Annotated in this window: 119 protein-coding genes, 7 tRNA genes and 2 pseudogenes (2 of these 128 cut by a window edge); 67 read left to right on the top strand and 61 right to left on the bottom strand. The window is 31.6% G+C overall.

Going from position 1 to position 115,343, the window contains the following annotated elements:
* The 11 genes from MR07_RS02205 to MR07_RS02155 form a co-directional block, all read right to left on the bottom strand.
* A protein-coding gene (locus tag MR07_RS02205; protein ID WP_024071261.1) for an ABC transporter permease crosses the window boundary here: on the bottom strand, nucleotides 1–5,081 show its 5' portion. The gene continues 943 nt to the left of window position 1, outside the view; the window shows 5,081 of its 6,024 coding nt (coding positions 1–5,081); it begins with the start codon at nucleotides 5,079–5,081; the stop codon falls past the left edge of the window.
* A 204-nt stretch (nucleotides 5,082–5,285) separates the two neighbouring features.
* Entirely contained in the window at nucleotides 5,286–6,143 is an 858-nt protein-coding gene (locus MR07_RS02200; RefSeq protein WP_024071260.1) for a hypothetical protein, read from the bottom strand.
* Nucleotides 6,144–6,265: 122 nt separating this feature from the next.
* Nucleotides 6,266–6,339, bottom strand: a tRNA-Gly gene (locus tag MR07_RS02195).
* Nucleotides 6,340–6,399: 60 nt separating this feature from the next.
* Nucleotides 6,400–6,487 (bottom strand) — tRNA-Leu (locus MR07_RS02190).
* Nucleotides 6,488–6,550: 63 nt separating this feature from the next.
* Nucleotides 6,551–6,627 (bottom strand) — tRNA-Lys (locus MR07_RS02185).
* Between the two features lie 61 nt (nucleotides 6,628–6,688).
* Nucleotides 6,689–6,763, bottom strand: a tRNA-Lys gene (locus MR07_RS02180).
* A 3-nt stretch (nucleotides 6,764–6,766) separates the two neighbouring features.
* Nucleotides 6,767–6,841, bottom strand: a tRNA-Gln gene (locus MR07_RS02175).
* A 5-nt stretch (nucleotides 6,842–6,846) separates the two neighbouring features.
* A tRNA-Tyr gene (locus tag MR07_RS02170) sits at nucleotides 6,847–6,934 on the bottom strand.
* A gap of 191 nt (nucleotides 6,935–7,125) precedes the next feature.
* A complete protein-coding gene (locus MR07_RS02165) occupies nucleotides 7,126–7,791 on the bottom strand; it encodes a hypothetical protein (RefSeq protein ID WP_024071259.1) in 666 nt (221 codons plus the stop codon).
* Complete coding sequence (locus tag MR07_RS02160; RefSeq protein WP_024071258.1) at nucleotides 7,769–8,311, bottom strand: translation elongation factor P; 543 nt, start codon at nucleotides 8,309–8,311, stop codon at nucleotides 7,769–7,771. The genes MR07_RS02165 and MR07_RS02160 overlap by 23 nt, the downstream gene beginning before the upstream one ends.
* Before the next feature lie 44 nt (nucleotides 8,312–8,355).
* Nucleotides 8,356–8,937 carry a hypothetical protein gene (locus MR07_RS02155; RefSeq protein ID WP_024071257.1) on the bottom strand — a complete coding sequence of 194 codons (582 nt, stop codon included), beginning with the start codon at nucleotides 8,935–8,937 and terminating at the stop codon, nucleotides 8,356–8,358.
* 110 nt (nucleotides 8,938–9,047) lie between these two features.
* Here MR07_RS02155 and MR07_RS02150 point away from each other — a divergent pair.
* The 4 genes from MR07_RS02150 to MR07_RS02135 all read left to right on the top strand — a co-directional run bounded on the left by MR07_RS02150 (nucleotide 9,048) and on the right by MR07_RS02135 (nucleotide 11,308).
* Nucleotides 9,048–9,123, top strand: a tRNA-Ile gene (locus MR07_RS02150).
* Nucleotides 9,124–9,143: 20 nt separating this feature from the next.
* On the top strand, nucleotides 9,144–10,079 hold the full coding sequence (locus MR07_RS02145; RefSeq protein WP_024071256.1) for an NAD(P)/FAD-dependent oxidoreductase: 936 nt from the start codon (nucleotides 9,144–9,146) through the stop codon (nucleotides 10,077–10,079).
* Nucleotides 10,080–10,310: 231 nt separating this feature from the next.
* Nucleotides 10,311–10,928: a hypothetical protein gene (locus tag MR07_RS02140; RefSeq protein ID WP_024071255.1), complete on the top strand. Its 618-nt coding sequence runs from the start codon at nucleotides 10,311–10,313 to the stop codon at nucleotides 10,926–10,928.
* Entirely contained in the window at nucleotides 10,898–11,308 is a 411-nt protein-coding gene (locus MR07_RS02135) for a hypothetical protein (protein WP_024071254.1), read from the top strand. The genes MR07_RS02140 and MR07_RS02135 overlap by 31 nt, the downstream gene beginning before the upstream one ends.
* A 42-nt stretch (nucleotides 11,309–11,350) precedes the next feature.
* Here the strand turns inward: MR07_RS02135 and MR07_RS02130 are convergent, their stop codons facing one another.
* Nucleotides 11,351–11,650: a hypothetical protein gene (locus MR07_RS02130; RefSeq protein WP_024071253.1), complete on the bottom strand. Its 300-nt coding sequence runs from the start codon at nucleotides 11,648–11,650 to the stop codon at nucleotides 11,351–11,353.
* Nucleotides 11,651–11,769: 119 nt separating this feature from the next.
* On the opposite strand from MR07_RS02130, the gene MR07_RS02125 reads away from it, so the two are divergent.
* From MR07_RS02125 to MR07_RS02085, 9 genes are all read left to right on the top strand, one after another.
* Entirely contained in the window at nucleotides 11,770–12,267 is a 498-nt protein-coding gene (locus tag MR07_RS02125; protein WP_024071252.1) for a hypothetical protein, read from the top strand.
* Nucleotides 12,231–12,383, top strand: coding sequence for a hypothetical protein (locus tag MR07_RS04390; RefSeq protein WP_158432921.1), 153 nt, complete (start codon nucleotides 12,231–12,233; stop codon nucleotides 12,381–12,383). The genes MR07_RS02125 and MR07_RS04390 overlap by 37 nt, the downstream gene beginning before the upstream one ends.
* Before the next feature lie 89 nt (nucleotides 12,384–12,472).
* Nucleotides 12,473–12,754, top strand: a complete 282-nt coding sequence (locus MR07_RS02120; protein ID WP_024071250.1) for a hypothetical protein — start codon at nucleotides 12,473–12,475, stop codon at nucleotides 12,752–12,754.
* 170 nt (nucleotides 12,755–12,924) lie between these two features.
* The gene (locus MR07_RS02115; protein ID WP_024071249.1) at nucleotides 12,925–13,917 is read left to right on the top strand and encodes a coiled-coil domain-containing protein; all 993 of its coding nucleotides are present in this window, start codon (nucleotides 12,925–12,927) and stop codon (nucleotides 13,915–13,917) included.
* Between the two features lie 38 nt (nucleotides 13,918–13,955).
* A complete protein-coding gene (locus MR07_RS02110) occupies nucleotides 13,956–14,816 on the top strand; it encodes a hypothetical protein (protein WP_024071248.1) in 861 nt (286 codons plus the stop codon).
* Nucleotides 14,817–14,825: 9 nt separating this feature from the next.
* Nucleotides 14,826–15,038, top strand: coding sequence for a hypothetical protein (locus MR07_RS02105; RefSeq protein ID WP_144079559.1), 213 nt, complete (start codon nucleotides 14,826–14,828; stop codon nucleotides 15,036–15,038).
* A gap of 93 nt (nucleotides 15,039–15,131) precedes the next feature.
* Nucleotides 15,132–16,580: an MIP family Ig-specific serine endopeptidase gene (locus tag MR07_RS02100; protein WP_024071246.1), complete on the top strand. Its 1,449-nt coding sequence runs from the start codon at nucleotides 15,132–15,134 to the stop codon at nucleotides 16,578–16,580.
* Between the two features lie 6 nt (nucleotides 16,581–16,586).
* Entirely contained in the window at nucleotides 16,587–17,894 is a 1,308-nt protein-coding gene (locus MR07_RS02090; protein ID WP_327084510.1) for an MIP family Ig-specific serine endopeptidase, read from the top strand.
* A gap of 179 nt (nucleotides 17,895–18,073) precedes the next feature.
* Nucleotides 18,074–18,682: a hypothetical protein gene (locus tag MR07_RS02085; RefSeq protein WP_144079557.1), complete on the top strand. Its 609-nt coding sequence runs from the start codon at nucleotides 18,074–18,076 to the stop codon at nucleotides 18,680–18,682.
* A 75-nt stretch (nucleotides 18,683–18,757) separates the two neighbouring features.
* Here MR07_RS02085 and MR07_RS04235 read toward each other — a convergent pair whose 3' ends face one another.
* The gene (locus MR07_RS04235) at nucleotides 18,758–19,618 is read right to left on the bottom strand and encodes a hypothetical protein (protein ID WP_043901187.1); all 861 of its coding nucleotides are present in this window, start codon (nucleotides 19,616–19,618) and stop codon (nucleotides 18,758–18,760) included.
* 32 nt (nucleotides 19,619–19,650) lie between these two features.
* Nucleotides 19,651–20,115 (bottom strand): hypothetical protein, encoded by a 465-nt coding sequence (locus MR07_RS04230; RefSeq protein ID WP_043901186.1) that lies wholly within the window; start codon nucleotides 20,113–20,115, stop codon nucleotides 19,651–19,653.
* Nucleotides 20,116–20,169: 54 nt separating this feature from the next.
* On the opposite strand from MR07_RS04230, the gene MR07_RS02070 reads away from it, so the two are divergent.
* Nucleotides 20,170–21,552, top strand: coding sequence for a hypothetical protein (locus MR07_RS02070; protein WP_024071241.1), 1,383 nt, complete (start codon nucleotides 20,170–20,172; stop codon nucleotides 21,550–21,552).
* A gap of 39 nt (nucleotides 21,553–21,591) precedes the next feature.
* Here the strand turns inward: MR07_RS02070 and MR07_RS02065 are convergent, their stop codons facing one another.
* Nucleotides 21,592–22,977 carry a hypothetical protein gene (locus MR07_RS02065; RefSeq protein WP_024071240.1) on the bottom strand — a complete coding sequence of 462 codons (1,386 nt, stop codon included), beginning with the start codon at nucleotides 22,975–22,977 and terminating at the stop codon, nucleotides 21,592–21,594.
* 489 nt (nucleotides 22,978–23,466) lie between these two features.
* Here MR07_RS02065 and MR07_RS02060 point away from each other — a divergent pair, with 489 nt between their 5' ends.
* The 3 genes from MR07_RS02060 (at nucleotide 23,467) to MR07_RS02050 (ending at nucleotide 29,553) form a co-directional block, all read left to right on the top strand.
* The gene (locus MR07_RS02060) at nucleotides 23,467–26,898 is read left to right on the top strand and encodes a DUF3713 domain-containing protein (RefSeq protein WP_024071239.1); all 3,432 of its coding nucleotides are present in this window, start codon (nucleotides 23,467–23,469) and stop codon (nucleotides 26,896–26,898) included.
* 59 nt (nucleotides 26,899–26,957) lie between these two features.
* Entirely contained in the window at nucleotides 26,958–27,812 is an 855-nt protein-coding gene (locus MR07_RS04140; protein ID WP_024071238.1) for a coiled-coil domain-containing protein, read from the top strand.
* 370 nt (nucleotides 27,813–28,182) lie between these two features.
* A complete protein-coding gene (locus MR07_RS02050; RefSeq protein ID WP_024071237.1) occupies nucleotides 28,183–29,553 on the top strand; it encodes a hypothetical protein in 1,371 nt (456 codons plus the stop codon).
* A gap of 39 nt (nucleotides 29,554–29,592) precedes the next feature.
* Here MR07_RS02050 and MR07_RS04605 read toward each other — a convergent pair whose 3' ends face one another.
* The 3 genes from MR07_RS04605 to MR07_RS04225 all read right to left on the bottom strand — a co-directional run bounded on the left by MR07_RS04605 (nucleotide 29,593) and on the right by MR07_RS04225 (nucleotide 30,975).
* Complete coding sequence (locus tag MR07_RS04605) at nucleotides 29,593–29,871, bottom strand: hypothetical protein (RefSeq protein WP_235062714.1); 279 nt, start codon at nucleotides 29,869–29,871, stop codon at nucleotides 29,593–29,595.
* Between the two features lie 9 nt (nucleotides 29,872–29,880).
* The gene (locus tag MR07_RS04600; protein ID WP_043901183.1) at nucleotides 29,881–30,297 is read right to left on the bottom strand and encodes a hypothetical protein; all 417 of its coding nucleotides are present in this window, start codon (nucleotides 30,295–30,297) and stop codon (nucleotides 29,881–29,883) included.
* Nucleotides 30,298–30,675: 378 nt separating this feature from the next.
* Nucleotides 30,676–30,975: a hypothetical protein gene (locus MR07_RS04225; protein ID WP_024071235.1), complete on the bottom strand. Its 300-nt coding sequence runs from the start codon at nucleotides 30,973–30,975 to the stop codon at nucleotides 30,676–30,678.
* Nucleotides 30,976–31,029: 54 nt separating this feature from the next.
* Here MR07_RS04225 and MR07_RS02030 point away from each other — a divergent pair, with 54 nt between their 5' ends.
* The 6 genes from MR07_RS02030 to MR07_RS02000 all read left to right on the top strand — a co-directional run bounded on the left by MR07_RS02030 (nucleotide 31,030) and on the right by MR07_RS02000 (nucleotide 37,439).
* On the top strand, nucleotides 31,030–32,388 hold the full coding sequence (locus MR07_RS02030; protein WP_043901182.1) for a hypothetical protein: 1,359 nt from the start codon (nucleotides 31,030–31,032) through the stop codon (nucleotides 32,386–32,388).
* 82 nt (nucleotides 32,389–32,470) lie between these two features.
* Nucleotides 32,471–34,036, top strand: a complete 1,566-nt coding sequence (locus MR07_RS02025; RefSeq protein ID WP_024071233.1) for a type I restriction-modification system subunit M — start codon at nucleotides 32,471–32,473, stop codon at nucleotides 34,034–34,036.
* Nucleotides 34,037–34,253: 217 nt separating this feature from the next.
* The gene (locus MR07_RS02015; RefSeq protein WP_024071232.1) at nucleotides 34,254–34,895 is read left to right on the top strand and encodes a restriction endonuclease subunit S; all 642 of its coding nucleotides are present in this window, start codon (nucleotides 34,254–34,256) and stop codon (nucleotides 34,893–34,895) included.
* A 391-nt stretch (nucleotides 34,896–35,286) separates the two neighbouring features.
* Nucleotides 35,287–35,673 (top strand): hypothetical protein, encoded by a 387-nt coding sequence (locus MR07_RS02010; RefSeq protein ID WP_024071231.1) that lies wholly within the window; start codon nucleotides 35,287–35,289, stop codon nucleotides 35,671–35,673.
* A 295-nt stretch (nucleotides 35,674–35,968) separates the two neighbouring features.
* Complete coding sequence (locus tag MR07_RS02005) at nucleotides 35,969–36,628, top strand: hypothetical protein (protein WP_024071229.1); 660 nt, start codon at nucleotides 35,969–35,971, stop codon at nucleotides 36,626–36,628.
* 205 nt (nucleotides 36,629–36,833) lie between these two features.
* Nucleotides 36,834–37,439: a hypothetical protein gene (locus tag MR07_RS02000; protein WP_024071228.1), complete on the top strand. Its 606-nt coding sequence runs from the start codon at nucleotides 36,834–36,836 to the stop codon at nucleotides 37,437–37,439.
* 137 nt (nucleotides 37,440–37,576) lie between these two features.
* On the opposite strand, the gene MR07_RS01995 is transcribed toward MR07_RS02000, so the two are convergent.
* Both MR07_RS01995 and MR07_RS01990 read right to left on the bottom strand, forming a co-directional pair.
* Nucleotides 37,577–38,038, bottom strand: a complete 462-nt coding sequence (locus MR07_RS01995) for a hypothetical protein (protein WP_024071227.1) — start codon at nucleotides 38,036–38,038, stop codon at nucleotides 37,577–37,579.
* 19 nt (nucleotides 38,039–38,057) lie between these two features.
* Complete coding sequence (locus MR07_RS01990) at nucleotides 38,058–38,249, bottom strand: hypothetical protein (RefSeq protein WP_043901180.1); 192 nt, start codon at nucleotides 38,247–38,249, stop codon at nucleotides 38,058–38,060.
* 179 nt (nucleotides 38,250–38,428) lie between these two features.
* Between MR07_RS01990 and MR07_RS04385 the strand changes: the two genes are divergently transcribed.
* Nucleotides 38,429–38,581 (top strand): hypothetical protein, encoded by a 153-nt coding sequence (locus MR07_RS04385; RefSeq protein ID WP_024071224.1) that lies wholly within the window; start codon nucleotides 38,429–38,431, stop codon nucleotides 38,579–38,581.
* A gap of 235 nt (nucleotides 38,582–38,816) precedes the next feature.
* Here the strand turns inward: MR07_RS04385 and MR07_RS01985 are convergent, their stop codons facing one another.
* The 3 genes and pseudogenes from MR07_RS01985 to MR07_RS04700 all read right to left on the bottom strand — a co-directional run.
* The gene (locus MR07_RS01985) at nucleotides 38,817–39,059 is read right to left on the bottom strand and encodes a hypothetical protein (RefSeq protein ID WP_024071223.1); all 243 of its coding nucleotides are present in this window, start codon (nucleotides 39,057–39,059) and stop codon (nucleotides 38,817–38,819) included.
* 361 nt (nucleotides 39,060–39,420) lie between these two features.
* Nucleotides 39,421–40,149, bottom strand: a complete 729-nt coding sequence (locus MR07_RS04495) for a hypothetical protein (RefSeq protein WP_024071222.1) — start codon at nucleotides 40,147–40,149, stop codon at nucleotides 39,421–39,423.
* A gap of 147 nt (nucleotides 40,150–40,296) precedes the next feature.
* A pseudogene (locus MR07_RS04700) lies at nucleotides 40,297–40,608 on the bottom strand (hypothetical protein); the annotation flags it as partial.
* A gap of 1,119 nt (nucleotides 40,609–41,727) precedes the next feature.
* Between MR07_RS04700 and MR07_RS01970 the strand changes: the two are divergent.
* The 6 genes from MR07_RS01970 (at nucleotide 41,728) to MR07_RS01955 (ending at nucleotide 44,892) form a co-directional block, all read left to right on the top strand.
* Nucleotides 41,728–41,970, top strand: coding sequence for a hypothetical protein (locus tag MR07_RS01970; RefSeq protein ID WP_024071217.1), 243 nt, complete (start codon nucleotides 41,728–41,730; stop codon nucleotides 41,968–41,970).
* A 21-nt stretch (nucleotides 41,971–41,991) separates the two neighbouring features.
* Nucleotides 41,992–42,120 carry a hypothetical protein gene (locus MR07_RS04660; RefSeq protein WP_024071216.1) on the top strand — a complete coding sequence of 43 codons (129 nt, stop codon included), beginning with the start codon at nucleotides 41,992–41,994 and terminating at the stop codon, nucleotides 42,118–42,120.
* Nucleotides 42,121–42,430: 310 nt separating this feature from the next.
* On the top strand, nucleotides 42,431–42,580 hold the full coding sequence (locus MR07_RS04380; protein WP_024071214.1) for a hypothetical protein: 150 nt from the start codon (nucleotides 42,431–42,433) through the stop codon (nucleotides 42,578–42,580).
* A gap of 65 nt (nucleotides 42,581–42,645) precedes the next feature.
* The gene (locus MR07_RS04375; RefSeq protein ID WP_024071213.1) at nucleotides 42,646–42,783 is read left to right on the top strand and encodes a hypothetical protein; all 138 of its coding nucleotides are present in this window, start codon (nucleotides 42,646–42,648) and stop codon (nucleotides 42,781–42,783) included.
* An 873-nt stretch (nucleotides 42,784–43,656) separates the two neighbouring features.
* Entirely contained in the window at nucleotides 43,657–44,109 is a 453-nt protein-coding gene (locus MR07_RS01960) for a hypothetical protein (RefSeq protein WP_024071208.1), read from the top strand.
* A gap of 408 nt (nucleotides 44,110–44,517) precedes the next feature.
* Entirely contained in the window at nucleotides 44,518–44,892 is a 375-nt protein-coding gene (locus MR07_RS01955; protein WP_024071207.1) for a hypothetical protein, read from the top strand.
* Between the two features lie 106 nt (nucleotides 44,893–44,998).
* Here the strand turns inward: MR07_RS01955 and MR07_RS01950 are convergent, their stop codons facing one another.
* Together MR07_RS01950 and MR07_RS01945 are read right to left on the bottom strand one after the other, a co-directional pair.
* On the bottom strand, nucleotides 44,999–45,613 hold the full coding sequence (locus MR07_RS01950; RefSeq protein ID WP_024071206.1) for a hypothetical protein: 615 nt from the start codon (nucleotides 45,611–45,613) through the stop codon (nucleotides 44,999–45,001).
* 274 nt (nucleotides 45,614–45,887) lie between these two features.
* Nucleotides 45,888–46,352: a hypothetical protein gene (locus MR07_RS01945; protein ID WP_024071205.1), complete on the bottom strand. Its 465-nt coding sequence runs from the start codon at nucleotides 46,350–46,352 to the stop codon at nucleotides 45,888–45,890.
* Nucleotides 46,353–46,635: 283 nt separating this feature from the next.
* Here MR07_RS01945 and MR07_RS01940 point away from each other — a divergent pair, with 283 nt between their 5' ends.
* From MR07_RS01940 to MR07_RS01930, 3 genes are all read left to right on the top strand, one after another.
* Entirely contained in the window at nucleotides 46,636–47,280 is a 645-nt protein-coding gene (locus tag MR07_RS01940) for a hypothetical protein (protein WP_024071203.1), read from the top strand.
* Between the two features lie 184 nt (nucleotides 47,281–47,464).
* The gene (locus MR07_RS01935) at nucleotides 47,465–47,689 is read left to right on the top strand and encodes a hypothetical protein (RefSeq protein ID WP_024071202.1); all 225 of its coding nucleotides are present in this window, start codon (nucleotides 47,465–47,467) and stop codon (nucleotides 47,687–47,689) included.
* A 438-nt stretch (nucleotides 47,690–48,127) separates the two neighbouring features.
* Nucleotides 48,128–49,207 carry a hypothetical protein gene (locus tag MR07_RS01930; RefSeq protein WP_024071199.1) on the top strand — a complete coding sequence of 360 codons (1,080 nt, stop codon included), beginning with the start codon at nucleotides 48,128–48,130 and terminating at the stop codon, nucleotides 49,205–49,207.
* A 291-nt stretch (nucleotides 49,208–49,498) separates the two neighbouring features.
* Here the strand turns inward: MR07_RS01930 and MR07_RS01925 are convergent, their stop codons facing one another.
* Both MR07_RS01925 and MR07_RS04370 read right to left on the bottom strand, forming a co-directional pair.
* Nucleotides 49,499–49,780: a hypothetical protein gene (locus MR07_RS01925; protein ID WP_024071198.1), complete on the bottom strand. Its 282-nt coding sequence runs from the start codon at nucleotides 49,778–49,780 to the stop codon at nucleotides 49,499–49,501.
* Nucleotides 49,780–49,956, bottom strand: coding sequence for a hypothetical protein (locus MR07_RS04370; RefSeq protein WP_024071197.1), 177 nt, complete (start codon nucleotides 49,954–49,956; stop codon nucleotides 49,780–49,782). The genes MR07_RS01925 and MR07_RS04370 overlap by 1 nt, the downstream gene beginning before the upstream one ends.
* A 331-nt stretch (nucleotides 49,957–50,287) precedes the next feature.
* On the opposite strand from MR07_RS04370, the gene MR07_RS01915 reads away from it, so the two are divergent.
* From MR07_RS01915 to MR07_RS01895, 6 genes are all read left to right on the top strand, one after another.
* On the top strand, nucleotides 50,288–50,650 hold the full coding sequence (locus tag MR07_RS01915; protein ID WP_024071196.1) for a hypothetical protein: 363 nt from the start codon (nucleotides 50,288–50,290) through the stop codon (nucleotides 50,648–50,650).
* Nucleotides 50,651–50,662: 12 nt separating this feature from the next.
* Entirely contained in the window at nucleotides 50,663–50,965 is a 303-nt protein-coding gene (locus MR07_RS01910) for a hypothetical protein (RefSeq protein ID WP_024071195.1), read from the top strand.
* Between the two features lie 101 nt (nucleotides 50,966–51,066).
* Complete coding sequence (locus tag MR07_RS01905) at nucleotides 51,067–51,417, top strand: hypothetical protein (RefSeq protein WP_024071194.1); 351 nt, start codon at nucleotides 51,067–51,069, stop codon at nucleotides 51,415–51,417.
* 424 nt (nucleotides 51,418–51,841) lie between these two features.
* Nucleotides 51,842–52,696, top strand: a complete 855-nt coding sequence (locus tag MR07_RS01900) for a restriction endonuclease subunit S (protein ID WP_043901177.1) — start codon at nucleotides 51,842–51,844, stop codon at nucleotides 52,694–52,696.
* A 509-nt stretch (nucleotides 52,697–53,205) separates the two neighbouring features.
* A complete protein-coding gene (locus MR07_RS04595) occupies nucleotides 53,206–53,601 on the top strand; it encodes a hypothetical protein (protein WP_144079556.1) in 396 nt (131 codons plus the stop codon).
* A gap of 155 nt (nucleotides 53,602–53,756) precedes the next feature.
* A complete protein-coding gene (locus MR07_RS01895) occupies nucleotides 53,757–54,296 on the top strand; it encodes a hypothetical protein (RefSeq protein WP_024071191.1) in 540 nt (179 codons plus the stop codon).
* 202 nt (nucleotides 54,297–54,498) lie between these two features.
* On the opposite strand, the gene MR07_RS01890 is transcribed toward MR07_RS01895, so the two are convergent.
* The 5 genes from MR07_RS01890 to greA all read right to left on the bottom strand — a co-directional run bounded on the left by MR07_RS01890 (nucleotide 54,499) and on the right by greA (nucleotide 57,462).
* Entirely contained in the window at nucleotides 54,499–55,305 is an 807-nt protein-coding gene (locus MR07_RS01890; protein WP_024071190.1) for a hypothetical protein, read from the bottom strand.
* Nucleotides 55,306–55,420: 115 nt separating this feature from the next.
* On the bottom strand, nucleotides 55,421–55,906 hold the full coding sequence (locus MR07_RS01885; protein ID WP_024071189.1) for a hypothetical protein: 486 nt from the start codon (nucleotides 55,904–55,906) through the stop codon (nucleotides 55,421–55,423).
* 1 nt (nucleotide 55,907) lies between these two features.
* Nucleotides 55,908–56,150: a 30S ribosomal protein S16 gene (rpsP, locus tag MR07_RS01880; RefSeq protein ID WP_024071188.1), complete on the bottom strand. Its 243-nt coding sequence runs from the start codon at nucleotides 56,148–56,150 to the stop codon at nucleotides 55,908–55,910.
* Nucleotides 56,151–56,163: 13 nt separating this feature from the next.
* Nucleotides 56,164–56,844 carry a hypothetical protein gene (locus tag MR07_RS01875; RefSeq protein WP_024071187.1) on the bottom strand — a complete coding sequence of 227 codons (681 nt, stop codon included), beginning with the start codon at nucleotides 56,842–56,844 and terminating at the stop codon, nucleotides 56,164–56,166.
* A 123-nt stretch (nucleotides 56,845–56,967) separates the two neighbouring features.
* On the bottom strand, nucleotides 56,968–57,462 hold the full coding sequence (gene greA / locus MR07_RS01870; protein ID WP_024071186.1) for a transcription elongation factor GreA: 495 nt from the start codon (nucleotides 57,460–57,462) through the stop codon (nucleotides 56,968–56,970).
* Nucleotides 57,463–57,526: 64 nt separating this feature from the next.
* Here greA and MR07_RS01865 point away from each other — a divergent pair, with 64 nt between their 5' ends.
* The 6 genes from MR07_RS01865 to MR07_RS04585 all read left to right on the top strand — a co-directional run bounded on the left by MR07_RS01865 (nucleotide 57,527) and on the right by MR07_RS04585 (nucleotide 61,328).
* Nucleotides 57,527–57,961, top strand: coding sequence for a hypothetical protein (locus tag MR07_RS01865; RefSeq protein WP_024071185.1), 435 nt, complete (start codon nucleotides 57,527–57,529; stop codon nucleotides 57,959–57,961).
* Nucleotides 57,900–58,196, top strand: a complete 297-nt coding sequence (locus MR07_RS01860; RefSeq protein WP_158432917.1) for a hypothetical protein — start codon at nucleotides 57,900–57,902, stop codon at nucleotides 58,194–58,196. The genes MR07_RS01865 and MR07_RS01860 overlap by 62 nt, the downstream gene beginning before the upstream one ends.
* A gap of 368 nt (nucleotides 58,197–58,564) precedes the next feature.
* Nucleotides 58,565–59,902, top strand: coding sequence for a hypothetical protein (locus MR07_RS01855; protein ID WP_144079555.1), 1,338 nt, complete (start codon nucleotides 58,565–58,567; stop codon nucleotides 59,900–59,902).
* A gap of 349 nt (nucleotides 59,903–60,251) precedes the next feature.
* Nucleotides 60,252–60,383 carry a hypothetical protein gene (locus tag MR07_RS04655; RefSeq protein WP_268743529.1) on the top strand — a complete coding sequence of 44 codons (132 nt, stop codon included), beginning with the start codon at nucleotides 60,252–60,254 and terminating at the stop codon, nucleotides 60,381–60,383.
* A 228-nt stretch (nucleotides 60,384–60,611) separates the two neighbouring features.
* On the top strand, nucleotides 60,612–60,944 hold the full coding sequence (locus tag MR07_RS04590) for a hypothetical protein (RefSeq protein ID WP_024071181.1): 333 nt from the start codon (nucleotides 60,612–60,614) through the stop codon (nucleotides 60,942–60,944).
* Nucleotides 60,945–61,010: 66 nt separating this feature from the next.
* Complete coding sequence (locus MR07_RS04585) at nucleotides 61,011–61,328, top strand: hypothetical protein (RefSeq protein ID WP_024071180.1); 318 nt, start codon at nucleotides 61,011–61,013, stop codon at nucleotides 61,326–61,328.
* Between the two features lie 51 nt (nucleotides 61,329–61,379).
* Here MR07_RS04585 and MR07_RS01840 read toward each other — a convergent pair whose 3' ends face one another.
* On the bottom strand, nucleotides 61,380–62,765 hold the full coding sequence (locus MR07_RS01840) for a hypothetical protein (RefSeq protein WP_024071179.1): 1,386 nt from the start codon (nucleotides 62,763–62,765) through the stop codon (nucleotides 61,380–61,382).
* A 342-nt stretch (nucleotides 62,766–63,107) separates the two neighbouring features.
* On the opposite strand from MR07_RS01840, the gene MR07_RS01835 reads away from it, so the two are divergent.
* Nucleotides 63,108–63,863 carry an alkaline phosphatase family protein gene (locus tag MR07_RS01835; protein WP_075047538.1) on the top strand — a complete coding sequence of 252 codons (756 nt, stop codon included), beginning with the start codon at nucleotides 63,108–63,110 and terminating at the stop codon, nucleotides 63,861–63,863.
* A 324-nt stretch (nucleotides 63,864–64,187) separates the two neighbouring features.
* Here the strand turns inward: MR07_RS01835 and MR07_RS01830 are convergent, their stop codons facing one another.
* The 18 genes from MR07_RS01830 to dnaK all read right to left on the bottom strand — a co-directional run bounded on the left by MR07_RS01830 (nucleotide 64,188) and on the right by dnaK (nucleotide 89,296).
* On the bottom strand, nucleotides 64,188–64,712 hold the full coding sequence (locus MR07_RS01830) for a hypothetical protein (RefSeq protein WP_024071177.1): 525 nt from the start codon (nucleotides 64,710–64,712) through the stop codon (nucleotides 64,188–64,190).
* A 59-nt stretch (nucleotides 64,713–64,771) separates the two neighbouring features.
* Complete coding sequence (locus MR07_RS01825; RefSeq protein WP_024071176.1) at nucleotides 64,772–64,975, bottom strand: hypothetical protein; 204 nt, start codon at nucleotides 64,973–64,975, stop codon at nucleotides 64,772–64,774.
* A gap of 452 nt (nucleotides 64,976–65,427) precedes the next feature.
* Nucleotides 65,428–66,003, bottom strand: a complete 576-nt coding sequence (locus MR07_RS01820) for a hypothetical protein (RefSeq protein ID WP_024071175.1) — start codon at nucleotides 66,001–66,003, stop codon at nucleotides 65,428–65,430.
* A gap of 72 nt (nucleotides 66,004–66,075) precedes the next feature.
* On the bottom strand, nucleotides 66,076–66,417 hold the full coding sequence (locus MR07_RS01815) for a hypothetical protein (RefSeq protein ID WP_024071174.1): 342 nt from the start codon (nucleotides 66,415–66,417) through the stop codon (nucleotides 66,076–66,078).
* Between the two features lie 363 nt (nucleotides 66,418–66,780).
* Nucleotides 66,781–67,107 carry a hypothetical protein gene (locus MR07_RS01810; RefSeq protein WP_024071173.1) on the bottom strand — a complete coding sequence of 109 codons (327 nt, stop codon included), beginning with the start codon at nucleotides 67,105–67,107 and terminating at the stop codon, nucleotides 66,781–66,783.
* Nucleotides 67,108–67,289: 182 nt separating this feature from the next.
* Nucleotides 67,290–68,666, bottom strand: coding sequence for a hypothetical protein (locus tag MR07_RS01805; protein ID WP_024071172.1), 1,377 nt, complete (start codon nucleotides 68,664–68,666; stop codon nucleotides 67,290–67,292).
* A 224-nt stretch (nucleotides 68,667–68,890) separates the two neighbouring features.
* Entirely contained in the window at nucleotides 68,891–69,391 is a 501-nt protein-coding gene (locus MR07_RS01800; protein WP_144079554.1) for a hypothetical protein, read from the bottom strand.
* 147 nt (nucleotides 69,392–69,538) lie between these two features.
* Nucleotides 69,539–70,171, bottom strand: coding sequence for a hypothetical protein (locus tag MR07_RS01795; protein ID WP_024071170.1), 633 nt, complete (start codon nucleotides 70,169–70,171; stop codon nucleotides 69,539–69,541).
* A gap of 149 nt (nucleotides 70,172–70,320) precedes the next feature.
* Nucleotides 70,321–70,482 carry a hypothetical protein gene (locus MR07_RS04365; RefSeq protein ID WP_158432915.1) on the bottom strand — a complete coding sequence of 54 codons (162 nt, stop codon included), beginning with the start codon at nucleotides 70,480–70,482 and terminating at the stop codon, nucleotides 70,321–70,323.
* 95 nt (nucleotides 70,483–70,577) lie between these two features.
* Entirely contained in the window at nucleotides 70,578–71,915 is a 1,338-nt protein-coding gene (locus MR07_RS01785) for a hypothetical protein (protein ID WP_043901174.1), read from the bottom strand.
* Between the two features lie 235 nt (nucleotides 71,916–72,150).
* Entirely contained in the window at nucleotides 72,151–80,091 is a 7,941-nt protein-coding gene (gene rpoC, locus MR07_RS04105; RefSeq protein WP_024071168.1) for a DNA-directed RNA polymerase subunit beta', read from the bottom strand.
* Between the two features lie 4 nt (nucleotides 80,092–80,095).
* Complete coding sequence (pyk, locus tag MR07_RS01770) at nucleotides 80,096–81,673, bottom strand: pyruvate kinase (RefSeq protein WP_024071167.1); 1,578 nt, start codon at nucleotides 81,671–81,673, stop codon at nucleotides 80,096–80,098.
* A 2-nt stretch (nucleotides 81,674–81,675) separates the two neighbouring features.
* Nucleotides 81,676–82,659, bottom strand: coding sequence for an ATP-dependent 6-phosphofructokinase (locus MR07_RS01765; protein ID WP_024071166.1), 984 nt, complete (start codon nucleotides 82,657–82,659; stop codon nucleotides 81,676–81,678).
* Between the two features lie 35 nt (nucleotides 82,660–82,694).
* Entirely contained in the window at nucleotides 82,695–84,236 is a 1,542-nt protein-coding gene (gene eno, locus MR07_RS01760) for a phosphopyruvate hydratase (RefSeq protein WP_024071165.1), read from the bottom strand.
* Entirely contained in the window at nucleotides 84,237–84,842 is a 606-nt protein-coding gene (locus MR07_RS01755) for an MPN555 family protein chaperone (protein ID WP_024071164.1), read from the bottom strand.
* 1 nt (nucleotide 84,843) lies between these two features.
* The gene (locus MR07_RS01750) at nucleotides 84,844–86,751 is read right to left on the bottom strand and encodes a hypothetical protein (RefSeq protein ID WP_024071163.1); all 1,908 of its coding nucleotides are present in this window, start codon (nucleotides 86,749–86,751) and stop codon (nucleotides 84,844–84,846) included.
* Complete coding sequence (locus MR07_RS01745; protein ID WP_024071162.1) at nucleotides 86,751–87,284, bottom strand: hypothetical protein; 534 nt, start codon at nucleotides 87,282–87,284, stop codon at nucleotides 86,751–86,753. Before MR07_RS01745 ends, MR07_RS01750 begins: the two co-directional genes overlap by 1 nt.
* Nucleotides 87,285–87,448: 164 nt before the next feature.
* Complete coding sequence (dnaK, locus tag MR07_RS01740) at nucleotides 87,449–89,296, bottom strand: molecular chaperone DnaK (RefSeq protein ID WP_024071161.1); 1,848 nt, start codon at nucleotides 89,294–89,296, stop codon at nucleotides 87,449–87,451.
* Nucleotides 89,297–89,464: 168 nt separating this feature from the next.
* On the opposite strand from dnaK, the gene MR07_RS01735 reads away from it, so the two are divergent.
* The 5 genes from MR07_RS01735 (at nucleotide 89,465) to atpE (MR07_RS01715) (ending at nucleotide 93,973) form a co-directional block, all read left to right on the top strand.
* Nucleotides 89,465–91,363 carry a lyase family protein gene (locus MR07_RS01735; protein WP_024071160.1) on the top strand — a complete coding sequence of 633 codons (1,899 nt, stop codon included), beginning with the start codon at nucleotides 89,465–89,467 and terminating at the stop codon, nucleotides 91,361–91,363.
* Between the two features lie 140 nt (nucleotides 91,364–91,503).
* Nucleotides 91,504–91,812 carry an ATP synthase F0 subunit C gene (gene atpE, locus MR07_RS01730; protein WP_024071159.1) on the top strand — a complete coding sequence of 103 codons (309 nt, stop codon included), beginning with the start codon at nucleotides 91,504–91,506 and terminating at the stop codon, nucleotides 91,810–91,812.
* Nucleotides 91,813–91,873: 61 nt separating this feature from the next.
* Complete coding sequence (locus tag MR07_RS01725) at nucleotides 91,874–92,506, top strand: hypothetical protein (RefSeq protein ID WP_024071158.1); 633 nt, start codon at nucleotides 91,874–91,876, stop codon at nucleotides 92,504–92,506.
* A 98-nt stretch (nucleotides 92,507–92,604) separates the two neighbouring features.
* Nucleotides 92,605–93,648 (top strand): hypothetical protein, encoded by a 1,044-nt coding sequence (locus tag MR07_RS01720; RefSeq protein ID WP_024071157.1) that lies wholly within the window; start codon nucleotides 92,605–92,607, stop codon nucleotides 93,646–93,648.
* Nucleotides 93,649–93,754: 106 nt separating this feature from the next.
* Nucleotides 93,755–93,973, top strand: coding sequence for an ATP synthase F0 subunit C (gene atpE, locus MR07_RS01715; protein WP_024071156.1), 219 nt, complete (start codon nucleotides 93,755–93,757; stop codon nucleotides 93,971–93,973).
* Between the two features lie 19 nt (nucleotides 93,974–93,992).
* Here atpE (MR07_RS01715) and MR07_RS01710 read toward each other — a convergent pair whose 3' ends face one another.
* Nucleotides 93,993–94,421, bottom strand: coding sequence for a hypothetical protein (locus MR07_RS01710; protein WP_024071155.1), 429 nt, complete (start codon nucleotides 94,419–94,421; stop codon nucleotides 93,993–93,995).
* A gap of 46 nt (nucleotides 94,422–94,467) precedes the next feature.
* The gene (locus tag MR07_RS01705; protein WP_024071154.1) at nucleotides 94,468–95,124 is read right to left on the bottom strand and encodes an EVE domain-containing protein; all 657 of its coding nucleotides are present in this window, start codon (nucleotides 95,122–95,124) and stop codon (nucleotides 94,468–94,470) included.
* A 71-nt stretch (nucleotides 95,125–95,195) separates the two neighbouring features.
* On the opposite strand from MR07_RS01705, the gene MR07_RS01700 reads away from it, so the two are divergent.
* The 3 genes and pseudogenes from MR07_RS01700 to MR07_RS01690 all read left to right on the top strand — a co-directional run bounded on the left by MR07_RS01700 (nucleotide 95,196) and on the right by MR07_RS01690 (nucleotide 97,151).
* Entirely contained in the window at nucleotides 95,196–96,173 is a 978-nt protein-coding gene (locus MR07_RS01700; protein WP_024071153.1) for a hypothetical protein, read from the top strand.
* Nucleotides 96,174–96,221: 48 nt separating this feature from the next.
* Nucleotides 96,222–96,525, top strand: a pseudogene (atpE, locus tag MR07_RS01695) (ATP synthase F0 subunit C).
* Nucleotides 96,526–96,647: 122 nt separating this feature from the next.
* Nucleotides 96,648–97,151: a DUF6063 family protein gene (locus MR07_RS01690; RefSeq protein ID WP_024071152.1), complete on the top strand. Its 504-nt coding sequence runs from the start codon at nucleotides 96,648–96,650 to the stop codon at nucleotides 97,149–97,151.
* A gap of 102 nt (nucleotides 97,152–97,253) precedes the next feature.
* On the opposite strand, the gene MR07_RS01685 is transcribed toward MR07_RS01690, so the two are convergent.
* Both MR07_RS01685 and MR07_RS04360 read right to left on the bottom strand, forming a co-directional pair.
* The gene (locus MR07_RS01685; protein ID WP_024071151.1) at nucleotides 97,254–98,045 is read right to left on the bottom strand and encodes a hypothetical protein; all 792 of its coding nucleotides are present in this window, start codon (nucleotides 98,043–98,045) and stop codon (nucleotides 97,254–97,256) included.
* Between the two features lie 137 nt (nucleotides 98,046–98,182).
* Nucleotides 98,183–98,344, bottom strand: coding sequence for a hypothetical protein (locus MR07_RS04360; RefSeq protein ID WP_024071150.1), 162 nt, complete (start codon nucleotides 98,342–98,344; stop codon nucleotides 98,183–98,185).
* 243 nt (nucleotides 98,345–98,587) lie between these two features.
* Here MR07_RS04360 and MR07_RS01680 point away from each other — a divergent pair, with 243 nt between their 5' ends.
* Nucleotides 98,588–99,088, top strand: a complete 501-nt coding sequence (locus MR07_RS01680; protein ID WP_024071149.1) for a hypothetical protein — start codon at nucleotides 98,588–98,590, stop codon at nucleotides 99,086–99,088.
* Nucleotides 99,089–99,226: 138 nt separating this feature from the next.
* Here the strand turns inward: MR07_RS01680 and MR07_RS01675 are convergent, their stop codons facing one another.
* Together MR07_RS01675 and MR07_RS04650 are read right to left on the bottom strand one after the other, a co-directional pair.
* Complete coding sequence (locus tag MR07_RS01675; RefSeq protein ID WP_024071148.1) at nucleotides 99,227–100,288, bottom strand: hypothetical protein; 1,062 nt, start codon at nucleotides 100,286–100,288, stop codon at nucleotides 99,227–99,229.
* A gap of 221 nt (nucleotides 100,289–100,509) precedes the next feature.
* Complete coding sequence (locus MR07_RS04650; RefSeq protein WP_268743528.1) at nucleotides 100,510–100,644, bottom strand: hypothetical protein; 135 nt, start codon at nucleotides 100,642–100,644, stop codon at nucleotides 100,510–100,512.
* A 613-nt stretch (nucleotides 100,645–101,257) separates the two neighbouring features.
* Between MR07_RS04650 and MR07_RS01665 the strand changes: the two genes are divergently transcribed.
* The 10 genes from MR07_RS01665 to MR07_RS01620 all read left to right on the top strand — a co-directional run bounded on the left by MR07_RS01665 (nucleotide 101,258) and on the right by MR07_RS01620 (nucleotide 110,688).
* Complete coding sequence (locus MR07_RS01665; protein ID WP_024071146.1) at nucleotides 101,258–101,530, top strand: hypothetical protein; 273 nt, start codon at nucleotides 101,258–101,260, stop codon at nucleotides 101,528–101,530.
* A 474-nt stretch (nucleotides 101,531–102,004) separates the two neighbouring features.
* A complete protein-coding gene (locus tag MR07_RS01660) occupies nucleotides 102,005–103,108 on the top strand; it encodes a hypothetical protein (RefSeq protein WP_024071145.1) in 1,104 nt (367 codons plus the stop codon).
* 508 nt (nucleotides 103,109–103,616) lie between these two features.
* Nucleotides 103,617–104,234, top strand: a complete 618-nt coding sequence (locus tag MR07_RS01655; protein WP_144079553.1) for a hypothetical protein — start codon at nucleotides 103,617–103,619, stop codon at nucleotides 104,232–104,234.
* A gap of 71 nt (nucleotides 104,235–104,305) precedes the next feature.
* Nucleotides 104,306–104,509, top strand: a complete 204-nt coding sequence (locus tag MR07_RS01650; RefSeq protein ID WP_144079552.1) for a hypothetical protein — start codon at nucleotides 104,306–104,308, stop codon at nucleotides 104,507–104,509.
* A 378-nt stretch (nucleotides 104,510–104,887) separates the two neighbouring features.
* On the top strand, nucleotides 104,888–105,994 hold the full coding sequence (locus MR07_RS01645) for a hypothetical protein (protein ID WP_024071142.1): 1,107 nt from the start codon (nucleotides 104,888–104,890) through the stop codon (nucleotides 105,992–105,994).
* Nucleotides 105,995–106,294: 300 nt separating this feature from the next.
* Nucleotides 106,295–107,386, top strand: coding sequence for a hypothetical protein (locus tag MR07_RS01640; RefSeq protein WP_024071141.1), 1,092 nt, complete (start codon nucleotides 106,295–106,297; stop codon nucleotides 107,384–107,386).
* Between the two features lie 439 nt (nucleotides 107,387–107,825).
* On the top strand, nucleotides 107,826–108,434 hold the full coding sequence (locus MR07_RS01635) for a hypothetical protein (protein WP_024071140.1): 609 nt from the start codon (nucleotides 107,826–107,828) through the stop codon (nucleotides 108,432–108,434).
* A gap of 118 nt (nucleotides 108,435–108,552) precedes the next feature.
* Entirely contained in the window at nucleotides 108,553–109,188 is a 636-nt protein-coding gene (locus MR07_RS01630; RefSeq protein WP_024071139.1) for a hypothetical protein, read from the top strand.
* Nucleotides 109,189–109,288: 100 nt separating this feature from the next.
* On the top strand, nucleotides 109,289–109,933 hold the full coding sequence (locus tag MR07_RS01625) for a hypothetical protein (protein WP_024071138.1): 645 nt from the start codon (nucleotides 109,289–109,291) through the stop codon (nucleotides 109,931–109,933).
* Between the two features lie 242 nt (nucleotides 109,934–110,175).
* Nucleotides 110,176–110,688, top strand: coding sequence for a hypothetical protein (locus MR07_RS01620; protein WP_024071137.1), 513 nt, complete (start codon nucleotides 110,176–110,178; stop codon nucleotides 110,686–110,688).
* A gap of 205 nt (nucleotides 110,689–110,893) precedes the next feature.
* Here the strand turns inward: MR07_RS01620 and MR07_RS01615 are convergent, their stop codons facing one another.
* The 4 genes from MR07_RS01615 to MR07_RS01595 all read right to left on the bottom strand — a co-directional run bounded on the left by MR07_RS01615 (nucleotide 110,894) and on the right by MR07_RS01595 (nucleotide 113,941).
* Nucleotides 110,894–111,415 (bottom strand): hypothetical protein, encoded by a 522-nt coding sequence (locus MR07_RS01615; RefSeq protein ID WP_024071136.1) that lies wholly within the window; start codon nucleotides 111,413–111,415, stop codon nucleotides 110,894–110,896.
* A gap of 152 nt (nucleotides 111,416–111,567) precedes the next feature.
* The gene (locus MR07_RS01610; protein WP_024071135.1) at nucleotides 111,568–112,176 is read right to left on the bottom strand and encodes a hypothetical protein; all 609 of its coding nucleotides are present in this window, start codon (nucleotides 112,174–112,176) and stop codon (nucleotides 111,568–111,570) included.
* Nucleotides 112,177–112,679: 503 nt separating this feature from the next.
* Nucleotides 112,680–113,015: a hypothetical protein gene (locus MR07_RS01600; RefSeq protein WP_024071133.1), complete on the bottom strand. Its 336-nt coding sequence runs from the start codon at nucleotides 113,013–113,015 to the stop codon at nucleotides 112,680–112,682.
* Between the two features lie 314 nt (nucleotides 113,016–113,329).
* Entirely contained in the window at nucleotides 113,330–113,941 is a 612-nt protein-coding gene (locus MR07_RS01595) for a hypothetical protein (RefSeq protein ID WP_024071131.1), read from the bottom strand.
* 199 nt (nucleotides 113,942–114,140) lie between these two features.
* Between MR07_RS01595 and MR07_RS01590 the strand changes: the two genes are divergently transcribed.
* Nucleotides 114,141–114,371: a hypothetical protein gene (locus tag MR07_RS01590; protein ID WP_024071130.1), complete on the top strand. Its 231-nt coding sequence runs from the start codon at nucleotides 114,141–114,143 to the stop codon at nucleotides 114,369–114,371.
* A 304-nt stretch (nucleotides 114,372–114,675) separates the two neighbouring features.
* Nucleotides 114,676–115,343, top strand: the 5' portion of a protein-coding gene (locus MR07_RS01585; protein WP_024071128.1) for a hypothetical protein. It continues 253 nt past the right edge of the window; only the first 668 of its 921 coding nucleotides appear in the window; it begins with the start codon at nucleotides 114,676–114,678; the stop codon falls past the right edge of the window.

Below are 115,343 nucleotides of genomic sequence, written 5' to 3'. Positions count from 1 at the left end.
TCCGGGTTTAGTCCCAAGATAGTATTTAGATCTTTTTGGGACATAAAGTAAGACTCTTTGTAGTAGGAATCAAATATTCCTACTACTTTTAGAGTATGTTCCTTAATTTTTGAATTTGTTCAAGTTTTTCTATCGTCAGATAATTGGCAATATTCTCCATTTCCGTTTGAGGCAGTCTGAGTTTGTTGTTCTCCATTCGGAACAGGCTTTAATTTGCAGGTAAATCTTGTGTAGTGGTTTTCAGGCTTGAATGTGATAGTATCTCCGACTCGTAGACCATATTTTTTAGCGGCAAATTGGTTAATTACAATTGGATATTCACTTGTAGTTTCAGAATTTACCTTAGTATCATTGCTGTAAAGCTTAGAATTAATTAGTTGGTCTCCACTTCAAAGCTTGTAGAAAGCACCTCTAGCATCTTGCTTTAGACCCACTATTCTAGTGTCTGGGGATAATTCTTCGTGTTTTTTTTTCAGCATTCCCTTTGACCAAGTATAAGTTTGGTCACCATCAGGAGTTTTTGTTGGGTCGAAGCCACCATTCTTCATACTGGATGAATAGTAAGCAGGTTCCTGACTACCACTACTGCTTACTGTTGTTACTAGATGAGTGCCATTTTCGCTTTTAGAGTGAATAATGTTACCGAAGGTATACTTGATTGGCAAAGTGTATTCTGGACCTGACCCTCTTCCATTCTTCATTACTTCTTCTCTTTGTTTAGCAAATTCCTCAACAACTGTAAAGATTAGGTATAAAAATTCAGGATTGTAGATAACCAAAAGATCTTTATCAACATCTGAAGCATCATTAAAGAAGATTATTTTTTGAACATCTAGATAGTAGATGCCATCTTCGAATGCATCTTTTACTTCTTTTGAACAGTTGTATTTTCCTTCAGACTTTGTTAAGTTTTTGTTTGGAATGTGACATTGATATTGAGTGTCTCAACCAAAATATCCAGAACCCCCATATCTCACATTAGTCAATTGATCTTCTCTACCTATATCAGTTCCTTTGAAATATCAACTTCTCTTTCCTTTGTATTTTTCTCCTTGTTTAGAAAGTATTTGGCTAGCACCTGTCGCCACCGAACTTACACTTACAGTACTACTACTTGAACTACCATTGCTCGAAGAACTTCCAACTTCATGCTTATTCATGAATTTAGAAACAAATAACGGACCATATCTGCTTCTAACTAAATCTTGGATGAATAAGTTGTAATTGTTTTCATCCATTTTTTGAATTAATGGTTGAATTTTTTCTAATTCTTTAGATTGTTGATCTCAAATGTTGTATTTTTGATATCCAGAATCTGAGGTAAATTCAACATCTAGGTCTATCAAGATTCTCATTAAAGTTTTGTTTTTAAAGAAGTTCAAAGAGGATTCAACAAAACTTTGATCTCTAGAGGAAATAATTCAATAGTTTGGATATTCTTCCAAAAGTTCTTTCATACTCCTTTGCTTACCTCTGTAAACTTGTTTGTTTCTTACATAATATGGGTTATCTGTAAAAACATTCTTTCCTCCTCCTCCTCCTCCTCCATTTGGTTCCTTAACTTTTCACTTTCCATTGTTTTGGCCATTTTCATAAATCAGACAGAACAAGTTCTTAAAATGCGCAGCCCTCGCCTTTCTTTCTTCGTCGTATCTACATGTTCCTTTTTCTTCGTACCCATTTAATTTGTTCCCCTTATATTGACTTCAAACTTCTCCCAAAAGATCAGTTTCGCTGTGATTGTATATGTAGTATTTGTGATCTCCATTAGTTGCTTTAGAAACATCTTCCGCACCATTACTTATCTTTTTCCCTATATCTTGGTAGGTTGCAAGTTTGTATTCCCCAGATTGTTCAGTGGGGGTTTCAAAATCCATTTCAAATTCATGAGTTTTAAGTATTTTTTCTGCTTTACTTACTTTGGCAAATTGACCATGATTATGTAAGAAAAAGTTAAGGAATATAAATCCTATAATGGAAGTCATAGAAAGAATGCCTGATTGACCTAAAGTATTAAAGACAAGAACAGACTTGAATTTCCACATAGAAGAGAACTTATAGATAATTCGATAAATAAGTAGAGTTAACTTATTTATCTTCATTGAGGATGTAGTCTTTAATAAGTCACTTGTATTGTCTTTAAGTGTGTATCTAGAGTAGAAATATGAGATTGGAATCATGAAGGCTAATACTTTCAAAATGAAGTAAAGAGCATTAGATGCTCCTAATGGATTCATTTGAACTGTTAAGTACCAGAAAGCAGAAACAATAGAGTAGAAAGTTGATTGCATAGCCCAAGACAATAGGAAACCTAATGTTGTGGCTAAAGCCAAAGGTACAAAGGTAAATAGACAGATATTAAGTAGTACATCTACCTTAATCATTCCATTGGCCACAAAGTTACCAAATAGATATAGGTTACTCTTCAGATATTTCTTGATAAGAATAAATAGAAGTAGTAGAACTACTACATATACTGCAGAGGAAAGAATATAAGAAACCTCTCATACTCTAGATTGGAAGGTAGGAATATAGGCACTTCTAATACTATATAGTTGCTCATTACCCGCGTCTTCTCCTAATAGTGTTAAGTGGTAATAGTCTTTGTAGTTTTTCATCTTGTCATCAATGAATTTTTTGAGCTTGTCTCTGTAAGCACTTATTTCTTTAGGACCCTTAGATAGAACATTTTCTGGCAATCCAATGGTTATGTATTGTTCTTGATATTTAATAGTTCCCCTTTCTTTTAGATCATTGAATCCATAGTTATCTACATATATCAAGGCTTCTTTATTCTTATCCGGTTGAATAGTTATTCAAGATTGAACAGGATAAAGAAAGTCGGGAGTTTGACCAATCCCGACAATAATCATTTGTTTTTCTCCTACATTAACTAAGTGTTTTTTGTTTTCGCCATTTAGCGTGAATCCTCCATAATATTTTTCTCATGTTTCTTGACTTAGTCACAGGTTATTAACTAACTTTCTAAAGTTTTTGTATTGTTCATCTGAGATAGGTTCTAGACCATGTATTCTTGCATATTCTGGAGAAACTACTGTGAAACTAGCAGTAGGTTGATCTATATAACCAATAGTTTTGAAGTTATTAATAGGGATTTTTAGTTGCGGTAGTAGTTGTTTCCCTAATATGTAGTGTTCATATGGAGATGTGAAGTTAAAGATTATTCTTGATCCATTAGAACTTCACGTTCTATTGAAGATCTCTTCAAGTCAAAGTTGTAGTTTGTTGTACATAATTGGTTCATATTCCTTAGCTTTAATTGCAGGAATATTTCAAGTATCTCTTCAAGGATATTGAAGATAGTCAATTCACCAATGAAGAGTATCTCTGATTCCTACGTATTCTTTGTGATTGATGACTTCCGCTGCTTCTTTTTTGATATCACTGTCCGAGAACTTTGCTCTAGAAATCATTCTGAGCATAGGGATCATTGAAGGAGCATAGAAAGGTTCATCAAAGTTTTTGATGAACTCTTTTAGTAGGTTTTCTTGATTCTCTCTTGCTCTGAAAAGAGGGTTTCCCTTAATGATTTTTATTGGATTAACAATGCCTCTTTCAGCTTCATCTTCATAGGCAATTACTTTGAAAGAGTGTCCATCGAAGGTACTATCTTTTCCTTCGCTAGAAACTTGTGTTAGTCCAATATTAGATATTTGGACAGATCTATGGACATTGAATTTCAATTGATCTTTTTCATTAGGTGATCTTTTTCTTCTTAATAATTGATTGTCTTGGTGATATCTGTACTTGTCATAAAGTTTTGCAATTTCTGCTCCATTACTATTTCTACGAATTGTTCTTTTAGCGGCTTCATCTAATCAAGGATTATGTTCAAGAGGTTCCCAAAGTTCTTCTTGAGTTTCTTGAACTTCCTGAGTAACTTGAGTAACTTCAGAAGTTAATTCAGCAACTGGTTGTATTAAATGTTTTTGAAAATCCTTTCTAAATTCTGAAAGGATTTTTCTAACGTCAAGGTGTTGGGAATTTAAAAGCATATTTTCCATTTCTATCTTCATCTTGCTTTTTCGTCTTTCTTGATGTTTTCTTAGATATTCTGATTCAGTCATTCTCTTTGCTTCATCGCCCGCCAATAGTTCTATTTTTGTAACTTTTTGATTTTGTTGTTTTCAACCCCCAAATATCCCCTCCGGAGCTTTCGTTTCAGTGATATTTGTTTTTCCATGAAATTTAATGGAACTGTTATTATCAAATCCAAATTCATTTTTTTTACTATTACTTGTAATTGTTTTTGCTCCACACCACTTTTCTTTTTTGTGTGGTTGTCAACAATTCTCACTACCTGACTTCTCTCTTTTGTCGCCGTTCTCTTTTAAAAACGGAGTTAAGGTTTTCTTTATAGATTCTTCCTTCTGTTCTTTTGCATCTCCTTGACTTCCCTTAACAAAAGTAATTAATCCTTCTCCATCTCTAGCTTTGGATGTATTATTAAACCAAAGATATATATAGTCATGCATTAGTTTTCCCAAAAATTCATTGTCAATGGGAGCTTCTTCTGTGTATTCAGCGCATTCTCTTTTGTAAGTTTTGTTTTCCCTAGGAACTAAAGCTTGTGCACCTTTAATTTGTGCGTCTCAAACTCCTTTAAATCTAATTTTTGGCCTAACCCAAAAATTGGTATAAATAGATCTAAGTCCAGTCATAGGTATACAATAGTCACTTCCATAATCAGCTTTAGTTTCTGCGACTCTCGCAGCTCTTTCCTTTGCAAGAGTATGATCAAATTTGGTAAATCAACCTAAAGGAGTTATTATTCTTACTTCTTTAGGGCCATCATCTTTTACTTCTGCATCTGTAACTGTAACTTCTACAGGAACAGTGAAGCTAGCCCCACCCATATAGGGTTCAGACTTTCCTGTTTTTATGAATAAGTTATTTTTAGGTAAAGAAGAATAAGGTGAAAGCGAAGAATCTATAATTCCCTTAATATTGTCTGTAGAAATCTGAACAAAAGCAGAACAACCCGCAAAGAATGTGATTGCAGAAGTCGAAAAAAGATTAGTTCGTAGGTGATTAGTTACTGTTTTTGAGAGTAGAAACATTCCAGTAACTTAAATCCAGAAATTTAAGTTTGCTACCCCTTTTTCTTAAAGGGGTAAATTCTAGCTACATCTGTTGACTAAGTTTTAAAAACTTTTAAGCCCTTAAAATCACATTAGCTATAGCTATTTATCCAGCCCGAACCAAGCTAGGCTAGAAATAGAGCAACTTTAAGGGTAGTTTATTGAGCTGTAGCCCTAAATTATTTATCTCTTTTCCGCTCCTCCGCCAATACATCCCATACAGAAACTAGCAAATAGTCTAGTTAAGAAAACAGCCATTTGCATTAATTGAGCTAATGCTTCAAATACAAAAAACAATTCTCATCTTTTAATAGCTACCATATCTTTTGGATCAATATATCTAATCACTGTTTTCATTCTGTAAACAGACAAAATTGGAGAAATAAATATTATTGTTCCAAATAGAAGAGTCATTAAAGCGTTATACAAATGGTAACCACCATTACTCATTGATAATGCCACAATGAAACCAACCAAAGCTAGTACAAAATATGTAACATAACAAGCTCTTAAGAATCTAGATAATTTGAAAACGCTTGACATCTTTCTCATCCCCAAACCAATCAAAACTGGGATTGCATAGGCTACTAAAGAAGAACCAAATATTACTATTCCCAACATAAGACTTGAACTCATTCAAGTGGAACTGCCTTTTCCGAGCAAAGAAATTAATTTCAAACCTTGAAATAGAACGCAGAAAACAATTCCATAAGTACAAATCAAACAAAAGTAAGCTCTTTTTACAAATTTAGGAGTAACTTCTAATGGATTATTGTGATACCTAGGTAGGTAATAAAACATCAATGCTAATCCAGTAAATAAAGCTAATGCTCCTCCTACACCAACAAAATAACCATTACCGGCAATACCACTTAACCAGCTTGATTCAGCTAGGGCAGTTAGACTAGATACTAATAGTCCAAAAGCTCCAAAATAAAAAGCAGAATGGGAAAATACCCTCTTTAAAAAACTAAATTCAAAAACACTTAGGTCTTCCCTAAGTTGTTCTTTAAATAAACCTAAATTAAACGATATTCTCAATTTAGTCGGCGATCACTTAACTATTTTTTAAATAGTTAAGTATTTATTATCTTTTACTGGTACTTACTATTAAGATTCTATAAACTAAATTAAAAAAATTCAGCCCTAAGAAAAATTTATAGTGGAGCAGCCAAAGGGAATCAAACCCTCATCCTTTGCTTGGAAGGCAAATATTTTATCACTAAACTATGGCTGCGAATACTTTTAATTTTAGCCTCTTCTTTTAGATCCCAGCCAAATTTCAAAAAATAAATAGTGGTGCTGGGAGAGAGACTCGAACTCTCACGCAAGTTCATTGCACGGGGTCTTAAATCCCGGGCGTCTGCCAATTTCGCCACCCCAGCAGATTCTCGCCCATAATATTCTAACTTAATTAATTAGGGGCGAAGAACAACAGAAAATTAATTTGGTGACTCACCTGGGACTCGAACCCAGGACCCTTTGGTTAAGAGCCAAATGCTCTGGCCGGCTGAGCTAGTGAGTCTTCTTTCTCCTTTAACTATAAATAAATTATTTTTACTTAGGAGTTAATAAGGAGTAATTAGTGGTGATTCACCTGGGATTCGAACCCAGGACCCTTTGGTTAAAAGCCAAATGCTCTTCCGCTGAGCTAGTGAATCTTTTGGCTGGGCTGGAAGGATTCGAACCGTCGCATCATGGAGTCAAAGTCCATTGCCTTACCGCTTGGCTACAGCCCAACAAATGGTGGGCAAGGAGGGATTCGAACCCCCGTAACCTAAAAAGGTATCTGATCTACAGTCAGATGCGTTTAACCACTTCGCTACCTACCCCTCCTTCCTGACTTTAAAAGTCAGAAAAACTCAAATTTATTTTAGGTTCTAATGTTAATGATTTATAGAGGGTTTTAGATGTACTTAAATAACTATTTCAGAGTTTTTCTATGAACATCTGAAAAATTTATTTAGTGCGCAAAGATTTATTATCTCCAAATACTACAAATAGAAAAATAAATCTATGACTTTTAAAACTCTTTCATTATTTGAGAGAGTTTTAATTCAGCTTTATTTACATTTCTTAGTAGTTCATTAGAGTCCAGTTTACCTATAGCCCTAAAAGTATTTAAGAATCCAGTTTTTCAAGAAAAGTATGTTTCAAATCTAAAAAACACTATTGTTTTATAAGATTTGATGGCTAAATCTTTTAATTTCTTGATGGAATTTGAAAAACAAATTATTGGACAATCAAATTCTTTAAAAAACTTAGAACTTGGCATTTTAGATAAAGGATCTAAAGAAGACAACCAAAATCATCAATTAGGTTTAGTCCTAGAAATAATACAGAATTTAAAAAATTGTCTTTTTTGATAAATCTTTTGATAATAATTAGTTATCAAAAAGGCAAGAGAAAGTAAAGGTCAACTTAATCTCTTGCTGTATACAAATATAAAAACATCTTTTCTATTTAATAGGTTGTAACTTTCTAAAACCTCTTTTTTGAAAGTTAGTTGAGTAAATGTTCAGTAGATTTTTTTAAAGAAAAAATATCTAGAGGAATAACTTTTATTCCCCTTATAACCAAATCTATTTTTTCAAGAATATATCGAAAATCCTAGAAATAATAAGAATATAAAGGGGAGAAAGATTATCGATAACGGAAATAAAGTTCTATTTTGAGTGGTACTTTCCATTTTCTGTAGAGATGAATACTTTATCTCCTTCTTTACAGAAAAGAGGAACTAAAGTTTCATGACCAGAAGCAAACTTTGCCTTTTGAACTTCACCATTAACTGGAGTTAAATCAACTATAGTTAATTGAACCTTTTCTGGTAATACAAAATCAATTAAGTTAGTTTGAAATCAAACTAACTGTAATGTAATACCCTCTTCCAAAAAATTACTAGCTCATCGGTATTCCTCTATAGATAACACATATTCCTCATAAGTTTGCATATCGCAGAACTTAAGTAAATCTTTATCTCTGTGAGTAAAGACAACTTCTTGTTTATTTAAGTTGGCCTTTTCTAGTCTCATGTTGGACATTTCTTCAATAAAAATAGCTTTGGTATAAAGGTTCTTAAGCTTGCACTTAACTATTCCTCCCCTCATAGCTGTTTTATTGAAAGAATGATCCAAGACTAAATGAGGTTCACCTTTATAGAGAATAGTTTGACCAGATCTTAATTCTCTCGCTTCTAACATAGTAGACATAACACTCTAACTTTAATTTAAGCCAATAATTGGCTTGAAGAGATTTATTTTCTTTTTTCTTGAAATATTCTGGTAGGAAGTTCTTGGATTGATTGAGCGACTCTTTTAATTAACTCTTGATTTGATGCTTTAAGGTCTTCCAAAGTTTTTGTTATTTTTGATTCTTGTTCTTTGAATTCTTTTGATACTTTTTCTGAGTATTCATTTCACTTCTTTTGTGCATCGTCATTAAATTGTTTAATTTCTTCTTGTAGTTTTTTACTTAATTCACCATTTTTAGATTCGATTTCCTGTTTGTGTTTCTGTCCTGTCGTTTCCAAAGAAGATTTTTGTTCCTTTACCCCTTCTGTCGCTTTATCTCTTTCTTGTCTCTTAGAATTGACATCACTGTTTTTACTTGTTATTGTTTGATTTTTCTTAGTACTTTCAGTAGCTTCTCTCTTAAGTCTTTTTCCTTCTTTGTCCAATTGTTGGTCTTGACTTTCACTCTTAGAACTAAGTTGTTCTAAAGAGTTTTTTAAGTTAGAACTAGAATCCAAGTTAACTGCCCCCCCCGAAAAAACTCAACCATTAACTCCGGCAGTTAAGCCGGAGACTAAAGCAAAAAGATATTTGGAGAAAAGCAAGAGGTTCTAAATATATTTTCTTACTATTGACTTTTAAAAAAAGACCCTAGTAAATATAAATTAGATTAAGAGAAAGTCTTAATCAATAAGAAAATTAAAGTTTTTTACAAGGGGCTATAGCTCAACGGGCAGAGCACACCTCTTATAAGGGTGCGGTTATGGGTTCGAACCCCATTAGTCCCACCATTATAAATAGTTAAAGTCATTTGACTTTAATTTGAGACTTAATTATTATTGGGGCTGGTCCAGCAGGAGCAACAGCAGCTATTTATGCCGCAAGAGCTTGCTTAAAAGTATTAATACTAGAAAAGTCGATTGTAGGAGGAAAGCTAAACAAAACACTATTTATAGATAACTATCCTGGTTATTTAGATAGAAATGGCATTCAATTAGCAGAGAATGTTTATTCTCAGATAAAAGAATTAAACATTAAGACTTCTATAGAAGAAGTAATAGAGTTAATTCAAAATAACAATATTTGAGAGGTAAAAACTAGTAGAGGAAATTTATTTAAGAGCATTTCTGTCTTAATCACTACAGGACTTAGAGAAAAAAAACTAGAAATAGAGAATGAATTAGAGTACTACAGTAAAGGAGTTTCTTATTGTGCTATTTGTGAGGGAAATCTTTATTCAGAAGAAGAAGTTGTAGTTGTTGGGGGAGGAAATAGTGCACTAGAAGAATCTATTTATTTAAGTGCAATAGTTTCCAAACTTAAATTAGTTCACAGAAGAAGAGAATTTAGGGGAGATGAAATTCTCTTAAGAGATTTAAAAGAAAAAGAGAATGTTTCTATACATACCCCGTACAGACCAGTTCGTGTATTAGTGGAGGGAGATAAGGTTAGTGGTTTGGAAGTTGAGCATGTTGAAACTGGAGAGAAAATACAACTATCAGCCAAAGCTGTATTTATATTTATTGGTTTACTTCCTGAGGTTGATTTTCTCTCTAAATTGGATCTAAAGAGAAATAAATTTGGATTTATTTATGTAGATGAACATATGCAAACCAATTTAAAGGGATTATTTGCCGCAGGCGATGTAATTGATAAGGAGTTAAGGCAAATAGTTACTGCTATGAATGATGGTGCAATAGCAGCAATCTCAATCAAAAATTATTTAAAAGAAATTAAAAAGGAGTAGCACTTTATTTTTTAAGTAAAAGAACCTCTCTTGTAGTAAAAACTAAAGCTTGAGCTTTTTGTTCTACTCATGAACCTAAAGGACATTGTGTTTTGAAATCTTTAGTTAGTCTGATACATTGTTTTTCTAATTGTCAAACTATGAATCTTTAAATCCCCCTACTGCTAAAAATTAGTAATTAAATTAATTTTGTTGTGGAAATAACTTAGATTATTTCCCAGTCCAAAATTAATGTTTACTCTTTCCAAACTTACTAGTTTAGCTTTGGGGTTTTTAACACTAGGTAGTGTTGGAGGAATAGTTTCCCAAACAGTTTTGGGAACTATTAATCCAATTCTTGAAAAAGATATTTCTAAATCAGATGTTGATTTGTCTGCTTTAATTTCCTCAGAACAAGCAATCAGCAAAACATTAACTGATTCAAAAAATAAATATACTAACGCCTTAAACTGACTAAACAAACTTAAGGGAATTAAGTTTCATAAGATTTTGGAAGCCTTTACCAAACTATTTAAGACAGAGGAAAATTTGGAATCGCAGTATAAAGCCGCGAAACAGCAATTAGAAGAATTAGAAAAAGTTTTGAAACAAAAAGGCGAGGAGTTGCAAAAAAAGTTACATTACGAAAAAGCCCAAAAATCTCTAAGTTTTGCTGAAGCGAGTTTATCTAGTTTGCAAAAAGGCTTAAAGGAATGAAATGATGGTTTTAAAAAAATTATTTGTGCTTTAAATGGTAAGGAAGAAGAAAGTGATTGTACATCTACATCTTCATCCTCTAGAACTAGAAGATCTGCGCCGGGGGGGGCGCCGATGGTGAAATGAATGGAGAAAAAGCTAAAGAAGCTTTAAAAGAAGTTCAAAAATCTCTAGAAGAAACCAGTCAACAAATAGAAACAGCTAATACTATGGCAGAAGAACTTAAAAAGAGAGTTACCAATATGAAGACTTATCAAGAAGCTTTAAGTAATGTTTCTAATTTTGTATTAACTGGACTTTCTGCTAAAGAATCTTCCATTCAACAATCCATTAAGGAAATTTCGTCCAAAATTACACAATTCTCTAATCAAATCAAATCTTTAACAAGTGAAATTAAAACAATACATCAAGAAATAGAGTTATTGAAGAAGAATATTAGTACAGTTAAGAACTATGAAGGAAAGTTTCTTAATGCCATTTGCAACTTATATACAGTTGAAAAACAGGAGTGTAATCTAAAACAAAATTCTTAATTTCGATATAAAACTTGTTTTTGAAGATTTGTCTAAGAAAAATTAATGTAAAGGTATATCTATTGGCTTAGGAGAAAAAAAATTAGAAATTTTTCTAAATAATCCCTTGAAACAATCTCAACGTCATGATCAATATCTTCGAATTCTTTCTCAATCTACCTTCTCTCATCGATGAATTTTCTTAGCTTTTCGAATATATAAATCTTTATCTTTTCAGTCTTCTCTATTAGTTCTTAATCTCACTTCTCTATTTGCTACAGTCTGTTTATAAGGTCCTGTTTTTAATACTTTTTTTCAACCACCAGAAATAGAAAAAAAGTATCCTTCTGTGTCAAATAACACGTTAGTTAAACATTACTTATATATTTCTTTAATTTAATTAATTTCAGAATTATGAATTTTGAAGTATTGTTTACCATTAAGTATTTAATTCCAATAATTCCAATTTATCTAGAAAAATAATGTTTACTCTTTCCAAACTTACTAGTTTAGCCTTAGGGTTTTTAACACTAGGTAGCGTTGGAGGAATAGTTTCCCAAACAGTTTTGGGAACTATTAATCCAATTCTTAAAAAAGATATTTCTAAATCAGATGTTGATTTGTCTGAACTTATAACTACAGAAACACAAATTAGTCAGCAATTAACTAACTCAAAAAACAAATATAGTTCTGTTTTAAACTGACTCAACAAACTGAAGGGAATTAAATTTCACAAGATTTTGGGGGCATTTGACAAATTATTTAATGCGGAAGTAAGTTTGGAGTCACAGTATAAAGAAGCGCAAAAAAAGTTAAAGGATCTAGAAAAGGTATTGAATCAAAAAGGTGAAGAAACAATGAAAAAGTTACAAGCCGATAAAACAAAAGCATCTTTAAATATTGCCTCAAAGGCACTTACTAGCTTAAGTGAAGGATTAAAGTCTTGGCGGAAAGGTTTCAAAAAATCATTTGTGCCTTAAATAATGAGGGAAAAGAAGAAAATGGTTGCTCATCCAGCTCCTCAAGAAGAGCTAGAAGATCTACATCTTCTGATACAACAGCCGCGGGGGGGGCGAACAAGCCAAGCAATCCTTAGAAGAAGTTAAAAAAGCTCTAGAGGGAACAGATCACCAAATTTCAGAAATACAAAATGCCACAGCAAAGATTCAAGAGAAAGTTACAAAGATGAAAACTTATCAAGAAGCTTTAAGCGCCTCCTCTGATCTTTTGCTATCTGCACTTTCTACTCAAGAATCTTCGATTCAACGAGCAATTAAAGATATTTCTTCAAAAATTAAACAACTTGTTGAACAAATCCAAAAATTAACTAAAGAAATTCAAACAATACATCAAGAAATAGAGTTATTGAAGAAGAATATTAGTACAGTTAAGAACTATGAAGGAAAGTTTCTTAATGCTATTTGTAGTTTGTATACTTTCGAGAATAAAGAATGCGGAACAAAATAAAGCTTTCAACTCCTAGATAGGACTTGATTTTTGAAACTTTAACTAATCTAATATATTGTTTCTTTAATGGTCAGAACTATTAGTTTTTAAATCTATTTGTTTTACTGATAAAAACTATTAAATGATTTGTGTTGCGAAAATAACTTAGCTTATTGAGCAAGTAAGAACAAATGTTTACTCTCTCTAAGCTAACTAGTTTAGCTTTAGGGTTTTTAACACTAGGTAGCGTTGGAGGAATAGTTTCCCAAATAATATCAGGAACTATTAGACCAATTTTTGAGAAAGATGTTTTTAATTCCGATTTTGATCTGTCTGTATTAATCAGTAAAGAAAAAGAAGTCAGCAAGACCTTAACAGAATCAAAAAATAAATATAGTTCCGCCCTAGATTGATTACACAAAATTAAAGGAATTAATTTTCGTAAGATTTTGGAAGCCTTTACCAAGCTGTTTAAGGCGGAGGGAGAGCTGGAATCCAAGTATAAAGAAGCTCAAGAAAAATTCAAGGAGTTAGAGAAGGTAATAGAAGATAAGGGAAAAGAAACAATTAAAAAGTTGCAGTTCGAAAAAGCTAAAGAGTCCCTAACTTTAGCTGAAAAAAGCTTAGTTAGCTTAACAAAAGGCTTAAAGTCTTGACAGGAGGGTTTTCAAAAAGTTATTTGTGCTTTAAAAAACGAGAATGGGGAAGGAAGTGGTTGCACAACAACACCTTCAAGAGCTAAAAGATCTGCGCCTGCCACTGGGGGGGGCACTAGTGAAGGGACTGGCAGTCAAAAAGCTAAAGAAGCTTTAAAGGAAGTTCAGGAGTCTCTCGAAAAGACTAATAGGGAAATAGAAGAAGCAAATATTATGGCAAAAGCACTTCAGGAGACAGTTTCTAAGATGAAAAATTATCAAGCAACTTTAAGTGCTTCTGTTGATCTTTTATTATCTGCATTTTCTGCCAAAGAAATTGCTCTTCAACAAGAAATGAAGAGCATTTCTTTAAACATTCAACAACTCTTCGGACAAATAAAAACATTAACCAAAGAAATTAAATCAATAAATCAGGTAATAGAGTTGTTGAAAAAGAATATTAGTACAGTTAAGAATTATGAAGGAAAGTTTCTGAATTCCATTTGTGACTTATATACTGTTGAAGATCCAGCATGTAAACTAAAGTAAAATTTCTTTTTAATAAGTCAAGAATAAAATAGTATTTCATGACTGGTGGCAAGTTGTTTTCCTTGCTATTCGGGGGAGGTAGCCTCTTTGGCGGGGGAAGTTTTATTATCCCAGAATTGCTTGCTACTGACAGTACTGTGAAAATGAAAGTTTCCAATTCACAAGGTAAAAAGTGAATCCAGTTAATAGGTAAAGAACAAGAAGGAGAGGGTATTTTTATTGAATCAGAGGGAGCTTATAGAGCATCTGCCTCAGGTTCAATTTTTGGACCTGCTAGAGTCGGTGAGTTTAATAACTCTAAAGTAAATTTTGCTGATGATGACAAGGTAGTCATGATTGTCGAAGGAGAAAATGGTGCTGTTTTATTTAGAGGAAAAAGATATTTCCAATGAAGCAAGACAGACAAAATTTTTCAAACAGTGAATAGTCAAGTGTGAAATACCGGAAGTAGTTCATTGTTGAAGGATGAAGATCCAAATTATTGATGCAATGGATGAACTGAACAATGAAAGAAATTATTAAGTGAGACAGGTGCTCAAAAGATAGGTTATGTTAAGCAAAAAAAGGCAGAGGGGCCTTTAGGTATTCTTTCCCTTATAGATCAAAAGAAACTTAGACAAAAGATAGTTACATCAGGCTGTAAAGGAACCCAAATTTTTTATCCTGAAAAAGTTAGTTTCTTCAGCAAAAGTGATAAGCCAAACGCAAAAATAGAGATAGCAATTGCCTCAGACAAAACAAAATTAGGACATCATTTTAATTTGGGGAATATTAAATCTGTTTTATTTGGAAGAAATAAAGATTTAAGAATAACGTTACATGGAATAGAAGATGGAATGGGAAATAGGATTAATTGGGGAGAATTTATTCCAAAAGTTGAATTAGTAAAGGCTGATTAATCTTTCACATTGTTGCATATTAAATATTTTTTACCAATGATGATTACTGGAGCAGGAGGTATTTGTGTAGCCACTAATACAATTGATAGATCCATTCCATCTGTTAATGTGAAAGAAATAAATAAATCAGATGTTCACAATAATTCCTCGTCATCTACATTCAAGAAATCTGAAAATGTAACTAGACCATCTCCTTGAAACTTCCCAGAACTTTTGAAATAATGAATCTATTGGCGTTTAAATCAAAAAATTAAAAATGAATAAAAGATCATTTAAAAGATTTTTAAATAATCTTTAAATAAAGTAACTTTTCCCTTGTTAGCCTTAAAGTGAGGGTTTGTTTTAGCCTCTATTCTATCCGGAGCTTTAGTGTCAACTAAAGCACTTGTTAATCCTTTTAAATCATTAAGTTTAAACTCATCAAATCAATCAAGCGTCTCCACAGCTGAATCCACTAAAGATGTATCAGTTTTCGAAGACGAAAAACAATCACAAGAAAGTTCAACCATACCTGTATCACAAACAACTGATTTAGAAAATTCAGTTCAATCAATAGCCCCCCCCAAGACAAAGCAACTAACTCAAGAAGAAATTAAAAAACAAGCTGAATCAGTATTTGAAAAACTTGATGATTACACATTCAAGTTGTTCTCAAACTGTAATACTGGTACTGGTTGAATACTAGACTACCAAATTCCTGATCAAAAAGATAAATATCCCTTAGTTTGATACATAGCCACAAATGCCCATGTAATTAGACAATGATATTTTGATCAGTCTAACCCATATAACCAAGTTCTTCCAGAAAAATTAAGTGAATATAGACAAAGATATCAGGATTATTACACACATTATTCATCTAAGTATTATTCCCTGTATTCTGGTAATAATTGTTATTACAAGAGAAATTATGGAGCTTTTGATATGAACTTATCAAAACAATCTAGTGGACAAAATATGAAGTCTGATATAGGAGCTATTTATCAGAGAAAGATCAAAAAACCTAAATTGTTTTGAACAGCGTTGAATATTTTTGATGAAAATCAAAGTTTGGGAATAGGTAACAATAATTTCAAAGACTTTGCAGTAATAGAAATTGAATTTCAAAACGAGAAAGTTGCTAGGGAAATGACTAGAGATTTTGCCACCAAATATGGTGGAGAAAATTCAAAAAATTCAATTAATTTATTTGGAAGTCCTATTAGTAAAGAAAGATTAAAAGATAACAATGAAAACTTCTACAGTTTGGGATATCCAACAAAAGAAAACGACAAGTTTAGTTATTCCAAAACCTGAAATCCAGAAACTTTAGCAGGAGAAAAATTAGCCGAAGATCCTAGAAAGAGCGCAACAGTAAATCAAGACAAAAGATTAATGGGACATGTTTCTGCAAAATCATTTAACGCATCAGAACTTGATTGAGGAGGAAAGAAATATAGCAGAATGGGACATTTCTATCTTTTAGAGGGATTTCCATTAGGTAAAGGTGCTTCCGGATCAATGACTGTTGATGGAGAAGGAAATTTAATAGGACTTAAGAGTAGAGGGGAAGTTGGAGAAAAAGCAAAATACTCAATGATATTGCCTATTAGATCTGGAAATCTAGAAGTAGAAGGAGATTTTAAGACTCCTAAATATGATTTGATATTAGGAGCAGAAGGTCAAAAAACTTCTTATAAGGAACAAGTAGAAAAATATGGAAAGAAAACTTGATTAAGTTCTATGGGTTGAAAACATAATTCTGAAAATCTTAAGATAAACTAAAGTCCTATAGCAATTTGAAAATGGGGCGTTGTTTCTGTTCCGGCTTTATCTGGATTCTCTTTTGGACTTCATAGATTAACTACTAATAGTCAATTAACGCCCCTCCCGAAAAAATTAGTTTCTCTTAAGAACAAGCAGCTTACTAAAAAAAATTCAGAAAAAATAAGCATTAAACAAGAGGCAAATTCTGCTTTCAAAAAGTTAAATGATTACACATTTAAGATTTTTTCCTCTTGTGATAGTGGAACTGGCTGAATATTAGACTATCAACTTCCAGAAGAAGGTAAGTACCCTACTACTTGATATATCGCAACCAATGCACATGTTGTAAGAAAATGACTATTTGACTCTAATCCTTATGAACAGAAATTACCAATATCTAATAAAAGTAGATCCAAAAACACTCAACTTACTAAGTTAGCTTCTCAATATCCTTTAAGTACTACTGCAAGTTGTCATTTTGCGAAAAATTATGGAATATTTGATCTAAATCTTTCAAAACAATCAAGCGGAAGATCTTTGAAATCGAATTGAGGTGCTATTAGTCAAAACAAGATAAAAAACTATAGATTATTTTGAGTAGCTACAGACTTATTTGATAAAAACGTCAATTGAGAGATTAAAAAGAATAACTACAAAGATTTTGCAGTAATAGAGATTGAATTTAAGAATGAGAAATCTGCAAAAGAGATTACTAGAAATTTTGCCAATAAATATACAACTAATTCAAAAAATATGATAAATATCTTTGGTGATCCTTTAGATACAAAAACAATAAGTAAAAATAATGACAACTTTTACAGTCTTGGTTATCCTGGGTACAAAGATGATATTTTTAAATACTCCAACAATTGAAATGAATCTAAATTGAGAGCAGATAGACTATCAAGAGATCTAGAAAACCGATATTCATCTAAAGAATCGAAATTAAAGGGACATGTGGCATCCAAAAGATTTGCAAATTTGAAATTAAATTGGGGAGGAGAAGAGTTAAATAGAATGGGACACTTTTATCTCTTAGAGGGAACTCCATTGGGCAAGGGATCTTCTGGTTCGATGGTTATAGATGGAAGTGGGAACTTAGTGGCAGTTAAAAGTATAGGAGAGCAGGGAGTCAAAGCAAAAAATTCTATGTCTATTCCCCTTAGATCAAAAGAATTAGTAGTTGAAGGTAACTTCAAGACTCCTCAATATGACTTAATATTGGGAGCTCCTCTTCAAAAAAGTTCTTACAAACAACAAGTACAAAAATTCTTGCAATCTAAAGGAATAAATACTTGATTAAGTTCTATGGATTGAAAAAGTAAGTCTTAAAAAATTAGGTTATTAGTTTCAAACAACTGAAAAAATAATTTAAGTAATTTTTCTTCCTAAACCTAAAGTAACAAATACGGAAAAATTTCTATCTTTAAAAATTAACTTCTATTACTTTTTGTTGGATTGTATTCAAGTTTGTAATCATTATCTGTTAGTGTCAAAAAAACGTTTTCTTCTTGAACTTTATTTCCCGTCACGTTTGTATCTCCTTTGCAATTCCTTCTATTTTTTATTTCAAGAGTTTGAGTGATTTTTATGAAATTATTGATATGCATAAGATCAGTGTGACAGAACCAATTCTAGATTGTAATGAACATGGTAGGCATTATAAAATTCACTTAACAGCTAAAGCAGGAGGAAAATGAGATACTAATAATGCCAAGGATAGTATTGCATTTTATGTTGTCGATGGAAACGGTAGTAGTTTATCTTGAGGAGGAACGAAGGAATCCAATAAAGAAAATCATTGAACTAATTGAAAGTTACGCCTTGATTCCAACAAGGTTTATCTACAAGTGCCTTCCATTAAGGACAGGACTTTCAGTACGACAGATTATCAATCATTAACTTGCCAAACAAGCAAGATATCACCTAAAACAATCAATACTGGTGGCGAGGTAAATGTTACTGCAACTTCTTCAGGGGATAGCACAAACGTCATGAGTTTTAAATTGGAAGATTCTTCTTGTCAAGTTAATTGAAGATGAAAGGAATGTTCAATTTTATTTGATGAAAAAAACAATTTAAAGTGAATGGATAATTTTAATCCAAAGGCTTATTTTTAATCCCAGAATAATTTTTCTGCTTTATTTAATTTCTAAAAATCAGTTTTTGGATTAGATAAGCAAACAGTTGATTTTTTAAATTCCATAGTTAGAGCATTTGGTTCAGAAGGCATTTTTATTGTGTCAAGTCGGAAAATCAAATATTTTGAAATAAGTTTGTGATTGAAGAAGATAATTAAAATCCTTAACTTCCACTAAACATAATCTTTTATCTTCGACAATATCTCCAAATCAAGGAATAACTAACCTTTTACATAATTCTTGTCTTATTTTTATGGAAGTATCCCAAAATGCTCAGCTACTTTGCTCACATTCCTCTTCAATAACTTTTGTTTTCTCGATTTCATCCATGTTATTTAGTTTCTTTCAATCTGGATAAGTAGCTAAGGTTTGAGCTTTTCAACCAGCGCCTTTTCCTCGCGTTGGAACATAATATCCGGAATTACTTCAAACAGATTTCAGAACTGCTTTAACTTCAATTCCTTCTGGTTTTTTCTTGCATTCTTCAAAATATTTACTAAGTTCTTGATCAGTTGACGAGCTACAATCGAATCCAATTTTTTCTCCACTCATTAATCTTTTGATAATGGTTGCAATGTCCTTTTCTTTTAGTTTTTGGTTTTTCGCCTCTTCGGGTCAAATCATTCTCTTTAAATAGTTGAAGGCAACTTCTTCTAAATTCCCCAAAAGACGAATTGTTTTTATTCAAGAACCATTAACTCATTCTCCGTAAGTTCACTTTTGTTTCTTTAGTTGTTCTTCTGTTTGGTTAAGCATATCTTTTATTCCCGTTAAGTCCAAATCAAGAGCAACTCTTTGCTTCTCCTTGTCTTCGCCCATAACTTTAATCCATCAACTTCTAGGTTGATATAAGCTCAACACATCTTCCTCCAATTCAATACTTCTTTTGCCTCAAAAATTAGATAATCCTTTCAATTCTTCTTTACTTATATATTTCCCCGAATCTCTTAGTAAATCTCAGAAGTTTTTATTATGTCTTTTTCCTTCTCTCCGTATATTTCTTGGGTAATTCTACTTGCAATTCTGGGGCCAAATCAACCCATACTGTTACTTATTCTCCTACTTCCAAAGAGCTCTCTCGAGCTCTGGGAGTGAGATTCACTATTTATTACTTTATGTGGTCCCGCCCACTCTCAACCTTTCACGAACAACAAATCTTCACTAACTCCTTCACTCTTAAATCTTCAAGACTTGAAAACCGTACTATTCAAAAGAGAGACCAATCCAACATTAGACTCGAACGAATTACTAAATTTTGTTTTTTTAGTTAAATCGGATGAACTCTCTCTGAAAAAATGAAACTCATCCTCGGAATTAATGTCAAACCCTGTATTGGAAGAACCCATTCATCCTCCTATGCCCCCCCCAAATCCTGTTATAGCTCCAATTTCCAATAACAGTTTTTTTCACATTATTGCTTAAAAAACAATTAATCTTTAAAAATTATTTAAAAAAACAAATTAAAAATGCTTTGGAAAAAGATTCTTCTAGAGTTAGCTACAGTTAGTGGCTTCGGGGGGGGCATTGGTGGTTGATTTGGAGTTAATGGTCAAGGTGTTTCAATTGATTCAGAAGAAGAAATTTCATATTTAAAGGGAGAAGAATCTTTAAAAGTAAAACAGGAAGTTAGGGGTAATTTAAATGATGGATGAGGAAAGATATCTGAATTAGATCACACAATTCTAGGGTCTTGAAAATGACAAAGTGAGGGTGTAGGGGAGGATTTACTCTTTATCAGAGGATGAGATGGAGCTGGGCCACATAAGAGGATATCTAGCAATAAGCATTCTCAGTCAGAAAAAGATCTTTGAGGAGGGAGAAAGATTAGTATTGGGCAAGGTTGATTTGGACCTAGAAGGGTATTTAAGGAAATTGAAGATATGGAAAAAGTTAAAAAAGAAAAGTTAGAAAAGAAGGAATTAGAAAGCTATTGACCTATAATACAAAAATCAGCTCAATATTTAAGTCAAGCAGATCTTGTTGGAATTCAAAAATTTTGACAAAACAGGAGTAGAGAACTAGAAGAAGATGTTTTTGGACTATATAATGGTTGGCACTGATGAGCTGAAAAGTTTGGAAAGAAAGCGGGTCAAGAAAAAGTAGATCTTGAATTTGATCTTTCAAAGTTAAAGCAAATGTTGGATAAAAGTGAAGAAGAATTAAGAGATCACAAATGAAATTTTGGAAGAATATTTCAAAATCCTAAGATATCTAAAGTTAGACTACTCGGAGACGTTGAAGCAACTGCATTTAATTACCTAAAACATATTGCTTGACCAGAAGCTGAAACAGTTAAAAAATTAAAAGAGAAGAAAATTGCTATTGCCATACTTGCTTTAATTTCTGGAGAAGAAATAGGGTTTGATTGTGATAACGGAAATTCTGAACATAAAACTAAATATTTCAAAGAATGTTCATCTAGGGCTGGAGAAGGTAAAGTCAAAAGAGTTTTAAAAAGCACTTGAAAATACTCTAATAGTTATTGAGCTCCGACCAAAGGTGACAACTGAAGATGACACCAACAACAAAAGATAGAAGCAAAAGATGCTAAAACATTGGTGACAATGGATGATGTGAGAAAAACTTCATTATTAGATGAAAAATGTGAAGATCCTGCTGGATTTTGAGATTATTTTTCAGACAGCGCAAAAGAAATTAGAAGGGAAATTTGTGATCAAATAATAAGACCTTGATTCGGAGATATAGTTACAGATAAAAGATTATGTCTAATTGAATTGGAAGATTTCAATTACCATTTCAGACTTAATACTTATTTACAAGTTCTTGAAATTCCCCTTTGAAATAAAAGGAATACTTTTTGGACTAAATGTTCGAACTACGGAATTTAGGTACTTAAGTTAAATAAATTCTTACTTTAAAAATCTTTACTAAATCCCAAAATTAGAGCACTTAGTTCAGAAAGTGTTTTTGTGATGTCAAGTAGGAATTGTTATTACCTTTATGTAGTTAATCAATCTTAAGAGGTAATTGTTTTCTGAAGATTGAAATAAACATAACCTTTTGTCTTCGACAGAATCACCAAATCATGGGTTTAATAACCTTTCACAAGCCTCTTGTCTAATTTTTTTATTGGGATCAAATAAATCAAACAAAGAAGATTCTTCACATTTTTCGAAAATTAAAGTAGAATTTTCAATCTTTTCAAAATTTATTAGCTTCTTTTTGTCTTCCTCGCTCAAGGAGGGATGATTTTTTCAACTGGTTCCTTTTCCCTTTTCAGGAACTTTGTAACTACTGTCACTGTAATTTGTTGCCTTTAAAACATAGACCAACTCAAAATTTCCTAATTTTGCTTTTTGGTTGTTCTCACACTCCTTAAAATACTTACTTTTTAAATCAGCATCTTCTCGATTACACTTAAACCCCATTTCCTCTCCATAAATTAACTTCCCAATGACTTTTGCAACATTTCTTTCCTTTAATTTTTTTATGCTTGTGTTATCTTCCCAAGCCGTTTTTCTCAAGTAATTAAAAGCAGTTCCCTCAAGATCTCCAAAATATCTAATTCGATCTAAAAAGGAATTTCTAACCAATTCACCATATTTTCATCCTTTGTTCTTCAGATCCTCTTCACTTGAATTCAAAATTTTACCTAGATTATTCAACTTAAATTCCAAATCAACTTTTCCATCTTTAGTTCCAAATTGCTTAGCTCAGTATTCTCTACCTTTTCACAGTCCAAATACATCTTCCTCAAGATCTTTGCTTCTTTTAGATCAAAACATAGACAACTCCTCTCAATCTTTTTGTGTTAAGTAATTTTTTGATTCTTGAATCAAAGGTCAATATGATTTACCTTTTGTTATTTCCTTTGATTTTTCTAAATCTCTTCAAATTTTGGTTAAATCTCTAGGGCCAAATCAACCTCCATCATAATTACTAAAAGTTATAAGTCTCCCTCCTCATAATTCTCTTCCTCTCTGCGAATGAGTTTCACTCTTTATCTCTATTGGTTTTCCGGCTTTGTCTCAACCATTAATAAAAAGAAAATTTTCTCCTACCCCTTCACTCTGTCATTTCCAATAATTCAAAACACTGTAATTTAACTGAGAAATTAAACTGTTTCTCTTTTTTAGATCTGTATTAACTTGTTTCTTGCGAACTAAAGTTGATGAGTTTTCACTGAAGAAGATTGAATAGTCTCCATCACTAAATTCAATACTTTTTTGAGAAGAACTCGCTATTCCTCCAGCACCCCCTCCAACCAAACCAGCTAGAGTTCCAAACTCCAATAACAACTTTTTCAACAGCATTGGACATTAAATTTTTAAGTAAATAAATTTGCTAAAAATCAAACAAAAGCCTAATTATTTTATTATTTTCAAATTTTGGAAGAAATTTCCCTATGAAATTGTATTTTTAAGAGAATTACTGAATTTTTCTCTATTTATCTTCAAAAAAATTCAAATACATCCAAATTAAAAGAATAACATTGTTAATTTCCGATATTCCCTTTTGTTGAAAGTCTTAGTTTGCTCGTGCAAAAATTATTTATTTTCAAGATTTCTTAATTAAAAAAATGAAAAAAGAAAGGGAAACAATATTTTGACTTAGAAAGCAAAAAAACAATTAGATAAAAAGTTATATATAGAAGATGTTTGAAATAAACCAATATGGATTACCAAGTTATTTAATGAATTAATTTGCTTTAAAGTTTCGAATCGTAAAGTTGTTTTTTTGATGAAACTTTTTAAATAAAGAAACTAACTTTGTAGCTTAATTTAGGAAGTTCATAGTCTTCTATGACTTCCCGATTAAGGAAGAGGATTTTACTTTTAATTCTTCCTTTAATTGGTGGTTCTATCATTGGTTCCATAGTAGCTACAGAGTACAATGGCAAGATTGGATCACTTAAATTTCAACACTCACTCAAAGAGCAATTAGATCAGTTCATTAATTCTAGCTCTCACAACGGGGATACAAAACACTTAACTCCCGTAAGTTTAATTACAAATTTAGCGAAAAATCCTAGCTCTGTTCCATTATTAATGAGAGGATTCGCAACTCAAATTGCTAAATCAATTTTTGATGAGAGCCTCTACACAAAAACTAAATATGCACAAGTAGGTAAGTCTTTAGCTAATCACTTAAAAGTACTTAAGGCTCAAACTAATGGACAAATCTCGGCAAAGAGAAAGAGTGCCAAGAGAGTAAAGAGAGAATGAATTTCGGATGAAGAAAAATATCTAAGTAACCTTAGAGAATTCATACTAGGAAAAATAGACCTTTCTAGTATTGATTCCTATTACCAACTTAAAGACCATCAATTTAGTTCTATTTCCACAATTACTGGAAAAGCTCTTCCATTTATTGGGTTTTTAATGGCAGTTTGAACAAGTAAATATAAAGCTGGACATTATGTTCATGAAATAATTCCTTATGCAGATAAGTTTCAAGATTCCACTAAAAATTTATATTCAGAAAAATTTAAGAATATAAATCTTCCCGAGAAGCCTGACTTTCATTTCCCCGACTTCGATCCCTCAAAGGTAGAAGCTTTTCAACAAGCTATTGATCTCTGATCTGGCGGAAGCAAGAGTTGATTGGATCTTATAGGACCAAATAAAAATAATCAAAAAAAAGTCAAAGAAGAGCTCAAGAAAAAAAGCACAATTCAATTTATTTCTAGCTCTAATACAGCTCAAAAAAATCTAGCTCTCTCATATTTAACTCAAACTTCTAGTTCTGAGCATGATTCGTCAGAATCTAGCGGAGGATTTTCGAAGATTTTCACCAGCCTGTATAAATCTTTTGCTAGAAACATATTTAAATCCAGAGAAGATGCTTGCAAAGCTTCTAATGTCGGGGAGGGTTATGAAATTACTAAATTATCTGACTTATTCTTAGATCTCAAGAAAGACCCATTAAAACTCTTCTGTATTACTAAAAATTCAAGTGCAAGTGCTGAATTTTTAATTCATCGATCTTCCAAAGATGAAAAGTCTAAACAAAACAGAATCATCTTCTGAAGAGATGATCAAGGTTTTAATCTCTTTTTCCCAGTTAAGTTAGAAGGTGGACAGAAAGCATCAGAACTTTCAAAGAGTAAAAGTTCACTAATTGATGAATTTAAAGCTTATATAAAGTCCAACTTCTCTTATCTATTACTCAAATACTACCTATTAATTAAAGGTTGCTTAAATGGAGAAAAGGGTGAAGGCACTTGTTGTTGTACAGAAATTATTAAAAACTTAGTGGCTATATGAGAGTTAAGTAAAAAACTTACAGAGTTAAACGACAATCTAAAAGTCTGAGATAACAGAAATAAAAATAACTCTAATCTAAAAATGATAGATTATTCCCGAGGGAATAATTATCTATCTAAATTAGGTACTATCTCCCCTAACCCTCCAAGTTTCCTCAAGAAACTTAATTATCAAGCAGATATAAAAACCATTAGTTCTTCAATCAAAAAACATTTATCAAAAATTGAAGAGTATTTTGATTGCAAGAAAAAGGAAAAAAATGGTTCCACTTTAGAAGCGAAGCAAGTGAGTGGAGAAGGGGAGAATAAAGATAATAAATACTGAACTTTTAATGGAGATAAGAAAAAGAAAGAGAAGAAGGAGTGCATGAAGCGGGATGTAGCAGAATTTTTACTAGAAAAAATTCATAGCTTTTATCTTCTTAAAAAATACTTACTACTTCCTATATCTTTTGATAATATTGTGCAAGTATATTCAAATGGAACAAGTACTTCTTCCGCATCTAATGGTGATAAGGTAGAACAAATACTGTCAGAAAATTACAAGAAATTTTTCAATTTATCAGCTGGGGGGGGCAGAAGAAAAAGAGAGACTCCCACGACAAGTAGTAATAAATTAATTGATCTCTTATCAAAGGCTATTGAAAGAGAAGTAATAGTGTCAAAACTCAATAACATTTCCGATAGTTTTCTATATAAACTATCTGCAGAAGAGTCAGGCAGTTCAGGTGCCAAGGGCAGTTCTTCTTCTAAATCTGAAGTTATTAAAGATTGATTAACAATGAGCAATTTATTAAATAAGCCTTTGCAGGCGGAGAGTACATTAGAAAAATCTCAACTGAGAATATTGATTACTTCCCTGTATTTATTAGAAAACTCGCTAAAAGAATATAGAGAGTTACTAAGAAATATTGTTAAGAGTGAATTCTTTGGAAGTTATGCTTATTCCTTAAGTTGAAATAAATTCTGTACACAAAAAGATGAAACAAATCCTATTGACCCTATTAAGGGTCAAGGAAATGGAAATGGAACAACTAGCTTCTGAACTCCAATAAATTCATCCAAAGATAAAAAACAAGAAACTACAGAATGAGATGCTAGCAATTTAGATTCCAGAAGATGTATTAGGAATGTTGATAGATATTCAGTTTCATCTATCAAAAAAACTTCTTCAGGAACAGAAACAACTGCAAACGGACAGAATATTGAGATGATGGGATATAAGGGATCTTTAACTAGAGGCTCTCAATTACAACTTCCAAGAGATCTTTATGAAAAAATACTTGATTTTTTACTTAAAGAAGGTTATATAAAGTGACAAAATATTGAATCTCAAGTGGACTTAATCAAAACTAATAGACAATTTGCTGACTTTATTACACAATTAACCAAAACTAAGAGCTCTATAGGTCAAGCTTTTGAATTACCAGACTATAAAAAGCTTAAAGAGGATCTAGATGACTCCAAAAGAGTTGAAGCCTTAGAGTGATTTGGTCTAGATAAAAAGAAAGAATTATTAAAAGAATTCATTAAAAAACACTTATTTGGAAATGGCTCAGGTGGCTTTGTACAAACAAGTAGTAGTACATCTACCAATGGAACAAATGGAAATGATAAGAATAGTTTTCAAGGTTTAATGTGAGATGATTCTAAAAAAGAAAATAAAACCTTAAAAAACTATATTTTTAGCACTAAAGAACAAAACGAAGGATCAGCGGCTGTATATCTCATTCAATTTACTGAAGAAGATTTAAAAGATGAAAATAGTTTTTTAACTTTTATAAATTCAAAATTGACTCCAGATATGCTAATTCAAGATATAGTTAAAAAAGCTCAAGATGTTGGACTACAATCCAAAGCTATTAATCACTTTTTAATGAGAGGAACTTGATCTACTGGAGATAAAGTATTCACTTTAAGCTCCAGTGATTACTACCTAAAAGATCAATTCTCCTCCATTATTCTTTAAGAACCACAAAAAGACTTTTAAATAAAACATAAAATTTAGAGGTAATTAATTAGATTATTATGGCTCTTGCAAGACTCCTTATTACAGCTTTGGGGGGGGTTGTAGTTGGTGGAGCAGCTATTGGAGTTGGAATTAGAGAATATTTAAATAAGTCTTCTAAATTAGTTACACAAGAAACTGTAAAAAGCCTCGAGAAAGGATTATCTGAAAAAGATCATTTAATAGTAGAACAAAACAATAAGATAGAACAATTGGAATATGAATTACAGGAAAGTTACAAGAATTTATGAGAAGCTGAATCGAATAAGAAGTTACTAGAAGAGAAGACTAAAAAGTTAGAACAAGAAAAACAAGCTCTAGTTCAATTAAAGGAGCAACTAAAAGATCTTGAAAAAGTTAATAGTGAAAAAGAGAAATTAAGTCAAGATGTATCAAGAAAAAATAGTGAGATAGAACAAAAAAATAAGGAAATACAACAGCAAAAAGAAAAGATAGCTGAAAAAGAAACAGAATTAAGTGCACTTGCAAAAGTTAAGGATGAATTTGAACAACTTAAAAGACAAAACGAAGAATTGCAAAGACAGTCGCAAAACTCTCAAGAGGTAAAAGAATTAAAGGAAAAACTACAAAAATTAGAAGATTTCCAAAAAATTTATAGTGAATTATTGAAGCAGGCAAATGGAGATAGTAGTAAGCTTCAAGCACTTGATCAATATATGGACAGTGTGAAGAGTTTTGCACTTTACAAAAGAAACACAACTGTTCAATTAAAAGCAAATGTTGCTGATACTTTAGTTAAGTTAAAGAATTCAATGAATTTGTTCGAAAACAATGACTTAAGAGTTAAGGAATTACAAACAGAAATTGCAAAAATAGAGAAATGAATTCCTTTGCTTAGAGAAAATAATTCTTAAGTTAAATAGGGAATTAGAAGAGAAGAATTTTAAGTAGATTAATCCACAATAAGAAAAAAAATCAAGAATTAAAGAACTATATTACATCTCTTCAGATTCAAAAATAATTTCTAACTAATTCAGGACTGGGTAAAGAATAATTTTCAGCTATCTTTTAACTGAATAAACAGTTAAATTAACTTTTCTACTCCATAACTGGAGAATTTAGCTTAGAAAGGATTTTTATCAATACATGTTGGAATTTCAAGAACTTGTAAAAAAGTAATTAATCTTTTTAATTACTTAATTTCTCTCTACGTTTATTAAATTTTTTCGCAATCACAACTTTCTGTAAAAATAGAAATAAAACACTAAAAAATTTATAAATTAAATGCTCTGGAAGAAGTTGCTTTTGGAGATAGTTGCCACGAGTGGTTTCGGGGGGGGCATTGGTGGTTGATTCGGCATTAATAATCAGGGTGTCTCAATTGATTCAGAAGAAGACATTTCATATTTAAAGGTAGAAGAAGAAACTTTAAGGTTACAAAAGGAAGCGAGGAATAATTTAAGTGATGGATGAGGAAAGATATCTGAATTAGATCGCACCATTCTCGGATCTTGAAGATGACAGAGTGAGGGTGTAGGTGAGGATTTAATTTTTATCAGTGGATGAGATGGGGATGGACGGCACAAGAAAATATCTAGTGATAACCATTCTCAGGCAGACAAAGATCTTTGGGGTGGAAGAAAGATTAGTATTGGGCATGGCTGATTTGGACCTAGACAGGTATCTAGGTCAATTGCAGATATGGAGAAAGTTGATCAGGAGAAATTCAAAAGTTATTGGCCAATAATACAACAATCAGGCCAATACTTAAGTCAATCAGACCTCGATGGAATACAAAAATATTGGAAAAATAGAAGCATAGATCTAGAAGAAGATATTTTCGGTCTATATCATGGTCGAAAATGATGAGCTGACAAATTTGGGTTAAAGAAAGGTCAAGACAGGGTAGATCTGGAATTTGATTTTTCTAAGCTCAAGCAAATGTTGAGTAAAACTGAACAAGAATTAAGGGATAAGAAATGAACTTTTGGACAAATATTTCAAAATCCTAAATTAGCTCAGGTTAGACTGCTTGGGGATGTAGAAGCAACTGCATTTAATTATTTAAAACATGTTGCTTGACCAGAAGCTGAAGAAGTCAAAAAATTGAAAGAGAAAAAGATAGCTATTGCTGTAATGGCTTTAATGCTAGGAGAAGAAATAGGTTTTGATTGTGAAACAGGAAAGAAAGAGCACAAAGATAAATATTTCAAAGAATGCTCATCCAACACTAGCGATGTTAAAGTGAAAAGAGTTTTAAAAAGTACTTGAAAATACTCTTATAAATATTGATCTCCGACAAAAGATAAACAAGGACAATGGCACAAACAAGAAAAAATAGAAGACAAGGATGCTAGAGAGCTAGTGAAAATGGATGATATAAAAAATACTGCTTTTTTGGATGAAAAATGTGAAGATCCTGCTGGATTTTGAGATTATTTTTCAGACAGCGCAAAAGAAATTAGAAGGGAAATTTGTGATCAAATAATAAGACCTTGATTCGGAGATATAGTTACAGATAAAAGATTATGTCTAATTGAATTGGAAGATTTCAATTACCATTTCAGACTTAATACTTATTTACAAGTTCTTGAAATTCCCCTTTGAAATAAAAGGAATACTTTTTGGACTAAATGTTCGAACTACGGAATTTAGGTACTTAAGTTAAATAAATTCTTACTTTAAAAATCTTTACTAAATCCCAAAATTAGAGCACTTAGTTCAGAAAGTGTTTTTGTGATGTCAAGTAGGAATTGTTATTACCTTTATGTAGTTAATCAATCTTAAGAGGTAATTGTTTTCTGAAGATTGAAATAAACATAACCTTTTGTCTTCGACAGAATCACCAAATCATGGGTTTAATAACCTTTCACAAGCCTCTTGTCTAATTTTTTTATTGGGATCAAATAAATCAAACAAAGAAGATTCTTCACATTTTTCATCTAATAAAGAAGTTTTTGAAACATCATCCATTTTTATCAATTATTGCTTTTTGCTCCTATCTCTTAAGGGTCTGTGAAAATTTCATGCCGCGCAATGATTCTTAAGAGGCACTCAATATTGGCCACTGCTATTTTGTCAAGTGCTTTTTAGAACTCTTTTGACTTTACCGCCATTAATTGTTGAACTACATTCACTGAAGAAAATGGTCTTATCTCCTCCATTTCCTTTTTCGCAATCAAAGCCTATCTCTTCACCTAGAATTAAGGAAAGAACTGCGATGGCAATTTTCTTCTCTTTTAAGTTCTTTACTTTGTCAGCCTCAGGTCAAGCGATATGCTTTCAATAATTAAAGATAGTTGCTTCGACATTTCCCAATAATCTAACTGCAGACAATTTAGGATTTTTAATTAATTCTCCGTAAGTTCAGTTTCTATCTCTTAAATCCTTTTCACTCATTTCAAAAACTTGTTTTATCTGCGAAATATCGAACTCCAGATCTACCTTTTCTTGGCCTATCTTTTTCCCAAATTTCTCGGCTCATCAGCTTCAACCATTATATAAACCAAAAATATCTTCTTCTAGCTCTCTGTCTCTGTTTTGTCAAAATTTTTGAATTCCATCAAGATCCTCTTGATTTAGGTATTGTGTCGATTTTTGTATTATGGGCCAATAACTATCTATTTCGCCTTTCTTTAACTTTGCTTGTTTAGCTACTTCAATATCATCAATTGACCTAGATACCCTTCTAGGTCCGAATCAATTATTTCCAAGGCTAATACCTCTTCCTCCCCAGAGATCTCTTTCTGCTTGTGAGTGTTTATCGCTATTTATTCTCTAGTGTTGGCCCGCCCTATCTCATCCTTTTATGAATAGTAAATCTTCGCCTACACCCTCACTTTGCCATCTTCAAGATCCTAAGATTGTATGATCTAACTCCGCTATTTGACCTCAACCATCACTCAAGCTACTTCTAACTCCCTTATTTATCTTTAAAGATTTTTCTCCCTTTAAATATGAAATTTCTTCTTCTGAATCAATTGAAACACCTTGACCATTAACTCCAAATCAACCACCAATGCCCCCCCCGAAGCCACTAACTGTAGCTAACTCTAGAAGAATCTTTTTCCAAAGCATTTTTAATTTGTTTTTTTAAATAATTTTTAAAGATTAATTGTTTTTTAAGCAATAATGTGAAAAAAACTGTTATTGGAAATTGGAGCTATAACAGGATTTGGGGGGGGCATAGGAGGATGAATAGGCTCTTCTAATAATGGTTTGGAAGTCAATTCCGAAGATGAACTTTATTACTTCGGAGAAAGTTCTCCCGATTTAACTAAAAAACCAAAATTTAGTAATTCGTTGGAGTCTGATGTTGGATTGGTCTCTCTTTTGAATAGTACGGTTTTCAAGTCTTGAAGGTTCAAAAGTGAAGGAGTTAGTGAAGATTTATTGTTCGTAAAGGGTTGAGAGTGAGCGGGACCACATAAAGTAATAAATAGTGATTCTCACTCCCAGAGCTCAAGAGAGCTCTTTGGAGGTAGGAGAATAAGCAGTAGCATGGGTTGATTTGGTCCTAGAATTGCAAGTCGAATTGCCCAAGAAATATACGGAAAGAAAGGGCGAGGGAGTAACAAAAACCTCTGGGATTTACTGAGAGATTCGGGGAAATATATAAGTAAAGAAGAATTGAAAGGATTATCTAATTTTTGAGGCAAAAGAAGTATTGAATTAGAGGAAGATGTGTTGAGCTTATATCAACCTAGAAGTTGATGAATTAAAGTTATGGGCGAAGACAAGGAAAAGAAAAGAGTTGCTTTGGAATTGGACTTAACGGGAATAAAGGATATGCTCAACCACACAGAAGATCAACTAAAGAAACAAAAGTGAAGTTATGGAGAATGAGTTAACAGCTCCTGAATAAAAACAATTCGTCTTTTGGGAAATTTAGAAGAAGTTGCCTTTAATTACTTAAAAAGAATGATTTGACCTGAAGAGGCGAAAAACCAAAAATTAAAGGAAAAGGATATTGCAACTGTTATCAAAAGATTAATGAGTGGAGAAAAAATTGGATTTGATTGTAGCTCGTTACAAGATAAAGAACTTAGTAAATATTTTGAAGAATGCAAGAAAAAAACAGAAGGAATTGAGGTAAAAGCAGTTCTGAAATCTGTTTGGAGTAATTCCGGATATTATGTTCCCAAACAAGGACAAGGCGCTGGTTGAAAAACTCAAACAAAAGCTAGTTATCCAGATTGAAAGAAACTAAATAACATGGATGATATTGAAAAAACAAAAGTGATTGAGGAGGAATGCGAACAAAGTAGCTGAGCATTTTGGGATACTTCCATAAAAATAAGACAAGAATTATGTAAAAGGTTAGTTATTCCTTGATTTGGAGATATTGTCAAAGATAAAAGACTATGTTTAGTGGAAGTTAAGGATTTTAATTATCTTCTTCAATCACAAACTTATTTCAAAATATTTGATTTTCCGACTTGACACAATAAAAATGCCTTCTGAACCAAATGTTCTAACTACGGAATTTAAAAATTAAATACTTCCTTTATTTCCTAGAAAAACCTCAGGGTAAGAAAATTAAAAATAGATAGTAAATATTTAGTAACTAATTATGTTGACAGAAAAGAAAACAGTAACTCAAATCTTTGATGAGATGTGAAAGAAAATTGAAGCACTTCAAGGCTCAGCAAATAAACATAACTATAAATATGCAGTTTTATATCTTTTTTTCCTGAAATATTTAGACGATAAATTTCAGGAAAGAAGAGAAGAAATCCATAAAGAAAATGGGATTAGACATATAGATAATCCTTCTTTCTATGCTGCAAAGGGAGTTCCCTTCCTTTATAAAGAAGCAAGATGAGATGAAATGAGGGGAGAAACAGGAAATATATTAGTTCATTTAGATAAGGTTTTTAAATCAATAGAGGAAGCAAACATTGAAACTTTTAAAGGAGTTTTTGAGAGAAACTTTTTTTCTTCAGAAAATGCCAGACTAGATCCAACAAATGTTAAGTCTCTGATTAATGTAATTACTAATTTAAAAAGTTCCGAAGAAGAAGGAGATTTCTTAGGAAAAGCATATCAATATCTTTTAAATAGATTTTCAGAAAAAGGAGACAATAGTAGCGCATTTTATACACCTCAAACAATAGTTAAATTAATGGTTTCATTAATTGAACCCTTTGAAGGTAATATTTATGACCCTTGTTGCGGATCCGGAGGAATGTTTGTTCAAACGTCTGAAATGGTAAAGGAACTTCAATTTGGTAATCAAAAAATAAGGGTACACGGTCAAGAGCTTAAGAGCGATACATACGGTCTTTGCAAGATGAATCTTGCAATGAGAGGGATCATAGATGCTGAACTAGGAGAACCTAGTTGTACCTTTAATAATGATCAACATCCTGACAAAAAGGTTGATTTTGTTTTAGCTAATCCACCTTTTAATCAAAGTAAGTGAAGGGAAGACAACACTCTATTAGATGATCCTAGGTGAAATGGGTATGAAGTTCCTCCTGTCTCTAATGCAAACTATGCATGAATACTTCACATAAGAGATAAATTATCACAAAATGGAGTTGCCGGAGTTCTTTTGGCCAATAAATCTTTAGATGCAACTGGAAAAGAAGAAAAGATTAGAAGGAAGTTAATAGAAAATGACTTAATTGAGGCAATAATTACTTTGCCTCGAAAAACTTTTTATAACACAGATATTGCAGTAACTCTTTGAATTATTAATAGAAATAAAAAATCTAGAGAATTAAGAGCAATCCAAGATCAAAAAAGAGAATTGAGAGATAGAACAAATCAAATACTATTTATTGATGCGAGAGAATTGGGAGTTGTATATGAAAAAAGTTACGTAAAGCTAACTGAAGAAGATATATCCTTAATAACTAAAACATTTCACTCATGAAGATATGTAGGATATCCAGAAAAATATGAAGATAAGGATGGATTCTGTAAAAGTGTTACTCTGGAAGAGTTAAGAGAAAAGAGTCCAGAATATTCCTTATTCCCAAATACTTATATTTCCTTTAAGGCTCCAGCAAATGATCACGATTGAAATGCTGAAATCAAGGAGATAACAGAACAATTAACTCAAATTCTCAAGGAATCTAGAGAACTTGAATTGAAAGTTGAGAAAATTCTAGCTGATCCAACAAACTACTAATTTAGAAAAAGTAAAGCAAAAAGCTGAGGGGAAATTTTCCCCTCTTGGCAATTTTGTTTCCCTCTGCAAGAGAAAAAACAAGAATTTAGAAAGCACTAAGTTAGTTGGCGTTAGTTCAGACAAGAAAATTATTAACTCTTCGCGGGAAGAGAAGAAAACCAACCTAAGCGTATGTTTTTTAATTTCTTATGGCCAATTTGTTACAAGCCTTACGGCCATGGAGCAAACCAAAAGATTACCAATTGGTTTGTATAAAGAAGGGTGCTTATGAGTAGTATCTTCTCGCTACCGAGTTTTTGAAGTTACCAATCCAAATCTTTTAAGTGAATATTTAAAGCTTATTTTTAAAAAAGAGTTAACAGAACTGTGACTGCTTTACATGTGTTTTGGAGGAATTCGGGGAGAACTGTCTTGAAAAGATTTCGTCAAATTTCCTATTTCAGTAACTCCTTTGGAGGCACAAAAGAAAGTTGTGAATAAATATGAAACTCTAGAAAGAGTTATTCAACTAAGGAAAAAAATTAACAAGAATCTTGAGAGATGAATTCAGTGTTTATTTCATATAATATTTGACAACCTAGAAGAATTTACTAATGAAGCTTTTGGAAGTTTGTTTCAAATTTCGAAAGGAGGCAGACCACCAAGATCTAGTAAATATTTAGAAGAACTTTACTTTTGTCAAGAAGGGGGAATACCCTTTTTGCAGGTAAAAGACATTTCTAAGTCTAAATGTAAGTTTTTAACTTTTACTTCGGAACAATTGACTGAGGAGGATTTTAACAAATGCAGAGGAATTTTTCTTGGGGGGGGCACCTCATTTTTTGTCATCACGGAATTGAAAAAACAATTAAAAATATAACTATAAATGAAATAAGGTTATGTTTGGAGGGAGATTTATGGGCAATTAAGCCAAATGAAAATGTTGGGCTGCCATTCCTTTTTTTACTCTTTGAAGGAGAATGTTGAACTTCTATTAAGAAAATCTACCACCTCCACCTTAATTAAAGGAAACCATTCGAAAAGATAAATTGTTATTGCACCCGATTAAACTCCCGCCCCGCCACTTAATCGACAAATTCAACCAAATTTGCAATCCCATTTTTGAACTACAAAAAAATAATGAACAAATAATTGGTAAGTGTTTGAGATTAAAAAAATGTATTGTTGAAACTTTGGATTAGTTTTCTTGATAGTCTAGATAAAGTTAGGGTCTTCGAAAGATAAGATACAACCAACACAAACTTTTTATAGTGTCCATTAGTCTAAAAATATGAATTCCCGCCTTAACTATAGGTGGGGCAGGAGGAATAATTGGATTGCCAATATATTTTTCGCAGACACAAAATTCCGTAATAAGTTCAGTGAAACCACAACATCAAATGCCATCTACTTCATTAACTAAAGTTGAGTCAGTTGATTCAGTTCCAGAATCTAAGAAAAGTTTCGCAAAAGGAGAATGTGCAATCATTTCTCTTCCAGAAAATTTAGGACAATTTCTTCAAGGGCAACATAAAAATAAAGGGGATTATGTTTCAACTTCTTGTAAAAATACTGGAGTTAAAAATGATTACATACCTCTACCGAAAGACTGAACTGGTTTATTTCCTAGTCTTGTTTTAGCTGGTAATCTAAAATAAAAAGTTGGAGAAAAATTGGAAATTATTACAGAGAGCAAACAAGAAGAAGGTAGATTTGGAAGTAGTATCAAAATGATTTTGAGTGGTAAAGGCTTAAAGTCTCCTGTTAAAGGTACTAGGGAAGAAGTATAAGAAAAGACATTAAAGAATACTGTTATATCTGTTTCAATTGAAGAAGGTAAATTTAAGGATCAAGCAATATATCTTTTACTAAATTCAAATCAGAATAATAGCTAAATAAAATATCTAATTAATTATTTTCCTATAAGGTAAAAATAAATAAAAAACTTATTAGGTGAGTCTTCTTTTAAAGTCTGGTTCTTTTTTGATTTTGGGTGGAGGAGCAGGTATTATTCCTTTTATAAATTCTCATACTTCCTCAGGTAACGTTTCTCCCACTTCGGCTCAACAGACAGTTGCTGATTCCGAACAAGGTAAATCAGAAGCATCCCCCCCCAGCTCTATACCGACTCCTAATCCTCCTGTTGAAGCGAGTGAGGAATCTGAAGATGAATTAAGTGATGAGACTGAAACTAGTAAATTATGAAATTGTTTAGTGACATCTGGTAAAGATGAGGTAATTTCTAAACTTGCTCCCTCTTTTGCTCCATATGTTTCCTTTTCTTGCGACAATAGCGGAAGAGATGATGAAGTGGTTTATTCAAAGTGGTCATTATGAGCTCCTACAAAACTTTTAAAAGAAAGGGAAGAGTGATTTAAAGAAGGTCAAAGAGTTGATATAACAACTCACACAACTTCAGTTACCGGGAATACTGATAGTTGGGATTTTTTTGAAACTAAGTTTGAAAGTGAAAGTTTTTCTTACCCTGCAGTTACTGGAAAATGGGGAGGAAATATTTTAGAAGATTTTCAAAGTTCTGACAATTCTCAAGTTTATTCAGTTAGAATTACTAAACCGAAACTAGAAGATGTTGTCATGTATCTTAATTACTAAAATCTTTCCTTTTAGGTTCAAAAGTTAGATAGAAAAGTTTCACTTTTTTAAAAATTAAGTTCCAAAAAACTGAATAAGTGAATAATGGATAAATCACTTTTGATTTCAAAAAATTAACAGTTGAAACTTTAGATTAATGTTTCAATAATCTCTATATAATTAAAGTCCTCTAGGTATAAGAACCGATTAATGTAACCCTTTTACTGTGCCTATTAACCCAAAAGTTTTGGTTACAGCAGTTTCCCTAGGAGGAAGTTGCATAGGAATACCTCTTTGTTTCTGAGGAACACAAAATACTGAAGGAACTTCTTCCTCTCCCAACGCATTAAATGTAGTTGCAGAAGCTACATCTACTTCTAGAAGTTCAGCGCCAGAAGAAAGAAAAAGTATCTCTAAAGGAGTATGTACCACTATTCCCTTTCCAAACAATTTGGAAGGTTTTCTCGAAGAGGTAAAAAAAGAACAGAAAGATTATGTTGGAGTCACTTGTAGTAATACTGATGTGAAAGATGACTATATACCTCTTCCAAAAGATTGAACTGGATTATTTTCCCAATTGGTTTTATCTGGAGATCTTGCCTCTGGAACTGGTAAGAAATTTGAAATGTATACTGAAACGCAACAAGTTGAAAGCAATACCGGAAGTAGCATCAAAGCAATTTTTAGAGGAACAGGTTTGAAATCTGATGTAGAAGGAACATGAACTTATATTGATTCAAAGCAACCATTGACAGAAACATTGGTATCCGTTTTGATAAAAGAAGGGGAAGCCAAAGGTAACTTAATATATCTTTTTCTGCCTAAAAACTAATTAGATAGATAATGAAAATTTTTAGTTAGAGAAAGTCACTTAAATAATTATTTTTTAAATAAGTTCGGAAATTAGTTTATTTACTTTTTCTTTCTCTAATTTAAAGTTCTTTTCTAGATTTTCAAAATTGGAAATAATTAACTACTTTTTTGGGAGCCGCAAGTTATATTTCAATTTTGTCCAATTTCCTCTGTGATTTTGCAATCAGAAGCAACATATGTTTTACTTAACTCTCCATGCAAATATTTAAAGTCTGGCTCAAGTCAAGCCTCTTTATTGTCTTTGGATAAAAGTACCTTTAAAAGAGAATAAGATCAAAAAGTTATATTTTCAACTATTAAAGCTTTTTCATCAGAATCATCATTAAACCATTTAAAAATTTCCAAAGTTTTATGTGAATTAGGTTTTTCATTTTTTAAGCAAGCTCATAAACTTCCTTTCCCATTTTTTCTCAAAACTTCTTTACAATTTTCAAATTTCTTAATTTTTGATTCAGTTTCGGAAATAGTTGAATTCCTTAAAGCGATAGCGACAGGAACTACAACAAAAGATCCAATGAGACTTCCTCCGGTAAGCAAAAACTTTAAGGATCAAAACATTTACTTAGATATGATGAATTTATTTTTCTTTTTTAAAACAATCTACTTTTCAGTCATTTAAATCTGATGTAACAAAACATTTATCAGCAGAAAAGGTTTTACTTATATCTTTAGAATCTGGACCAACAAAATATTTAAAGTCAGGTGTAAATCATCTCTCTTGATTGCCATCCAACTTTATCAGAAAAATAGTAAAAGAATTTGCAGTCAATTCTTTAACTTCAACAGGATTTGGATCTTAATCGTTTTTAAATCAATTAAATTTCAAGTTTTTCTGTAAACCCATTTTTGAATCTTTTTCTACGCAAGTCCATAATGACCCTCTTACTGTTCCTTCTGAGCCAGAAGAGTCTTCCTTTGAAATTTTTTTTTTTACAGTCATTAAGTTTATTGACTTCTAATAAATTTTCTGGGACAGATGAATTATTTAGGGAAAAAATTACAGGAATCGCAACAACCGAGCTTATTGCTCCTGCAAAAATAAGAAAAGGTTTTAATGATCACATAACCCATCCAAAAATTGAATTTAAATATCCTTTTTAGAAAATTCCATATTTAATTATTCTCCCTTCTTCAAATTTACGATGGGAAACATTGAATGATTGTATTCAGTCTATACTGAATTAAAACATCATTAATATGTTCCTTAATTTAGTTAGTTTTTCTATTAAGAAAACTTCTATTTAGTTTTTGACTTTAATTTTTTAATACTGAAAAACTTTGTGAAGATTTTCTTCTTAATTATTTATATTCCTAAAAAATCAAAGTATTGTTTAAACTAGTTTTTCTTAAGTTCTTTCTTCAATAGTTCAGAAATTCTTGAATCATAACTAACTATTAAAGGCTTTTTCTTGCCAACAGAAAATTTATTTAATTTAGAAATAACTTGCTTTAAATTAGATGAATCAAAGAGTTCATTTATATAAATAGTGTCTAGAAGTGGGTAATTAAATTCTTGGTTTAGTTCATAAACCAAGATGTCTATTTTAAATTCAGAATCCTCGTTTTGAAATTCTCGCATTAATAGTTCCCTTCATTCTATATCCCAAGTTTCTCATAACAACTTATTTGTCTGCCTGTGTTATCTCTCCATCATAATCCTTCACTCCAACCTTGTTCTGGAAGAATCATATGTACTTTGGAGAGTTCCTTTGGGTTATAAGAGAATCAATCAGGCCTTAGCTTTCGAATTCCTTGATAAATTCTTCAAGCGCTAAATTTATCTCGAGCATAGATGAATGCTTTTCCATTGGAATATCCTTTTAGAGTTCTGGTTTCAAAATTTCGGACTATGTTATAAGAAATGGCATCAGCCCTTTCAATTCCACCCTTAAAGTGTCGAGCAATGCTTCCCCTTACTTTTTTTAAAACGATACTTCTATCTAAAAATGTTCATGTATTTTTTCGTTCCGCTTCAGAAACAATTTTTTGCTATTTTTTGTTTTCTCCTTTCTTTCAAAAACTAATTCCAAATAACAAGAATGAGGAAAAACAGTTTTTAAGTGTCTTTCTATTAAATGGGAATTATTTTTTTCGCCAAAATAAATACATAGAATTTTTTCCTTAGATATTTTTGGCATTTGTATATTTAAAGTCTCAAAATCTATAAGAATTACTTCGTTGTTCTCTAAAACTTCTGACTGAATTTTCTTTGAATCTTTAACGAGCGATATCCCCTCAATTTGAATCCAATCTCGATAAGGAGATAAAGTAGAAAATAATGTATCTCTTGATATCCTATTATCGGCCAATATAAGATGGGTAACATTTCTTTGTCTTATTGGATTTAGTAAGAAGAAAAATGTATATTTCCCTTCTTTCTCCTCTCCAAGAGAATAAGAACCTATTTTTACTTTTCATTTTCCTATTTTTGAAATAATTTCTTCAGAAATTTCCTGAATCCAATACAGGGAAGAAGTCTTAATAATTCTTTTATTTCAGGGGTTTATCGAAGAACAGAGAATAAAGTTATTTATCAGCTCAATAATTATTTCCTTTTTAAATAAGTTTTTTATTGTTGAATCTAACGAACTTGACTGCAAAGATTCTGGATTAGAGACACTCTCTTTCCATTCTTGTCATTTTTCGTAACTTAATCAAGGAACTCCCATTCTTGCTTGTTTATTATTCGAGACTACTAATGAAAAAACATTAAAGCTATAGAGTACAGGGTTCTGTTCTACTTGTAACTTGTATTTTTTATGAATAATTCTTAATGTGTCATCTGGCTCTCCAATTATTCAAGTTATTATGGGAATCCCATTGAGATAGACAATTAAGTTCGGTATATTTTCCTCTCCTCCTTGAAAGTCAATAACTCTAAAAATATTTCTTTCAGGAGAATCTAAATTAATTAATTTGTCTCTTAAAAAAGAAAAAATTTGATAGTTATTTTCTATGTTTTTGGGTAAAGAATTTAACTGTTCAGTAAATTCTTGTATAGCATGTGAACTTAAATTCTTAGTTCTTAAAAAACTTTCGAAATCTTCAGAAATTAATAATTCAATATTTTGAGTATTTTCTGGTTCTTTAGTAGAAGTTAGGTAACCAATTTTCTTTAACTCATCAATAATGTATGACTGTAATTCTTTTCTTTGTAACCCGATCAGAACTACTATAAATAGCTAAAGAGATAAGACTATGTACTCTTTAGTGAGTTTGGAAGAGAATTATTAACTTCTTTCATTTTTTACTCATTAATATTGGTATCGTCATATTGGATGTCATCTACCCTGAACTTCTAATAGTTTTACGAGAAATAAACCGAAAGGAGAACGTTTATTAATCCTATGGTTTTGAAAGGATAATTCTCTTCCGGAAACCTTTTTTAAAGTTCTCTCTTAACTATTTATTACTAAATAGAAAAGGCTTATATTTTTGAAACCATCTTCAAAAGGAATATTGCTTCTTTTAATGATTCATTACTGTTATTTTCTGGTTTTTTCTATCAATGAATTCATTTCTTCTATAGTAAATTGAATCGAACCTTCAGACCCTAGAGAAGGAATAAAGTTTTTTTTTTGGGGGGGTAGTAGAGATATTAATTATGCGAAAACTATCAATAAAGCTTTTCTCTAGTATTAAAACAGATAATCAAGTACATTCTTAAAAGTAACATTTCTCTAATAGTTTCTAGATTAAAAAAGATTCTCTTGAATTCTTTTTTAAAACTCTTATTGTCCAGATATTTGTGTCTTAACTCTGTTTTAGAAAAAGCCACTAAACCCTTTAGCTTAAATATTTGTTCTTTGATAATTCTGCATCTAAATAGTGTTCTTTAGAGAAAGTTGGATATAGTTGTATTTTTAGGTTTTGGAACGATTAAGGGAAAGAGGTCTCGACGATCTAATCGCGCTTATGCAAAAAACTACTAAGAGAGAGGGAAAACTCAGAAAAATCATGCTATTCAATTACGAACAATACAAAATTACAGACCACTTACTTAAAAGTTAGGCTATAGAGAACATTAAAATTGCTGAAATTCAGTTTTACTTTCATAAATAAACTGTTAGTGAATTAGTATTTTTTTAAAAGAATTTCCTTAATCTAACCAGCTAAATTAGGCAACGAACACAAATTTAGATTTCTCTTAAGCTTTTCATAAGTAGTTAGTTTTAGATCTCAGAAACTATCAGGTTAATAAATGACCAAAAAATTTAAGAATGGTGCAATATTTTCCTTCTTTTTAGTTGCTGGGGGGGGCAAGTGGAGTTGCAATTCCTTTGTGAATTTCAAATTCCGATTTTCTTAACTCTTCAGATATTTCCGATAATTTAGGTCAATCTAGTCCTACTAATTTTTCCAACAGAACAACTATAACCAGAGATAATAGTACTGTTCAATTGGAATCACATTTAACAGATAAAAATTCAGTTGAGTTAGGTTTTGATAGTTCTACAAGTTTGCAAAAAGTGGAATTAGACCTAAGCTAAACAAAAGAACCATTAACACCTTTGATTTCTTTTGAGGGAAATCAATCTTCCGGAATTAGCTCTAATATCAAGGGGATTGGCAAAGAAATTCATAGAGAAAGTACCTTAAAGGAATGTGGAGAGGAAATTTCTGGTAAATATAAATTCTAAACAGATAAATATTTAACTAGCCGAAAAAAAGAAAGAGAAGATAGATTATATGATGTTTTGCTAGTTAAGAAAAAGTTAGAAGAATGAAAAAAGAATAAGAAAGAACATAATTCAGAACCAATTTTGTCCGCAAGAGAAAGAGAAAGTTTACAAAAGGTTTATGTACTATATAACGAGTTAAAATGGTGAAAAGAAAAAACTTATTTCTGAGCTAAAAAAAGAAGGAGAGGAAGTTCAAGATTTATGTAATGAGACTGAAAGTTTAAATACTAAACAAGCTAAAGCAAAGGAAGTAAGAAAAGCCTTATCAATGATTGCCTGATCTACTTCCAAAGTAAAAGTTCAAAGAACTTCTTCCTCAAAACAGAGATTTAATAGAACGAGAGATTGAGGAAGTTGAAGTCAAAATCCCTTTAGACATTTTTATGATCAAGAAACAGAACTTGCAAGGGATTTATAAATCCTAAACTCAACTTTGTCAAAAATTCATCATTTAGAGCAAGATATTGCTAGACAAGAAGCTATGTGACGTTGAGAAAGAGCTCAACAACATCGCCAACAACAGTTAAAGCCTTAGAGAAACTATATGAAAAATCTCAGGCTCATATTGAAGCTCAAGTAGCTCTAAAGATACTAGTATTTATGGGGCAATTAACTGAATAAGTTTAGGGATAATGTTTATTTAGACTTGGAATTAATATTGGAATAAATTAATTACTACAAAATTAATGTAGAAATAGAAGAAGAGAATTTAGGAAATTGAATGTTAAATTTAGAGAATTAGGGCTTACCTATTTTAAGGCAATTAATCTAATGAAAAAGGTGGGTTTTTCTTTCAATAGAAAGGGGATAACAGGACTAGCTATACGTAAGCCTGAAGAATTTACGAAAATAATATGGATTAGTGCTAGTAGTTAATCTTTTGCCAAGATTAAACATCTCAAGTTAGTTTTAGCTGGAATTAGTTTTGTAGGAATAAGTGGGGCAATTGTGCCCTCCCTCAATGGCTAAAATTTTTCTAATTTTTCTGTTAATTCATTAACTGGGGGGGGCACCTTAGATAGATTAAGCTTTTCTTCGGAAGTTTTAAAACTTGAGTTAGATTCAAAAAATTTAAAGTCTCAAGATTCCAAATTAAATCTTTCAGAGAATACAAACTTAAATATACCTAAGTTAGAGTTACAAGAATCAAAAGAAATTCAATTATCTTCTGAACAGATAGATACTAATATTTCTACTTCTATTTCGGGAATTCACTCTGAGATAAATAAGGAAACTAAGGTTAAAGGAATAGAAAAAGAACTTGGTGATAAGTATTCAAAACTTTTAAATAAGGAATTAGATGAATCTCAAGTTAAGCAACAAGAGCATTTAAAGAACTATCAAGATGCCAAATCTTTAATTCAGGGAACTAGAACACAAGGTTCAGGAGGAGTAAAGCCAGAGGCTTCTCAAAAACCTTTAACTCAAGAACATAGAGTCGCGATAGAAAAACAATACAATCTCCACAATGGTTTAAAGGGACTTGCAGAAAAATTGTCTAAGGAATTAAAAAAAGAGGCACAACAATCAGATTTATTTTCAGATGAATCACTTAATCATACTTCCTCCCCTTCAAAAAAAGATGTTAAAAGCGCCTTAAGTCAGATAGATTGGGGAGGAGAGGCAATTAAAACACAAAAGAATCGAAATGATAAAACACTATTTTTTAAAAAAGATAGCTGAGGGAAATGAGAGGAAAATCCCTTCAGACACTTTTACAATTCAGAAACAGAATTTTTTAATGATATAGATAAATTACAAAAGAATACTATATCTATGTATAGAGTGCGACAGGAACTGGATAGACAGAGAGCTAGACAAAAAGGCGGAGGGAGTCAGTGAGAATATCAAGCTCAAACATTAAAAAAACATTGAGTCCAATCGACTGATTCGTATATAATTATTAAAGTAGCTTCTCGACTATTAGCTTTTATGGACCAGAACTAAATATGAATTATTTTCTAAATAATTAAAAATAGTTAAGTTTTTCTCCTAATCTTTTAAAACAAGGAATAAAAGATTAGAGGGTTTTAAATGTCCGTATTTTTTCAAAAATTTCTTTAAAGCTACCTCACAACTTACGATTAATTCACAGATTAAAGCCTTACATAATCTTCCAAATACCCAAAGTTAGATGTTGGAACTAATGAGAATTCGCCTAGTAACATACAACTTGATAGTTCTACTACGAATTTCCAGCCGTTCAACTACAAAACAAGGATCTCGATCCAACTAAATTAGATTTACATCTTGAGCAATTTAGTAAACAAGCATTTATAGGCGGGTTGCACTTTTGTACTCAAAGAAGATTAATGAGAACATAATTAATTGAAAAAGTAATAAAATTAGTGAAACATGAAGTTAAATAAGTTTCTTCTTGGTTTCATTGGAACGACCGCCACTGCTGGTGTTGTTGCGGCGACAACCTTAGGAACCAGAAGCTTGCTTCCCGAGTCTCTTTCAGTTGTTTCTGTTTCTGCTCCTGCCATTGACACTCCAGCAGTAAGGGAAACTCAACCATCTGAATCAACTGATAGTGTTGCAAGCAATCAGAAATCAACTAACTCTTCAACCCCTCTTTCAGAATCTGCCACAAAAATGGATGCGCTTAAGAAGGGGTGAGAAAAGTACGAATCATGCAGAGGTCATTCACTACATAATACATGTAAATATCTTCTTCCAAAATGGTTTGATGAATCCTTTCCTTCATTTAAAGAGCTTGTAAGTTAGTTTTTACTTCAAAAAGTTAATTCTCTTCTTCCCCTTTTTTAGTTAAGTTAGTTATTAGTTAATTAAGAACTTAATCCTTGAGAAGTAGTAGTCTCTTCTTAATTAACTATTTTTGATTTTTGAATAATAAATAAATTACACCAGAAGGCACGCTTCCCGAAGCAGTTATTTTCACTTCAGTAATTTTCGGTTCTTTCTCTTCTGCAGTTTCTTTTGTCCATTCTCCAACTATTGGAGAATAAAAACTATTTCCTCCGAAAGTTGTTTTATAAACTCCTAATTCCTGTTTTGATTCGGTAACTTCTTTTATTTTCAGCTTTTTTCCCATAATTAGTGAGCTTAAATTTTTAAAAAGAACATTAGGAAATAAGCCTTCTCAATTATTTGCCATAGGAGAACCAAGAACTGTATTTGTATCTTGGCAGGAAACTTTTACAAAGGTATCAATATTTATAGAGTCCTCAAACGTTCAAATAATGTTCTCTAATTCTTCCAGCTCTTTCTTTATAACACAATTTCCAACATTTGCTTGTTCTATAGTTTCGGGTCGAGACTCTTCCGTTTCAGTGTCTGTAACCTCATGGCCAGTATTGATAGGAGCGGATACGCCCTTTTCTGCTTCACCTCCAATTCCATTTTTAGAAGACAATAATAAAGGAATCCCTCCAACATCTCCGCCTATAAGTAATGTTGAAGTGAAAACCTTAAGACTTAAGGGCATAAAGTCTGAAAATTAAATTCCCCAAATTTGATTTTTATCTTAAATCATTACAAACTTAGTCTATATAAAAATGTGGAATTGAAAGCTCAATCAAAAAATATAAGTACCTAGCTTTCAGTCCCCCTTTAATTCATTTAGGTAATTTTTAATTGAAATAGATAAAGCTGAACCAAAAACTTATTGCAGTAATTATTTGCCTTAAATCCTTACGAATTAAAATTCCAGTCGCAAATAATAAAAACTTTAGAGATTAAGTAATAACTAGAAAGTAAATTTATTTACTTTTTTCAGAACAATTTATTTTCAAATTCTCTCCATCTTTTGCCTCGAACTTACAATTAGCTGAATTAAATGATTTACCTAAAGATGGAACTTCAAAATACTTAAAGTCAGGTGTAAATCACTTTTGCGTATTGTCTTTTAAGTCTATTTTCAGTAAAGAGCTTGAGTGAACCGTTATATTTTGAACGTCTACAGGGTTCGTATCAGTATTGCTCTTAAATCACTTAAAGTTTCAATTTTGAACTGTACCTTCTTTTCCACTTAATAAGCAAGCTTTTAATTTTCCTGAACTATCTCCCCCTGAAGAATCTGTTCCCGAGACTTCCCTACAGCTAACAGATGAAAACAGTTCAACTTTCTTCCAAGAATTACTACTTAAATTTACAGCTAAAGAGGCCACGGCTATAGAACCAATGAACCCTGAAGTAACAAGTAATAATTTGAGTGAACTCAACATTGAAAGTTAAAAACTTATTATTTCCTACCTTCTAGAATTTAGAAAAATTTAATTTTATTCTTAATTCAGAGAAAAACTATCCCCTTTTTTCCTTATATTAGTAACTCACTATTAACTCTTAATAGGAAATTTAAGAAGGTATATTTTCCTAGTATAAAAAGAATTAACTTCCAGAGTTAAATCTTTTAGATTTAGAAAGTTTTAAATTACTTGGAACCAAATTATTAGATTCTTTACTAATCTCACTTCCAATAACATAAGTAGATATAAAAGTTTTCATTAAATGAGTCTTTGAGTTAAATCAGCTTCTTTATTGTTCACTGGAGGCGGTTCTTACATTTGAGCATTTTTGAACATGACTTCCTCAAATAGCACTCACCCCAGTAACCTTTCGACACAAAGTTCCTCAGATTTGTCTACACAAAATACAGAAAATACTACGCCCGCACAAACTATTCAAAGTGATTCTCAAGATGATGGCCAAACAGAAAAAGAAGAGGATGTGTTAAGTCCTGATGAACCTGAGAATAAAGATTTGCCAAATTGTTTATTAAGAAAGGGTCCAGATGAGGTAATTTCTAAGTTACCTACTATTTCTTCTCCTTATCTCTCCTTTTCTTGTGATAATAGTGGAAGGGGAGATACCCTTATTATGGCATCTTGAACCATATGAATTCCTACAAAACTTTTAAACGAGAAGCATTGATTAGAAGGAGAACAAAGAATTGATATCAAAACTCATACCACCTCAGTTGAAGATGACGACAATTTAGATTTGTTTAAGACAAGATTTGAGAGTGAGAGTTTTGTCAATACTGTAATGACTGGAACTTGGGGCTGGAATATCTTAGAGGATTCTCTAGGTTCGGAAGAGCATATATATTCAGTCAAAATTACAGAACCGAACTTAGAAGATAATCCAATATAAATAAAGTATTAGAAATTTTTTAAAGTAGTCGGTTAAACCATTCTCCCTTTATCTTTTTAAAGTTACAAAAGTAATAGTATTTACTAAAATCTCACAAAAAAGTAAATTAAATATCTGGATGGATGAAGCCGTTAATTCACTTAAAATTGTTTCTATAAATTAGAAAGAACAAAATATATTCCTTATGCTAAGTAATGTTCTAAAAATACCTTTAGCTGTTGTTTTAGGTGGAGTTGCCACTACTTCGTCGTCGTTTGCACTTTCTGAGCAGTTCGCTAGTAAGTATCCGTTAGATGCTCAACAGCTAGGTCAATTTAAAAAATCTTACGGTTTTGATTCTTGCTATCAATTTCTGAATGAGGACAATAAGGTCTCTTTGTTGTTTGTTTGCCTAAAGAAGATAGTGTAGACAACTGACTACAAAACTCAATTTACTAGTCATTATTTTTACAATGGCGGAACTTGAGAAGAAGCTATTAGCTTAAGAAAAAGTCCTTATGCAGATAATTCTATTTTGGTAAAAACTAAATCTGGTTGGTTTTGAAATAAATAAAGAGGCATTAAGAATTCAGAAGAACAAAAGTCTAATCTGGGGAGTTTTGGATTGAACAAAGAATGTCAATTTAAAAGCGTTCAAGTGAAGTGCCATGAGTTAAAAGGAAGGATTTTTAAATGTTCTGTAGGAAGAACAGAACTTAAGTGAAATCTTTCAGAATTTAAATAGTTAATTGTTTAATAATTATTAATAAGAAATTCAGGGAGTTAGTTTTTTGTTAATTTGAAACTAATAAATATCTATATTTTTAAATCAAAATAAGTAGTTTTTCCTTCAGAACACTAATTTAGTTTGACTAATAGGCTAAAGTTTTCTTTATCAGCTTTAGCTTTTTTGGCACTGAATGGCGCAACTATACCCGCAATAGATAGTCAGTTTAATCTCTTTGATTCGATAGGTAAATTTCTAAGCACTCAAGCCCCCCCCAAACCTAAGATTAATTCACAGCTTAAAAACTCTACATACTCTTCCAAAGACTCAAAGTTAGATCTTGGGACTAAGGAGAATTCACCTAGTAACATACAACTTGATAGTTCTAATGCGACATTACCTGTCTTGCGACTAGAATCAAACGATTGAGATGCCACTAAATTAGACTTATCACCTAAGCTATTAGATTCCCCAAAAGATAAAATTTCTGAAATTTTTTCAGAAATTGTGAAAGAAGGAAAAGTAGGGGTAATTAAGAAAAAGATGGATTCTAAATATGTTGATAAAAGAGATTTACATTTAACCAATAGCGAGTCAATAAGAACTGTCTTTTTGAAAGAATTTGAAAGCGCTAAGTTGAAAGTAGAAAGTTGAAAAAAATCAACAAATGGTGCTAATTCTTTAATACCCTTAACACGAGGTGAAAAGTTTAGTTTGCAAAAAGTTTATGAATTACACAATGGCTTAAAAGTTGAAAGTAATAATTTTAACGAAGAATTAAAAGAATATGGCAGTTTGCTGGAGACATCTAAATCATCTAATAGTCCATCTTCTACTGTAGTATTAAAAAACCTTCAATCTATAGGTTGAATTAGAAAAGACTTGAAAGTTCAGAAGGGGCAACTAAGTGATAAATTTTTTAAGGCTGATAGCTGAGGGGATTGAAAGAGTCAAAATCCTTTTCAAATTTTTTATAAAACAGAGCAAGAATGAAAAACAGATATTAGTAGGTCAAATGCAAATGCAGGAATAGCATATAGAAAGGAACAAGAAGTTGCTAGATTAAATAGTATGATTCTGATTTCTTGAACAGAAAAAGTTCAAAAATGAATTAAGGAAAAGAAGGGAGAGGCGGAAAAAGCAAAATCAAGAATTCACTCACATATTGAATTGCAAATTGCCTCTAAATTACTTAGTTTTATGGGTCAGTCAATTAATTAAGTTTGTATCAAATCTTGATTAATCTGGCTTTCAACAGTCATATTTTTAAATTAAGTTGTTTCCAATTTTCCCTTGAATTGTATTGACTAAAAATAAATTAATAATATTAGTAACTAAAGATTAACTACTAATAGGAAATTTAAGAAGGTATATTTTCCTAGTATAAAAAGAATTAACTTCCAGAGTTCAATCTTTTAGATTTGAAAAATCTGAGTCTTCAGTAATTTAGAAAGTCCTAATTTTAAAAAATAGCTTTAAGTTTTAAAGATAAGCTTTAAAATCCTATAAAAACTACGAACAGTTAATTTTTCAATTTTCTTCATTACCACTTACCGCACATTCATTCCCTGTAAAGTTATGCTCATCATTTCCGAATGCAACATTTTTAAATGAAATACCTTCACTCTCTCCGATATAGAACCATTTTCAATCATAAGGATTATTTTCTGTGACCTTTAACTTAAGTTTGAGGCTTAAGGGCTTAAATGCTAATTTAACTACCTCAATTGGAGAATTTGATTTATAGTCAAATCACTTAAATGAAACTTTCTTATATTTATCTACGCATGCCACTAGGTCTCCTTGTCTAAAGCCCTCCTTTCTTTGTTTTTCACTATCTTACAATCTCCTAATCGTTTAGCTTTTTCTTCTATAGTTAAATTACCATAAAGAAAATCAGTAGTTAAAGCGACAGGAGTCGCAACAGAAGCGAAGACCACTCCACCTAATATAAGAAAAATTAATTTCATAGGCAAAAACATGGAACTTTATTTAATTTTTGTGAGCTTTTATTAAACAGTTTAATTGTCCAGCCCTCTTCCTCCCATATTTGATATGTTAAATATGGAAAATTATTTTTTATACAGTAATCCTTATTTTTGGAGCATTCTATATTCTCTCTTGACAGTTATAAATTAATTTCTCAATAATTTTTTAGCAGTCAAAGTCTTTTTCAAAAAAATAGTTCAACCATTCTAATTTTTGGTTAGAAACTTTTAGCGGAGGTTAGGGGCTTAAACCCTACCGAAAAAAACCAAGTATAACTAGGTTTCCAAAGGGATAGTAATTGAAATTCTCTTCATGAACTCAGGCACAAAAGTCTTTATTACAGTTACAACCCTAGGCGGTTGTACTGGAATTCCTTTATATCTTTGAAAATCCCACAATACTGTAGGAGCTTCCACTTATTCTCCCTCCCCAAGTTCAACAATTTTATCTACTCCAACAAATGCAGGCTCAACATTAAGCTTGGATTCCACAAGAAATTCGGGTAGAGAGTCAACTCAAGTCAAAACTAGCGAAGCCAAGGGGTCATGTAAAGTTATTCCTTTTGCAGAAAATTTAGAAAGGTTTCTTAAAGTTCAAACAAAAATTAAAGAGGATTATTTATCAATTAATTGCAAAAATACAAATAGAAAGAATGACTATATATTTCTTCCATAAGACTGAAAAGGCTTGTTTCCTAAGATCTTCCTGAATGATGAGTTGACCAGATTAACTGGTCAAAAATTTGAAATAAATACTGAAACAGAACAAGTTGAAAATCTAAGAATCTTAAATAGTCAAATTCAAGCAACTTTTAGAGGTAAAGAACTAAATGAAACTATTACAGGAATCTGAAATGAGATGGATGACAGTAGAGAGTTACCCAATCAAAGATTAGCTTCTGTTACAGTAGAAGAAGCTGGAAAAGTTTCTAGACAAATATATCTCATTCTTCCTCCAATAGAAAATCTTGATGATGAAACTTCTAGTTAATTGTTAATTTTTCAATCTTTTTAAATTACTTGGAACCAAATTATTAGCTTCTTTACTAATCCCTCCCCATTAACATAGAAGAATATAAAGAGTTTCATTAAATGAGTTTTTTAGCCAAATCAGCTTCATTATTATTTGCGGGAGGAGGGTCTTGCATTTGGGCATTTTTGAACATGTCCTCCCCAAATAGCGCCCCGGGCATTAACCTTTCGACACAAAGTTCCTCAGATTCGTCTACACAGGATGCAGAAAGAGTTACACCTTCGCAACCTATTCAAAGTGATTCTCCAGATGAGGTCCAAAAAGAAGAGGAGGATTTTTTAAGTCCTGAACCTGAGAGAAAAGATTTGCCAAACTGTTTATTAAACAAGGGATCAGATAAGGTAATTTCTAAGTTACCTCCCACTTCTTACCCCTATCTCTCCTTTTCTTGCGATAATAGTGGAAAGTAAGATTCCATTATTGAATCGACTTGGACAATATGAATACCTACAAAACTTTTAAAGGAAAAGAATTTATGAGAAGGGGAACAAAGAATTGTTATAAAAACTCATACAAACCCGATTGAAGATGATGACAATGCAAATTGGTTTAAAACCCGATTTGAAAGCGAGAGTTTTATGAATTCTGTAATTAATGGAACTTGGGGAGGAGACCCCTTAAGTGATTTTCTAGACTCGGACGAGAACATATATTCATTAAAAATTACAGAACCTCACTTAGAAGAAAAATCAATATTCTTAAGTGTTAAAAATTTTTAAAAAAGTAGTAACTTCGTTTTTCTAACTTAACTTCCAAAAAGCTTAAAAAGTAATTACTTAAAAGGAATAGTATTTGCTCACATCTCATAAAAAGTAAAGTAAATTAAATATCTAGATGGACGAATCTGTTAATGCGCTTAAAACTGCTGTTCCTCTTGGCAACTTTGTTGCCCTTTGCAAGAGAAAAAACAAGAATTTAGAAACCACTAAGTTGGTGGGAATTTCCGTGTATTCAGTCATTATTGACAACATTAGAGAGGTTAAAGAATCTTATTTAAAGACAGGTTGGATAGCTGAAAAAGGTGATTTTGTGATTGATCTTGTGAATATACAAAACAATGTTCATTTAGCTGTTGATATTAATAGATTTAATGAATTGGTGGCAATTAGTCATATCTATAACGTTTTTCGAGTAACTAACTCAGAATTAATGAAAGAATATTTGCTAATCATGTTTAAAAATTCAAAAATTGAAAAATGATTAAAGTGAGTTTGCCATGGATCTATAAGGGGAACTTTATCTTGAGATAATTTCATAAAATTTCCTATTTCTTTACCTCCTCTGGAGGTTCAGAAAAGAATAGTTAATAATTATGAAACTCTAGGGAAAATTATTCAATTTAAGAAAAAAATTAACGAATTACTTGAAGAGTGGATGCAATGTTTATTTCATTCAATGTTTGATGACCTAGAGGAATTTACTCATGAAACTTTTGGGAATTTGTTTCAAATCATTAAAGGAAGTAGACCTCCCAGATCCAATTATTATTGAGATAAGTTGTACTACTGCAGAGCAGGGGGAGTCCCCTTTTTGCAAGTAAAAGATATTTCTAAATCTAAATGTAAGTTTTTAGTTTCTACTTTGGAACAATTAACTGAAGAAGGGTTGAAGAAATGCAGAGGAATTCTTCTTGGGGGGGGCACCTCATTTTTTGTCATCACGGAATTGCCAAAACAATTAAAAATATAGCTATAAATGAAATAAGGTTATATTTGGAGGGAGATTTATGGGCACTTAAGCCAAATGCAAATGTCGGGCTAACTTTCCTTTTTCATTCTTTGAAGGAGAATGTTGAACTTCTATTAAGCAAGTCTACCACCTCCACCTCAAAGGAAACCATCCGAAAAAATGAACTATTGTTTCCCGCCCCCAAGACTTAATCGACAAATTCAACCAAATTTGCAATCCAATATTTGAATTACAGAAAAATAATGAACAAATAATTACAAAGTGTTTGAGTTTGAAAAAATGCTGAATAGAGACGTTAGATTAGGGTTTTTTGTGAAATTAAAAACTTACTTTCTATCAAAATTGTTTCAAAACTACTTACTTTTTAAATAAAATCATAGGAATAAACAAAATCTGGAAATAATATAATTCCAAAGGCGAATATTCAATTTGTAAATTTTTACTCCTTGTTAGGAGAAGAGATAGAAGTGTAAAAAAACATATTTATCCAATAATTTATGTATTAACGTATGAAATTTTTTAAAAATCTTTGAAAATATCTAGTTTATTTCTTCAAGAAAGATAAATATAGTTGGGATTCGTATGTTAAGATGATCAGATTTTTCTTTACACAAATTCCATTTACAGTTTCCTATTGATCTTCTGTATTAGGTTACGGTTTTGGAAGTTCATGAAGCCCAAACTTTTTATTGTTTCTGTCAGGTGCTAATTTCACAATGTTTATGATTGGGTTACTAAATTGATGAATAATCAAGAATTTTCAGGATTGTCACTCAGAAAGTTATAAGAAAGATAATCTTCTTAGATTTGACATATGTTCATGCATATGTATCCTCCCTTGTTATTTGATTACAAGACCTTTATTCTTTAAAAAATATAAGAAAGTTCACAAAATAACCAATTAAGGATAGCAACAGAACATTTAATCCCGCAAAAAGTCGCTTTAATTTTTTAGTTCCTAATTAAAGTTAGACTTAACCGAAACTAAGAATAGTTAAAGGTTTAGGAATCCTCTCTTAAAATTGTTTCTATAAATTGGAAATAACAAAGTATATTCTTTATGCTAAGTAATGTTCTAAAGATACCTTTAGCTGTTGTTTTAGGTGGTGTTGCCACTACTTCTTCGTCATTTGCACTTTCCGAACAGTTTGCGAGTAAGTATCCATTAGTTGTTCAACAACTAGATCAATTTAAAAAATCTTACGGATTCGATTCTTGTTATCAATTTTTGAATGAGGACAATAAGATTTCCTTGTTGTTCGTTTGTTTGAAAAAGATGGGGTCAAATAATGGCGATAAAACTCACTCGACCAAACATTATTTTTACAATGGTGGAACTTGAGAAGAAGCTATTAGCTTAAGAAAGAATCCTTATGCAGATAATTCTATTTTGGTAAAAACTAAATCTGGATGATTTTGAAATAAAGAAAGGGGAATTAAGAATTACAAAGAACAAGAGTCTGATTTAGGGAAATTTGGATTAAATAAGGAGTGTCGATTTGAAAGTGTGCAAGTAAAAGGTCATGAATTGAACAACAGAATTTTCAAATGTTCTGTAGGAGGAATAGATATTAAGTGAAAATTGTCAGAATTTAAATAATTAATTTTTTAGTAATTATTAATAGGAATTCGAAGGGTTAGTTTTTTAATATCAATCTATTTTTCCTTCATAACTTAACTTTTTGTTTTGAATTTATAGACATGCTTAAATATTTTTCACTTAAATTACTAAGTTATTTCTTAATTAAGATAGATAGAACTTTCAGATAAAGCTTTAAGAATATTTACCTATACTTATTTAATTAAGAAATTTTGTGTTCTAGTCTTACTTTTATAGTTTCATAAGACTTAAAAATTAAAGTAAGCTCCCCTCCATCTAATGATGGATCAAAATAAATTTTTGTGTTTTGGTCTCTTATATCAGAATTATTCAGTTGATGAATAATAATAATATCCTTCTCAGAGAAGTGGAATATAACTTCTCTAGATTTAGAATAAATTTCCCCGTTGGTTCATTGGCATTTCAATTTAACCTCTAAGCCGGAGCCCAATCACTCACATTCATTGGCCGTTCATTCCTCTTCTTCCAGAAAATCTTCTTCACCTTTTATGAAATAATTCTTAGATAAAGAATTATTTTTCGATAACTCATCTATAGGAGGATAGGAGCTTTCAATATCGGGATTTTTCTCAACAATAATTGGAGGATTTTGTGTTATGTCAAAATTATTTTCTCTTTCTTTTTGTTCTCTGGTTTTTGAATTTGGATCTTTTGATAATGTTCTTTGATCCTCATTTTTTAATTTTTGATCAGAATCTTGCTTATTGTCTAAAGAATTAACTCTCAATTGAGTAGGATTCTTCTCCCCTCGGCTTAAAGTATGTTTTTCTGGACTTTCTTCTTGATTTGAGAAACTTACCTCATTAGCCTTTAAAGTCAAGGGAGTCAAAACATTTTCACTCTTTGGTTTCTCTATAAATGATTGTTTTGAAAGATGATTTATATAATTTTTGGTTGAAGAATTTGTCAAACCATAAGCAACTCCAGCTCCTCCAACTAAAGCGCACAGTGCTAAGGAGGACTTAGATAACAAATTAAAAGAGAGCATATAAAAATTATTTAAGCTTTTCTAATTTTTGAAAGGATTTTCCCCAGTTCCTTATTGAAGACCTAATTAGATTTGGTAAACAATTATTTCCTGAGTTAATCCTGTCTATTACAGACTATTTCTTTTTTTGATTAAAAATTCTTAATTGCTCAGACAATTCTAATATTTCAGAAGAATTTTTAATCTTAAAGTCATCTCCCGCTCCGCCAGATAGCAAAGTACTTAACTTAAATTTTTCCATGCCAACTAAATCAAACCTTGTATTTTTTAGTAATCTATTTAAAGCCTTACTAACTTTACAGCCAGTTAGTAGATAGTGAAAAAATTGTTCTCTATCTAAAGTCAAGGAACAATCTTCAGGATAAAAATAACCTATTTCTCTGCTAGAACTTAATAAATTTTCAATATTTTCTATGTGTTGAGTAATTATGTCTTTAGAAATACTCCAATCTCTTTCCTCTTGAAAAGGAAAAGAAGAAGGAGATCATTGCGAAGCCAAAGACTTATTTTCTTCATCACTTTCCAAGTGAAGAATTATAGGTAAGCAAATTTGAGAACCCTCTGGTGATAACTTAGGTATTGCTGAAATAGATAATTTCAAACTATAATTTCGAAAGTCTTGATTGAGCTTTAACTAAATCTAACAAGTTTTTAGTGGGCTTAGCACCTTTACTTATGAATTCTTTGTATAAATTCATATCCAATTCAAAATTACCTTTTTTAGGTTCATAAAAACCTAATGTCTTAAGTTCAGCAGAGTCTCTAGCTCTTCTAGAGTCTATTGCAATTATTCTGAAAAAAGGATTATGCTTTTTTCCTTTTTTTTTGAGTCTTAATCTAACCATATCTCTAGGAATTTTATTTTTTGGCTTCTAAGTCAGGAAGTTTAGGTATTTTAAAGGGAGAGAAGGAAAAAAGATCCGGAGAATCTTTTTCTAGTTTGGAAATTCATTCTGAGGAATAATTATGTTTTTCTGTATTTCCTAAATTCTCCAAAGGTCAACCATCATAAATCTTTAAATCGGGCTCTTTTCGACTTGTAAACAGAGGTAAAATTTCTAACTTTCTATTTAGGAGAGAATACAAGTTTTTAGTTCCTGAGATTGTAGGATACAACTTATTTTTATTTTTTATTTCTTCAGGATGCATTAACTTGTAACTAAGTTTTGAATATTGATCACTAAAAACTTGACTTATATATTTTTCTATCAATCTTTGATAATCAAATTCAATAAGTGTGGATAAAGATTGTTTAAGTTTTGATTTTCAAGTATGAAAATAACCAGTTTCTAAAGATAAAGGATTTTTTTCAGGAACATCTACATATTTTCCCATAGCCTTTAACTCCTCTAACAAGTAGTGAATTAATTCCCAATTAGTGGGTAAGAGAAATTTAAGCTCTTCTTTTGAACACGCCAATTGTTCTCAGTTCTCATAGTGATCGCTCAAAGAGGGGTAAGGACAAAGAAGTGCCAAACTTCCCCCTTTAGGTACATCTGCAAAATATAAGCTTCTATTTTTATAAAAGAAAGCGTACATCTTTGGAGTTACTAGAATACCTTCAGAAAGTATATCCTTAACTTTTCCTATAATCAGAATTTCAAAATTAATAACCCTTTTAAAGGCTATTGTGGGAAAGTTATTGAAGTAAATTGAAGAAGATTAAAAAATTTCAAGTACCTTAATAGAGTAACTTTTTTGTCTAGTTTCAACTTCTACTGTATAGGTTCCGCCAGCAGGCTTGCCCAATATGGCTCTGGCTATAGGAGATTCATTAGAAATCTTAAATTGAGAAGGATTAGCATCCAAACTACCTAATATTTCAAAAGTATATTCCTCATTTGTCAGTGAGTGAAACACTCTAACTTTTGAACCTATCTTAACTACTTTTTGTTCCTTGCCAGCCTCCTTACCTTCTTTATTGCCTTTATCAATAATTTCGTAGTTTTTTAATATGTATTCCAATTCAGAAATTTTTTTCTCCAATTGTTCTTGTCTCATCTTTGCGCTGTCATAGTCAGCGTTTTCCGATAAGTCTCCTAAACTTCTAGCATACTTAAGTTCTTCTAAAACTTGCGGTCTTTCTACATCTATTAACTTAGCAAGCTGAGATTTAATCTCAGCTAACTTTTCTTCAGTTATATAGTTTGTTGACATTCCAAATGTACTCCTCTTATTAATGATATATTAGAGATATCAGCAGTATTCTTGAATAACTCAGATGAGTTTTTTTAATTTAGGATTAGCTTTTAAGTGTGGCTTAACTTTTGGAAGTTGCCTGTCTATACCGGCTTTTATAAATTTAGTCGGAGAAAATTCAGCGTTAACAACTGGATTGGATGAGGTAAGTGCGCATATCCCGATTTTGAATTGCAAACAACATGGCAAGCATTATAGAGTATATTTGACATCTAAAGAAATAAATGAATGAAATGCAAAAGATTCTAATTACATTTCTTTAAAAGTTTTAGATTCGAACAATAAAGACAATATTGTTTGAAGACCTAATGTAAAAGAAGGAGAAAAGTGAACTAATTGAGCACTTATGTTACAAGGGGGAGAGAAGAGTTTCATTGAAAGTTCCCAGAGAAAATATGAAGTTTTTGTCAGAAGATCATATTTCTATAAATTGCGACCAAAGAAAAATAAAACTTAAAGAAGCGGGAGACTCATCAATGGAGACTATTATTTCTGCAGTTAAAGATCAAGAAGATTATCGCCTTGGTGAAGAAACATTTTCACAAAATGTTTTTAGCTTCAATCTAACTGAATGCAAAGATTTAGAAAAGGGAAGGGAGTGTAATATCTCTTTTGATTCGGAAAATAAGCTAAAGTGAGTCCAAGGTTTTAATCCTAAAATCTACTTTCCCTTAAAAAATAAAGCAAATTAATTTTTTGTAATTTCTTTATCAATTAGATGTTTTTTCTATTTTTTTGAAAATTTTCCTAAATTTCAGTTACTTTATATCACGAAAACAAAAATATGGAACATTCAAATATTCTGAACTATTAAATTCTCAAAGTCTTGTCTTTCTTCTTATATTTCATAGGAATTAATCTAATTATTTTTTCTTCCAACATTCTACTCACTTAAATGCAGCATTTAAAAGTTTCACTAAAAAATTAATTCATTAGATAAATTTTTTTGATCTATTTATTTAAGTAGTTAGTTTTTATTAGCTTTTTAATTAAATAATTCAATAATTAGGTCTTTTCTAGAATCTTGCTCTTCAAAAAGGTTCTTTTAGAAATTGGAGCCATGACAGGATTCGCTGGGGGGGGCATTGGTGGTTTATTTGGCCTTAAGGGAGGAGATATTAAAATCGACACCTCGATTGATCACTTTCACTTTAAAGACAGTGTTGATGTACTAAATCTAGATGAAAAAATCAAACAACAATTAAATCCCAGGGAGGGTAGGGTTAATGAATTAAATAAAACTTCTCTCGGTTCTTGACGAGACAAGAGCGAAGGAGTCGGAGAAGATCTTCTTTTTATTAGTGGATGAGATGGTGCGGGACCACACCAAATAGTAAAAAGTGACTCTCATTCTCAAAGCTGAAGAGAGCTTTTTGGGGGAAGAAAAGTTAGCGAAAGTTTAAGGTGATTTGGACCAAGGAAATTAAGTTTAGAGGTTGAGAAATTAAATCAAACTCAAGATGTGATTAAACAAGAAACTTATTGAGATATATTACAAAAATCAGGAGAATATATTGGAAAGAAAGATTTGGAGGGAATTGATAAGTATTGAAAAGAAAGAAATCCAGACTTAGAAGAAGACATTTTATGTTTATATAGAGGGAGGGAATGGTGAATAGATAAATTTGGTGTTGTCAAAGATACGGGATTGGTTGAACTTGAATTTCAATTAACAAATTTAAAGAAGCTTTTGGAGTCCAACGAGGAAGCATTGATTACTAAAGGATGACAATTTGGACAAATTGTCAACAATAAAAAAATTAAACAATCAAGACTTTTGGGTGACGTTGAACAAGTCTTCTTTAATTACTTAAGAAAAATATTTTGAGGGAATCGAAGTGAGTCTAAAAGTTTAAGGGAGAAAAATATAGGACTAGTCATTAAAGCTTTATTGAACGGAGAACAAGCAGGATTTGATTGCTCCGAAAACAACGAAGTAAGTTTAAAAGAATTTTTTAGCGAATGCCAAAAATTCAAAGGGAATGCGAATCTTAAATCTGTGCTTAAAAGCACCCATTACAGAAATGGATACTTCAGGATTCCTGAAAAAGAAATTAAAACATTTTGAACTTGAAATGATATGAGAAAGGTTACAGATAAGGCAAAAGCAATTAAAAGGGATGATTTAAAAAAGAGTCCTTTAATAGATGAAGAATGTGAAGAATCAAATCTCTTTTCTTTTTTGGGAGATTCCTCATTGGAGTTGAGAAGGAATATTTGTAGCCAGATAGTTATTCCTTGGTTTGGAGATGTAGTAGGAGATAAGCGTTTATGTTTAATTGAAATTCCAGAATTCCAATACTACTTAAGACTCAACACCTACTTAAATGTTTTGGATTTACCCACTTGGCACAGTAATAACACTTTTTGAACCAAATGTTCTAATTACGGTGCCTAAATATAGAAGTAAAATAATAAAAATTTGTAAATTAAATGCTCTGGAAGAAGATTCTTTTAGAGTTAGCTACTGTTAGTGGATTGGGGGGGGCATTGGTGGTTAATTTGGAATTAATAATCAGGGTGTCTTAGTTGATTCAGAAGAAGACATTTCTTATTTAAGGGAAGAAGAGGGCTTAAAGATAAGACAGGAAGTTAAGAGTAATGTAAGTGAAGGATGAGGAAAAATATTTGAGTTAAATCACACAGTTCTAGGATCTTGAAAATGACAAAGTGAGGGTGTTGGTGAAGATTTACTTTTTATTAGATTAGGGGATGAGATTGGGCGGGACCACATAAAAGAATATCTAGTGAAAGACATTCTCAGGCAGAAAGAGATCTTTGAGGAGGCAGGAATATTAGTGTTGGAAATACTTGATTTGGACCTAGACAATTGTCTAGAGCAATTGCAGATATGGAAAAAGTTAATAAGGAGAAATTAAATAAGAAGGAATTACAAAGCTACTGGCCAAAGATACAAAAAGTCGGCTCAATATATAACTCAAGAAGATATTGATGGAATTCAAAGATTTTGACAAAACAGGAGTAGAGAACTAGAAGAAGATATTTTTGGCTTATATCATGGTTGAAACTGATGAGCCGAGAAATTCGGAAAAAAGAAAGGTAAAGATCAAGTAGATCTTGAATTTGATTTCTCTAAGATAACACAAATGTTGAGTAAAAGTGAAAAAGAATTGAGGGAACAAAAATGAACTTTTGGACAAATATTTCAGAATCCTAAATTAGCTAAAGTTAGAGTGTTTGGGGATGTTGAGGAAACTGCCTTTAATTACTTCAAACATGTTGCATGACCAGAAACTGGAGAGGTCAAAAAATTAAAAGAGAAGAAGATAGCTATCGCTATACTGGCTTTAATGCTAGGGGAGGAAATAGGTTTTGATTGTGCAGGCGGAAAAGCAGATTATAAAAGTAAATTCTTCGGAGAATGTGAATCTAATGAAGGTGATTCAGTTAAAGTAAAGAGAGTCTTAAAAAGTACTTAAAAGAATTATGGAAGTTATTATTCTCCGAAAAAAGACGCTGGACATGGTTGAAAACAACAAAATAAATTGAATGCAAGTGAAGCTAGAGAACTTGTAAAAATGGATGATATAAAGAACACTTCTTTACTAGATGAAAAATGTGAAGATGCTGCTCAATGGTGAGAAATATTATCTGCCGGAGAAAAAGAAATTAGGAGAGAAATTTGTGACCAAATAATAAGACCTTGATTTGGAGACTGAGTTGAAGATAAAAGACTGTGTCTATTTGAAATTAAGGACTTTAATAATTATTTAATACTTAATACTTATTTACAAGTTCTGGAAATTCCTGTGTGAAATAAAAAGAATACTTTTTGGACTAAATGTTCTAACTATGGAATTTAGGAATTTAAGTTAAATAAAACCCTACTTAAAAAAATCAGTAATTTTTTTTGTTTAAATCCCAAAATTGGAGCACTTAGTTCAGAAAGTGTTTTTATGATGTCAAGTAGGAATTGTTACGACTTTTACGTAGTTAATTAATCTCAAGAGATAATCATTTTCCAGAGATTTAAATAAACATAACCTTTTATCTGGAACAGAATCCCCGAATCATGGATTCAATAACCTTTCGCAAGCTTCTTGACGAATTTGTTTATTGGCGTCCAAAAACAAAATCCAACCTGATTCTTCGCACTTTTCAAAAATTAAAGTTGAATCTTCAATCTTGTCAAAATTTATTAACTTCTTTTCGTCTGCGGTCAAAGAGGGGTGTTCTTTTCAAGGAGCTTTCTTCCCCTTCAAAGGAACTCTATAACCACTACTATAATTTGTAGCTTTTAAAACGGACACAACTTCAAATTTTCCTAACTTTTCTTTTGCACCTTTTTCGCATTCTTCAAAATATTTTTTCTTTATCTCATTATCATCATCTCGATTACAATTAAAGCCCATTTCTTCACCATGGATGAGTTTCTCAATAACTTTGGCAACATTTCTTTCCTTTAATTTTTTTGTATTTTCGTCATTCGGCCAAGCAATTTTTCTCAAGTAATTAAAAACAGTTCCCTCAAGATCTCCAAAATATCTAATTCCATCTAAAAGGGAATTGCTGACTAATTCACCATATTTTCAACCTTGAGTCCTTAGATCATCTTCACTAGCTTCCAAAAACTTACTTAAATTAGTAAGCCTAAATTCCAAATCAACTTTTCCACCCTGCTTAACGCCAAACTGCTTAGCTCAATAATCTCTACCTTTTCAAAGCCCAAATATATCTTCCTCAAGCTCTTTACTTCTATCGGATCAAAACCGAGTCAATTCCTCTCAATCTTTTTGTTTCAAGTAATTTTTTGATTCTTGAATCATAGTTCAATATGATTTACCTTTTGTAATTTCCTTTGATTTCTCCAAATCTTTTCACATTTTGGTTAAATCCCTAGGTCCAAATCAACCTCCATCATAATTACTAAAAGTAATCAGTCTACCTCCCCATAATTCACGTTTTTTCTGAGAATGAGTTTCGCTATTTATTTCTATCGGCTTTCCCGCTTTCTCTCAACCATTAATAAAAAGAAAGTTTGCTCCTACCCCTTCACTCTGTCATCTCCAATAATTCAGAACATTGTAATTTAAGTGAGAAATTAGACTGTTTCTCTTTTTTAGATCTGTATTAACTTTTTGATTTTGAACTAAAGTTGATGAATTTTCACTTAAGAAAGTCGTTTCATCGACATCATTAAATTCAATACTTTTTTGTGAAGAACTCGCTAACCCTCCAGCAACCCCTCCGACTAGACCAGCTAGAGTTCCCAACTCCAATAACAACTTTTTCAACAGCATTGAACATTAAATCTTTAAGTGAGTAAATTCGCTAAAAATCAAACAAAGGCCCAATTATTTTATTATTTTCAAATTTTGAATCAAATTTCCCCATAAAATTGTATTTTTAAGCAAATTACTGAATTTTCTTTATTTATCTTCAAATTTTTATTCCTCGACTTCAAAAAACAACTACACCCAAATTAAAAGAATAGCATGGTTTTCTTTTTTTTGAAATGTTTTATACCTGTTAGTGACCATTATTCCTTTTTTGACAAAAAAACTTAGTTTATATTTATGAAAAAAAAAATTTGTTATTTTTAAAACAATGGTTTAAAATCTCTAAAAACTTGTTTTATTAAGATGTGTAGTTCAGGAGATATCACAAGAGAACAAAGAATTAAAGAGGCTAAACATTGGTTGCCAATTATTAATAAATCGATAGAAACAGGTGATTTTCCTAATAGAGAAGGTGTTTTGGATGTTTTTGAACAATTAAAGTTCAACGGAAACACAAATCTGCATATTTATTTGTTGGCCTCTAGAGGGGGAATAGATTCTTATCTAGACCATTTGTATGCTTTTCTTGATGTTGTTAAGAAACATGGAATTAAGCCTTTTGTACATATATTTAGTGACGGGAAAGATGTACCTAAAAAACAATTCTTAAAAGATCTTCCCGAAATAGAAGCAAAAATCAAAGAAACTGGGGGAATTCTATCTTCTATTTCAGGCAGATTTTATGCAATGGATGAAGGGGAAATGTGAGACAGAATTGATAAAGTGTGAAAGGCATTTTTGAAGAGAAAAGGGACTCCTATATTTAAGAGTGCTTTAGAGTACGTTAAATCACAATATGAAAATACTTCAGATGAGTGGATAGTTCCTGCTATTTCTGAAGAATATTCAGCTGGACCAGGTTTGAGAGAAAAAGATATAATCGTGAATTTAAATTACTTGAAGTATGGTACTAGACAATTGTCACATGTTCTTGTTGGTTCCGCTGACTTGTACGATCATAACCCTCCAGAAATCCCAGAGGATTTAGGATTGTTTCTTATGGTGGATGACTCAAGGATGTTTGATTTGGGAAGTTTCTTTGAGGACGATTTGGCTTAGTTACTAGCCCAGAGAGTTAATTATTTTTTAACTTATTTCAATATTTCAACAAGTTAAAAATAGCAAATTTACTTTTTAAAAGTATTGAAGCAAGCGAAAGCAGTAATTGATTGGCATTAAAGTAAAAATCTTTTAAAAGTTTTTACCTCAAAAACAACTTTACAATAAAAACTATTACGAAAGCTTCAAAAAGTTGTAATTTTTAATCTCAAAGATTTGCTCAATTTACTCCTATCTATAAGGTTTATAACTAAATAATTTCTACTAGCATAAAGAGAAGAGAGAATAAACCAAATCTGAACTTAAAAAAATAACTTTAAAAATCTAAAGATGAATTCTTTGATTTAAATTTGCATTCTTTTTGCAACTCAAATTGAATGTGTATGCTCCTTCACTCTTAACTTCACAATCATTTTCTGGGTGAAGAGGAAAACTTGACAAACCTCTCAACCAGATAGGAGGATATTTCAAAATTTCAGAAGTATGGTCTAAGAAGTGCATCGTAATGGTGCTAGGAAATTTTGACTCTTTTATTAAATGACTTACTTGTTTAAATCTATCGTTCCTTTTTCTACTGTAGTGAAATAATAGAGGTTTAATTACTTCATTTGTATCATCTTTCAAGCATACATATAAAGAAGTACTTTGGGAGTGATGAAAGAAAGCTGAACAACCTTTATAACTATTTTTAGAAATTACTTCTGCTATTGAGCTATCCATTTCGGCCATTACTTGTGCGGGTAAAGCAGGTGGTAAAGTTTCTCTTCCAAAATTCACCAAAACTAAAGAGGTGAGGGAGACAATTCCTAGCCCAGAAAATCCACCAAGAGTATGTAAGGCGTAAGACATTAAAGTGGCGCCGAGACTTTAAAGTTAGTTTCTCTTAATTCTAAAAAAAAGTAGCTTAACTAAATTTGAATTCCTGATTGAACTGTTTTTGCGTTGCACTTTAATGAAAGAGAAGAATTATCACTATCTTTTGTAACCTGACAATCTTTCTCTGGAATTAATGGGATTTTTTGAATAGTTCTTAATCAATATGGGAAATAAGTCAAACTTTTAGTTTGACCTCCCTCTAACTTTATATAAAGTAGAATAACCTGTTTTCACATTAAAAATTTGACTTACTCTCGGGAACTTGTTGAAATTGTTTGCTCTATTGAAGAAATAAAAATGTGGCCAGTAAGAATCGTTATTTGTTGTAGTTTTTAAACATGCATACAATTGAGTTCCCTTTCCTCCACTAGTTACTAAAGTGGCACAACCTTTATATTCGCCAATCTTAACTAACTCCTTTATGACTTCAGTAGCAGTGATAGTTGTTTGTTTAACTTAGTGGGGGGGGGCAACAGAAAATGCTGGAACTAATTCCTTATTTCGATTTGCAAAAACAAAGGAAGAAACAAAAGCTGCACTTAAGCCAAAAAACCGTTAACGGTTTTATTTGATAGAGACAATTTAAGTCCTAAAAACTACCATAAGAAATTTTCTAGATTTTAAAGTTTTTATGCCTGCATTTTATTCTCTGTTCGCAATTGTAAATTACTGAAGGCTTTATTCAAAATTAACTCTTTTTAGGGACTGAAGTTTGAAATACTGCTCTTCCCTGTTCCTGATCTCACTCTAATCCCAGAAAATCTAGATAATCTTTATAGTGCTGAATCTCTACAGTTTCTCCATCTTCCTTTCCAAAAGAATTTAATACGAAGCTTTTTAATTTTTTAGACCAATAAATTGGTCTTTCTAGTTTTATATCTATAAGACCATCTTTAGTTATATCCTTAGTTAGTGGTTTTATGGCAGGAATAACATGGGAAGGCTCTTTGCCTAACTCAATAAGTTTCCATTTTCCAACATAGACAAACTTTTTATATTTCACTTGATCCTGTTGTCTTTGTCCCAATCTCCCCAATAAAGAGGGAGATTCATCAGTTTTGTTTCCCGAAACATAATATGTTCTTCAGTTATCATTCAAGAACTTATCTTCTAAGAATTTGTAAAAATATTGAAGATCATAACCACCTCCCCAAGTTTTTCCTTGGCCTCAAGATTTCCAAACAGTTAATTCTTGTTTGGGCTTATATAAAACAAATATTTTTGCTTTGCTATCTCTTTTATAGAGATCTACATAAGATTTCAATCTTTTTTGTCCCCTTCATTCTTCATTATGTCTTTCTTCTCAACCAGAAAAATAATAGATTAGATTATTTTCCTAATGTGTTTCTAATCTATCAAGTATTGAGGTCGCGAATAAAACACTATCTTTATATTCTTTTGACTTTAGTTCTGGAGATGTGACTGCAGTAAAGTTTTCTTCACCTCCAAATACTGCCATATTTCTGTAACTATCTCACTTAAGTCCTAAGAAATCTAGATATTGTTGATAGTTTTTCAGTTCAATAACGCCTTCTTTTTGTTCTCCCTCCAAAGGAACTTCTGAGAAACTCTTGAGCTTCTTAGACCAATAAATTGGTTTAACTAACTGGATTTCTTCTAATTTATTATCTGAAGTTAAGTTAGGAGTTTTCTTGATTGCAGGAATGGAATTTGCCATCCTTTCATCTAACTTAATTACTCTCCATTGTCCTACATATGCAGAATCTTTTGCTTTTTCTTTATCAATAAAGTTTGTTTTAACCGTTTCATAATTTGCATCAAAATAAGCTTTTAAGTGTGTGTTTGCAAAGTTATCTCCTTGGAACTTATAGAAGTATTGTAAGTCTAATCCACTCCCTCAAGCACCCCCTTTTTCCTCATCATTTCCAGACAGTTAATTCCTGTCTGGATTTAGCTAAGGAAAATATTTTAGCCTTACTATCCCATTGATATAAATCAACATAAGATTTATTTTGAGATTGATCTTTTGAGTTTTCTCATTTTCAAAAATAATAAATAGGATTATCTCCTTGAGATTCGTTTAACCTGTCAGTAGATCAATAAATAGAACATTGTCTTGTTGTTTGTCCTCTTTTAAGTTCTCTTGGGAATCATCTTGGTCGTTTTTGGAGGCGCTTATTCCCTGTATTCGAGGCTCTTCAGAATATTGTTTTGGTTGTGCAGCAACTAAGGTATTTGGTTGTCTTTCTACTCCAGTTTGGTCTAAGTTATTGTTTTCAACATTATCTTTGGGGGGGGCAACGAAAAGAGGACTTAGTGCTTTAGTTTGGTTTGATACAACAAAGGAAGTAAGTGAGATAGCACCTATACTAAAAAATCCTGTAAAAGCTTTTGCTAAAAAGGACAATTTAAAGACTTAAAAACTTAGTTAGGATTTAATTTTTAGATTTTAAAGCTCTTACGACAATCTAAAAAATTATCAATTGAATTAAATAGATTTTTTCTAAGAAACATGAAATTCAATTTCCTATTTATTTAAAAGTTTTGCTTTTTACTCTAGGAATTTAGGCTCTTTATGCCATATCAGCATTAAATTCCGTAATTAGAACATTTAGTTCAAAAAGTATTTCTTTTGTTTCATAAAGGAATCTCAAGAACTTGTAAATAAGTATTAAGTCTGAAATAATTTTTAAATTCCTTCGTTTCAATTAGACATAATCTCTTATCGTCAATTCAGTCTCCGAACCATGGTCTTATTATTTGATCGCAAATTTCTCTTCTAATTTCTGTTTCTCCGTAAATCCAAAATTGTCACATTGGAACAGCTTCTTCGCACTTTTCATCTAGTAAGGAAGTACTATTTATATCATTCATTTTTATCAATTGTTGAGTTACAGGTTTCTCCCTTAAAGGTCTTTGTAGATGTCACAAACCACCATGTTTCTTAAGAGGGACTCAATATTCATTTTTGTATTTCCAAGTACTTTTTAAGACTCTCTTCACTTTAACTGAACTGTCTACTTTCGCCAAACATTCATCAAAGAATTGACTCTTATGATTTTGTTCTCCTTTGTCACAATCAAACCCTATTTCTTCTGCAGACATTAAAGCAAGTATGGCAATAGCAATTTTCTTCTCTTTTAATTTTTTAACTGTTTCAGCTTCTGGTCAAGCAATATGTTTTAGGTAATTAAATGCAGTTGCTTCAACGTCTCCGAGTAGTCTTACCTTAGCTAATCTAGGATTTTGAAATATTCTTCCATAAGTTCACTTTTGATCTCTTAATTCTTTTTCAGTTTTACTCAACATTTGCTTAAGCTTAGAAAAATCAAATTCAAGATCTACTTGATCTTTATCTTTCTTTTTCCCGAATTTCTCAGCCCATCAATTTCAACCATGATATAAACCAAAAATATCTTCTTCTAGCTCCCTGTCTCTATTTGCTCAATATCTTTGAATTCCATCAAGATCTTCTTGACTTAAATATTGAGCTGATTTTTGTATTATGGGCCAATAACTTTTAAATTTTTCTTTATCAACTTTTTCCATATCTTCAAGTGTCTTAAATACCCTTCTTGGTCCAAACCACTCTTGCCCAATACTAATCTTTCTTCCTCCTCAAAGATCTTTGTCTGCCTGAGAGTGCTTGTCACTAGATATTCTCTTGTGTGGTCCAGCTCCATCTCATCCTCTGATAAAGAGTAAATCTTCACCAACACCCTCACTTTGCCATCTTCAAGATCCTAGCACTGTGTGATCTAACTCGGCTATCTTTCCTCATCCATCACTTAAATTATTCCTCGCTTCCTTTTGTAGCTTTAAAGTTTCTTCTCTTTTTAAATATGAAGTCTCTTCCTCTGACTCAACTAAAACACCTTGATTATTAATTCCAAATCAACCACCAATGCCCCCACCATCGAATCCTGTTATGGCTCCAATTTCTAAAAGAATCTTCTTCCAAATCATTTTTTGATTTACTTATTTTTTTAAATAAATTAAACCTTTAATAATAAATCTATTACAGGAGTTAAATATTTTTAAAAATCAATGGTTCTTTTAGACAATCATGTAAAAAGCTGTTATTAAAGCTTTTAACTTTAACAGGATTGGCTGAAAAAAGGAGGGGGGAGAAAAGGATTTAACTTAAAAGGCCTACCAGTTGGTTTCTATTAAATCTAGAAAAAACTTAATTAAATTTGAATCCCTGTTTGAACTTTTTTACTATTGCAGGTTAGAGAGTAAGAGGAATTTTCCTTGGAAATTTGACAATCTGCCTCTGGATTTAATGAATTTTTTGAAATATTTCTTAATCAGAATGGGAAATAAGTCAAGCTTTCATTCTTACCTTCCGCTAACTGTATATCTATAGAATAGCTATTTTTGGAATTAGTAATTTGACTTACTTGTGGGAACTTACCGGATAAAGCTTTCTTATTGAAAAAATAGAAATGTGGAACATAAGAATCATTATTTGTAGTTTTCAAACACACATATAACTGACTTCCCTTTCCTTCTCTAGTCGCAAGAGAGGAACAACCTTTGTATTCACCATCCTTCATTAGTTCTTGTATAGATTCAGTAACTGGACTGGATACTTGCTTAATTACATCGGGGGGGGCAACAGCAAATACTGGAACTACTTCCCTGTTGTGATTTGCCAGCGCAAAAGAGGAAACGGCGATTGTACTCAAGCCAAAAAACCCAGTCACGGTTTTAGTTAGTAGAGACAATTTAAGGACTAAAAACTATCAACAAAAAGCTTTTTAGATTTTAGAATCTTGGATTCCCACGATTTATTCTGTGTTTTTAGTTCTAAGCTGATAAAAGTTTTTTCAAAATTAACTCTTTTTAAGGGCCGAACCTTTAAAAACTACCTGTTTTTGGTTATCTTCTCACTTAAATCCCAAGAAATCTAAATATTCTTTATATTTCTTAATTTCTATGGTATCATCTCTCTTGGTCGCTCCAAAAGTTTTTAAAGTATTAGACCAGTAAATTGGTCTCACTAGTTCTATACTTTCTAAGTTTTCTGAGGTAATATCCTGAGGAGATTGGTTTATAGCAGGAATTACACTGGTAGTTCCTTCACCTAACTTAATCACTTTTCATTTTCCTGTATAAACATATCTCTCTATTTTTCTATTAACTCCTCTTCCTCACATTAAAGAACCTGATTTATTTGTTTCATTTCCTGAAGCAAAATATTCTTTTAAATTTGTATTCAAAAAATTATCCTCTGAAAACTTATAAAAATAATTTAGGTCATAGTCACCTACTTTAAACCCTCCTTTACCTCATCATTTCCAAATAGTTAATTCTTGTTTTTCTTTAGATAAAGTGAATATTTTGGTTTTATTATCTCATTTGTATAAATCCACATAGGATTTATTGGATTGATCTTTTGAGTTTTCTGATTCCCAAAAATAATAAATAGGACTATCTCCTTGAGATTCATTGAACCTGTCAAACAATAGATCAATAAATAAAACATTATCTTGTTTTTTGGACTCTTTTAAGTCCTCCTTAGATGCGTTTTGTGAAGCGCTTCTTCCCTGTATTGGAGCTCCCTCAGAATACTTTCTTAATTGCGAAGAAACTAAGGTATTTTGTTGCCCTCCTCCTAATTTAGTTTGCCTAATAAGTTATTTCTTTCAAGCCTATCTCTGGGGGGGGCATCAGAAAGAAGGTTCAATGCTCTATTTTGGTTTGTTGCAACAAAAGAAGTAAGAGAAATAGCTCCTATACTAAAGAATCCGGTAAAAGCTTTTATTAAAAGAGACAACTTAAAGATTCAAAAATGTAATTAAAATTTAATTTTTAAATTTTAAAGTTCTTAAGTCTTTTTGGGAAAGTAAAAATATGAATTAAACAAATTTTTTATATTCCATAGTTAGAGCATTTAGTCCAAAAAGTATTCCTTTTGTTTCATAAAGGAATTTCAAGGACTTGTAAATATATATTGAGTCTGAAATAATTTTTAAATTCCTTTGCTTCAAATAAACATAATCTTTTATCGTCAACTCTATCTCCAAATCATGGTCTTAATATTTGATCACAAATTTCTCTCCTAATTTCGGTGGCTCCGTAACTCCAAAATTGTCATAATGCTGCCGCATCTTCACATTTTTCATCCAATAAAGAGGTGTCCTTGATATTATCCATTTGGATTAATTTTTTCAATGCCTGTGGATCTTTTAAAGTTTTTTGCAGATGTCACGCTCCACCATGATTCTTCATAGGAACTTTATATTCATTTTTATGTTTTAAAGTGCTTTTTAATACTCTCTTGACTTGAACTTCGCCGTTTGTTACTTTCGCAGAACATTCCCCAAAGAATTGACTCTTATGATCTTCCTCACCTTTTTCACAGTCAAAACCTATTTCCTCTCCAAGCATTAAGGCAAGCACAGCAATAGCTATCTTCTTTTCTTGCAATTTTTTGACCTCTTCAGCTTCCGGTCAAGCAACATGTTTTAAATAATTAAATGCAGTTGCTTCTACATCTCCAAGTAGTCTAACCTGAGCTAATTTAGGATTTTGAAATATTTGTCCAAAAGTTCATTTTTTATCCCTTAATTCTTGTTCAGTTTTACTTAACATTTGCTTAAGCTTAGAAAAATCGAATTCAAGATCTACCCTGTCTTGACCTTTCTTTATCCCAAATTTGTCAGCTCATCATTTTCGACCATGATATAGTCCAAAAATATCTTCTTCTAGATCTCTGCTTCTGTTTTTCCAATATCTTTGTATTCCATCAAGATCTTCTTGATTCAGATATTGTGCTGATTTTTGTATTATTGGCCAATAACTTTTAAATTTTTCTTTATCAACTTTCTCCATATCTTCAAGAGCTTTAAATACCCTTCTAGGTCCAAACCACTCTTGACCAATACTAATCTTTCTTCCTCCTCAAAGATCTTTGTCTGCCTGAGAGTGCTGGTCACTAGATATCCTCTTGTGTGGACCAGCCCCATTTCATCCTCTGATAAAGAGTAAATCCTCCCCAACTCCTTCACTTCGCCATCTTCAAGAACCTAAAATAGTGTGATCTAATTCAGATATCTTTCCTCATCCATCACTTAAATTATTCCTCGATTCCTTTTGTAACCTTAAAGTTTCTTCTTCTTTTTTTAAATATGAAGTCTCTTCCTCTGAATCAACCGAAACGCCTTGTCCATTAACTCCGAATCAACCTCCGATGCCCCCCCAATCCACTAACAGTAGCCAACTCTAGAAGCAACTTCTTCCAGAGCATCTAATTTACAAATTTTTTAGTATTTTATTTCTATTTTTAAAAAACTTAATAACGGTGTTAATAGAAAATAAAAGTCCTTAAATATCAGCGATCTCTAAATAATGTTTTTAAAAATTATTTCCTTGAATCGATCTAGAAAAGTATTATCGAAAAGTTAAAAACTTAAAACTTAATTTCCTGAGTAGAGTGTTTTTACTAGGCAGTTCTTTCTAACAATTCAGGTATTAATCCAGTTCCTGCAGGTATCAAGTTTCCAACAATTATGTTTTCTTTCAAGGATACTAATTCATCTACTTGAGCTTTTACAGAGGCATCAATCAAAATCTTCTTGGTATCTTGGAAGGAAGCCGCAGCCAAGAATGAGTTAGATTTAGCAGGAACTTCTTCAAGTCCAAGAAGTATTGGGAAAGCTATTGGAGGATTCTTTTTGTCCAACAACAACTTAGTTGTTTCCCTATAGTAATCATTAAAGTCTACCACTTCCCCAATACTTCACTTAGAGTCTCCTTCAAAGTTAATTCTCCACTTAGAGGTTAATTGGTTAACAATTAACTCTATGTATTTGTCTGCAATATCTATACCTTGTAGTCAGTAAACTTCTAGTATTTGTTCCACCATATAATCCCTCACTCTATCTAGTCCAGCAACTTCAAGTAGTTTCTTCAGATCCACATTTCCATCAGTTAATCTATCTCCGAATGAAACTACATCTCCTTCCTTAACCAGAAGAGGAACATCCAACTCTACTTCATACACTCTGGTTGAGTAGTTATTTTGAACCTTAATAACCTTTAATTCTTCCTTATTTTCAATTGAAGTAACAGTTCCGCTAATTTCACTTAAAGCAACTCCTTCTCACTTGCTCAAAGAAACTATGTCAAACAATTGCTTTAGTCTTTCAAATCCTTGAGCAATATTTTGTTCCCCAGCAACCCCACCCAAGTGGAACGTTCTCATGGTCAATTGAGTAGCAGGTTCACCAACAGACTGTGCAGCAATTATTCCAATTGCTGTACCAATCTCTATAGGTTTTTTAGTTGTTAGGTGGTAACCAAAACATTTTTGACATACTCCTTGTTTTTGAAGGCAATGGAACACGCTTCTAATTTCCAAAGATGTAATTCCTGAATCTACTATCTTCTGAGCAATCTCAGCAGTAATAAATTCTCCTGCTGGGCAAAGAACAGAACCATCCTTAGGAGAAATTACATCTTTAAATGCAACTCTATATCTAATTCTCTCCTCAAAAGACTTAACTTCTTTATTGGATTTTCCAGCAAGTATTGCCTTAACAATCAATCCTTTATGAGCCTTACAGTTTAATGACTTAACAATAACTTCTTGAGAGGTATCTACCAATTTTCTAGTCATATAACCAGACTTAGCAGTTTTAACTGCAGTGTCTGCCATACTTTTTCTAGAACCATAAGAAGAGTTGAAGTATTCAATCATGTTTAATCCTTCTACGAAGGAATGCTTAATAGGAACTTCTATTACGTCCTTAATGATCTTGGAATCAGTCACTTGACCATAGTTATATGATCTGTTCATTAACCCTCTCATACCTGAAAGTTGAACGAAGTTAGATAGGCTTCCTCTAGCTCCAGATCTTTCCATGATAGCCATAGGATTATCTTTGTACATATCTCCTCTAAATCACTCCTTAACTTTTTCAGAAACTTGATCCTTCACATTAGATCAAAGAGTGATTACTCTCTTGTATCTTTCATCTTCTGTAATCATTCCTAATTCACAGTATTCCTTTTGAGCTCTAACTTTTTCTTCAGTTTGTTCTATCAATTCAGATTTGTAGGAATCTGTAAATCTAGGAATATCAAAAGGAGAGATGGTAATACAGGATTTTGTTGAAAACTCAAATCCTAGACTCTTTATATTGTCTAATACAACAGAAGTTCTTTCTATAGGGTATTGTTCATACACTTCCTCAATAACTGTTTGAATTACATGTTTGCTAAATGGATTCTTTTCTGGCTTGCTTTGAATTATCTCTCTGTAATTTTCAGTAGTGTCTAGAATATCTTCTTCTGAAAGGAAGTTTTTGTAAGAATCATTGATATATCTATAGTCTTCAGGAAGAATAGAGTTGAAAATTATCTTCCCCGCAGTAGTAATCAACAAACCTTCTTTAGGTCACTTCTTGTGAGGGAATACAGATGTTGGGATAGCAATAAATGCATTTAAGTCAATATCTCCTGAATCATATAGATATTTAGTTTCTTCTATAGAAGAGACCAACCTTCCTTCACCCTTAAATCCTTTTCTGCTGTTAGTTAGATAGTAGAGACCCAAAATCATGTCTTGAGAAGGGACCAATATTGCTTGACCATTCTTAGGAGCTAATACATGTCAATGAGAAAGCAATATTTGTCTTGCTTCCTTAACTGCTTCATCAGACAAAGGAAGGTGAACAGCCATTTGGTCACCGTCAAAGTCAGCATTGAAGGCAGTAGTTACAAGAGGGTGTAGGCAAATAGCTTTACCCTCTACAATTACAGGTTCAAAAGCTTGAATTCCCAAGCTGTGAAGAGTCGGAGCTCTGTTTAGCAATACAGGTCTTTCTTGAATAACTTTGTGAACTACTGGTCACAAGATATCTTCTTGGTTATCTATTATTTGTTCAGCTAATTTAATGTTTTGAGCAATTTGAGTTCTCAAACCAGTAGATTCATCTATATAACTTCTAATTAACTCTCTGATGATGAAAGGTTTGAAGAGTTTTAGAACTATTAGAATAGGTAACCCAACTTGATGTAGTTTCAATTCTGGTCCCACAACAACAACAGATCTACCAGAATAGTCAACTCTCTTACCCAATAAGTTTTGTCTGAAAAGTCCTTGTTTACCTTTTAGGTGATCTGTTAGAGACTTCAGTAAGTGTTTATCTTTAGAAACTAATGGTTTCTTTCTACTTGCATTATCAATTAGAGAGTCTACAGCTTCTTGCAACATTCTTTTTTCATTATTTGCAATAATGGAAGTAACATTTAGACTCAAGATTTTCTTCAGTCTTTCGTTTCTGATAATGATTCTTCTATAGAAGATATTCAAGTCACTGGTTGTAAATCTACCAGCTTCAAGTTGAACTATAGGTCTTAAGTTAGGGGGTAGAACTAATAGATTTTTTAGAATCATTCATTCAGGCTTATTTCCTGAAGACTTGAATCATCTTACTACCTCTAATCTAACTAGAAGTCTCTTAGTTTTTACATCTGAATGATTAAGTCCATCCTTTTTCAATTGCTTTTGAATTGAATGTTCTAGGGAATCTAAGTCAACTTTCTTTAACAATTCATAAATAGCTTCTGCTCCAGTACCTATTTTTATTCCACTGTATTTGTATATGTATTCAAAGACATCAAATAATGAGAAAGGAAGGTTAGATGAAGATAAAGCTTTATAGTAAGACTTACCTTGTTGATAAGCGAGAGATTCCTTGCCTTCAGAATCTTTCTTCTCTATATCTTCACAAATTAATCTAAGAAGTTTTCTTAACTTAACTAGAGACTTTAGAGGGCTAGACTGATCAGATACATTAACAATTTCTAATTTCTTAAATAATTCTTTATGGTCAAAACCAATGTCATTTACTTCAGTAACTATATAGTTAACAAAGTAAACAACTTCTTCAACGCTTTTGTACTTAATATCCAGAACCAAAGAAACCTTTGATGGTAAAGGTAATTCTTTGATCATCCAAATGTGAGCAATAGGGCAAGCAAGAGATATATGTCCCATTCATTCTCTTCTAACTAAAGATTCTGTAATGCATACCCCACACTTTTCACAATATTTACCTCTGTATCTAACTCTTTTGTATTTACCGCAGAAACACTCATAGTCTCTCACAGGACCAAAGATAGCTTCGCAGAATAAACCACCTTTTTCTGGTTTAAATGTCTTATAGTTAATAGTTTCCGCAGATTTTACCTCTCCTCTAGATAATGAAAGTAAATATTCAGGTGAAGTAATACTTACTTGAATTCCATTAATAGTTAAGTCTTCATCTTCTTGAGTAGCTAAACTAAAGTTTTCTCATCTCTTACTTCTTTCTATTTCTTCCTTTTTAGCTTGATTGCTTCAAGTTAAGAACTGAATCTTTTCATTTAACTTAGTTCTTTTTGCTAGATAGTTATCAAAGCTAATTAATTGCTTATTAGGGCCATATTGAATATTTACTCTTAATCCAAGGGCTTGCAATTTCTTGACTAATAACTTGAATGATTCAGAGATTCCAGGTGCGGGCAACACTTGTCCCTTAATAACTGAGTAGTAAATAAGATTTCTAGCTTGGATGTCATCAGACTTGATAGTCAGTAACTCTCTAAGGTTGTAAGCAGCTCCATAAGCCTCCATAGCTCAAACCTCCATTTCACCAAATCTTTGACCACCATTTTGACACTTACCACCTAATGGTTGTTGAGTAATCTTGGAGTAAGGTCCTACTGATCTAGCATATATCTTGTCATCAACCATGTGATCCAACTTCAACATATAGATGACTCCAACTGAAATTGGATCTTTAAATTTCTCTCCAGTTCTACCATCAAACAATGTGAATCTTCCGTTATTTGCAGAATGATCAATTCCAGCCTCCTTCATTATTTCTATTAAGTCAGCATTTTTGCATCCAGCAAAAATAGGAGTTAATACCTTAATTTCTAGTTCGTCATATCTAAATCCTGATCTAGACAAGATGATTGAAAAATCTAATTGAGTTAATTTTTCCTTTGCATCTGTTAGATTCTTAATTTCCTTTTCTTTTAAGTAACTATCTAATGTTTTTTCTAGGGAATAAAGAGAAGACTTAGATTTAGAGAATAAAGTGACTAATTGATCCAAATTATTTTCAAAATGAGCCTTTAATAACTTATTGAATACCAATTTTCTAGCTGAAAAGGCAAGGTAACTTTCCAATATTTGCCCAATATTCATTCTTGATGGAACACCAAGAGGATTCAAAAGAATATCAACAGGAGTACCATCTTCCAAATAAGGCATATCCTCTACCGGAACTACTTTTGAAACAATTCCCTTGTTACCGTGTCTACCTACCATCTTGTCTCCAATTTGGATATTTCTCTTTGAAGTTACGTAAACCTTAATAGTTTCCAAAACATCATCCCCTAACCTATCGCCCTTAACAACAGAGTATCTAAGAATCTTTGTAACTATTCCCTCAGAGCCAGCAGGCAATCTCAAAGAGCTATCCTTAACACTCTTTGCCTTTTCAGCAAAGATTGCTTGCAATAGTTTTTCTTCTGCACTGACTTCTCCAGAAGCTTTAGGAGAAGTTTTACCTACTAAAATATCACCTTCTTTAACTGCGGCTCCGACTAGGACAATTCCATCTTCATCCAAATATTTTTTGTCTTCAGGAGAACAACCTGGAATAAATCTAGTAATTTCTTCATCACCTATTTTTGTTCTCATGCAATCAATGGTGTATTCCTGAATGTGTAGAGATGTGTATACATTTTCTTGAACTAATCTGGAAGAAAGAATAATAGCATCTTCATAGTTGTAACCGTATCAGGTTGTGAAGGCAACTAAGATATTTTGACCTAGAGCCAACTCTCCATTGTGAATTGCATGTCCATCTACCAAAATATCTCCCTTCTTAACTTTTCTGTTATCCCTAGGAACTATTAATTGATTTCTACATGTATTTTGATTAGTTTTTCCAAATTTTTGTAGAATGTAAGTCTTTTCCTTAATTTCAGTTCCCGTGTATTTAACTACTAATTTTGAGCTATCTAAATAAGTAATTTCTCCATCTTCTTCTGCAAAAATAACAATTCCAGAATCCTTAGCTATTCTGCTTTCAGCTCCTGTTGCGACAATAGGAGATCTAGGTGAAAGTAAAGGAACAGCTTGTCTTTGCATGTTCGCTCCCTTTAATACTCTGTTTGCATCGTCATGTTCCAAAAACGGAATTAAAGAAGCTGAAATTGATGTGATTTGAGAACAATCTACATCAATAAAATGAACTTCCTCTGGAGAGACAGACTCTACTTCTTCATTTCTTCTTACAGTTACTAGTCCAATTAATTCTGATGATTCATTTCTAGGTGTAGTAGCTTCTGCAATATAAAAGTTTCTTTCTTGAATTGAATTCAGTCAAATTAATTCATTGGTAACCTTTCCGCCCTTAACTTTGTAGTAAGGAGTATTTAAGAAACCATATTGGTCAACTCTTGCGAGAGATGCCAAGGCCATAATCAATCCAATATTCATACCTTCAGGAGTTTCAATTGGACAAATTCTTCCATAATAGGAATAGTGAACGTCCCTAATGTTCAAATTAGGGTCTTCTCTCTTAATTCCACCGGGACCCATAGCAGAAATCTTTCTCTTGTTAGTAATCTCGGAAAGAGTATTTTGTTGATCTAGGAATTGAACTAATTGGTGAGAATTGAAAAACTCCTTAATTACTATTTGGAATGGCTTAGTATTAACAATTGAACTAAGGGAAAAGTAATCATCTAACTCGCCATCCTTAAGAGAGAAATAGTTTAGCTTTGCTTCAAGACTATTCATCTTATCTACAGAAAACTTTTGTATTCTTGCCAAAGCTAATACAATTCTGTTTTCAAGCAATTCATCTATTAATTTCAGTCTTTTATTACCTAGATTTTCAATGTCATCATAGTCTCCAACTTTATTCTTAAGTTGAACTATGTAAGAAAGTATTGCTATTACATCTGACTGAGTGAATGGGGTAGAGTCAGGAAGATAAGGTGTTCCAATTACAGGAACTTTAGTTGAACCAATTCCCATAGAATAAACTCAAACTTTTTCATAGTACATTTCTTCAAATATTTTGTATCTTCCTTGAGCATCTTCAAAAACTCTAACCGGTTTGAAACTTTCTCTAATCTTTAACTTTCCTGCAACAGCCGCTTCCTTGAAAGCTGTAAGATTATCAAAGTCCATAAATGTATCTTTCTTAAATCAAACTTTTCCATCATTTCCATACACATCTTCAGCTAAATATCTACTCTTCATTCTTTCTCAAACCGAAAGCTTGTGATTTAGTTTGTATCTTCCGGCAGGAAGGATGTTGTAATAATACTTGTCAAATAGATAAGACCAAAGTAACTCTTGATAAGAAGTTACTTCTCTTCTTGCTACTTCAGGACTAATAGATAGAGAGCTAGTAACAGCTCTAGCAGCTAACTCTATATATATCTTTTCTAGAAGATCTTTTTTCTTAGATTTATTAGTTGTTTTTTCTAGCTCGTAATATTCAACACAAAGTGAATAAAGAGTGTGTTTAATCCAACCCCTAGAGGTTTCTCGCAATTTTTGAGTATTTTTAGCAGTTGACAATTCATTAATAATGGAGACAAAAATAGGTTCAGCTTTTAGTTCTTCTGTATTAAATACTTCTTGATTAAGAGAAGATAGAACCTCTGGATGATCAACAAAAATGTCTTGAATCATTTCTTGGGTAAAACCAAAAGCCTTCATAAATGTAGTCACTGGTAAAGAAATAGCATTGTTACCAGAAGTGTTTCTTGCCAATAACTTAATTGATGGTTTCCCAGATTTATCGTTTGGAAGGTGGAATAAAATTAGGGCACCTTTTACTGGAAGTAATTCACAAACAATTCCTTCTTGTGTTCTTTTTCTGGAATTAGATAATCTAATTTGTGCTTTGTTCAGAACATATAAACCTGGCGATCTAACAATTTGGCTGATTACAAACTTTTCAGTACCGTTGATAATGAAATTACATGAAGAAGAGAATATAGGAATGTGTCCGAAGAAAATTTCAGAAACTTTTCCTTCATCTGATTCTGAACGGAAATTTGATATAAGTCGTAGCTTTAAATAGAGAGCAACTTGATAACTTTCAGACTTATCTACAGCTTGTTCTTCAGTTATTTGTGGTTGTTTAGAAACAATACCCTCTAGGAGTACCTTTATATTTCCGGAAGAAGAAACAATTGGAAAGTATCTAGAGACTAATTCCTCTAAACCTTTGGATAAGAATTCTCGATAAGCTCCTATCTGAATTCCCCTCAAATTAGGAGGAGTAAACTCCCCTGAGGAGAATTTGGAAAAGTCTATCCTCGCTACAAGGGAATTAACATTCTTGAATGTGTAGTTCAAAAAGCTAGAGATTTACTAATTGAATATTCTTGGCCTTGTAAAATGCAACTAAATTGCCTGAACTTGAATATCCACAAAGATGTAGGAAAGCTTTAGAGCAATCTTCAAGAGACTCATCTTTTGATCCTACCAATGCAATCTTATAAACTCCTCTGTTTAATGCACTACATTTAAGTTCAAAATCCCCCTCAGCTTCTTGATAATTACTTTTTCTATAGAAAACTACAAATGGAAAAGGTAGTTTTAAAGAAGATAGTTGATTTAACTCTTCTTCTAAAAGTTCATCAGAGAATAAAAAGCAAGAAACAACCGAACTAAACTTATTAATTTCTAAAAACAATTGATCTCCCAAACTTTTCAATCTATCTGATTTATTTTCTCTATAGAAATGCTTAAAAATCTTTTCATAGTTGCCTTGCTTTTCCGCGGCCTTAATAACTTCAGACATAGTTGAAACGGCTATTAGTGGGAAAAGTCCTTGAGCTGTTTCCCCAGAAAGCATAGTACAGTCAGCAGTTAATTCTGCGGCTCTATAAACATCTGATACTTCCGCTCTAGTAGGAACTACATTTCTTTCCAAAGAGTCCAACATTTGAGTAGCAACTATTGCAGGCTTCTTTTCTCTTGCAGTCTTTCTCAAAATTTCTTTAGTTCAATAAGGCACAAGATAATAAGGACTTTCTAGTGCAAGATCTCCTCTCGCTATCATAATTCCATGAGATTCAGAAATAACTGAATCTATGTTTTTTAAACATTGAGTGGTTTCTATTTTTGAAATAATCAGAGGAAGATTCTTTCCCGAACTATTTTCTTTGATTAATTTTTTAACTTCCAAAATATCTTCTAATTTATTAACAAAAGAAAGAGCAATAAATTGGAAACCTTGTTCTAAAGAGAATAAAATGTCCCCTCTATCTCTTTCACTAACAAATGGAAGTGAATAATCTGCATTTGGCAGATTAACTCTTTTATTTCCCTTCAAGAAATGATCATTTTCCGCCATTGCAACAACAACGCCTGAATCAACATCAACAGATTGAATCAGAAAAGATAACTTTCCATCATCAACTAATATTTTTGATCCAACGGAACAATCCAATGCCATATTGTATTTAGCTGTAGAGTCTGTAACTGAAAAACAATTTTGATCTCCAGCTTTCTTATCTTTGCAGTAGATTTTTACGATATCTCCCCTTTTATAAAGTTGTCCCTTTGATTTATCTTGCATGTCTCATACTCTGATTTCTGGTCCTTTAGTGTCTGCTAGCTCAGCAATTGGAAACAAAAATTTGAACTTATATGGAGAATTGCCTTGATCATCTATTCTGTTAAAAATTCGGTAAAATTCAGCCTTGGCCTCTCTTCAAAGTTGTAATCTAAATAATCTTTCTTCATTATTAGAATGTGAAAAGTTAAATCTAATGCAACTTAATCCCTTAAAAAATAGTTCAGTGAATAAATTAAGTACTTCTAAATAATCAGGATTGGACCTATCTCTCTGAGAATTAGTGTGTAACTTTAAAGTAATTGATGGACCAATTGTGGCAACTATCTTAGTACAGCCTAACTTAAAGTTAGACATAACTACGAAAACTTGCACTTAAATTCAACCAAAGAAGTTCTGTCGCCTTTACTCTTGTCTATCAATTCTGATAGATTAGTTCTGTAAAAGCTATCTCCATCAAACCCTATAGCCACATTAAATTCTCTTTTTTCAAAAGAATTGAATGCCTCTACTCCAAAAGATGATGCCACATACATTTCCCAAGTAGTAGGAGTTGCGCCTCTTTGAACATGACCTAAAGAACATCCCCTAACTGTAAAACCAAGATCTTCTTCCAATTTCTTAGTCAATTCAGACATTGAAGGGAGTTTAATCACTCCCAAAATTTTTTCAACTACAACAATAACTAATCCCTTATTTCCTTTAAAACTTTTGATCTCTTTAATCTTGTCTCTTAATTGTTCATAACTAGGAACATTTTGTTGAGTAATTACTAATTCAACTAATGGGGAAGAAAAAGAAGCCATTACTCCTAAATCTGAACAATCTCTTCCCATAACCTCAACAATAGTTAGCTGTGAGTGCGAATTGGCAGTGTATCAAATCTTTTTTATTGCTTGTCCAATTTCTTCCAAAGCGGAGAAAAAACCAATAGTGTATTTAGTCGAACTTACATCGTTGTCAATAGTCGCCGGAAGAAGAATAACTGGTAATCCTGATTGAGAAATTAATTTTGCCCCCTCATAAGAACCATTTCCGCCCAATACAACTAATGCTTCAACACCCTTATCTTTAAGAGCCTTGATTCCGCATTCTCTTAGCTCTGCGGAAGATCTAAATTGTGAGGATCTACTAGAACCTATTACAGTCCCAGCATTGTAAGTTTTTTCCCTAAGACATCCAAGATTTAAATTGGCATATCTTTTTTCAATAAGTCCTTGATATCCATCTTGGACATAAATAACCTCAAAATTTTTTGATGTTGCTAATTTACTAAATGAATAAAGAGAGCTATTCATTCCTGGAGAATCACCTCCAGAAGTGAGAATAGCTACCTTCCTCACCAAGTAGCTAAGTTAACAAAAGAAAATACTAATACCTATTTATTTTGAAGATTTGGCGCATCTGTATTACCCCCTCCTTCTGGTAATATTCTTTCTTCTCTTGAAGTTTCTATTTTGTCTGGACTTAACTCCTCAACATTAATTTCTCCGGTGTCAGAATTTATCAGATATCTTTTAGGTTGGAAAAGTTCAGAATTGTTGAAATCCAAACTGAACAAACTATATAGTCCATAGAAACTTGAATTAGAAGAAGTTAATTCTATTTCTATTTCAGCCAATCTATTGTATTTAGCTGTTCTTTCAGATCTGGAGAAAGAGCCGGTTTTAATTTGCCCAGCAGAAGTACCAACTGCTATATCTGCTATGGTAGTATCTTCAGTTTCTCCTGATCTGTGAGATACTATACAAGATCAACCTGCATTTTTAGCTAATTGCATAGTTTTTAATGTTTCAGTTAAAGTTCCAATTTGATTTACCTTAATCAATACAGAATTAGTTAATTTCTTTTCAATACCCATTCTTGTTAATTCTGGATTAGTACAGTAAAGATCATCTCCAACAATTTGAATTTGCTTTCCTATCTTACTTTGCAACAAAGCGAAACCTTCAAAATCTCCTTCTGCTAATGGATCTTCAATAGAAATAATTGGATACTTATTGACTAACTCTACGTAGTAATCCACCATTTGTTCACTAGTCTTAGTTCCCCCTTCCTTAGAAACCAAACCAGCTTTAATAGCTTTCTTAAATTTATATTGCTTGGTTTCATTGTCATATAATTCACTAGCGGCGCAGTCTAATGCTATAGCTACGTGTCCATGGATAACTCCAGGTCTGTAACCAGCCTTTTCAATTGAAATCAATAATGCATTTAAAGCCTCCTCTGTGGAATTAAGATTTGGCGCAAATCCACCTTCATCACCTTTAGCCGTACTTAAACCTTTTTCTTTTAAATACTTAGCTAAAGAATGGAAACACTCTGCAGAAATTCTTATTGCTTCATGCATTGAAGAGGCGCCAACAGGAATTATCATGAATTCTTGGAAATCCAAAGTGTTGTCAGAGTGAGCTCCACCATTAATTACATTTACCATTGGCAAAGGCAGAGTAAATCTATTAACTCCAACACTACCAGATAACTCAGCAACATATTGATAGTAAGGAATTCCCTTTGCTTTAGCTATTGCCTTAGAAATAGAAAGCGAAACAGCCAAAATGCTGTTTGCACCATACTTAGACTTGTTATCAGTTCCATCCAAATCTATCAAGAACTGATCTAATTCAGCTTGATTTTCTGGATTTACATTATTTTCAATCAATGAAGGCCCCAAAACATAATTTATGTAATGAACAGCTTTCTTAACTCCCTTTCCGTTGAATCTAGAAGGATCTTCGTCTCTTAGCTCTAAAGCTTCTCTAACTCCAGTTGAGGCCCCTGAAGGAACTAAAACCTTAGCAGTATAATATTTTTTACCTACTAATTTACCCTTAGAAACTTTTGCAATGCAAGCGACCGTAGGATTGCCTCTAGAATCGATTAATTCATATGCAAAAAGATTTTCTATATTAAAACTCATCTAGGATTTTGCTGAATTTAAGTTATCTTCACTTACGTCAAAGTGACTACCGAAAGCATTCATGATTCTTTCAGTGATCAATTGTTCTAAAACACTTTCTTTTACTGTAGACATTTTTTCTGCATCTGTAAAGTATTCCCTTATGGACTTACCTGTTTGCTTATAGTAATTTTCCAAAACATGCTTAGCTAAATCATCAGTAACTTCTATTTCCCAATCTTTTGCTAGATCATCGTAAATTAATTGCTTGAAGATAATTATTTTTGCATTGTTTTCAATTTGTTCTTCAGAAAAATTAGAATTACCTCTCTTGAATTCTTCTTTTTTTTCAGCCAATTCTGACTCATCAAATTCCACTGTATATGCAGAAGAAACTTCATCCATAGCTGCGTTAAAAAGATTATCTCTCATGATCATTCTTCTTTTTTCTTGTTCTATCTCTTCTTCTGAAATTTTAGGTCTATTCGCTTTCAAAGATTCAACAAAATTTTGAACCAAAGATTCGTTAAAGTAAAGTCTTTCGATTCTAAGAACTTTACCTCACTTAACAGGTTTTTTACTCACTATTCTAGATCTTAATGGAACCCTAACTGGAGCTTCACCCATTTTAAGACTTTATCCCCTTAAAATCTTGTAATACTCCATTTGATAATTTTAAGTATTCGTTATGAATTTTTTGAAGTTCTTTTAAACTCCTGTTTAACTTTTCCTCCACTTTTAAGTAATCAATTTGAGGAATAGTATTTAGTTGAACTAACGAATCATACTCTATTCTATCTCTTTGCAAAGAGACATTTCTAAAGATATTAGAATAACTATCCAATAGTTGAGAGCATTTAATGTAAAATCTTCCCTCCGGAGAAAATTCTTTCACAGAAGATCCTATTTTCCTTAAATACTCTAGATTTATTTTTAACTTAAGATATTCTTGCATTCAGCCCTCTTCGCCTTCTTTTCAACTATTGATATATGGTGCATACTCATAATAAAGCTTTACAAAATATTCTCTAGAAGCTGAATTGAATTTAGCGTTGTATTTAGATCAAAAATATTGATTTTCTCTGAGTAAATCACAACAAATAGTATTGCACTCTTCCCTTAAATCCTCTACTATTGAATTCACATCAGTAGTTATTTTTTCATCCAAATTTGACAATATCATTTTCTTTTCTTCAATTATTCTCTCCATTCTCTCTTTTTCTTGTTCAAATCTCTTAACTAAGACTTCAATAGACTTATTTTTTAAGTTTTTTAGATTAGTGTATCTCTTTTCTGAGTAATTCATATTGAAGCAATATTTGTTTTCTATACTTTCTATTTCTGAGTCAAAAGAACTTATAAGAGGAATTAAAAAATTTGAGTATTTCAACTTAAGTTCTCTTAAGCTGATCTCCAATTTTTCTTTTTCTAAAGTAAGGACTATATCTAATTCTTCTGGATTAAAGAAAGAAGATTCGTCTTTCAAATAATCCTTTGCCTCAGAGAGTCTAGTATAAACCATATTTATCAAATTTAAATAGTTTTCCTTTAAGTATGTAATTAACTTGTCCAATTCAAAACTAAAGAAAGTCTGATACTTGACTACTCTTGTTTTATAGAAATTAACTATGGCTGAAATTTCTTTAAGACTTAAAAGATATTGTCTTTTTAATTCATTACAGTTATTTTCTAAGGCATTTAACTGATAGTTAATTGAATTTGTTGATTGCATTTTCAAAAATTGAGCTTCATACATTCTGGATTCCAGCTTCTTTTGAATAAATAATCTAAAGTTAAGCAATTTATTTGATGGAAGAGAGAAGTTTCTCATAATGTCATAATATTCCTCAACCAAATCCTCTCTAAGCTTCTCTAAATCAGTTAAAAATTCTTCTTTAGATTGCTCGATGATTGTATATAAATCAACATATTTTTGTGTTAAGAAATATATTGATTTCTTATTTTCGGCACCAATAATAGTATTTCTGAGTTCATAATTAACATCCAGTAATCTTAAATAACACTCAAAGGAGTCTTCCTCTATCTTTTTCAAAGATGCAATATTTAATTTCAAGGTAGAAATTGGTAACTCTAAATGACCCTCTTTTCTTCTGTCGTAATAGAAAAGTAATTGTTTTAAAAAATTAATTTGTTCTTCTCCATCCTTAAACTCGACCAAATCTTTTTGATTTATAAAACCAACTTGCTTTTGCAATTCTGCTGTTGGCTTTAAACCAGATTCTTTTAAAGCCTCATTGATACAGGAAATGTTTTCTCTGTATCTATCTTGAAGCTTTTCAGATATTTCTATAATCTTTAGTGCTATAAAGGATTTGGCCTCTGATCTTACAAGATAATAGGAAAATAGCTTAAATAGAGCAAAGATCCTTTGACTTTGTCTAGGAGCTTCAGCAGTAATTCCCAGATCATTAGTTATCTTTGCCTTACAAATTTCCGCCGGGGTATTGAGTTGTTGGTTTGGTGCTGAAAATAAAGGTTCAGTTCTATCCTTAGATCGAGAAGTTATTATGGACATTAATTAGGGGGTTGAGAATTAGAATCTGAATTTTCTAATATCTCAACAATACTTGCATCAACTAAAGAAAATCTTGATATTCTCTTTTTTTTAAATCTAGGTTCCAGTTCTTCAAATTTCACATAATTTCCTGATTTTGCCCCATTTAAATTCTTCTTATGAACAAAATGGGAAGACTTTTTAAATTTCTGATCTTTCTGCTTTATGGTTATGAAACCGTTGCCACTTGCATCAATGTCTAAATATCCGAATCCAAATCTACCACTAGGCCTATAGTCTAAATAGTCAATATATCATTTACCATATTGATTTTCACCTATAACATATCTTTGTTTCAGCGAATTTAAAGATTTAGAAAATAATTCTTCTGGAAGAAATTCTTTAGGGTGATGGAATCTAATATATCTAAAAAACTTAGACTTTAAAACATTTAATGGAACAGGCTTGGGGTCTACAGCTAATAATTTAATAATTATGTCCTCTATTTCTTTATCAGATAAGTTTGTTTTAGTATTACTCTCTTGTTCCTTCATTTTCCCCCTCCAACAGTAATCTAAGTCTTAAAAGAAGGAACAAAAATTAGAGAATAACACCCTTTTTTAAATTTAAGAAACCAACAAAGTAATTAAATAAAGGGGGAAAATATCCCCTCCCTCCTCTCTGTGGTAAGGATTTAAATTGTTAGACTAAAAATTTACTAAGACTTTGGGGGTTCTTGTTCTGAAGAAGGTTCAACTTCAACTTCCTTAACTCCTTCTTGATGGGCTCCTGAATCACCGCCTGCTTGATTCGCTCCCTTTTCAGCCTCTTTTCTGTAAATGTCTTGCATCATCTTTTGGCTCATATTTTTAACCACATCCATTTTAGCTCTTAGTTCCTCAATATTTTTATCTTTAATTAATGTCTTAAACTCCTCAATCATCTTTTTTGCTTCTGACTTTTGTTCTTCGGACACTAATTCAGGTTTGTCATCAACTTGCTTTTGAAGCATAGACACCCAAGATTCAGCTTCATTTAATACTTCAATTTCTTCCTTAACCTTCTTATCTTTTTCTAAATTTTCTTCAGCTTCCTTAATAATTTTGTTGATTTCATCTTCTGTTAAACCAGAAGATTGATTGATAGTTATATTATTACTCTTTCCTGTTCCCTTATCTTCAGCCTTTACAGTCAAAATGCCATTAGCATCGATGGAGAAGGAAACCTCAATTTGAGGTACTCCCTTAGGAGCTTGTTGAATGCCGTGTAATGTGAAAGTACCAAGAGACTTATTTTGTTTAGCTAAAGGTCTCTCCCCTTGAACTACATGAATATCGACACTAGGTTGATTGTCTGTAGCTGTAGAGAATATTTGCTTCTTTTCAATAGGCACAGTACTATTTCTTGGAATCAAAGGAGTAGCCACTCCTCCAAGAGTTTCAATGCTCAAAGTCAAAGGGGTTACGTCTAGAAGAAGAATATCTTTTATATCACCAGCCAAAATTCCAGCCTGAACAGAAGCGCCCAAAGCGACTACTTCATCCGGATTTATAGATAAATTAGGTTTTTTTCCAGTTAACTTTTCAACTAATGCTTGAACAGCTGGCATTCTAGTAGAGCCGCCAACCAAAAGAACTTCATCTATTTGCTTTAATTCAATCTTCGATTCTTTAATTGCATCTAGAACAGGTCTTTCAGTTCTATCTAATAAGTCTTTTGTAAGAAGCTCAAATTGAGATCTTGAAAGAGTTAAATCAACATTTAAAGGTTCTCCGTTAACCATTGTTAAGAAGGGCAACATTATTTGAGTTTGTTGAACTGAAGATAATTCAATCTTTGCCTTTTCTGAAGCTTCCTTCAACCTTTGCATTACCAAATTATCTTTAGAAAGATCTACGCCATGTTCCTTTCTAATAGTTTCAATTAACCAATTAATGATTCTCTTATCTCAATCATCACCTCCTAAATTGTTATCACCTGAAGTCGCTAATACTTGGAAAGTTCCATCAGAAACATCAAGCATAGATACATCAAAAGTTCCTCCACCTAAGTCATACACTAGTATCTTTTGCTCCTTATCTTTTTTATCTAAACCATAGGCCAAAGCGGCGGCTGTTGGCTCATTAACAATTCTTACTACATCTAATTTGGCAATCTTTCCTGCATTCTTAGTTGATTGTCTTTGTGAATCATTGAAATAAGCAGGAACAGTAATAACTGCTTTGCTAATTGAGGTTCCTACTCTTTTTTCGGCATAGTCTTTTATGTATGAAAGAATATAAGCAGAAATTTCTTCTGGGCTATATTCCTTTCCTTGAGCAGTTACTTTTTGATTTGTTCCGATCAATCTTTTGATGGAGATAATGGTATTTTTGTTTGTAACCATTTGTCTCTTAGCGCTTTCTCCAACAATAATTTGTTCTCCCTTAAACGAAACCACAGAAGGAACTGTTCTCTTTCCTTCTGGATTTTCCAATACTTTTGGCTGACCTGATTCAATTACTGCAACACAAGAGTTAGTAGTTCCAAGGTCAATTCCTAAGATAATTTCCTTCTTAGTAGCCATTTTGCAAGAGTCTAAGAATATTTTAGCATATTAAGCTTTAGATTGCTAAGTTTTTAAATAGTTCATTTTTTAAAAAATGAAAATTTCTTCAAAAGTTGTTCTATAAAGATACTTTCATGCACAAATTTCAAGTAATTTAATTATTTCTAGTAGATAGGGTTATAGATAGTGATAAAGAGATATCAACTTCCTGAATTAAAGCAATTATTCTCTGAGGATGCTAAATATAAGAGATGAAGTCTCTTGGAACGAGAAGTTCTTTATGCTCTCCAGAATAATGGCATTCTCAATCTTGATTCGTCAAAAATCAAAGAGTTAGAAAAAATTTGATCTTCCTTGGAGATACATGAAACAGAAATAGAAGAGGAGGAGAAAAAAACAAAACATGATTTTGTTGCCTTTCTGAACGTATTGGAGAGAAAATTATCTAATTCTTCTATTTCTAAGTATTTGCATTACGGATTAACTAGCTCAGATATTATTGATAGCGCTACTTCTCTAGTTATTAGAGGAGTTAACAAAAAGTTAATCAAGTGAATAGAGGAATTACAGGAAACTCTTTATGAAGTTTCTAGAAGATACTTAAATACTCCTCAAGTAGGCAGAACACATGGGAGGCACGCAGAACCTATTTCTTTTGGTCATAAATTTGCTATTTGTTATCAAGAATTAGAAAATGCTTTAGAACAACTTTACTTATCTAGAAAATACATAGAAGTAATCACTATTAAAGGAGCCACTGGCTCTTTTGCGCACATAGGCAATGAAATACAAGAAGATTTAGCAAATAGATTAGGTCTATTTACCATCTGAGGCACTACTCAAGCATTACCGAGAAATAGACACTCGGCTTATTTGTTTGCATTATCTCAGATCGGAAGAATAATTAACTCTTTAGCAGTTAACTTAAGAACTTTAGCCAGAGAAGAAATATCTGAAATTTATTTAGAGTCAGAAAAATCACAAGTGGGTTCTTCTGCCATGCCACATAAAGTAAATCCCGTAATTCTAGAAAATATTTCTGGACTTTCTAGGTGGTTAACGGGATTATCTGATGTAGCTAATCAAAATATAGAACTATGAGATGAAAGAGATATTTCTCATTCATCAAATGAAAGAGTAAGTTTAATGGACACACCAATTCTTTTGGGAAATATAGTTTTAAAAATGAATGATTTCCTAAAAAAACTGAAAGTTAATGATCTAAAGATAAAGGAAAATTTGAATTTATCTAAAGGATTGATACATTCTCAAATAGTTTCTTTATCTTCGTTAGAAGATCCAAGTATCAGCTCTAGAAAAGAAGCTAGGGAAGTTGTATCCCAAATAACTAAAGATATTGTTGGCGGGAAGTTTGATTCTCTGAAATCAGCTCTCTCCAATTTTCAAAATGGAAAAATCTCATCAGTATTATCTAAAGTTGAGAACCTAGATTATTATCTCCAATATTTTCCTAGGCTACATAAGCAAATATTTACAAAAGAAATCAATAAAACTCCAAACTCGTTTAATAAGTATGAAATTGATAATGCCATATATTATCTTTCCCAAAGGCTTAATTGATATTACGAATTAAAAGTATTAGATAATGAAAAAATAATTGTTATTTCATTATCAGATGAGAACTCAACATTTAACAGTAAGTTAATTTCACTGTTAAATTTTTCTCTCTCTATTGTTGACATACCGTGCAATAATGCAGATTGTTTTCTAAGCTTTGAAAGTTCTAATTGATATCAAAGGATATTGGAATTATCTAAAGACTATTCCAAAGTCTTGGTTATAAAAGAGAAAGTTTCAGGAACAAAGCCACTTAAGACTCTGTACAGTCAATTAATAAAAATAAAGAATATTAGGGAAATTAAGGGAGTGGCTTTGTTTTATGGACTAAAAAGTTCTAGGGAAAAATCAATTTTTAGCTCAGAATACTATAAGCCAGCTTCTTTTACATCGGATTTTTCTGGCAGTATAAATGAGAAGGGAATGAGAGAATTTAATTTCAAAAATTGAACTCCAGACAAAGAATCTGAGTTAGTAAATTGATTTGGGATTTTGTTACCTGATTAATTAAAAAAGATAAGTTAAATAAAGGGGATTTAGTTGTTAATTTCTCAAAAAATTAGATTTAATTTAAGATGAAAAGCCATTAATAGTCAACAAATAGTATCCTTCTAAATATTTTTTAAGAAAGCTAGTCAAATTTTTTTATGCTTAATCAGCTCTTAAATAAATTGGTTTCTATTTTGTCTGGGGGGGGCAAAGATTCTCTCTTACTTTTTAATCAACAAAATATGGTTGGAAAAGGTATTGGTGCAGGAGTTGCAATACTAGCTGGCCTAGGAGCCGCTTTAGCTCAGGGATATATTGGAGGAAAGGCTGTGGAATCTTTAGCGAGAAACCCTGAAGTTGAAGCCCTAATCTTTAAGCAGTTTATAGTGGGAGCTGCAGTTTGTGAATCTGTAGCAATTTATGGTTTAATTGTTGCAATATTGATTATGTTTGCTGTAAATGGTTAATAATTGATTTTTATTTCTTTCATTCAAAAATCTTTTAAAAATACTTAAAAAAAGTAATTAATTGGCAGGTCTTTTTAAGTTATTTGGACTTGTTGCTTTTTGTAAATGACTATCAAAAAAGAGTAGATGAAATAATTTTGAAAATCCAACCAATAAACAAGAAACTAAAAAATACCTCAAAATTGAACATGGACTGAATAAATGACTAACAATATGAAAAAAGATATTAAGGTGATTCAAGATTTTGAAGTTTTTTCAGCTAGGGCTTTGTATAGTATCTCTAATAACTTTGCCTGTTGGATGCTTAGTAAGTAGTGCCTCTCATTGAAGTTTTGGTATTTTTGGTGTTTATACTTTTTTCACTTATTTCATTTATTATCTCTATTGCTCCCAATCAAGAGAACTATTAAAGTATAAGACTAAATCAAATGAAGGTTTACATTTACAAAAATGTAAATCCACAGTCAGGCTCTCCTTATTTTTTAGCCTCCTTCCTTTTGTATTTCTTTTTGGATATAAACCTTTTGACTACGTAAATTATTCACTTTCAGAGTTAGTAGATACAGAAACATTAAAAAATATGAACCCTCATCTATTTGAAAAGAAATTAACTAATCTCAATAAAAAACCAGAAGAATTACAAGGTCTTTCTGTTGATTTAGAAGAATTTCAGCAACCAACAGATTTAATTTAGTTACCCATTGTAGTTGCTTTTAATGCATTACTTAACTGAAAATATCATTTAAGTAAGAGGATAGGATTGGGCTTGGTAATTAAATATCCAATTTATTAGTGTTCCTTCTAGCTAAACTCATAGGTTTAGCTGGAACTGTTATTTCTTCAGGAACAGCTTCAGCATTTTTGATTCCTTATTTTCAAAATACAGAAGCAGGTGTTTTTTCAAATGTCATATTCAAAGAAGATCTTTCAAAAAATAAGTTTGATTTTCAAAAATTAGATCAGGAAGCTAAGGAAAATATCGAAGTATTAAAGTCAAAAATCTCAAAGTTTAGTTTGGCAAAAACAATAACTAATATTTGAAAACAAGTCGCTTACTACAATATTGACAAAATATTTGAGAAGTTATCTCAGGCAGAAAATCAACTTACTAATTTATATAAAGAAATTGTTTCTCAAATAAAAAAATTAAATGAAAAATATGAGGAAATTTCTACATCTACACAAGAAAAATTACAAACTGAAAAAGAACAGAAACTTCAATCTGCTTTAAAGGATGCCTACTCTAAATTGAGTGATGCACTTACAACTTGGGAAGATTCTATGATAGAAATTAATTGTGCAATAAAACAAAATTGCAAGAAGACCATAATTGGTGGTATTACAAAATTAATTAACTCTATATTTCCAGTTTTACCTATAACTAGTTCTGTAGCTTCGGGGGGGGCAGAGTCAACTAATGGTTCTGGAGGAGGCGGAGCAGAAAAAGCTAAAAAAGAATTGGAGGAAGTAAGTAAAGAATTAACTCAATTGATTTCTGAAATGGAAACAAAGAACAATGAATATAAGGTTAAACATGCTTTGGCTAGAGTACAAGAAAAATTATTATTTTCCAAACTTCTCTTCTTGGAGGGATGAATAAAGTTTCTTAATTCTCAAAAAAATAATTTAGAGTCAGATATTAAATCCAAAGGAGAAAAAACAAAAAAATTAATAACAGAAATTAATAGTTCTCAAAAGAAACTTATTTCTAATCATCAAACATATACAAAACTTAAACAACAAGAAGTTAATTTGAATAGCTGAAAAACAAAACTTGAAGAAAGCCTGTTAAAAAATAACAGTGATTTAGATAGAGAGGACAAGCAGGAATTATAGGATTATTAACTAATATATAGTCGGAATGCGGGGGGGGCAAAAGGGAATTTTTGGAGAACTTGTTTCTTATATCTACAACAACTTTTTATTATTTCAGAGTCAGGACATGTATAAAGGTATTGGTGCAGGAGTTGCAATACTAGCTGGTCTAGGAGCCGCTATAGCACAAGGTTACATAGGAGGGAAGGCTGTTGAGTCTTTAGCTAGAAACCCTGAAGTTGAAGCCCTAATCTTTAAGCAGTTTATAGTGGGAGCTGCAGTTTGTGAATCTGTAGCTATTTATGGTTTAATTGTTGCCATATTAATCATGTTTGCCATAAAATAGATTTTTTAATAGTTAGTTTTTAAATCTTTCTAAAACATACTTGATTACCTTTTGCCTCAAATAGAATATTTTCTGGCTTATATATTTCTAAATTTGTTGTTGAATTTTTAGTTTCCCAATTATCTAGTAGATTTACACATTCGTCTTCTCTGTTAAATAAACAAGGAATAATAACTATTTTCTTTTTGAGTTCGAGATAACTAGGAACAAAATATTGAAGAACTCACTTAATATACATAGAAAATCTTTCATTAATTGTTTTTAAATCAACATTTGTATCTTTTAATTCAATGATTTTTATAAAAATATTGTCTCTATTTTCTTGCTTAATTAATATATCTATTTTTTCCAAACCAGTTCCACAAGATACTGAGTTTCCTATTCAGAATGAATTAGATGGTTCAGGTAAAAATATTTCTTTTAAAGGAGAATTATCGAAATTTTGCATGATATAAGCTTGCAAATGACTCTCGCAATAATTGCTCCTTCAAAACCTATAGATAAATCTTGAACGAATATCACAACTTTCTTGTCTCCCTATATATATCTTTCCTTTGATCAGTTAGGACAATTTCTTCTTTTTCTAAATCAAAAGAGAAATTATCCCCGACCAAAGAACTATCATTGTTAATTGCAATGAATTTTTTTATAAGTTCTCTTTCTGCAAATTCTGTTATTGCCACACAACAACGATTCCCTTTTATTTTTCTATAAATTAAGTTTCAGTACATTTGTCAAGGCTTTTCTTTGCAATCAAGATCATCTAGTATTTCTTGTTCGACTATCCCTTTGGCAAAAACCTTTCAAGGTTTTATTAATAATCTATAAGGTATTTCTTTTTTTAATTCTTGAAGTAAGAAATTATGGTTATCAATTTCATCAAAAAAAGCTCTAGACTGAGCTTCAAAAACTCCAAAAAACTTACCCTTCTGATTTCAAGCTTCTTGTAAATAAAAAACTATCTTATCCCCCTCTCTAACTCTAGAAATATCAGACAGCATCTTTACTAATACTTTTTCCTTTGTTCAATTGTGATTTACATTACATTTTTTGAGGAAGGGAGACATCTCTCCTTCTTTTCCAATTCCAACAAATAAATGCTCTAGATATATCTTTAGAGTTTGTTTATTGGCAACAAAAATATGTAACATTTTTGAATTGTCTATTCATATTCTTAATTACTCGTAGTAAGCAAAAAGTATTAAATAAAAGGTAATTGTTTATGTTTCTTACTTCCAAATTAATTGGAATTGCAACTGGGATTCTTTCTTCCGGAACAATTACTTCTGTTTTATATCCATATTTTCAAAATTCAAATTGGGCAAATCATATTTATGAGAAAGATTCTTCATTTGAAGAATACAATTTCAAAGTTTTGTATGAGCAGGCCGACCAAAAATTAAAAATTTTGAATGAAAAGTTTAAAAAGTTTTTATCTGCAGAAGCTAGTGCCAAATTCTTAAAAACTCTGGAGTTTCAAAAAATAAAAGCACTTTTTCAAAGTATTTCGCAATCAGAAGAAAAATTAAAAAAATTGTTTGACACCATTTCTGAATTTTTCAAAACACTTATGGAGAAGAATAAGAAGTTCCAAGAAGCAAGTGTCCAGAAATTAGAAGCAGAAAAACAAAAAGAATTGCAAAAAAAGATCCAAGAAAGTTATGTAAAACTGCAAGAAGCTCTGCAAAGCTGGGAGAAACATTTAACAACTATTAACTGTTTAATTGCACAAAAAGAGGAAGCTTCAGGGAATTGTCAACTCGACGAATCAAGTGCCCCCCCCGGAGAAGGTTTAAAAGGGGCTAACAAAGCCAAAGAAGAGTTGAAAAAGATACAGGAATCTCTTTTGAAAATGATTAAAGAGGTAAAAGACTCAAATGGAGATTACAACTTGAGATCAATGTTTGCAGCATTTACACTGGCAATGGCGACAGACGAATACAATCACCAAGAACAATTGTTAAAAACTCTTACTCAAGAAATAGAAAAATTAAATGAATCCGTTTCTGAAAAAAGTAAAGAAGCCAATAAAGTTTCTGAAGAAATTAATGGATTGAATAAGAAATTAAAAAATTCTTATTCTTATTTTTCTTCATTAAAAAATCAGGAAAGTATTTTCCATAAATGAAAAGAAAAATTTAATGAAGAGATATTAAAAAATAAAAGTGATAAATCAAGAGAAATTCAATTAAGTTCTTAATTTTCCATAATCAAGAAGCTAAAAATAAACCAAGTAAATATTTAGCTAATGGGTTGGCAATATTTTTTATACAAATTATTTAATTTCGGGGGGGGCAATGGTTTGGTTTTTTCAGATAGTAATAACACTACCAGAGGAATTGGGGCTGGAGTGGATATTCTGGCAGGATTAGGTGCGGCTATAGCTCAAGGTTATATAGGGGGGGAAGGCAGTAGAATCTTTAGCTAGAAATCCTGAAGTTGAGGCTTTAATTTTCAGGCAATTTATTGTGGGAGCAGCAGTTTGCGAATCAGTAGCAATTTATGGTTTGATAGTAGCGATACTTATTATGTTTGCTATGAGCAAGCAATAAAAAAATACAGTTAAGCATTCAATAAAATCAATTTTTTTGATGATTGGCCTTTTAGGAATTAAATTTTGCAAAAAACATAGTGAAGCAACTCTTTCAAGTTCCACAAATAATTTAGAGGAATAATGAGTTTTTCATTAATTTCTAAGTTTGCCACAGGAATAGCAATTGTTGGAGGTGTTGTTGCTACTCCTTTTTTATTAACTAATAGATCAGCTAATTCGGAACAATTAGATAAGAGTTTTAGGGATTGTACAGGACTTTTAGATGGTATTGATAGACCAAGAAATAATGAGCAAATATATTTGTGTCCTGCTGGAATAGAAAATAAATTAGAAATGTTTTATTCTGAAAATGGAAGTGAAGAACGAAAAGATGCAGTAAAGATTAAGGAATTGGAACAACAAATTGATGGCAGATTGCACCAACCCAAGATGAAAGTGAAATTGGAAAATAATGAGATTAAACGAGAATTAAATTGACCTAGCCTGTTATTCAAATATACAGACACCGGAGGTTCTAGTCAAAAAACTTTAATTCCAGAAACAGATTGCCAAATGACTCCAAACGAAGAAAAGTTATTCAAGTGCAATTCCACTTGAGAAGTTATTAAAAAAAGAAAAAATTAACTTTTTAAATTAGTCTGTAGTTAGTTCTTGGGTTTTCTGTCAAAAAGTTTTTGCATAAACAAAAACTCCTGAATTAAACTAGTAAATCTAATTCAAAAAAAATTAATCAATCATACTAAGTAATTTAGAAGCAACTTTCATTTCTATATGTGATGAAGTTCTTGACTCTAATGTTTTTAGCCTTCCCTCTTGCCTTCTGAAATGTTGCTGCGCCCTTGGGATTGATGGGATCATTTCTTTAGATGCAACTAATGTTCTTTTCTGAGAATCAATTCAAACTTGCTTTGCTTGCAAGAGAACAATAGCCTCCGCAAATTCATTTTCTGAATTATAAAAATGCCTATATGGATTTGATTTTTGTCAATCTCCTCACCCTGAATCATTGGAGAAGCCTTGGCTACCCCTAGGAAAATTTTTTATTTTTACTCTTTCTTTTGTCCAATGAATTTGAGATAGAGATTTTTTGAAATCTTGGCAGATTTTTTTCTCACTTAATGTTGTAGCTTCTAAATCGATTCTCCCAATTTCTTTAAGTTCTTTTGTCAATCTCACTCGCAAATCCTTTAAATCGTTTTGAAAACAAAAAAATTTTTCAATGCTTAGTCTTTCGTGTTTGTCTAAAGCATCATCTGAGAAAAAAGAGCCAACATCACTTCCATTTTTTCTTTGACTTTGTAATTGATTTCACTTGTTAACTTTTGCTTTAGCACTTTTGAAATTATCTAAGAGACTTTTCCTACCGCTTGAATCAAAAGGCAAATACTTTCAAGATAACTGTGGATACTCAAAGTTAACCTTTTTCTCTAATTCATCAATTGAACCTTCTTTATCAATTTCTTGGTAGATATTTTGAATAGAGGGTAATTTTATTGGTTCTGGATTTAGAGAACTCAAAGAAAAAGATTGTGAATTGGCGTTGTCTAACTCTAATTTGGTTTGTGGTAATGAAGTAGTAGCTATGACTTTTAATTCACTATCTTTTATTTCTTTATTTTTTATTTCTAGAGATCTTTCAGGCTGATTAAATGTTTTTAAGTTAGTTGTGGATAGAATCTTTTGCCCCCCCCAGCAACTATAGTAGAAAGATCGAGATAATTAAAAATATTGAAATTATTCTCCAGTATTGGTAGTGTTATTCCATTAACTAGAGCAAAACTTGAACCTCCAACAAGCAACTTAATCTTTCTATTCATTTTTTTCTTAAATTTAATGAAATAATTCGAACTTAGAAACGAAAAATAAGACTTATTGCTGGATAGATGAAAATTTAGTATTTTGTGGATTGACTGAAGAAATGTTGAATTATTTTTCTAAACAAACAATTTATTAACTAAATTAAAGAGCAGTTTTCTTTAATTGTTTAACTTTGTCCAATTAAACTTTTAAGCAAATACATACAGTATCTTTGAAAATCCCAAAAATAATTTAGCTTAACAATGAGTATTTCAACAATCTCTAAGGTTTTAGCTGGATTGGCCACTACAGGAGGATTGATATCTACTCCATTTGTTTTATTTAACAGTTCGGCAAATTCAGGACAATTAAGAAAGGATTTTCAGGGTTGTACAGGACTTTTAGATAAACAAGTTGGACAAAGGGGCAATTTTGAGCAAGTATATTTATGCCCTACTGGCAATGAAGATAAATTAGAGATGATTTACTCTGAAGAAACAGGCGGGAGACAAAAAAGTACAAAAAAGATTAAAGAATTAAAGCAAAATTTTGAGACAATCCTCAAACAAAAATTAATACTGAAACTAGAAGATTCGACTGAAAAAACTTTGGATTGGCCTAGCCTAGTATTTAGTTATACTAACGCAAGTAATAATGAAAAAACTGTTCTAAATCCTCACGAAGATTGCAAGATGAATACGCAAGGAGGAGGAGAATTATTTTCCTGCAATTCCACTACTTGAAAAGTTATTAAGAAAAAATAGAAATAACTTTTTTAAATTATTCTTTGATTATTTTTGGTTAATTTTTAGATAATTTCTTAAGTTTTCACTAAAAGAACTTTCAAATAAATAATCGAGAAATATATCTGGAAAATATCCTTTGAAAAACATTTATAGGAATTATTTTCCAATGTTCTCCAATAATTTTTTAGCTACTTTAAATTCAACAAGGAATTTAGCATTTTCTAATTTTTGACGTGTTCATCACTTTTCATAATCTAATAACTGTTTTTCTGTTTTCGGTCCCACTCAAGTTTCGTCCCTTCGCTTAACTTCTTGTCTTTCTTTACTTAAATTTGCAATCAATTTATTTATTTCTTCCAGATCTTTTTGAAAATCTTCTTGCTTATCATAAAACTTTCTAAAAGGATTATCTTTTCAATCACCTCAATCATCTTTATAAGGTTGACCTTTTATAGGACCTTCTTTAGTTAAATTGATTTCCTTAGCAGACCATTTAATTTTCTTTAGATAAGGGGAGAGATCTTCAAAAATGGAAGATCTGGAATTCCTCACTTGTTTAGCTTTTTGAGCATCTTTAACTAGAGATCCTAGATTTTTTGAAAATTTATTTTGTTCTACAGTAAGTTTTCGGTATAGTTTATAAATCTTTTTTAAACTCTTTCTTTTTTCTTGCCCTAGTGAATGCGTTATTCCATTAACATCTTCATTTCTTGGCATTAACTTTCTCATTTGTCTTTGAACATCTTGGACATTACTAATATGAGTTTTTATGTCCTCTTTTTTACCTTTAGCAAGGAATTTTTGAAGAATAGAAAGATAACTTTCTGAAACTTCATCTTTAATATTTTCTAATTGACCTAAAGTCTTTATTTCGCTGTGTACTTTTTGAATGCTTTCGTTAGCTGCTCCTTCCTTCTTAAAAGTAGATACATCTAATTCTTTATAAGAAGGATCATCTAAATCTAACTTGACTTGAGGAAATTGAGATACATTATTTTCGAGAGAAATGGTATTCTCGCTCGGAATTGTCTCTTTAAATTCAAATTTTGTATTGCCATTTAAAGACGGAGATCTAGTTATTGATCGCCCCGCCCGAGGCAAATTTATTTCTTTGATTGGACTAATTGTTCCAAAACTATTATTTAGAACAAGAAACGTAATGCCAACGGTTCCTGCGACAACCGCTGTTCCTAAAAATAATTTAGAGCCTGTCTTCAATTTAGTAGTAGTACACCAAAAAACCAAATGTCCCTAATCAATTCTAAATTAATATTTTTTTCAAAGATCCTGATTCTTGCTAGCTAACTAGCTATATTTATAAAAGTTGCTAGTTTAAGTTGGTTAGTTCTTTTAGATTAAGTAGTAAACGAATAAAAGATTTTTAATCCGGTTTTAATTAAGAATTTTTAGTTTTATTGACTCTGGAATAGTTCATTCAATTAACTTATTTGCACATGCATTTCAATATCTAATATGGCTTCAGAAATATTTTCGCGGAATACGCTTTCATTTTTGTCAATCTTCTTTAAATCCTCAGAATCTATAGCCTCTGTTTTTGTTTCCAATGTCGTCATTAAATTTTTTCCAGCAAAAAATCTTTTCAGTAAATCTTATGCTTCCTCTAACTTTTGCATTGATTTGTTGTATTTTTCTTCGGAGTCAAAAAAGATTCTAAATGGATTTTTCTCCCAACCCCCTCAACCATAAGAACTTTCCTCTTTATTTTCTGGATTGAAAATTATTTTCTTCTCTTCATCCAGAAATTTAACTCTAAACTTTATATTCCTTTTCTTTCAATCAATTCATCTTAGAGTTTTTTGAACATCTTGTCAACTATATTTACTTTTTACTTTTGAGTAGCTGCCTATATTTATTACTGAATCTGGACTGGTATTCTTTAATTTTTGAAGTAAATTATTTGTAATTTCTTGTAATTTAGCTTATATTAAATAAATCTATTCAAGAGAAACCTTACCATCTTGACCTATAGTAGAAAAAATAGCTTCATCTCGACCTAATGTGCGATTTAGTCCTCCTTTTGCTTTTCAATCCTTAATCTTTGATTGAACTTCTTTGAAATTTTTTAGATATGTGCTTAAATCTTTTCCTTTTATAGTCTCAAAGAAAAATTCTTGTGTGTCCTCGTGAATGGAAGCTATATCAGTTTCTCGACCAATCTCTTTGTAAATGCCCCTTATAAAATCACCAGAAGTTTCAGAATTTAATATTCTGCTACTCTCTTCTAGTTATATTAAGGAAGAATTATCAGAAATATTTAAGGAGGCTCCAGAAGAAATCTTGCTATTTTTGGATAATTTTTCTGCTATCCTTAATCCTTTTGTAGTAGCATTTTTTAATTTCAAGTTAACAGTTTTGGGATTACCATTCTCATTTGCTAATAATTTAGTAGTTACCTTTTCTAAGTTAACACTTGAGCTGTTAGAAGAGTTACCGAAATAATTTATTAGTGCATGGGAAGATACCCCATTTACCCCGAAAAAGGCTAATAAACCACCTACTAACTTTCAGTTTTTTAAAAGTATGAACAGAAGTAACTAAAATGACAGGATATCAGAAAAATTAGTCAAAAAATTTTTATCCCAAGTTAAATGTCTAATTAACTAATAGAATGTCTGCAATGCCAATGAATAAAAAGCGATTAATTTAAATAAGAAAACAAAATCTTTGTTTGGATCGGTAAATTTAAAGAATTAATAACAAACTACAGATAAATACTCTAAATTAATTCTTTTACTTAGAGAAACTTTCAAAGTGTTATTCAAAAAAGATTAACTAAGTTCAAAGAACAATAGTTGTTCATTTAAGGAGTTAAATATTCAGCGCCAAAACTAAATTAAAATCGTGTTATAAAAAGTTTGATTTACACTTAACAGGAGTTATATTTATGGGTGGAACAAAAGATTTTTAGTCAACTTGAACATCAACAAGAGGTTTAAGTGAGGTCTACTTGGTTTCGGCTTCTTAGGAACTAATGGATTAATAATTCCTTCTTTGGGGAGTAGTCTCTTCTCTTCAGGTTTTTCTCTAGATAATTTAGTCTCTGGGGGGGGCATATCTGACTTAATTAGCTTTTCATCTAACAGTGAATCAACTCCAAAAACCAAATTAAATCTACAACAGCCGCAGAAAAAAGAGCCAGATTTAAATATAGCAACTACAGTACCTTCGTCCCAAAAGATCGAATTAATTTTGGAGTCTTCATCAACTCCCATAGATTTAACTAATTTATCTATCGACAAGGGAAAAGGGGAAATGACAAATTCCATCCAAAGAGTTTATTCTGCAATGGAAGTCGAAGGAAAAGTTAAAAAAATTGATAAAGAAACTCAGGATAAATATTCATTTTTCTTAAGTAAAACATTAAGTAGTGATGAAACGAGGCAGAAGGAGCATTTGAAAAATTTTGAAAAAGCGAGAGAGCAGTTAAAAAGTCAGGCCAAGGGGAAAAGATCTACACTAACAGACAATACATTAAGTCAAAAACAAAGGATCGCTATAGAAAAAATGTATCACCTCCATAACAGTCTCAAGGAGGAATCTAAAAAAATAGAATCAAGTTTTCAGAAAGAGGTGCAAAGTGATAGTATCATCACCTCTTCATCTCAAGAACAAGGGATTTCAGTTAAAGATGTTAAAAATGCCTTAAAAATAATACAATGAACAAGTAAATCGTTAAGAACACAAAAAGATATGAGTGATTTGAGATTTTTTAAAGCAGATAGTTGAGGTGCTTGAAAAGATAATCCATTTAAACACTTTTACTCGAATGAAGGGGAATTTAAGAAAGACATCAGTTCCCTGCAAACAAACGCTATGAAAGTCTATAGGATAAAACAATCATTAGAAAGAGAATGAAGGCCTATGATAAACAGATTTCGAGACCAAAAAATGCGAGAGATACTAGAAAAACAATATCAGGCGAGAGAAAGAGAAATGTTTTCTCTAGATGCTTCTAAAGATTCACATATCGTTCAAAAAGTAGCAAATTACCTTTTAGGATCTATGGGTCAACTTTAAATGTTTTGCAATTATTTTTTGATCCCGAAACAGTAAATTTAAATTTTTTAGGATAAGCTCACTTTCAATTAAGGTAAGTTAGTAAATTAACAATTTATAGTTTCACCTTTTTTAAAAGCTGTTTTAATTGGTGGAATAAGGTATTGAATAATAACTACTGTCAAAACTACTAGGGAAAAGGTTTGTTAAATATTTCCAACAATAAAAATAGATTTAATTAAGAATTTATATTTGCTATAGGAACCTTTACTATTTCCCTTAAATAAGGGCTGAAATATAAGGAAAAGGGGTGGATAATTCTGAATTTATTTGTAATGTGTTGTCCTTAGGATTTACTGGTAAATCCAAAGTTGTGTTTCATAACGAGGGAGAGGGCTAAGGGAGATTAGATAATTATTTGATTAATAACTTAGTAGAACACGGAATTGAAAGAGATATTTAATTAAAAGTTTCTAGGAATTATAGGGAAGATATAGGAGTACCTGTAAAATATTTTCAACATGAGCGAGTGGATTGGAGTTCTTGATGCAAGTGGGGTGCCAGTTACTGTCTTGTCTTTTACCGGGGGGGTGTATTGGATGGAAGTTTTTCTAGAGAAATAAAAATTTCTGCAGATTCAAGTAATGGTCAAGAATACTTAAGTTTCTTTAAAGACACTAACGGAGGTTCGCATAATAATCAAAGCCTATTCATAAAAACAAAACTTAGAACAGAACAATTTGGTGGCGTAGGTCCAGATGTATTATGTGATAAAGCTTTGGAAGCCTACAAAGGATTTTTGACTGGTCCTTTGAAGATAATTATTCACAAAGATAAGCCAATTTTCTTGGGAAATGCTAACAAAGAAGTGAATATTTATGCAAATCAAAAGAACGGAGATTCTTCAGTTAACTTTAGAAAGACTGGTTGTGATTATTTACAAGGATTTGCTTGAATTGGTAGCCAAGCTTTAATTGTTGGGGATTGAGAAAGTGGAACAAAGGATTCCGCAAAGACAATTGGTAGAACATTTACAGGGCTAAAGGGTTGAGACAAAGCCCAAGGAGTAAATTTGGGTGAACTAAATGGTTTAATTTTGGACAGAATAGATCGAATTTCTATAACTTCAGAAGGAGTAAAAGATTAAAGGGGACATTTCGTCAAGTGAAATCCAAAATACAAACCAACAGTAAGTATTCATTAACAAGTTCCTTTTAGTTGTTGCTAATTCAATACTTTATTCCTTTGTTAACAATTGGTGTAGGTTGTGTTCTCGTAGCGGGTACCTGTAATAGATTACAAACTGAAACTAGAGTGGATAGAAAAGATTTGGAAAAAACAAATTCTGTAACTAATATATACAATGAAACAGGAACTCAAATCAAATGATTTTTGGGAAGAAATTGCGCTAAAAAAAGATAAATAAATACGAATTAATTAAATTAAGTTAAAAAGGTAGATATTAAAAGTACCTTATTTACTTATTACTAAAAAGAAAAATTATTAAATTTTCACAAAAATAAAAGTTCCCGCGATAACCCTAGAAATACACCACAAAATAACTAACTGGGTTAATAAATTTGGAAAGTTAATAGACATCCGACAAGTCAAGCCTCTTAAAAAGTTCTTTTAATCCGAATAGACTAAAGAAAGAAAATAATTGTTATTTTTCAGGCCATTAAATAACTAGTGTTGTCGCCTAAGTTGTATGTAAAAACCAATTAAAATTGTCTTATAAAAAACTGGTTTTCACTTGGTGCAAGTTATCTTTTTTGAGACAAAAAGAAACTTTTAATTAACGTGCACATCTCAAAAGGACTTAAAAAGGGTTTAATTGGTTTTGGTTTTTTAGGAGCGAATGGCATAATAATTCCAACTGTAGGTAATAATCTTTTTTCTTCAGGATTTTCTTTAGATAGTTTAAATATTGGGGGGGGCATCACTGATTTAATTAGCTTCTCCACTAAGAATGAATTAATTCCACAAACTAAATTAGATTTAAAACAACTTCCTCGAAAAGAAACAAACGTAGATCTTCCTAGTGTCAATTCGACACCGGAAACTAAATTGATTTCACAAGATGAATCAGATTCAATGAATTTGACTGCTTTAACTCCGTTAAATGAAGGTAAAGAGGGCATAATAAATTCAATTAAGGATGTTCATTCGGCTATAGATGTTGAAAGCAAAGTAAAGGATGTTGATGAAGAAGTTCGGAAAAGATATTCATATCTTTTGAGTAGAACATTAGATAAATCTGAAGATAAACAACAGGAACATTTGAAACATTTTAGAGAAGCAAAAGAACAGTTACAAAAAAGATCAAGAAGTAGAAGATCTACAACAGCAGGTAATACATTAAATCAAGATCAAAGAATTTCTTTAGAAAAAATGTATAGGCTGAATAAAGGTCTTAAGGAGTTATCTAAAGAGTTGGCATTAAAGTTTAAGGATAAAGTTCCAAGTTCTGATATATCTGTCGCTTTACCTCAAGAAGATGGGTTGTCATCTAATAATATTGAGAAAGCTTTAAAAATAATAAGTTGAACGGATGAATCCATAAGAACTCAAAAAGATAGAGGAAGTTCATATTTTTTTAAAGAAAATAGTTGAGGAAATTGAGATTCTAATCCGTTTAAGCCCTTTTATACCAATGAAAATGAATTTAAGAAGGACATTAGGTCTTTGCAATCAAATGCCATGAATGTGCATAAACTAAAACAGATACTAGAGAGAGAATGAAGGCCTGCGATCAGAAGATTTAGAGAACCAGAACTTCTGGCGAAATTAGAAAAACAGTATAAAGAAAAAGAGAGGGAAATATCTTCTCTAGATGCTTCTAAAGATTCACATATTGTTCAAAAGGTAGCATCTTATCTTTTGAAAGCTATGGGTCAAGCACAATAATTTTCTCTTCTAATTTCTTTTTAGGTTTTTTGTTTTAAGTTCCTTATCTTTCGACAATCTTTAAATCTATAGGTTGTTCTTCTCGAGCATTTCTTTAGGATTGATATAGGAATTTAGAATAGTGTTTAAATTTTTTAGATCTCCTATTTTTCTTTATTCGAGAATTCCTTTAGACTCTTCGAATAATCAAAACTTTTTAGTGGTGTTTAAGTAAATAAAAAAATCCGAAAAGAATGTGACTTAATTAATTTTGTATACTTTTCTCAAATATTTTGTTTTTATCGTTATCAATTCAATATTTTGACTCCTAGATTAAAGCTTTCTTTAGCAGGAGCATCTTTTTTAGCACTTAACGGGGTTACTCTCTTTACAATAGACAATCAGTTTAATATTTTTGATTCTTTAAGAGATATTTCTTTGTGGGGGGGGCAGTTCTTTACACAATCAGAATCTCTTAATCTAAATAATTCTTCCAATAAATTAACACTAGATTCTAAAACCAAGGAAGATTCAACAGAAATTCAATTAGGTAATTCTACACCTTTTAATGCAAAGTTAGATACGCAAAATGCTGACTTAAACATTCAATCCCTAAAGTCAGAACTTGAAAAATTAACTCCAACAGATAAATCTGCCACAGATAATATTTCAGGAGTTTTTAAAGAAATTCACAAAGAGAGTAAGATAGAGTCTATTGAAGGCAAAATTTCTGCCGAGTATCTTAGCTTAAGAGATAAACACTTATCTGCCGTTTCTGCAGATCAAATTAAACACTTAGAAGAATTTAATAAAACAAAATCTCAGGTAGAGTCATGATCAAAGTCTAGGGATAAATTTGCTTCCGCAACGGCCTTAACTAAATCACAAAGAACGAGTTTGCAAAAAGTTTACGAATTCTATGATGCTTTAAAGATTGAGAGAGACAAACTAAAGGATGAGTTAAAAAAACATAGTGATTTACCAGAAGAAGTGCTAAAAGCTCAAAAATCAGGTGTTCCTTCAGCTGAAACTATTAAAGATTCTCTTAATAAGATGGATTGACAAAAGGACAAGATAAAAGTTCAAAAGAATCATCAATCAACTCATTTTTTCGATTCTAGGGGTTGAGGGAATTGAAATAGCAATCCTTATAAATGGTTCTTCAGAAATGAAAAAGAATGAAGAAATTCTGTTAGCCAATCAAATAAAAATGCTTTAGCAGTACATAAATTAGAACAACAAATTAATAGATATAAGAGTATGACCTTAATTGCTTGAGGCCCTAGAGTTCAACGACACATTCAAGAAGACACGAAGAAACTTAATCAAATAAAAACCAAGATGCATTCACATATTGAATTACAAGTAGCTCATAAATTATTGAAATATATGAATTCTCCTGAACTTTCCTAATAGGTAGGTGCTGTTATTCGATTGTTAGGAAAATAATATTCCAATATTTATCGAGGTATTCGGTTCATATAAGTTATTTAGAAAACTTAAGGTTTTGGAGAAAAATTAAGTTTTATAGAAATAGGTCTTAGTCCACATAACAAGTATTATCTAGCAAAATGTAGAGGTAGCGAAGATTGTGAGTCGGAAATGGGCAAAATTGTTCAAAATTTTCATATAGGAGAAACATAAAATTATGAAGGCTCGGGATAAATTAACTTGTATTGAGTAAAGACTAGAGAGAATGGAACGATGTTGTACTTTCACTAGAAAAGTATTTTTCGAGTGTTAGTTCCATGTCATAAATTTTGAAATAGCAAGGCAAATCTATCTGTAAGGGATTGTTAGAAGTATATTGACATTTTCGAAAAAAGTAAAGATAAGTATGGCAAATTAAATTATGGTTAAAAATTTGATATCTTGTGCAACCGTTGTCGGTTGCATAACTATTGTTCCTTTTAGTTACGGAATTAAATTCGGGAATAACCAAATTGTAGAAAAAATAAATGACGGACGTAAAGAGAGAAAAATTGGTGATTTAGTATTAAGCAAGTCAAGTAAAGGAAGTTCTTTAAGTATTGCAAATTTTGATGAATTGTTGGAGAAGACAAAGGGAGCGAAGAAAACAATGAGCTTTAAAGAAGTTGGTATGAAATTCGGAACAGAAGAACTAACTGAAAATGATTTTTTGGTAAGCCCCGCGCAAGATGGCAAATATTACTTGGCTAAAAACGTTAGAAACGGAGAATATCTTTTAAAAAATGGTCTAATTGTAAGAAGATTTCACGAGCGTGACTTTAATTGAAATGAGTTGGATCATGTTAATTTGGATTGAAAGTCATTAGGTTTGGAAGGAAATGTAAGTTTATCTAAAATTGCCGTGGGATCTTGCACATTTACTTTAATTGATGATTCTAGATTGCAAATTAATTGCAGAGAATTTTTTAGTAAAAGTGTTGGTTCTGGAGAAGCAGTTCAAGGAATTTTGACATTCGGAGTAAAACAATAATCACCAAATTAATACTTTTTAAATCTTTTTTTGTTAAAAAATTGAAATATATCACCTTTCATAGGCAATGATCTCATAGTCCTCAAATTTAGGCAAAAAATAGCTGTCTATAGTAACTGTGAATAGAATATCTTTTCCTCTAATCATTAAATTTGTCACTTTTTCTTCTGTAGTTGGCTGTTTAACGGCCTTGCCAATTAGTTTTAGTGGAACAAAAGAAACTATTGAGGGAAAGTATCCAAATACTTCTCCAAAAGTTAGAAAGGTAAAATCCGTCATTTTAGGGAAATTTAATAAGGGTAGTGGTGCTGATTTTAGTTTGAAAAATTTAGATAATATAGAAAAATTGTTAGATGGAACCAAATCAAAATTAACTTTCAAAGATCTAGGGATGGCGTGAGGTGGACAAGAATTATCTGAAAAAGACATACTCTTTAGTCCTTGTCAAGATGGAAACTTTTACCTCATGAAACATGTAAGCAACTATCAATATAGATTGGAAGGGGCAAAAGATCTTCAAAGAACCACACCAAGATGTGGTTGAGAAAAGTCGAAATACGAAAACCTGCCAAGCGTTAATTTGGGGTGAACAAAACATACAAGGGGTAGCACAACTATATCTCAAATAACTGTGGGCTCATGCTTCATCTCGAGAGATGATAAAAACGACTTAAAGATTTCTTGTTCTCCCTTTTCTGTTGGCAATGAATTTGTTCATGGGAAACTTGGAGAAGGTAATTATCTATATGATTAATTGATTCGATTTTTAGAAATAAGTTCATAAATTTTTTTAACAGTTGAAGGCCACTAAAATTCAAGGAATTACTTGATTTGTAAGTTAAATCAGTTTTTTTATGTCTAGAATAAATATTCTTCCTTATCCAATTATTGCTAAATTTCTGGCTTGTGCTTCAGTTGCGTGTGGGGTGACTGCTTCTCCATTTCTTTTCAGCGACGGAAGAAAAGAACAAATAAAAGAGAAAAGGAAAAAATCTTTAGTTTTAGGAAGATCTAATAACCAAAAGAAAAATGAATTAAGTCTAAGTAATATAGAAAACATAAATAAATTGTTGTCAGGTCAGAAAAATAAATTAAATTTCGGAGAAATTGGAATGAAATTTGGAAATAAAAGTTTGTCTGCCAATGACATACTTTTTAGTCCTTGTCAAGATGGAAACTTTTATTTAATGCAATCAATTGATGTAACGAAAATGAAATACAAACTTGAAAATGGTGAAGTTGTACAAAGAACTCCGAGATGTCAAGAAAAGACAAAATATGAAAATTCAAACCGCGTTAAACTAAATTGGCAATCATCGCAATGGAGTGGAAACACATCTTTATCTAGTATTACTTTAGGATCTTGTTCTCTTTCTACATCGCCAGCAAAACAAGGAGATAAAAATTTTAAGTTACAAATGATTTGTTCTGAATTTTTAAAAGGAGGTAGTCAGGCTAAAGGAGAATATGGTGAAGATAGTTATGAATATGATTCATAAATTGTTCTTGTTTTATAGTTAAGGGTCAGTCACAAAAGTAGAAATTATCTTTAGATTCTCCTTCTAAGGAATGTGGAAAACTTTTTGAAATTTTTGCGACTGGTTTGGAAGATGCAGATTTTCTTAAGGAGAATGTTTACGATATTCAATCATTTGTTTTTGAAAAAAACAACTGGAAACCTAAATTAAAACAACGAGTCTTCCGTAATTACTGGTAATAAAATTTAGGGACAGGCTTATCTATGGTTTTAAAAATCTTAACTGTGTTGACTGTTCCGAGAAGTGCGGTAGCAATTCCTTTTTTAGTATCGGGAAATTCTGTAGAACAGGATAGGGGTAAGTTTCATTTGAGCCGAAAATGAAAAGGGTGTGTCGATTTATTGGAAGGAGAACAAATTATTGATAAAAAGATTTATCTTTGAAAATTAGATAATGACAGCAATAAATTAGAAATGATTTATCACGATTATAAAAATGATTTTGCTGAAAAGATTCAAAGTTTAAGAAAATCATCTCAAGGGACTTATGGTCATTCAAGCAAACTTATATTAAAGTTGGAAAGAAGCGGTAAAGAAGAGACTTTGGATAGACCGACAATGTTATTTAATTACACAGCGGGAAGCGGTTCTGATGAGCAAAATTTACTGTTTCCAGACAAACAGTGCACCCTTTTCAAAAATGGAGAGAATGATTACACTTTTGCATGCGAAAGTACTGCCTGAACAGTAATTAAGAAAAAATTCAGCTTAATTTAGATTTATTTTTTAGAAACTCTAACAATTCAAGAAAAGTCTCAATAAAGTAATCTTTTATTTTTTAAACTATTGAATTATTAACAATAGAATCGCAAATACTACTTTATTTTTTAAACCTATATAAGGACGTCGGAAAATAATCATCTTAAAACAAACCTTTTAAAAAATGATATTTCTATTTATAAATTAACTAAAGAAAAAATAATTATTGTCTTGGTCTTGGCTTAATCACTTTTCAAGTATCATTGCATTCAAACAATGTGGTTCCACTTGAAGTTATTTGACAGTCTTTTTCTGGAATTAAAGTTTTTCCTTTATCTCTCCCGAGATCTGTATATTGAAACAATAAACTTGGTCAATTTAATGTTCGTTCACTGTTATCCTCCAATCTAATTATCAATTCGTGACGCAATTGATGATGAAAATTTTGTCTTAACTCTTTAATCTTTGTTGCATCTTTTCCTCCATTTACTTCTTGAAAGTAAATCATCTCTAATTTATTGTTTTCGTCAAAAGGGCATAAATATATTTGCCCATCATTTTTTCCTGAACTAGATGGTTCAGATAAAAGTGTGGTGCAACCTTGAAAATTTCTTCCCAAATGAAACTTACCTCTGTCCGTTTCTACTTGTATAGAATTTCCTGATACCAAAAGGGAAGTAGCTAAAACCCCTCCTGTAATAGCTAGTCCTGCAACAACTTTCATTATTGCAGATGCGCTACCCATTGTTAAATTAAATTATTTTTTTCAAAAAACTTTAATATTCGGGAGATGCTTATATCCTTTACAAAATTAAGGTTGCTGAAGATTCATAGACGGTAGCTACAACTTAAGTTATTTAAGAATTAAATATACCTATTCCCGAAAATATCTTTTTACTAACTGGTCTCATAATTTGTTGACATAGTCACTCTTCCTATATTACTTCCTCCAAACTCACTATCCTTGCACTTATCTCAAATCACATTTCATTTTCCACCTGTACTAGATTTCTTTAATCCGAAAGAACAACTAGCGACAAAAATTTTATCTGTAGAAGTATTGCTTCCATAAGATCCCTGACCCTTAAAACTATTTAACTGAATGGATTTTACTGAAGGATTTTTTTGGAGGAATCCGCTAACAGGGCATTTATATTGAATTTGATTATCTCCCTCTATTTCATAGGTATATTCATAGGTATAGGTTGTACTATTCTTTTTTCTCAATAATAAATAATTTCCATCTTGATTAGGGCTACACAATATGTCTCTTCTTTTTATTCTGTAACTACCAAATTGCATATTCACCTTCTCGAAGGGGACTGGGCTATTTTCTTTTATTTTTCCATCTTCTTGAACAAAACTTGAGTAATACCAACTAAGTTGTGATCCAAGATTTTTCTGGGATTCTAATATTAATCTAGGATTTAATACTTTTTTTATTTCATTCTCACTAGAGGTATAGCTTGAAATTATAGGTAACCCAACAACAGCCAGTCCAGCCAAAGAAGCTGAACTTTTTTAAACAAAAACTCTAATATCAAGGAACTAAATTAATTATTACTTGTATAATCAAAACTTTTTAATTAAGTAACAAACTAAAAATTATTTCTTTTCTAATCTAGATTGGGGGGGGCAGTAGATAATTTAATTTAAAAACTTTTGGGAAATCGAATAATCAATTAACTTAAATAGAAAGCTATCAAGTAATCTATAAAAATTACTGAGTTCTATCTAAATATTGAAAAAACGTAAGAAAAATCTGAATTATCATTAGGGTCTTTTAGTTGATTACATACAAGTAAATCTCTACCTAACATAGGAGTTTTTAGATTACGCTTTTCACTCAAATTTACATTTCTAAAGTAAGATCAGCCCCCACCATCTTGTTTTGGGATAGTCAAATTCACTTTTGAATTTCCCTCTAAAGTTAACTCCAATTGAGCTTTCTCTTTATCTGACCCTTCTTGATAATTGACACTTAAGACTTTCTTAGGTTGATAAGACTGTTAATCTTTCTTAAATGAATCTACAGAATTTAAGTAATAGAAAACAGTCTTATCTCCTTCCTTGCAAGCGTGCAAAGCGTCGAAAGAATTGTTCATATTCAATGGATTATCTACCAATTGACAACTCTTCTCCTTCAAACTTCTTAATGACATTCTTAAGCGAACATTTGTTTGATTTTCAGACAACTTTTTTTTCACGGACTTAACAACATTCAGTTTTTTTACAAATTCAACAGCTTCTGTCGGAACTACTTGTTCAAACCTTTTTGTTACAACAGGAACGAAAGCGCCAACCCCCACTCCTGCAAGTCCTAATAATGATTTAATAAATAACATGTGTATCTAATGATTATACATTAATGGATGTATAAATCTAAGTAATGTATATAAATTAAATATTTGGTAAATTAATTTCTTTCCAAATATTATTTCTCTTTTTTAAATAACTAAAAGCAAGATTAGTTTTCTAAAGTAGGAGCAATTTTATTTTCTTTTTCGCCACTTATTTACCTCATGCAAAATCAATAAAACTAACTTCATTATCAACTAAGGTCTAAGTCATTTGAACAATATTGTTGTAGTTCTTTGAGACTTATTTTCTCTTGGTTTAATTATTTTTCCATAGAAAATTATGGAAAGTTTGAAGTGATCTAAATACATTTACTTTTCAATTCTTCGAAAGTTAACTCTCTTCGGCGGACCTTTTTGAGGAGGGATTTTACAGAACAATTATTTTGTTTATCTGGCTCTTGATAAAAAGTTAGTGGTCAATCTATTTTTAGTCCTAAGTACTTTTGTTTTCCGGAGCCATTTTGAGTTGTGATTTGCTTTATTTTGGTGGAATAATCAAATATTCCATACTTCAAAGATCCCTTCAATTTACCTTTTTTTAGTTGATCTATTTTTAGACTGGGAGTCGAAGTGGAGCTGTCGACAGTACCGAGGACTTTAGATATATCTAAATGAATCTTTGCTGAAGAGGGAGATAGAAAGCAATTTTTAGTTGAAATTCTTGGATCAAAGAATAAATCTTTTATGAATTCCTTTGGGGAGATATCTCTCAAGCCACAGGCTTTTTGTATTGACTCGAGATATTTTCCTCCCGAGTCTCCATTTTTTCGAACAATATTCGGACCATAATAGGTTGAAGAATCATAGAACATTAAGATGTTCGCCGCATGTTGTAGCTCAATGAATTTAGTAATTAATTCCAACAGGAAGGTTACCTCTTCTATTGGATGTTTTTCTGTACGGTAATTCAAATAATTTAATTGACAAGTCTCTGTTCCTTGCGCAGAAGAGGAGGTTACTTGCCCACTGCTCTTAATTAGTGGAGAATTTTTGGGAATACAGTACTTGTAGTGTTTGTATGACCCTAGTCTAGCAAGCGGAACTTCAACAATTAAAGCTGGATTGTTTGTTCGATAACTTGAACTAATTAATTGGGAAATTTGTTGAATAGTGTATCGATCACCTAATTTTGGGCCAAGACCTGAAACATGAGAATGCCCAGTTTTTGAAATATTCTCTGCTCCATCAATAAATAATCTAACCCTGCTGTATAGTCCATTTACTGAAGAAAAAGTTCAATTTGAAGCTTGAAACGTTGACAGAGTAGCTGAAAGGATTGAAATGCCTACTAACGAAAAAAGCCCAATGAATTTGTTATTTAGTCCAAAAATAGTCTCTTAAAATTTCTAATTATTCTGAATTATCTAGTTAATCCTTGTTTTTAAAAATAATTAAAAATTGTTTGTTATTTATTAAGGAGTATTTTTGATCAGCGGGGGGGGATATTTGTACTATTTTCATTAGGACATGCCCGAAGTTTTCAGTCATTCCCTCAAGCAGACTCAGAGAGATTTAGTGATCTGAAGTCTCCTTTGTGAGATGTTTTTGAAAAAGATTGAAATATTCTTTTTTTTGGGGGGGGATGGTACAGGATTTTCTTCATATTTGTTAATAACAAAGTGATTGTTATAAAATAATTCCAATTATGAGCAAGTTATTCGGAGTTCTTGCCGGAAGCGGAATTCCAGTTACTGTCTTGTCTTTTGCTGGGGGGGGCGTATTGGATGGAAGTTTTTCCAGAGACATAAAAATTTCTTCAGATTCCAGTCATAGTCAAAATTACATTAGTTTTTTCAAGGACTCTAATGGACTTTCTATCGATAATGGTTTATTCATAAAAACCGCACTTAAAACAGAGAAGTTTGGTGGCGTAGGTTCAGAGTTAAAAGGAGCTTTAGGGATTAAGTTAAGTTCTGTAGCAACAGATCAAACCAAAGATGAAAATAAGCCTTGAGTAATGATTGGAAGTGCCAAGAACGGTATGTTCTATATACCAGGTTGGAGAGTAACTGATTGAACGGGTGTTACGAGAAAAGTCTATTCTTCTCCGAAGTACAAAACTTGAAAAGATTGGTTTATGGGTACAACATTTACCAAGAATGAAGATAGCGTTGGTCCGGATGTATGGTGCGATAAGGCTTTTGAATCCTACAAAGGTTTTTTGACTGGTCCTTTGAAAATAGTCATTAAACAAAATAAGCCAATTTTCCTAGGAAACACTAATCAAGGAGCAAAGATTTATGCAGATAAGGCAATTGGAAATTCTCAAGTTAATTTTGGAAAAACTGGTTGTAATTATGCACAAGGTTTTGC

This window comes from Mycoplasma ovis str. Michigan, assembly GCF_000508245.1.
GTDB lineage: Bacteria > Bacillota_I > Bacilli_A > Mycoplasmatales > Mycoplasmoidaceae > Eperythrozoon_A > Eperythrozoon_A ovis.
The sequence above is the reverse complement of the archived record's forward strand: the minus strand, read 5'-3'. Positions and strand labels throughout refer to the sequence as shown.